Annotated in this window: 99 protein-coding genes and 4 pseudogenes (2 of these 103 running past the window's edge); 55 read left to right on the top strand and 48 right to left on the bottom strand. The window is 69.3% G+C overall.

Annotation, left to right across the window (positions count from 1 at the left end):
* The 4 genes and pseudogenes from eccCa to ACWD02_RS32150 form a co-directional block, all read left to right on the top strand.
* Window positions 1-2357: the 3' portion of a type VII secretion protein EccCa gene (gene eccCa / locus ACWD02_RS32165; RefSeq protein WP_451216745.1), read on the top strand. The gene continues 1621 nt to the left of window position 1, outside the view; only the last 2357 of its 3978 coding nucleotides appear in the window; the start codon falls outside the window, past its left edge; it ends in the stop codon at window positions 2355-2357.
* Between the two features lie 72 nt (window positions 2358-2429).
* Window positions 2430-2665: pseudogene (locus ACWD02_RS32160) on the top strand (hypothetical protein); the annotation flags it as partial.
* A gap of 253 nt (window positions 2666-2918) precedes the next feature.
* Window positions 2919-3197, top strand: coding sequence for a hypothetical protein (locus tag ACWD02_RS32155; RefSeq protein ID WP_451216742.1), 279 nt, complete (start codon window positions 2919-2921; stop codon window positions 3195-3197).
* 12 nt (window positions 3198-3209) lie between these two features.
* A pseudogene (locus ACWD02_RS32150) lies at window positions 3210-3332 on the top strand (DUF397 domain-containing protein); the annotation flags it as partial.
* Between the two features lie 92 nt (window positions 3333-3424).
* On the opposite strand, the gene ACWD02_RS32145 reads toward ACWD02_RS32150, so the two are convergent.
* The 4 genes from ACWD02_RS32145 to ACWD02_RS32130 all read right to left on the bottom strand — a co-directional run bounded on the left by ACWD02_RS32145 (window position 3425) and on the right by ACWD02_RS32130 (window position 7545).
* Window positions 3425-3727 carry a WXG100 family type VII secretion target gene (locus ACWD02_RS32145; RefSeq protein WP_451216739.1) on the bottom strand — a complete coding sequence of 101 codons (303 nt, stop codon included), beginning with the start codon at window positions 3725-3727 and terminating at the stop codon, window positions 3425-3427.
* Between the two features lie 55 nt (window positions 3728-3782).
* A complete protein-coding gene (locus tag ACWD02_RS32140; RefSeq protein WP_451216736.1) occupies window positions 3783-4088 on the bottom strand; it encodes a WXG100 family type VII secretion target in 306 nt (101 codons plus the stop codon).
* A 90-nt stretch (window positions 4089-4178) separates the two neighbouring features.
* Window positions 4179-5375, bottom strand: coding sequence for a S8 family serine peptidase (locus tag ACWD02_RS32135; protein WP_451216733.1), 1197 nt, complete (start codon window positions 5373-5375; stop codon window positions 4179-4181).
* 1693 nt (window positions 5376-7068) lie between these two features.
* Window positions 7069-7545 carry a hypothetical protein gene (locus ACWD02_RS32130; RefSeq protein WP_451216730.1) on the bottom strand — a complete coding sequence of 159 codons (477 nt, stop codon included), beginning with the start codon at window positions 7543-7545 and terminating at the stop codon, window positions 7069-7071.
* 334 nt (window positions 7546-7879) lie between these two features.
* Here ACWD02_RS32130 and ACWD02_RS32125 point away from each other — a divergent pair, with 334 nt between their 5' ends.
* Both ACWD02_RS32125 and ACWD02_RS32120 read left to right on the top strand, forming a co-directional pair.
* Window positions 7880-8341 (top strand): hypothetical protein, encoded by a 462-nt coding sequence (locus ACWD02_RS32125; RefSeq protein WP_451216727.1) that lies wholly within the window; start codon window positions 7880-7882, stop codon window positions 8339-8341.
* Window positions 8338-10497, top strand: a complete 2160-nt coding sequence (locus tag ACWD02_RS32120) for a hypothetical protein (protein WP_451216724.1) — start codon at window positions 8338-8340, stop codon at window positions 10495-10497. The genes ACWD02_RS32125 and ACWD02_RS32120 overlap by 4 nt, the downstream gene beginning before the upstream one ends.
* A gap of 828 nt (window positions 10498-11325) precedes the next feature.
* Here ACWD02_RS32120 and mycP read toward each other — a convergent pair.
* Window positions 11326-12579, bottom strand: coding sequence for a type VII secretion-associated serine protease mycosin (gene mycP / locus ACWD02_RS32115; protein WP_451216721.1), 1254 nt, complete (start codon window positions 12577-12579; stop codon window positions 11326-11328).
* Window positions 12580-12594: 15 nt separating this feature from the next.
* A complete protein-coding gene (eccB, locus tag ACWD02_RS32110) occupies window positions 12595-14130 on the bottom strand; it encodes a type VII secretion protein EccB (RefSeq protein WP_451216718.1) in 1536 nt (511 codons plus the stop codon).
* Window positions 14131-14318: 188 nt separating this feature from the next.
* Here eccB and eccE point away from each other — a divergent pair, with 188 nt between their 5' ends.
* The 10 genes and pseudogenes from eccE (at window position 14319) to ACWD02_RS32060 (ending at window position 27428) form a co-directional block, all read left to right on the top strand.
* Complete coding sequence (gene eccE / locus ACWD02_RS32105; RefSeq protein WP_451216715.1) at window positions 14319-15641, top strand: type VII secretion protein EccE; 1323 nt, start codon at window positions 14319-14321, stop codon at window positions 15639-15641.
* Window positions 15641-16405: a hypothetical protein gene (locus ACWD02_RS32100; RefSeq protein WP_451216713.1), complete on the top strand. Its 765-nt coding sequence runs from the start codon at window positions 15641-15643 to the stop codon at window positions 16403-16405. The genes eccE and ACWD02_RS32100 overlap by 1 nt, the downstream gene beginning before the upstream one ends.
* 206 nt (window positions 16406-16611) lie before the next feature.
* A pseudogene (locus ACWD02_RS32095) lies at window positions 16612-16842 on the top strand (SCO5717 family growth-regulating ATPase); the annotation flags it as partial.
* Between the two features lie 246 nt (window positions 16843-17088).
* Window positions 17089-20487 carry a nucleotide-binding protein gene (locus ACWD02_RS32090; RefSeq protein ID WP_451216832.1) on the top strand — a complete coding sequence of 1133 codons (3399 nt, stop codon included), beginning with the start codon at window positions 17089-17091 and terminating at the stop codon, window positions 20485-20487.
* Window positions 20488-20982: 495 nt separating this feature from the next.
* Window positions 20983-22884, top strand: coding sequence for an ABC transporter substrate-binding protein (locus ACWD02_RS32085; protein WP_451216710.1), 1902 nt, complete (start codon window positions 20983-20985; stop codon window positions 22882-22884).
* A gap of 3 nt (window positions 22885-22887) precedes the next feature.
* Window positions 22888-23970 (top strand): ABC transporter permease, encoded by a 1083-nt coding sequence (locus tag ACWD02_RS32080; protein WP_451216707.1) that lies wholly within the window; start codon window positions 22888-22890, stop codon window positions 23968-23970.
* On the top strand, window positions 23967-24911 hold the full coding sequence (locus ACWD02_RS32075) for an ABC transporter permease (protein WP_451216705.1): 945 nt from the start codon (window positions 23967-23969) through the stop codon (window positions 24909-24911). The genes ACWD02_RS32080 and ACWD02_RS32075 overlap by 4 nt, the downstream gene beginning before the upstream one ends.
* On the top strand, window positions 24908-25963 hold the full coding sequence (locus ACWD02_RS32070; RefSeq protein ID WP_451216702.1) for an ABC transporter ATP-binding protein: 1056 nt from the start codon (window positions 24908-24910) through the stop codon (window positions 25961-25963). The genes ACWD02_RS32075 and ACWD02_RS32070 overlap by 4 nt, the downstream gene beginning before the upstream one ends.
* Before the next feature lie 35 nt (window positions 25964-25998).
* Window positions 25999-27015 carry an ABC transporter ATP-binding protein gene (locus ACWD02_RS32065; protein ID WP_451216830.1) on the top strand — a complete coding sequence of 339 codons (1017 nt, stop codon included), beginning with the start codon at window positions 25999-26001 and terminating at the stop codon, window positions 27013-27015.
* 215 nt (window positions 27016-27230) lie between these two features.
* Window positions 27231-27428 carry a hypothetical protein gene (locus tag ACWD02_RS32060; protein WP_451216699.1) on the top strand — a complete coding sequence of 66 codons (198 nt, stop codon included), beginning with the start codon at window positions 27231-27233 and terminating at the stop codon, window positions 27426-27428.
* Between the two features lie 111 nt (window positions 27429-27539).
* Here ACWD02_RS32060 and ACWD02_RS32055 read toward each other — a convergent pair whose 3' ends face one another.
* Window positions 27540-27764, bottom strand: coding sequence for a hypothetical protein (locus ACWD02_RS32055; protein ID WP_451216835.1), 225 nt, complete (start codon window positions 27762-27764; stop codon window positions 27540-27542).
* Window positions 27765-27967: 203 nt separating this feature from the next.
* On the opposite strand from ACWD02_RS32055, the gene ACWD02_RS32050 reads away from it, so the two are divergent.
* On the top strand, window positions 27968-28168 hold the full coding sequence (locus tag ACWD02_RS32050) for a hypothetical protein (protein WP_451216697.1): 201 nt from the start codon (window positions 27968-27970) through the stop codon (window positions 28166-28168).
* Window positions 28169-28200: 32 nt separating this feature from the next.
* On the opposite strand, the gene ACWD02_RS32045 is transcribed toward ACWD02_RS32050, so the two are convergent.
* The 9 genes from ACWD02_RS32045 to rimP form a co-directional block, all read right to left on the bottom strand.
* A complete protein-coding gene (locus ACWD02_RS32045; protein ID WP_363212634.1) occupies window positions 28201-29148 on the bottom strand; it encodes a bifunctional riboflavin kinase/FAD synthetase in 948 nt (315 codons plus the stop codon).
* A 115-nt stretch (window positions 29149-29263) separates the two neighbouring features.
* Complete coding sequence (locus ACWD02_RS32040; protein ID WP_451216694.1) at window positions 29264-33097, bottom strand: serine protease; 3834 nt, start codon at window positions 33095-33097, stop codon at window positions 29264-29266.
* A gap of 294 nt (window positions 33098-33391) precedes the next feature.
* The gene (gene truB, locus ACWD02_RS32035) at window positions 33392-34300 is read right to left on the bottom strand and encodes a tRNA pseudouridine(55) synthase TruB (protein WP_451216691.1); all 909 of its coding nucleotides are present in this window, start codon (window positions 34298-34300) and stop codon (window positions 33392-33394) included.
* Entirely contained in the window at window positions 34297-34767 is a 471-nt protein-coding gene (gene rbfA / locus ACWD02_RS32030) for a 30S ribosome-binding factor RbfA (RefSeq protein ID WP_363212631.1), read from the bottom strand. The genes truB and rbfA overlap by 4 nt, the downstream gene beginning before the upstream one ends.
* Window positions 34768-34799: 32 nt before the next feature.
* The gene (locus ACWD02_RS32025; protein WP_451216688.1) at window positions 34800-35093 is read right to left on the bottom strand and encodes a DUF503 domain-containing protein; all 294 of its coding nucleotides are present in this window, start codon (window positions 35091-35093) and stop codon (window positions 34800-34802) included.
* Window positions 35094-35232: 139 nt separating this feature from the next.
* Window positions 35233-38403: a translation initiation factor IF-2 gene (gene infB, locus ACWD02_RS32020; protein WP_451216685.1), complete on the bottom strand. Its 3171-nt coding sequence runs from the start codon at window positions 38401-38403 to the stop codon at window positions 35233-35235.
* 145 nt (window positions 38404-38548) lie between these two features.
* On the bottom strand, window positions 38549-38839 hold the full coding sequence (locus ACWD02_RS32015; protein WP_351165619.1) for a YlxR family protein: 291 nt from the start codon (window positions 38837-38839) through the stop codon (window positions 38549-38551).
* Window positions 38840-38906: 67 nt separating this feature from the next.
* Window positions 38907-39905: a transcription termination factor NusA gene (gene nusA / locus ACWD02_RS32010; protein WP_451216682.1), complete on the bottom strand. Its 999-nt coding sequence runs from the start codon at window positions 39903-39905 to the stop codon at window positions 38907-38909.
* A gap of 2 nt (window positions 39906-39907) precedes the next feature.
* The gene (gene rimP / locus ACWD02_RS32005) at window positions 39908-40408 is read right to left on the bottom strand and encodes a ribosome maturation factor RimP (RefSeq protein ID WP_451216679.1); all 501 of its coding nucleotides are present in this window, start codon (window positions 40406-40408) and stop codon (window positions 39908-39910) included.
* A gap of 240 nt (window positions 40409-40648) precedes the next feature.
* Between rimP and ACWD02_RS32000 the strand changes: the two genes are divergently transcribed.
* The 3 genes from ACWD02_RS32000 to ACWD02_RS31990 are packed head-to-tail and all read left to right on the top strand — an operon-like array spanning window position 40649 to window position 42567.
* Window positions 40649-41191: a hypothetical protein gene (locus ACWD02_RS32000; protein WP_451216677.1), complete on the top strand. Its 543-nt coding sequence runs from the start codon at window positions 40649-40651 to the stop codon at window positions 41189-41191.
* Window positions 41188-41646: a ferritin-like domain-containing protein gene (locus tag ACWD02_RS31995; RefSeq protein WP_451216674.1), complete on the top strand. Its 459-nt coding sequence runs from the start codon at window positions 41188-41190 to the stop codon at window positions 41644-41646. Before ACWD02_RS32000 ends, ACWD02_RS31995 begins: the two co-directional genes overlap by 4 nt.
* A gap of 27 nt (window positions 41647-41673) precedes the next feature.
* Window positions 41674-42567, top strand: a complete 894-nt coding sequence (locus tag ACWD02_RS31990; protein WP_451216671.1) for an aminoglycoside phosphotransferase family protein — start codon at window positions 41674-41676, stop codon at window positions 42565-42567.
* Between the two features lie 259 nt (window positions 42568-42826).
* Here the strand turns inward: ACWD02_RS31990 and ACWD02_RS31985 are convergent, their stop codons facing one another.
* The 10 genes from ACWD02_RS31985 to ACWD02_RS31940 form a co-directional block, all read right to left on the bottom strand.
* On the bottom strand, window positions 42827-44521 hold the full coding sequence (locus tag ACWD02_RS31985) for a proline--tRNA ligase (RefSeq protein ID WP_451216669.1): 1695 nt from the start codon (window positions 44519-44521) through the stop codon (window positions 42827-42829).
* Window positions 44522-44590: 69 nt separating this feature from the next.
* A complete protein-coding gene (locus tag ACWD02_RS31980) occupies window positions 44591-45136 on the bottom strand; it encodes a GNAT family N-acetyltransferase (protein ID WP_451216666.1) in 546 nt (181 codons plus the stop codon).
* A 71-nt stretch (window positions 45137-45207) separates the two neighbouring features.
* Window positions 45208-46056: a GNAT family N-acetyltransferase gene (locus ACWD02_RS31975; protein ID WP_451216663.1), complete on the bottom strand. Its 849-nt coding sequence runs from the start codon at window positions 46054-46056 to the stop codon at window positions 45208-45210.
* A gap of 608 nt (window positions 46057-46664) precedes the next feature.
* Complete coding sequence (gene ispG / locus ACWD02_RS31970; protein ID WP_190084813.1) at window positions 46665-47822, bottom strand: flavodoxin-dependent (E)-4-hydroxy-3-methylbut-2-enyl-diphosphate synthase; 1158 nt, start codon at window positions 47820-47822, stop codon at window positions 46665-46667.
* Window positions 47823-47985: 163 nt separating this feature from the next.
* Window positions 47986-49287: a M50 family metallopeptidase gene (locus ACWD02_RS31965; protein ID WP_451216659.1), complete on the bottom strand. Its 1302-nt coding sequence runs from the start codon at window positions 49285-49287 to the stop codon at window positions 47986-47988.
* Window positions 49284-50540 (bottom strand): 1-deoxy-D-xylulose-5-phosphate reductoisomerase, encoded by a 1257-nt coding sequence (gene dxr, locus ACWD02_RS31960; protein ID WP_451216656.1) that lies wholly within the window; start codon window positions 50538-50540, stop codon window positions 49284-49286. The genes ACWD02_RS31965 and dxr overlap by 4 nt, the downstream gene beginning before the upstream one ends.
* A gap of 110 nt (window positions 50541-50650) precedes the next feature.
* Window positions 50651-52597 carry an acyl-CoA dehydrogenase family protein gene (locus ACWD02_RS31955; RefSeq protein ID WP_451216653.1) on the bottom strand — a complete coding sequence of 649 codons (1947 nt, stop codon included), beginning with the start codon at window positions 52595-52597 and terminating at the stop codon, window positions 50651-50653.
* Between the two features lie 237 nt (window positions 52598-52834).
* Complete coding sequence (locus ACWD02_RS31950; RefSeq protein WP_451216650.1) at window positions 52835-54280, bottom strand: aldehyde dehydrogenase family protein; 1446 nt, start codon at window positions 54278-54280, stop codon at window positions 52835-52837.
* A gap of 165 nt (window positions 54281-54445) precedes the next feature.
* Entirely contained in the window at window positions 54446-56032 is a 1587-nt protein-coding gene (locus ACWD02_RS31945) for a PucR family transcriptional regulator (protein ID WP_451216647.1), read from the bottom strand.
* Window positions 56033-56236: 204 nt separating this feature from the next.
* On the bottom strand, window positions 56237-58621 hold the full coding sequence (locus ACWD02_RS31940; protein WP_451216644.1) for an ATP/GTP-binding protein: 2385 nt from the start codon (window positions 58619-58621) through the stop codon (window positions 56237-56239).
* Between the two features lie 309 nt (window positions 58622-58930).
* Between ACWD02_RS31940 and gabT the strand changes: the two genes are divergently transcribed.
* Window positions 58931-60265: a 4-aminobutyrate--2-oxoglutarate transaminase gene (gene gabT / locus ACWD02_RS31935; RefSeq protein WP_451216641.1), complete on the top strand. Its 1335-nt coding sequence runs from the start codon at window positions 58931-58933 to the stop codon at window positions 60263-60265.
* 379 nt (window positions 60266-60644) lie between these two features.
* Entirely contained in the window at window positions 60645-61319 is a 675-nt protein-coding gene (locus tag ACWD02_RS31930) for a phosphatase PAP2 family protein (protein WP_451216638.1), read from the top strand.
* A 4-nt stretch (window positions 61320-61323) separates the two neighbouring features.
* Here the strand turns inward: ACWD02_RS31930 and ACWD02_RS31925 are convergent, their stop codons facing one another.
* The 7 genes from ACWD02_RS31925 to ACWD02_RS31895 all read right to left on the bottom strand — a co-directional run bounded on the left by ACWD02_RS31925 (window position 61324) and on the right by ACWD02_RS31895 (window position 69135).
* On the bottom strand, window positions 61324-61806 hold the full coding sequence (locus ACWD02_RS31925) for a hypothetical protein (RefSeq protein ID WP_451216635.1): 483 nt from the start codon (window positions 61804-61806) through the stop codon (window positions 61324-61326).
* A gap of 130 nt (window positions 61807-61936) precedes the next feature.
* Window positions 61937-63355, bottom strand: a complete 1419-nt coding sequence (locus ACWD02_RS31920) for an NAD(P)/FAD-dependent oxidoreductase (RefSeq protein ID WP_451216632.1) — start codon at window positions 63353-63355, stop codon at window positions 61937-61939.
* A 36-nt stretch (window positions 63356-63391) separates the two neighbouring features.
* On the bottom strand, window positions 63392-64195 hold the full coding sequence (locus tag ACWD02_RS31915; RefSeq protein ID WP_451216629.1) for an ABC transporter permease: 804 nt from the start codon (window positions 64193-64195) through the stop codon (window positions 63392-63394).
* Window positions 64195-65124, bottom strand: coding sequence for an ABC transporter permease (locus ACWD02_RS31910; RefSeq protein WP_451216626.1), 930 nt, complete (start codon window positions 65122-65124; stop codon window positions 64195-64197). Before ACWD02_RS31910 ends, ACWD02_RS31915 begins: the two co-directional genes overlap by 1 nt.
* The gene (locus ACWD02_RS31905; protein ID WP_451216623.1) at window positions 65121-66281 is read right to left on the bottom strand and encodes an ABC transporter ATP-binding protein; all 1161 of its coding nucleotides are present in this window, start codon (window positions 66279-66281) and stop codon (window positions 65121-65123) included. Before ACWD02_RS31905 ends, ACWD02_RS31910 begins: the two co-directional genes overlap by 4 nt.
* 53 nt (window positions 66282-66334) lie before the next feature.
* Window positions 66335-67579, bottom strand: coding sequence for an ABC transporter substrate-binding protein (locus ACWD02_RS31900; RefSeq protein WP_451216620.1), 1245 nt, complete (start codon window positions 67577-67579; stop codon window positions 66335-66337).
* A 53-nt stretch (window positions 67580-67632) separates the two neighbouring features.
* Window positions 67633-69135 (bottom strand): gamma-aminobutyraldehyde dehydrogenase, encoded by a 1503-nt coding sequence (locus tag ACWD02_RS31895; RefSeq protein ID WP_451216618.1) that lies wholly within the window; start codon window positions 69133-69135, stop codon window positions 67633-67635.
* A 176-nt stretch (window positions 69136-69311) separates the two neighbouring features.
* Between ACWD02_RS31895 and ACWD02_RS31890 the strand changes: the two are divergent.
* Window positions 69312-69892, top strand: a pseudogene (locus ACWD02_RS31890) (NADAR family protein).
* Window positions 69893-70027: 135 nt separating this feature from the next.
* Here ACWD02_RS31890 and ACWD02_RS31885 read toward each other — a convergent pair.
* Window positions 70028-70534, bottom strand: a complete 507-nt coding sequence (locus ACWD02_RS31885; RefSeq protein WP_451216615.1) for a DUF4190 domain-containing protein — start codon at window positions 70532-70534, stop codon at window positions 70028-70030.
* 330 nt (window positions 70535-70864) lie between these two features.
* Here ACWD02_RS31885 and ACWD02_RS31880 point away from each other — a divergent pair, with 330 nt between their 5' ends.
* Genes ACWD02_RS31880 through ACWD02_RS31870 form a run of 3 tightly spaced genes read left to right on the top strand, consistent with a single transcriptional unit; the run spans window position 70865 to window position 72853 of the window.
* Window positions 70865-71926: an adenosine deaminase gene (locus tag ACWD02_RS31880; protein ID WP_451216612.1), complete on the top strand. Its 1062-nt coding sequence runs from the start codon at window positions 70865-70867 to the stop codon at window positions 71924-71926.
* Window positions 71927-71946: 20 nt separating this feature from the next.
* A complete protein-coding gene (locus ACWD02_RS31875; RefSeq protein WP_451216609.1) occupies window positions 71947-72654 on the top strand; it encodes a glycerophosphodiester phosphodiesterase in 708 nt (235 codons plus the stop codon).
* 31 nt (window positions 72655-72685) lie between these two features.
* The gene (locus ACWD02_RS31870) at window positions 72686-72853 is read left to right on the top strand and encodes a hypothetical protein (RefSeq protein WP_451216606.1); all 168 of its coding nucleotides are present in this window, start codon (window positions 72686-72688) and stop codon (window positions 72851-72853) included.
* Here ACWD02_RS31870 and ACWD02_RS31865 read toward each other — a convergent pair.
* Window positions 72840-73526 carry an NADPH-dependent F420 reductase gene (locus ACWD02_RS31865; protein WP_451216603.1) on the bottom strand — a complete coding sequence of 229 codons (687 nt, stop codon included), beginning with the start codon at window positions 73524-73526 and terminating at the stop codon, window positions 72840-72842. The genes ACWD02_RS31870 and ACWD02_RS31865 overlap by 14 nt on opposite strands.
* A gap of 89 nt (window positions 73527-73615) precedes the next feature.
* Here ACWD02_RS31865 and ACWD02_RS31860 point away from each other — a divergent pair, with 89 nt between their 5' ends.
* Together ACWD02_RS31860 and ACWD02_RS31855 are read left to right on the top strand one after the other, a co-directional pair.
* Window positions 73616-73984, top strand: a complete 369-nt coding sequence (locus tag ACWD02_RS31860) for a winged helix-turn-helix transcriptional regulator (protein ID WP_451216600.1) — start codon at window positions 73616-73618, stop codon at window positions 73982-73984.
* 152 nt (window positions 73985-74136) lie between these two features.
* On the top strand, window positions 74137-75363 hold the full coding sequence (locus tag ACWD02_RS31855) for a serine hydrolase domain-containing protein (protein WP_451216597.1): 1227 nt from the start codon (window positions 74137-74139) through the stop codon (window positions 75361-75363).
* Here the strand turns inward: ACWD02_RS31855 and ACWD02_RS31850 are convergent.
* The gene (locus ACWD02_RS31850; protein ID WP_451216594.1) at window positions 75315-76001 is read right to left on the bottom strand and encodes a class F sortase; all 687 of its coding nucleotides are present in this window, start codon (window positions 75999-76001) and stop codon (window positions 75315-75317) included. The two genes, ACWD02_RS31855 and ACWD02_RS31850, sit on opposite strands and share 49 nt — an antisense overlap.
* Complete coding sequence (locus tag ACWD02_RS31845; protein ID WP_451216592.1) at window positions 75998-76822, bottom strand: hypothetical protein; 825 nt, start codon at window positions 76820-76822, stop codon at window positions 75998-76000. Before ACWD02_RS31845 ends, ACWD02_RS31850 begins: the two co-directional genes overlap by 4 nt.
* A 162-nt stretch (window positions 76823-76984) precedes the next feature.
* Here ACWD02_RS31845 and ACWD02_RS31840 point away from each other — a divergent pair, with 162 nt between their 5' ends.
* A complete protein-coding gene (locus ACWD02_RS31840; protein ID WP_451216590.1) occupies window positions 76985-77449 on the top strand; it encodes a hypothetical protein in 465 nt (154 codons plus the stop codon).
* Window positions 77450-77466: 17 nt separating this feature from the next.
* A complete protein-coding gene (locus ACWD02_RS31835; RefSeq protein WP_451216587.1) occupies window positions 77467-77937 on the top strand; it encodes a hypothetical protein in 471 nt (156 codons plus the stop codon).
* Window positions 77938-77968: 31 nt separating this feature from the next.
* Here the strand turns inward: ACWD02_RS31835 and ACWD02_RS31830 are convergent, their stop codons facing one another.
* The 3 genes from ACWD02_RS31830 to ACWD02_RS31820 form a co-directional block, all read right to left on the bottom strand.
* Window positions 77969-79159, bottom strand: a complete 1191-nt coding sequence (locus ACWD02_RS31830) for an ABC transporter substrate-binding protein (protein WP_451216584.1) — start codon at window positions 79157-79159, stop codon at window positions 77969-77971.
* A 99-nt stretch (window positions 79160-79258) separates the two neighbouring features.
* Complete coding sequence (locus tag ACWD02_RS31825) at window positions 79259-81859, bottom strand: MXAN_6230/SCO0854 family RING domain-containing protein (protein ID WP_451216581.1); 2601 nt, start codon at window positions 81857-81859, stop codon at window positions 79259-79261.
* Window positions 81860-82028: 169 nt separating this feature from the next.
* Window positions 82029-83468 (bottom strand): gamma-aminobutyraldehyde dehydrogenase, encoded by a 1440-nt coding sequence (locus ACWD02_RS31820; protein ID WP_451216579.1) that lies wholly within the window; start codon window positions 83466-83468, stop codon window positions 82029-82031.
* 161 nt (window positions 83469-83629) lie between these two features.
* Between ACWD02_RS31820 and ACWD02_RS31815 the strand changes: the two genes are divergently transcribed.
* The 6 genes from ACWD02_RS31815 to ACWD02_RS31790 all read left to right on the top strand — a co-directional run bounded on the left by ACWD02_RS31815 (window position 83630) and on the right by ACWD02_RS31790 (window position 89685).
* Window positions 83630-84142 carry an Lrp/AsnC family transcriptional regulator gene (locus ACWD02_RS31815; protein ID WP_363212587.1) on the top strand — a complete coding sequence of 171 codons (513 nt, stop codon included), beginning with the start codon at window positions 83630-83632 and terminating at the stop codon, window positions 84140-84142.
* Window positions 84127-85506, top strand: coding sequence for an aspartate aminotransferase family protein (locus tag ACWD02_RS31810; protein WP_363212586.1), 1380 nt, complete (start codon window positions 84127-84129; stop codon window positions 85504-85506). Before ACWD02_RS31815 ends, ACWD02_RS31810 begins: the two co-directional genes overlap by 16 nt.
* A 208-nt stretch (window positions 85507-85714) precedes the next feature.
* Window positions 85715-86632 carry an ABC transporter ATP-binding protein gene (locus ACWD02_RS31805; RefSeq protein WP_451216575.1) on the top strand — a complete coding sequence of 306 codons (918 nt, stop codon included), beginning with the start codon at window positions 85715-85717 and terminating at the stop codon, window positions 86630-86632.
* The gene (locus tag ACWD02_RS31800; protein WP_451216572.1) at window positions 86614-87792 is read left to right on the top strand and encodes a hypothetical protein; all 1179 of its coding nucleotides are present in this window, start codon (window positions 86614-86616) and stop codon (window positions 87790-87792) included. Before ACWD02_RS31805 ends, ACWD02_RS31800 begins: the two co-directional genes overlap by 19 nt.
* A gap of 165 nt (window positions 87793-87957) precedes the next feature.
* On the top strand, window positions 87958-88362 hold the full coding sequence (locus ACWD02_RS31795) for a VOC family protein (protein WP_451216569.1): 405 nt from the start codon (window positions 87958-87960) through the stop codon (window positions 88360-88362).
* A 159-nt stretch (window positions 88363-88521) separates the two neighbouring features.
* The gene (locus ACWD02_RS31790) at window positions 88522-89685 is read left to right on the top strand and encodes an LOG family protein (protein ID WP_451216566.1); all 1164 of its coding nucleotides are present in this window, start codon (window positions 88522-88524) and stop codon (window positions 89683-89685) included.
* Window positions 89686-90095: 410 nt separating this feature from the next.
* Here ACWD02_RS31790 and ACWD02_RS31785 read toward each other — a convergent pair whose 3' ends face one another.
* The 5 genes from ACWD02_RS31785 to rlmN form a co-directional block, all read right to left on the bottom strand.
* Window positions 90096-90899 (bottom strand): maleylpyruvate isomerase N-terminal domain-containing protein, encoded by an 804-nt coding sequence (locus tag ACWD02_RS31785; RefSeq protein WP_451216563.1) that lies wholly within the window; start codon window positions 90897-90899, stop codon window positions 90096-90098.
* A gap of 163 nt (window positions 90900-91062) precedes the next feature.
* Window positions 91063-92163: an ABC transporter ATP-binding protein gene (locus tag ACWD02_RS31780; protein ID WP_451216560.1), complete on the bottom strand. Its 1101-nt coding sequence runs from the start codon at window positions 92161-92163 to the stop codon at window positions 91063-91065.
* Entirely contained in the window at window positions 92163-93851 is a 1689-nt protein-coding gene (locus ACWD02_RS31775) for an ABC transporter permease (protein WP_451216557.1), read from the bottom strand. The genes ACWD02_RS31780 and ACWD02_RS31775 overlap by 1 nt, the downstream gene beginning before the upstream one ends.
* Window positions 93827-94924, bottom strand: coding sequence for a thiamine ABC transporter substrate-binding protein (locus ACWD02_RS31770; protein WP_451216554.1), 1098 nt, complete (start codon window positions 94922-94924; stop codon window positions 93827-93829). The genes ACWD02_RS31775 and ACWD02_RS31770 overlap by 25 nt, the downstream gene beginning before the upstream one ends.
* 228 nt (window positions 94925-95152) lie before the next feature.
* Window positions 95153-96259 carry a 23S rRNA (adenine(2503)-C(2))-methyltransferase RlmN gene (gene rlmN / locus ACWD02_RS31765; protein ID WP_451216551.1) on the bottom strand — a complete coding sequence of 369 codons (1107 nt, stop codon included), beginning with the start codon at window positions 96257-96259 and terminating at the stop codon, window positions 95153-95155.
* A 795-nt stretch (window positions 96260-97054) separates the two neighbouring features.
* Here rlmN and ACWD02_RS31760 point away from each other — a divergent pair.
* Window positions 97055-97849 carry a TIGR04255 family protein gene (locus tag ACWD02_RS31760; protein WP_451216548.1) on the top strand — a complete coding sequence of 265 codons (795 nt, stop codon included), beginning with the start codon at window positions 97055-97057 and terminating at the stop codon, window positions 97847-97849.
* Complete coding sequence (locus ACWD02_RS31755; protein ID WP_451216545.1) at window positions 97846-98430, top strand: hypothetical protein; 585 nt, start codon at window positions 97846-97848, stop codon at window positions 98428-98430. The genes ACWD02_RS31760 and ACWD02_RS31755 overlap by 4 nt, the downstream gene beginning before the upstream one ends.
* A gap of 958 nt (window positions 98431-99388) precedes the next feature.
* Here ACWD02_RS31755 and ACWD02_RS31750 read toward each other — a convergent pair.
* The 3 genes from ACWD02_RS31750 to ACWD02_RS31740 all read right to left on the bottom strand — a co-directional run bounded on the left by ACWD02_RS31750 (window position 99389) and on the right by ACWD02_RS31740 (window position 101720).
* Complete coding sequence (locus tag ACWD02_RS31750) at window positions 99389-99838, bottom strand: NUDIX domain-containing protein (RefSeq protein ID WP_451216827.1); 450 nt, start codon at window positions 99836-99838, stop codon at window positions 99389-99391.
* A gap of 52 nt (window positions 99839-99890) precedes the next feature.
* The gene (locus ACWD02_RS31745) at window positions 99891-101105 is read right to left on the bottom strand and encodes a helix-turn-helix domain-containing protein (RefSeq protein WP_451216542.1); all 1215 of its coding nucleotides are present in this window, start codon (window positions 101103-101105) and stop codon (window positions 99891-99893) included.
* A gap of 240 nt (window positions 101106-101345) precedes the next feature.
* Window positions 101346-101720 carry a GntR family transcriptional regulator gene (locus ACWD02_RS31740; RefSeq protein WP_451216539.1) on the bottom strand — a complete coding sequence of 125 codons (375 nt, stop codon included), beginning with the start codon at window positions 101718-101720 and terminating at the stop codon, window positions 101346-101348.
* Window positions 101721-102336: 616 nt separating this feature from the next.
* Here ACWD02_RS31740 and ACWD02_RS31735 point away from each other — a divergent pair.
* The 17 genes from ACWD02_RS31735 to ACWD02_RS31655 form a co-directional block, all read left to right on the top strand.
* Complete coding sequence (locus ACWD02_RS31735; RefSeq protein WP_451216536.1) at window positions 102337-102669, top strand: hypothetical protein; 333 nt, start codon at window positions 102337-102339, stop codon at window positions 102667-102669.
* Window positions 102666-103316 (top strand): GGDEF domain-containing protein, encoded by a 651-nt coding sequence (locus tag ACWD02_RS31730; protein WP_451216533.1) that lies wholly within the window; start codon window positions 102666-102668, stop codon window positions 103314-103316. The genes ACWD02_RS31735 and ACWD02_RS31730 overlap by 4 nt, the downstream gene beginning before the upstream one ends.
* Window positions 103313-103654: a hypothetical protein gene (locus ACWD02_RS31725; protein WP_361465271.1), complete on the top strand. Its 342-nt coding sequence runs from the start codon at window positions 103313-103315 to the stop codon at window positions 103652-103654. The genes ACWD02_RS31730 and ACWD02_RS31725 overlap by 4 nt, the downstream gene beginning before the upstream one ends.
* Window positions 103654-103839, top strand: coding sequence for a hypothetical protein (locus ACWD02_RS31720; protein WP_451216530.1), 186 nt, complete (start codon window positions 103654-103656; stop codon window positions 103837-103839). Before ACWD02_RS31725 ends, ACWD02_RS31720 begins: the two co-directional genes overlap by 1 nt.
* Entirely contained in the window at window positions 103778-104974 is a 1197-nt protein-coding gene (locus ACWD02_RS31715) for a hypothetical protein (protein WP_451216527.1), read from the top strand. The genes ACWD02_RS31720 and ACWD02_RS31715 overlap by 62 nt, the downstream gene beginning before the upstream one ends.
* A 220-nt stretch (window positions 104975-105194) precedes the next feature.
* Complete coding sequence (locus ACWD02_RS31710) at window positions 105195-106949, top strand: type IV secretory system conjugative DNA transfer family protein (RefSeq protein ID WP_451216525.1); 1755 nt, start codon at window positions 105195-105197, stop codon at window positions 106947-106949.
* A 135-nt stretch (window positions 106950-107084) separates the two neighbouring features.
* Window positions 107085-108080: a bifunctional lytic transglycosylase/C40 family peptidase gene (locus tag ACWD02_RS31705; protein ID WP_451216522.1), complete on the top strand. Its 996-nt coding sequence runs from the start codon at window positions 107085-107087 to the stop codon at window positions 108078-108080.
* Window positions 108080-108304, top strand: a complete 225-nt coding sequence (locus tag ACWD02_RS31700; protein ID WP_451216519.1) for a hypothetical protein — start codon at window positions 108080-108082, stop codon at window positions 108302-108304. The genes ACWD02_RS31705 and ACWD02_RS31700 overlap by 1 nt, the downstream gene beginning before the upstream one ends.
* A gap of 2 nt (window positions 108305-108306) precedes the next feature.
* Complete coding sequence (locus ACWD02_RS31695) at window positions 108307-108681, top strand: hypothetical protein (protein ID WP_451216516.1); 375 nt, start codon at window positions 108307-108309, stop codon at window positions 108679-108681.
* A gap of 3 nt (window positions 108682-108684) precedes the next feature.
* Window positions 108685-109947: a hypothetical protein gene (locus tag ACWD02_RS31690; RefSeq protein WP_451216513.1), complete on the top strand. Its 1263-nt coding sequence runs from the start codon at window positions 108685-108687 to the stop codon at window positions 109945-109947.
* Window positions 109871-111214 (top strand): hypothetical protein, encoded by a 1344-nt coding sequence (locus ACWD02_RS31685; protein ID WP_451216510.1) that lies wholly within the window; start codon window positions 109871-109873, stop codon window positions 111212-111214. The genes ACWD02_RS31690 and ACWD02_RS31685 overlap by 77 nt, the downstream gene beginning before the upstream one ends.
* Window positions 111208-112470 (top strand): hypothetical protein, encoded by a 1263-nt coding sequence (locus ACWD02_RS31680; protein WP_451216507.1) that lies wholly within the window; start codon window positions 111208-111210, stop codon window positions 112468-112470. Before ACWD02_RS31685 ends, ACWD02_RS31680 begins: the two co-directional genes overlap by 7 nt.
* A 74-nt stretch (window positions 112471-112544) precedes the next feature.
* Window positions 112545-112682: a hypothetical protein gene (locus ACWD02_RS31675; protein ID WP_451216505.1), complete on the top strand. Its 138-nt coding sequence runs from the start codon at window positions 112545-112547 to the stop codon at window positions 112680-112682.
* Between the two features lie 173 nt (window positions 112683-112855).
* Complete coding sequence (locus ACWD02_RS31670; RefSeq protein ID WP_361465299.1) at window positions 112856-113080, top strand: hypothetical protein; 225 nt, start codon at window positions 112856-112858, stop codon at window positions 113078-113080.
* A 20-nt stretch (window positions 113081-113100) separates the two neighbouring features.
* Window positions 113101-113277 (top strand): hypothetical protein, encoded by a 177-nt coding sequence (locus ACWD02_RS31665; RefSeq protein ID WP_451216502.1) that lies wholly within the window; start codon window positions 113101-113103, stop codon window positions 113275-113277.
* Window positions 113278-113362: 85 nt separating this feature from the next.
* Window positions 113363-114244, top strand: a complete 882-nt coding sequence (locus ACWD02_RS31660; RefSeq protein ID WP_451216499.1) for a DNA primase — start codon at window positions 113363-113365, stop codon at window positions 114242-114244.
* A gap of 2 nt (window positions 114245-114246) precedes the next feature.
* Window positions 114247-115343, top strand: partial view of an ATP-binding protein gene (locus ACWD02_RS31655; protein WP_451216824.1) — the 5' portion only. It continues 379 nt past the right edge of the window; only the first 1097 of its 1476 coding nucleotides appear in the window; it begins with the start codon at window positions 114247-114249; the stop codon falls past the right edge of the window.

The following is a 115343-nucleotide window of genomic DNA, read 5'->3' as shown; positions in this document are numbered from 1 at the left end:
ACTCCATCCGCGGCGAACTCAACCGGCGCCAGGAGCTGCTGCGCGACTCGGGCAACTACGCCAACATCCACGACTACGAGCGGGCGCGCGCGGCAGGGGCCCCGCTCCAGCCGATCCCGTCCCTGGTCCTGGTCATCGACGAGTTCAGCGAACTCCTCACCTCCAAGCCGGACTTCATCGAGATGTTCGTGCAGATCGGCCGTATCGGCCGTTCGCTGGGTGTGCATCTGCTCCTTGCCTCGCAGCGCTTGGAGGAGGGCCGGCTGCGCGGCCTGGAGACGTACCTCTCGTACCGAGTCGGTCTGCGCACCTTCTCGGCGGCCGAGTCGCGCGCGGCACTCGGCGTCCCGGACGCCTATCAGCTGCCGAACGTGCCCGGCTCCGGCTACCTGAAATACGGCACGGACGAGATGGTGCGCTTCAAGGCGGCGTACGTCTCCGGGGTGTACCGCTCGGGTTCGCAGCAGGCCGCGGCGCTGGGCGGGCCACGGCCGGTGGACCGCCGTCCGGTGCTGTTCACGGCGGCCGAGGTTCCCGTGCGTTATGCCGCGCCGGCGGTAGTGCCTGAGCCGCGCACACAGTCGGCGACGGACCCGGACGACGCGCTCGCCGACACCGTCCTCGACGTCATCGTGCGCCGTCTGGAGGCGCAGGGCCCGGCGGCCCACCAGGTGTGGCTGCCGCCGCTGGACAGCCCACCGTCCCTGGACCAGCTGCTTCCGGGTCTCGCGGCCGTGCCGGGGCGTGGGCTCACGCAGCCGGGTTACGAGGGAGCGGGGCGGCTCGTCGTCCCCCTCGGCCTGGTCGACAAGCCATATGAGCAGCGCCGTGACGCACTGTGGTGCGACTTCTCGGGCGCGGCGGGCCACATGCAGATCGTCGGTGGCCCGCAGTCGGGCAAGTCGACCTTGCTGCGTTCACTGATGGCGTCGTTCGCGCTCACGCACACCCCGCACGAGGTGCAGCTCTACGGCCTTGACTTCGGCGGCGGCGGAATGTCGTCCGTGGCCGGACTCCCCCACGTCGGCGGGGTCGCCTCCCGTCTCGACCCCGAGCGGGTGCGGCGCACGGTCGCCGAGGTGTACGGCGTGATGACGCGACGCGAGGAGTACTTCCGCACGTCCGGCATCCCGTCGATCGCCGACTTCCGGACACGCAGGGCACGCGGTGAGATCACGGTGGCCGACCAGCCGTGGGGCGACGTCTTCCTGATCATCGACGGTTGGGGCAACTTCCGCTCGGAGTACGAAGGCCTGGAACCGGCAGTGCTCGACATCGCGGCGCGCGGCCTCGGCTATGGCGTCCACCTGGTCCTGAGCGCGTCAAGGTCGATGGAGGTCCGGTCGAACCTCAAGGACCACCTCATGAACCGCCTGGAGCTCCGCCTGGGCGACACCATGGACTCGGAGTTCGACCGCAAGATCGCCGCCAACGTCCCGGCCGGGGTGCCCGGCCGAGGCCAGACTCCGCAGAAGCAGCACTTCATGGCGGCGGTCCCGCGCGTCGACTGCGCGTCGTCCGACACCGACCTCGCTGATGCCACGGCCGCGCTGACGGCCGAGGTGACCCGCCACTGGTCGGGGGCGGGTGCACCGGAGGTCCGCCTGCTGCCGAGGGAACTGCCCTCCGAGCAGCTGCCGCCGGGAAACGTCTTCCCGAACCGAGGCGTGTCCTTCGCACTCGACGAGACCAACCTCGAACCGGTCTTCGTGGACTTCGAGCAGGACCCCTTCTTCTTCGTCTTCGGCGAGAGCGAGTCGGGCAAGTCGAACCTGCTGCGCTTGCTGATCACCCGCCTCACCGAGCGCTACAGCGGCGACGAGTGCAAGCTCTTCGTGGTCGACAACCGCCGCTCGCTCCTCGGCGTGACACCGGCCTCGCACCTGGCCGAGTACATCCCCATGTCGAACGCCATGGACCACCACATGACGGCCCTGGCCGACCTGATGAACCGCCGCACACCCACGGCGGACGTCACCGCCCAGCAGCTCCGCGACCGCAGCTGGTGGCGGGGCCCGACGGTGTACGTGATCGTCGACGACTACGACCTGGTCTCCACCTCCAGCGGCAACCCGCTGGGCCAGCTCACCGAACTGCTCCCCTTCGCCCGCGACGTCGGCGTCCGCTTCATCATCGCGCGCTCGACGGCGGGAGCGGGACGTGCGGCGTACGAGCCCTTCATGCAGCGGATGAAGGAGCTGGGCGCGCAGGGCGTGGTGCTCGCCGGAGACCCCGGCGAGGGCGACATCCTGGGCGGCGTGCGCCCGCGGCCGATGCCGGCGGGACGGGGGACCTTCGTGTCACGGAAGCGGGGGAAGCCGTTGGTGCAGACGGGGTTGGTGGCTGGGGAGTTCTGAGTGGCGCTGCTTGATCCAGACGTATGGGGATTCAAACCGTCATCGACAACGGGGAAGGGACTCGACCGGGACACGGTCGGCGATCCCGCCTCGCGGACCGCGGACGACGGTGAGGGCAACCGCACACCAATGTCGATGCGATGGGTGGTGCCTCCCGATACGAGTACACCCACTTCGACGCGCTGTCCGCCCGCACGGGGCCGGACGGGGTGCGCTACGACTTCACCCATGACCACGAACTGCGCCTCACCGAGATGGCCAACCCACAGGGACTGACGTGGACGTCAGGTCACTACGCCTACGACCCCACACCTAGCAGCAAGCCAGTCCTCTGGGTGACTACGCGAGGGCGCTCCGGCATGTAAATGACGGCGAGAAGGTTGTCAGGCACAACGGGGATTACCAGATTCTCCCACCTAGGGGACGTCGTTGAGACGCGGAGGCAAGCCATTGACTGAGGGCACGCAGCGCGAAAGAATCAAACGGGTCCTGAACAACTTCGGATCGGTAGTCTGGCTCAGGTCTCCTGTCGAACAGCACCCCATATATGGATATCTGCAAGTGTCCTTCGTCGCCTGGCGATTCGCGGAGCCTCATGAAGACTTCAGAGGGGTCTTCGATGCGGTGATTCGAGAAACACCAACCGCCATTGAATGGACACTCAAGGTAACCCGGCATTGGATGATCGCACCCACTCGCCTCATTCAGCAACCTGGCCCCGATGGAACTACTTTCAATGAGGCCATGCTCCGCATCACTGAAGAGGACCAAGCTTTCTGCGCAGCATCGAGAGATGATCTCGCGGTAATTCTCGAAGCTCTTGAATCAGCATCAATTTGATCGACCATGCGACCCGAGGGTGCGGTGGCCATGCGGTCATTTATCGAACCGAAGGCCGTCCTGCGGGTACGCCCGGGGCGGAGTGGCGCGCGTTCGTACTGGGGTCGCGACGGGGAGTTCGACCTGGAGCCTTAGCCGCTGAATGGTGGAGCCGCCCCGGAGTAGGCAACAAGACGGGGTGGACACCTCCCGCGCGTGTCCACCCCGGTGTTGCGTTCTACTCCGGCTCACTGGAAGTAGCTGGCGCCCTTCAGGTCACCGCCGCGGTAGTCACCGCCGGCCTGGCCGACCTTCTGGCCGATCTCGACCAGAGCCCGGTGGATGGCCTCGGCGTTGGCGTCCCACTCCTTCTGCTTCAGGACGTACGCCTCGTGGGCCTTGCCCTCCCAGCCCTCGGCCACCTTCGCCACCGCCCGCTTGATATCAGCGAGATCCGCTTCCAACTGCTTGGCTTGGTTACCGAGTTCGGTCGTGATGGCATCAAGGCCACCATATTTGACCGCCATCTCACCGTAGTGAACGTTTGCCATGTCTACCCCGTCTCTCGGTGGTTATAGAGGGTCATTCCACTGGGAACGACGTGTCTCAGTAGCTGTTGATGGCCGACTGCTTGCCGCCGTACTGCACGTCGATGCTGTCCATCGTCGACCGGACCTGGTCCTCAAGTCCGTCCGTGAGCTTCTCGTTGCCGCTGATGCCTTCCAGGAAGTCCACCAGGATCCTCCCGATCGCCTGCATGCGCTCGTTGAGCTCAGTCTGCTTCTTGTCGAATGCGTGAGCTCCGACGCCTCGCCAGTTGACCTCCATCGTGTCGAGGGTGCCCTGGAGACGCTTGAGCTGCTGCTGGACCGATTCGTACTTGCCCACGATCTCTTTCTTCAGCAGCGCCACTTGCTCATTGTTCAACTTCTGGCCTTCAGCCACGGCTGGGCTCCCTTCTTGAACCTTTGTTGGTATGGGTCGGGTGATGCTGCGTCGCGGTCAGGCTCTGCGCCGAGCACGCATAACTGCGAAGGCACTCCCGCCGATCACTGCGGCTGCGGCGATGGACCCGACGATCAACCACAACTGCCCGTCACTCTCCCCGGGCTTGGCGCTTGAAGCTGCCGCCGCGGCCCCGTCATCCGTCGCCCCCTTTGGAGGCTGCGACGAAGCCGGCGAGGAAGCAGAGGGCGACGCCTCCTTGCCGGTGCCGGTGCCCGCACCGGGCGTCTTCTCATTGGTGAGGGGGTCGACATCTGCGGGGCCGGGGTCCCCCCTCCCCTCCAGCAAGTTGGGGGCCGGCCGGACGAGGCCATAACCGAGGTACATGCTCGGATCGTCCTTCGGCCAGTCGCGGCCTGCCGTGTCGAGGAGGACGCGGAGGACCTGGTTGGCCGTCCAGTTGGGGTGCTTGGACCAGATCAGGGCGGCGGAGGCGGAGGCGATGGCCGTGGCCGCACTGGTTCCGTCGCCGTCCTCGCAGTACGAGCGGAAGGTCTCATCACACCATGTGGGAAGACCTAGGCCCGGGGCCGCCAAGTCAACGTAGTCACCGCGTTCAGAGAACTTTGCGACCTTGCCGGACTTGTCCGCAGCGGAGACTCCCGTGACAGATGGGTATGCGGCGGGATACCCGATGAAGTTCTTCTTCTCCCTGTCATTGCCAACGCTGGCAAACATCAATTTGCCCTTCGAAGCGGCGTACTTCACCGATTCTTTCTCATCTGGATACATGTAATCAGAACCGAAGGACATGCTGATGATCTGGGCGTCACTGTCGGCCGCGGCCCGAATTGCTTCGGCACTCCGGCTTCCCTCCTTCCCGAACTTGTCGCCCAGATTGGTGCGGAAGGACACGACTTTCGCTCCGGGCGCCAAGCCCTGTATTCCCCCGCCTCGGCCGGATCCCACGATCAGCTCAGCCATCGTGGTTCCATGCCTGTCGTAGTCGTCCCGTGACCCACCAGGCAGGTCCGTCACGTCCTTGCCCGGCTGCACGCGGCCTTCGAGGGAAGGAGTCTCCGAGACCCCCGTGTCTACAACCGCGACTTTGATTCCCTTTCCAGTGCTGACTTTCCACAGGTCATCGGCACCCATGGCATCCAGGTGCCACTGCTGAGACCGAACATCGTCGGCAACAGCGCTCGGGGCCAGCGCGACTGACACGAGGGCCAACACACCGACTGTCGAGCCCACGAGAGCGGCGAATCTCCGTCCTGGCCCCGAAAACGGCTCGACCCATTGGCAACGTCGGTCGAACTTTGGCTCCATGCCCTGCACGTCCTCGCTCGCGATCAGTCGATTACCGGCGGCACTTGCCGCCGGCTGCTAGGCAGATGTGTTTCCTCATCCTCGACCAGGCACCCAGGCCGCTGCGCACCCTCGTCCTCGTCCCGATCAGGGCGCTGTCTGTTGCTCCCAGAACCACGCACCAAGCCTGCTCCACCAGCTGTGAACCCGCTACTGCCGCCCCCGCGGGCGGGTACACGCCCCCTGGGGGCCCCGACAACACCATCTGCGTTAGCGGTGGACCGGCGAGGCACCTGCCCCCCACCAGCCGGGCGACCCTGGGGCTTCGCTCCCACTACCCCGCGCTGGTTTCCGCCTCCGCCTGTGGTTCTCGAACCACCAGTGCCCTCAGCGCCAATGACCGGGCCGCGGGACACCCGAGACTGGCCAGGATTCGGCACCGGGCCAGAGGCAGGCCGCCCTCCGACAACGCCATTGGCGCGTCCCGCACCAGTCCCGGGCACGCCAGAACGCGGGCCCACCGCTTCGCTGGGTCGAGGCGTTCCTCCGGTTACGGCACGTCCCAACGGCGGCTGCCCAGCCGTCGTCGGACCACTGATGTTTCTTCCCGTAGCCGTCTGCCCTGCGCGCCCAATCGGGCTCGAAGGAGCACGTCCCGGACCCCCAGTCGGCCCGGCCGGGCCCATGGTTCGCCCCTGAGCCGGGAGTGAAGTCTTCGGCCCCCCTGCGGGCGCTGAGGGCCGAGTCACCGGACCATTGATCGCCGGGTTCCGAGGACCGCCCACGAGGGGAGGGACAGGTTCGCCACCAATACCCGTGGGGCCAGGGCCTGGAGGCGGCGAACCGGGTGCCGGACTGACGGTTTGCGGCGGCAAGGTACCGACGCTGTCGATCTCCGTGCCAACAGACTGGTCCGGGGTAACGATCGAGCCGCCCGGGGTGGTGATCGGACCACGTTCGGCGCCCCGTGGCGGCGAGGTGTCGTCCGAAGGTGCGGGAACTGACATCGCGGTGTCGACGGGACCCGGAGCCATTCCCAGAGGTCCGGCTGGAACCACAGTGGAGTTCGCCGCCTCCTGCCCCCCACCACCAGAACCATCGCCCCTGCCCACAGGCCTCGGTACTCCCACATTCGGCATAGCCGAAAACGTAGGCGGCTCCTGCCCGGCCATCGAGTGCTGCGACACCTGGTAGAACGACGACAACCGGTTCATCTGGTTGATCGCCTCTTGCCGATGCTTCTCCGCCTTGGTCGCGGCGTCGTACTCCGCGTTGCCGTCCACCCGCTTGGGGGTGGGAATGTCCTCGACCATCTTCGGATCGGCGCGCTGGTCCCGGGGCGGCATGGAACTGCGTACGGACGCCAGCCCTGCCCCCGCGGATGCGATATGAACGCTGGCCGTGTCAGCGAAATCGGAGAGGTTATGCGTGTCCTTGACGAGGTTCTTGCCCCACTTACGGAACGCCTCCCCCGCCTCGCCTTCCCAGTCGACACGATCGATGTGCTCGCCAAGCTCCTTGGCAGCCGCGGCAATCGCGTTGCGAGCCTTCTTGAGCGCTTCCCCCGCGCTCTCCAGGTCGCCGGGATTGGCCTGTTCTACCAGGTCGATCATGTCGTTGAGGCGGTGACCTTCGAAGCTCACAGACGCCACCCGGAGTCGGAGCCGTCGTCGGTATTGCTGCGGGACGAGTCGCGCATGCCGTCCTTTTCACGCTGAGCGGCAGCAGCATCACGGTCGACCCTGGTCTGAATCGCCCAGAAGCGCTGCCTCAGGTCCTCGTCAAGGTTGTCGAACCCGACGTCCGCACCATGCACGGCAATGCTCATGGCGTCGATCTGGTCACCGAGCATCTTGGAGAGCGAGGTCAGCCGCTCGTGTACTTGGTTGTACTGCGAGTACAGGCCATCGGCTGCCGGAAACGTACTGCCCTCGCCGCTGAAGGAACCCCGGGAGAGCTTGTACCCCCCGACCGCGCTCGAACCGCCCGCTGATCCCTCGAACTCCGTGAGCAGCGTGTTGACGCGCCGCCGAAAGGTCTTCAGCGCCTCCAGCCCGCGTTTGAGGTCAGCGCCCGATGACGGCGCCGTCCCCCCGCGCCCTTCTGTAGCAAGCACGATGCCTACCCTCCCCGTTACCGGCCTACCCCGATCGTTTGAGGATCGCGGTGGCTCGGTGGTCACTTATCGCGCCCGCGTCACTCTAGTCACACTCAGCGTGACAGCCAACTCGACTTTGCGTAGCAGCAGTTGCAAATCAGCCAAAGGTATCGGCCTCATCAGTCATCAAACTTGGGCACAAGCCATGACTTGACGCACCTGTACGGAACGACCGGCCAGCAGGCACGACGTTTCAGTCGTGCAACACGGTGCGGGGTCACACGCGTTGTTAGATTTAGCCGAACAGTGTCATCCGACGAGGTGGCCTGAGTCACGGGGGAAGGGTGCGCCCATGGCATGGGACGAGTGGGAAAAGCTCAAGGCGGAGGCGACTGAACGCAGTTCCGCACACATGCGGCTGAACGGGGCTGATCCCGGCGATGGCGGTCGAGGGCTAGGTATGCCCACGGAGGCGGGAGTACTCAAGGTCTCGAACAAGGATCTGGCCGCAGTCGGTAGCAAAGCTCACGATCTATACGACCGGCTATGGCGGGAAGCACGTGTTGCCGTGCCCACCAGCGACACAGCCGCCGGCGAGCTGAGGTCACAAGGTTTCGCTCTAGGAGGTGCTCTTCAGCACGTCTCGACTCGGTGGGAGGAGCAGCTGAAGTCACTCTTGGACGCGTGCGCGCATATCTCGAACCACATGCGTTTCACAAGGAAGACTCACCAGAGCGACGAGGACACCATTTATCGCGCCATGAGCAGCATTGAGACGCTTGACAAGGCCTTTGACGAGGGGAAGCGCCCGTGAATCTCGAAGAGCTGCGCCAGGCAAACTTCTCAGCACTGGGGGAGGCCATCACAGATTGGTCCTCCACCATCAGGAACCTGACCGAAATGGAAAAGGTCGCTAGGGTTGGCCTTAAGCAAGGGGCCAACCGCGCCAATTGGGCCGGTGTGAACGCCACTGTCTCCCGAGAATTTATCAGCAAAACAGCGGGCGAGTTCAGCGATGCCGTCACTCAGGCCACCACAATTCATAATATTCTACGTGACACTCGCGGCGAACTCATCAAGTGTAGGGACGAGCTGAATCGCGCTATCGAAAGAGGTTTCAAGAAGGGCCTTTCGGTGTACGGCGTGGACGGTGGCGGTTTCAAGGTCTTGGTAAGCGTGCACCCCGAGCCTCCCGAGAGCAAAAAAGCGGTCGAGCCGCTCCGGGATGAGCTTCTGCGCATTCTGAACCAAGCGACTGAAAGTGACACCACAGCTGCCGAGGTTCTCCGCGCAATCGCAGATCAAGCTGAGTATGGCTTCTCGGACGCCAAGTACAAGGATCGTGACTCCGCTGCCGACGCGCTTGAAGATGCCGAGAAATGGGCGAAGCTCGCAAGGCGTCCGGAGGGCATGTCCGACAAGCAAATCGCCGCCTTCAATCGCGATCTAAAGAAATATCGCAGCGACGACCTCTTTGCCGAGCGATTCGCAACGAGCCTCGGTGGGAAACAGACGCTGCAGTTCTGGACCGACATCGCCGCGACACACCAGGGAAATCGTGCCGACATTGACGCTTACAAGGATTTGCAGAAGAATTTCAGCATGACGTTGGCTACAGCGACGCAGTCCGATTCTGCAGATATGCAGAGGTGGGAGCGCGAGGTACTGAGGGAGGGAAACAGCAACTTCAATAATAAAGCTTCTGGAGCACCAGTGGGTGTGCAGGGATTCCAGGTAATGAGTAGCTTGATGCACCACGGAAATTACGACAAAAGTTTCCTCGCGGGATACGGCGATGACCTCCTTAAAAGGGATAAAGCTCATGCTTCAGGAGCGATGGGGACCAAGGATATTTGGGGAGACAGCCCTAACATCGATCTCATTTTCGGCAAGTCGAATGGTAGCGACCCCATGGTTGGCTTCATGGATGCCCTCTCGCACAATCCCGATGCCGCGGAGGATGTTTTTCATGACAAGTCGAACCTGAACCACTTGCTTGAGAGCACCAGGAATACAGACCGAGGGGCATCTGTTGGTCACGCACTAGAGGCCGCAGTTACGGGGGTATCGCACGGAGATTTGACGCCCGCCGGCCCGATTCCACATAACAGGAATCAGGTAGAAATCGTGAACAACCTCATGCATGCCATCGCAGCTCCGGAAGATGGAGAAGAGCTCGTAACCAAGAGTACGGGCGAGAGCTTCGGGCATATCGCAGCAGGTTACATGCCGGAGATTAACAGGACAATTGCAGGCCCGGGCGCAGATAATATCTTTACGACGAACAGCGAACTGCCCAGAGGACTTGATCGCACGGACACATATCGCTTCCTGGACGCGCTCGGCAAGGACGACGACGCGGCCGCCTCAGTAATCTACGGTCGCACCATTTATACCAGTAGTGCCATCGAAGCACATATGGCGAATCCAGATATTTATGGAGGAGCAACATCAGAAGCGATCGAGGCCATTGCGCATAACTCTGGGGTGATCGAGGGGATTCTCGGCCACTCACGTGCTGACGTCAGTATTGATGAACAGGTGACGGCTGACAAAAGCGCGAACGACGCGCTCAAGCGGCAGGGAGATTTCTTCAAGACCGTTGTGTCAACTGGAGTCGCAGTAGGTACTGTCGCCCTGGCTCCGCAAGGAATGGCCGCAGAGGCAGCCGCCGCAGCGGGAGGTGCATTCTTCGGAGGTGCTGCAGCACTCGGCGTTGACAATATCTTTGAGGGGCGCGATGTGGATGAAAAGGATAAAGCAATCTACCACAGCGGAAAGAAGCTGAATATGACCGAAGATGCAACCATTCAAACCATGCTTGACGCAGCGGCTGAGGCTCGCAAGGAACACGGCTATTCCGAGGTAAGCAAAGACAGTCTAGATAACATCATTCGTACGGCGACCCAGAGCGGGTGGGTAGAGAGTGATGCCCGCATGGAAGATGCTAAGAATCGACCGAGTGCATAGAATGAAACAGACGAGCCTTAAGATCAAAAACAGGAAAATTCAAGTAGCTCTTGGCGTCACAGCGTGTGCAGTTCTTATCGTCGGCTCAGTACTTGGGTACCGAAGGTTTTTCCTGAGCGGTATCGAATCGCTACCAGAGAAACCATGCAACGGAGCAGTCACGCGCGCCACTGCAGATGACATACTCCCGGCTGCCCGCAAGGTAGATGACACTTCGCGAAAGACTGTGCCCGGAGATCAGTTTTCCTTCAATTGCGCGATAAGCACGAGCGACGATTCAATCCTGTCGGCATGGGTGAAAACTCACGATTCAAGCGTGAAGTCGTGGGAGAACTTCTACCGCGATAGCCTAAGAGGAGAGTCACTGGGTGTCTCCGGCGAGGTTCATGCTCTTTCGTGGCCCCGCGAAACAGTCGTCTACATGCGATGTACTCCCCCTGGGAGTAAGCCCAGCGAAGCCGTTGAAGCGTACTCTCTTATTGTCGAGTCAAAGATTGTAGGCGAGAGTCGCGTTTCCGGATTCGAGCTCCGTCAAGCCTTGACTGACTTTGCTTTCCAGGCTGCAGAATATTCCTTTACTGCTGGCGAATGCAGGGAAGAGTTGAGGTTTCCTGCAAGTCCACCTCGTGTAATAGATCCCAGTCAGGGGTGATCAATAATTGAGAACAACCAGCGCTTCCCATCTTGAGTAGCAGGAAATCTCGATGATCTGAGCGGCAGCGATGGTTCTTGCGATCCGGCTGGCTATAGCATGCCTCCCGAAAATCCGTCATAGCCTGCGTGGGCGTCCCACCCCGAATTCGCATGGCAGGCATCGAAGTTCCGGGGTTACCTGTTTCTTTCACTACGTCGCTCCCGCCGCCGCCAATCCCGCACAGCCACCCCCGCCCCACCGAGCCCCGCCACCACGACCCCCGCGCCAACCGCCACGTACGTGGCGATTCGAGCCGTGCGTTCCTCGGTTGTTTCGCCGAGGTTGAGTTTCGCGGGAGTCGGGGCCTTCGCTCGAGTGATGCCTTCCTCGGCTTTCGGGGTCTCGATCGGGTGGTCGTCCTCCGTCAGGGCTCGGACCGGGTCCACCACTCCCCAGCCGACCAGGCGGTCGTGGCCCGCCACCGAGCGTTCCGCTGTTTGTTTGATCTGGGCCGTGATCTGGCGCGGCGTCCAGTCCATGTGCTTGGCCTTGATCAGGGCCGCCACTCCCGCCACGTACGGGGCCGAGAAGCTGGTGCCGTTGTCCGAGCAGTGGCCGCCGCCCGGGACCGTCGAGATCATGTCCACGCCGGGGGCTGCCACGCCCACGGCCTCGCTCGACTGGGAGAACGCGGCCCGTTCGTTGTTGCGGTCCGATGCCGCTACCGCCAACACGCCCTCGTAGGAGGCCGGGTAGGTCGGTTTGACGTTGCCGCCCAGGCCGTCGTTGCCGGCCGACGCCACGATCACTTTCCCGCGCGCGAGTGCCCTGTCCACCGCCTGCTTCAGCATCGGGGCCGGTTCCACCGCGTTGGCCGTGTCCTGGGAGATGTTGATGACGTCCGCCCCCGCCGTGACCGCGTAGTCGATCGCCTCGGCGAGAGACTTTGTGTCGCCGTGACCCTCCGCGTCGTTCTGCTGAATGGGGATCAGCGTCGCTTCGGGGGCCAGGCCCACGAAGCCGGTGCCCTTGACCGGGCGGGCCGCGATGATGCCCGCCACGCGCGTGCCGTGGCCGACGGTGTCCGTCGTGCCGTTCTCCTTGCCGCGCTCGATCTTGTCTCCGTTGTCGTCCTTAAGGTTCTTGGGGAGCAAATTGCGGCCCTTTGATGCTTCTACCGCACTCTTGAGCTGTGGATTCTTGACGTCCACTCCCGTATCGATCACCGCTACCCGTACGCCCTTTCCGGTGGACTGGCGCCACAACTCGTCCAGGAGGACCCGCTGCAGCGCCCAGGGACGGCCCGCGTACTTCTTCCCCCCGAACGTGCACTGGTCGCCGGCCGCCGTCGCGGTAGGGGCAGTCAGCACCGTTGTCGTCGCGATCAGCGTCAGAGTCGCCGCCGTAGCTGCTGCAAGGGACGGCCGGCGGGGTGTGTGCGTCACCATTAGGTCCCCCGCCGCCTAAGAACCCTGCGGCTGGCGTGCAGCCGAGGTCGAGAGACGCGGGCCTGTGGGGAGGAACGTGGACCAGGAAGCCGGCACCGGGGTCGCGTCCACGTTCGCGTAGCCGAGCCGGGTCTGGGCCTGCCGCGCCTCCTGCTGCTGTTGCTTGCGCTGCTTGGCCGAGGTGCCGATGCCGGCGTCATCCGTCGCGCTGTCGCTGTTGGACTGCATCGCGTAGCGCAAACCCGTGTCCGTGGCGAGGAAGACGGGGCCCGCCTTGGTCTCGGAGCCCGTGAACTGGCGGTAGAGCAGACCCGATCCTGCCGTCACGTACGCGCTGGACGAGCCCGTGGGCAGCGTGGCCGGGAAGTCTGTTCCTGCCCACGTGCTGAGCGTGGTGTCTCCACCGTCGCCATCAACCTTGCGAAGGACGTTGCAGACGGTGTTGCGGCTCCCCGCGCTCTCGGAGGCTTCATTGGCGGTCACCGGAGCCTGGCTCGGCCATGCGTACTCCGAACCGAACACCCTGGTGTCCGGGGCGAAGGCGCCTGTGCTCAGGTTGCGGGCGTGCCCGCCCTGGCCCACGTCGACCAAGTCCGGGCTGCCGAGGAGCAGGTGCGCGGTGAAGTCGGAGACCGGCGCGATGCGTCCGGGCTCCACTACGTAGTGCTGCGTCCCCGCGCCCTCGGTTGCCTTGAGGACCATGCCGACCCGGTTCGCCTGCCGGTCCTGGAGGCCCTTCACGTTGGCGGCGGCTCCGGGAACGCCCTCCACCTTCGGGAAGGTGATCGGGTCACCGAAGTGCAGCGTCTTGAGCCACTCACTGGAGACCCGTTGCGGTTCACCACGGTCGGAGCCCACGATGGTGCGCAGCAGGCCATCGAGTTCATCCTTCTGCGCGATCCGGTATGCCCTGCCCCGGGCGTCCACCACATAGCGGACCTTGTCGGGCCCTACGACGTACAACAGCTCGCCGCCGCGCAGCCGTTCGCTGCCCTCGGTCTTGTTCTGTTCGCGCTCCGCGAGGATGAACGCGGCCTTCTGGATGGCTCTGCCGCCCTCGCCGGGGCGCTCGCACACCGCCCAGCGCTTGGCGGAGCCGGCCTCGGACTCGCTGGGCAGGCGGTCGGGGGCGTACGGGATGCCGATGGTGGCGCCGTGCGGGATCTTGCCCTTGTCGAGGACCGACTCGTCGACGTTGATGACGTCACCCTTGTCGGCGTCGAGGAGGAGCTTCGCCGAGGCCATGTTGAGGACCGGGTGGAGCTGGCGCTTGCCGTCCGTTTTCAGGACCACGTATCGCGTCGTTGACTTGCTCGCGATGATCACGTGTTCCTTGGACTTGTCCCAGCCTGGCTTGGCCGCCGGTTTGAACATGCCCCATGCGCCGAAGACGGCCAGGACGATCACACCGACGATGATGCCGGGAACCACGCCTCGCAGCGGGCGCGGTGCGCCTTCCTCCGAGCCCGACGGCGAAGGCTGGATGAAGGACGCCAGCGTGCGGCGCTTCGCGAAGGTGTAGGCGTTGAGTTCGTCCCGCCGTGATGCCATGAGTGTCTGCTTCTCCCCCGTGCAGCGCCGGGGGCATGCCACCCCCACCCTCCGTTGTCAGACCCGGCCCCTACTATGCCTGTTGAGTAATCACGCGTGTGAGGTGGGTAAGGTTCGCGGGCACTCCCGAGGGTTCGTGTCCCGCCATCACCTGGGTGATTCGGGAGAATTTACGGGGGGTTGGACTGATGGCTGCTGCAGCGCGGACCGGGGCTCAGGGACCGTCGAGGTCCGGAAATCAACGGCGGGCAGCGCCCGATGGGGTCGGTGCCACGCAGTCCCGAGGGCCCGTCACCTTCCATCTCCGCGCGCGCTCGGCACAGTTCGGCTCGTTTCGCTTGCAACGGCTTGTACTCATCGAGGTGGCTGCCGCCCTCCTGCTGGCCGCCTGGGTGATCGACCCGCTGGCCGTCGTGCCGATCGCTGTCGTCGCCGCCGTACTGGTGCTGCTCGCGGTCGTCCGTCGTCGTGGCCGTGCGTGGCACGAATGGTTCGGCACCGCGCGGGCATTGCGGGCACGTAAGCGCCGGGCGGCGAATGCTCCGATACCGCCGGGCACGGAACCGGCGTTCGCCCCGGCCGTCGAGTGCGATCCGGCCCTGCGTACGTATGTATACGCAGACCGGGATCGGCGGCAGGTCGGAATGGTCGGGGACGGGACGTTCGTGACCGCCGTGCTGCAAGTCGAGTCGGACGCGACCGCGTTGCGGGCCGAGCGTGGGCGACAGCCGTTGCCGGTCGGGCTCGTACGGGATGCCCTGGATGTGGACGGGATCCGTCTCGAGTCGGCACAGATCGTGCAGCACACCCAGCCCGCGCCCGCACTGCATCTCCCGCAGCAATCCGTGGCCGTCAGCAACTACGCCCCTCTGCAGGCTCAGACCGGAGCACCCGCCGTACGGATCACGTGGGTTGCTCTGAAGCTCGATCCCGAGCTATGCCCCGAGGCCGTGGCAGCGCGCGGGGGCGGGCTCGTCGGGGCTCAGAAGTGCGTGGTGCGCGCCATGGATCAGCTGGCGAGTCGGCTGACGGGGGCCGGTTTCCGGGCCACGGCACTGTCCGAGGAGCAGTTGGCTGCCGCCATCGCCACCTCAGCGGGCGCGAATCCGCTGGTCACCGCTGAGGCCGGGCGGACAGAGCTGCCCGAGCGCAGGACCGAGGAGTCCGCGCGCGCCTGGCGCTGTGACAACCGCCGCCACACGACCTATTGGGTGCGCCGCTGGCCGCAGTTGGGGAGCGCGGGCGGTCCGTCCCTGCCTCAGCTCGTCGCGCTGCTCACCGCCGTCCCGACGCTTGCCACGACGTTCAGTCTCACTTTGCGCCGCGGCGAACGGCAGGAGGTGTCGTTGTGCGGGCACGTGCGGGTGACCGGTCGCAGTGACGCCGAGCTGGACACCGCTCGGCGCGCGTTGGAGCGGGGAGCCCAACAGGCCGGCGCAGGGCTGGTCCGGCTCGATCGTGAGCAGCTGCCCGGGATGCTCGCCACTCTGCCGCTCGGGGGGACCCGCTGATGACCGTCACCGATCCGACCACTCCCACCGCGCCGCCGACCAGGGGCGAGGGGCTCCGCACGGCGTTGCGCAGCGGGTTCGGGTTGCTCGGGCCGCGGCATCGTCGCCACGCCCTCTCCGCCGAGCAAGTGGACGCGTTGGCCCTGCCCATCGGCGACGATGGCGTCGTGATCGGCGTGGACGCACAGGGCCAGCCCTCTGTTCTCGGCGTCAACCGCCCGACTCCGTACGACGTGCTGCTGATCGGAGGGTTGTGGACAGCGCAGGTCATCGCGTTGCGAGCGGCCGCGACGGGGGCGCGGGTGGCCGTGGAGACCGGCCGGGCAGCAGCTTGGGCGCAGCTCGTGGAGGCCCTCGGCGTCGGGCCGAGCGGTATGTCGGTGCATGAGGTGGGGCGCGTTCCCCCGCAGGGCGCTTCGGCGGGAAGTCCGGTCCTCGTGGTGCGCGACTGCGGGATGCGGCCGCCGCGGGGGCGGGTGGTCTCCGGGCCGTGGCAATCGGTGCTGACGCTGCTGCCCTATCTGAGTCCGGTCGCGCCTCGGCTGATCCGGCAGGCCCGGCTCGTGGGTGTGCAGCGGGTCTCACCGGATGAGGCGGTTCAGATAGGGCGGTCCGTGGGACTGCCGCGCGGTGAGGTGGAGGCGTTGCCGACGCTTGCTGACGGGGTGACGTTGTGGTGTGCCGATCGTGACCGGCAGTACGTGATGACGCAGCCTACGGACGCCGAGACCGGATTGTTGGGTACGGCACGGAGGATGGATTGACCGGGGGGTCGGTGTCGGCTGACCGAGCGAATTAGTCAATATTTGGAGCTTGTTGGTTGATTTGTCCGTCGGCGTTTCGGATACGGGGATCGCTCCTGTGGGGAGCGTGATGGAAAGGACAGGATTCGGGGGGTGGGCTGCCCTGCCGTGCTGGTGCTTTTGGTGATTAGGCTGGTACTGGACGCGTCGCCAGAACCCGGGAGTGGGTGGTGTGCGTCCACCACGGGGAGAGCCATGGCGGATCGGACGACAGAAACGGTCGCCCTCCCACCACGGCACGATGGTGCTCGACCACATCAGGAGGCATTGTGAACAGCGATCGGGACGAGATCCGCGGGGGCTGGGATTCACCCGTCGATGATCAGTCCGACGCGGAGTCCGCTGCCGAGACGACGGGCGAGTTCACCATCGACTACGCCCCTCCTGCCTGGTATACGCAGAATGCGTCCGGCAGCGCGGGGGAGACTCCTTCGGCGTCAGCTTCCGCTGCGCCTGCCTCGGATGACTCGCCTGCGTCGCCGTCGGGGTCCGCGGCTGCGTCTGCCTCTGCGGCTACACCTGCATCTGCGGCTGCGTCAGCGTCTGCGGTTTCTGAGGAGCCTGTTCTTCCTCCCGTTGCTCCTGAGCCTCCGGCTCCGCTGTCTCCTCCTGTTGCGCCGCCCTCCGTTGTGCCGAAGCTGCCTGTGGGTGGGGGGTTCCAGCCGCGGGCTGATTGGTCTGCGCCGGTCGCTCCGGCTCCGGCTCCGGCTCCCGCTGAGTCTTCGGACTCTGGTGCGCCTGAGAGTGGTTCGCCCTCTGGGGGTGCTGCTGACTGGAGTGGTGCCGTTGCTGGTGTTGCCTCCTCCGTGCATGTGACTGGTGTTGTGCCCAAGCCTGAGGTTGCGCCCGAGGAGGCGGAGCCTGAGGCGGAGATCGGTCGCGATGGCGATGGCGATGGCGATGGATACGGCGATGATGCTGTTGCGGAGCTTCAGGTGGAGCCTGCTTCTGCGCCCTCTCCTGTGGTCGAGCCTCTTGCCGACAGCAGTGGTGATCTTGAGAGTGGCGCCACCATGCGGTTCTCCTCCGCCGCCCTGAAGCGGGAGATCGAGGAGCGGGCCGCCGCGGAGGCTCCGGGGAATGACTCCGCCGGTGAGCCTGTGGCCGGGGCCGGGGCCGGGGCCGGGGCCGGGGCCGGGGCCGGGGAAGCTGATGACGACGAGGTTGGCGCTGGCTCGTCTCTCGGCCTTGGCATCGATGACTATGACGCTGACGATGCTGAGGCTGATGCTGAGGCCGAGGCCGAGGTCGAGGTCGAGGTCGATGAAGTGGGAGGTGACGAGCGTCGTAGTGGGGGTTTCTCGGGTGACAGCGATTCCGCCGCCGCGGACTTGAGTGGCAGCCGTGCCTTCGGGGAGGTCGGGGCGGACAGCGAGGTCGGCGCCTCCGACGACGCGGGAGATGCCGAGGACGAGGTCCGTGACGCCGTTCCTCACGACGTCGCTCCGAACGACGCCGTTCCTCAGGACGCCGCGCCTGTCGCGCCCGTCGATGAGGTGCAGGACTCCGTGCCGCCCTCCTGGACTCCGCCGCCCGCACCGAACGGTGGGCTTCCGCCGCTGCCGCCCGCCTTCCAGCCCGCCGCGCCTACCTCTGCGCCGCAGTGGCCCGAGCCCTCCCAGGCCGTGACGCCTCCCGCGGAGCCGGCGCCGGCCGCCGAGCCCGTACAGGCTCAGCCTCAGCCGCAGGCGCCGCAGCAGGTCGCTCCCGCCCCCGCGCAGCCGCAGGCCCCGCAGCCTGCGCCCCCGGCCTGGCCCTCGCCCACCGGGCCCGTGGCTCCCTCGCCGGTCGCCGATGCGCCGGTTCCGCCGCCGAGTGGGTACGGGTTCCCGCAGTCCGCTGCGCCTGCTCCTACGCCTGCTCCCGTGACGCCGACTCCGGCTCCGGCTCCGCCTGTTGGGTACGGGTTCCCGCAGGCCGGGACTCCGGCGCCTGCCCCCGCTCCGGCTCCCGTGGCTCCGGCACCGGCACCGGCACCGGCACCGGCTCCCGAAGCGGCCGCTCCGCCAGCCCCGTACGGGTTCCCGCAGGCCGGTGCGCCTGCTTCTGACCCCGCTCCGGCCCCCGCTCCCGTGACGCCGACCCCGCCTCCGGCCCCCGCTCCCGAAGCAGCCGCCCCGCCCGCCGGGTACGGGTTCCCCCAAGCCGGGGCTCCGGCGTCCGGCCCCGTTGCGCCTTCTCAGCAGGGTAGTTACGGGTTCCCGCAGCAGGGGGGAGCTCCCGTACCGCCGAGTGGATATGGGTTCCCCCAGCAGGGGGCGCCCGCCCCTGGTGATCCCAACTCCCCCGCCCCGCAGGGCAGTTACGGGTTCCCTCAGCCGCCCGCGCCCGCGCCTCAGGCCCAGCAGCCGCTTCCGCCCGCCGTTGCGCAGCAGCAGCCGGCGCCGCAGGCCATGCCGCAGCAGTCGGCCCCCGTACAGCCGCAGCCTCAGCAGCAGCCGCTTCCGGCCCAGCAGCAGCCCCAGGCTCAGCCGCAGCCCCAAGCCCAGCCCCCGGCCCAGGCTCAGCCGCAACCGCCCGTCGATCCCCGTACCGGCGCCGCCTGGCCGCAGGCCGTGCAGCATGATCAGCGTGAGCGGACCAACCCCGGCGCGCCCCTCGGTTACACCGCTGCCGTCGAGTTGTCCTCCGACCGGCTGCTGCGCAACACCAAGCCGAAGGCCAAGAGCAGTCGGCCCGCCGCCGGTGGGTCGCGGTTCAAGCTCGGCGGCAAGAAGGAAGAGGCCGAGCGGCAGCGGAAGTTGGAGCTGATCCGGACTCCGGTGCTGTCCTGCTACCGCATCGCCGTCATCAGTCTGAAGGGCGGTGTCGGCAAGACCACGACCACCACCGCGCTCGGCTCGACGCTTGCCACCGAGCGGCAGGACAAGATCCTTGCCATCGACGCCAACCCCGACGCCGGTACGCTCGGGCGTCGCGTGCGCCGCGAGACCGGGGCCACCATCCGTGACCTCGTGCAGGCGATCCCGTACCTCAACTCGTACATGGACATCCGGCGCTTCACCTCGCAGGCCGCGTCCGGGCTCGAGATCATCGCCAATGACGTCGACCCGGCCGTGTCGACGACCTTCAACGACGAGGATTACCGGCGCGCGATCGATGTGCTCGGAAAGCAGTACCCGATCATCCTGACCGACTCGGGTACGGGGCTGCTGTACAGCGCCATGCGAGGGGTCCTCGACCTTGCCGATCAGCTGATCATCATCTCTACGCCGTCCGTGGACGGTGCGAGCAGTGCGTCGACGACCTTGGACTGGTTGTCGGCCCATGGGTACGCCGATCTCGTCTCGCGGTCGATCACCGTCATCTCCGGAGTGCGTGAGACCGGGAAGATGATCAAGGTCGACGACATCGTGTCGCACTTCGAGACGCGGTGCCGGGGAGTTGTCGTCATCCCCTTCGACGAGCATCTCGCCGCCGGTGCCGAAGTTGACCTCGACATGATGCGGCCGAAGGTGCGGGAGGCGTACTTCAATCTCTCCGCGATGGTCGCGGAGGATTTCGTGCGGGCTCAGCAGCAGCAGGGGCTCTGGACTTCCGACGGGAATCCGCCGCCGGTGGTGGCTCCGCCCCTGCCTGGGCAGGGGGGTTACCCCGGGCAGGCTCCGGGGCCTGGCCAGCCGCAGCCGCAGCCGCAGCCGCAGCCGTACGGTGGGCAGGCGCCGCAGCCCGGGCAGGCCCCGTACCCCGGGCAGGCGCCTCAGCCCGGGCAGGTACCCCAGCAGCCGTACGCTCCCCAGCCTCACCCGCAGCAGCCTCAGCCCGGTGGGCAGCCCTATCCGCAGCAGCCGGGGGCGGGTGCTCCGCAGGGGTGGCAGAACGCTGCGCCTCCGCAGTCGCCTGCGGCGCCGGGGCCGGGGCAGCCGTTCCAGGCGCCTGCACCTGCGCCTGCACCTGCACCTGCACCTGCGCCTGCGCCTGCGCCTCAGGGGCAGCCTCAGCCGGGGCAGGCGCCTCCGCCCGCTCAGCCTGGGCAGCCGTTCCAGCCCGGGGCTCCGTATCAGCCGCCGCAGCCTCCCGCGCCGGAGGCGCCGCAGCAGTAGCCTTCGCCTCCGCCGATCTCAACTGGGCCCGCACCGAACCCTGGTGCGGGCCCAGCCCGTTATCCCGGCGCCCCCCAGTTCCACTGACGAACAGACTTTCCCGCCCACCCACCCGATCACCCCGCAGCCTGACCCAAGCACCGAAGGGACCAGGGCGGGGAGGCGGGGAGGCGGGCCACCGGGACGGCATGGGGGCAGCGCCGAAGATGCACCAAGGGGGCGAAGGCAGTCGCCCGCGCGCCCCAAACCGCACCAGTACCCGGCGACTCCCCCACCTGCCCCTCCCCCCACCGTCACCCCCCGACCAGCCACGCTTCACAGGTCTTGACCAATGCGGATGAAAAACGGGTCAACTCGTTATTTCCGCAGGCCACATGGGGTTCACCTGCCGTTGACTGACGCAGACTGGCGCTGGTAGACACACACATCAACCAGCTGGCGTTCCTTGATCAACTAGCCATCTCTGCGCGAGCGATGACGCGAGGTCACCGACCCATGGACACACAAGATCAGCACGACAGAGCACGGTCTCACCCCACCACCAAGGCGCCCCCGGAGTCTCCCCCGAAGGCACCCGCACGCCTGCGCCTCCTCCTGGCGGCCGGCGCGGGAGCCCTCGCCCTGACCGCGGGTCTTGCCTCTCCGCTCAACCCGGCGCCCCAGCAGGCCGAGGCCAAGGCGGACGGCAAGGAGACCCTTACCGTCGCGGTGGCCCAGAGCGTCGACTCGCTGAGCCCCTTCCTCGCCCAGCGGCTGCTGAGCACCAGCATTCACCGCCTGACGTACGAGTACCTGACGAACTACGACGCCAAGGACAACCACGCGATCCCGGGCTTCGCCACCAAGTGGGAACCCTCCGCGGACAAGCTGACCTGGACGTACACCATCCGGGACGACTCCAAGTGGTCGGACGGCAAGAAGGCCACCGCCGAGGACGCGGCCTGGACGTTCAACAAGGTGATGTCCAAGGAGGGCACCGCCACGTCGAACTCCAACTTCGTCACCAACTTCAAGAAGGTGACGGCCCCCAGCCCCACCAAGCTGGTCATCGAGCTGAAGAAGCCGCAGGCGACCATGGCCGCCCTCGATGTGCCGATCGTCCCCAAGCACGTCTGGGAGAAGGTCGACGACATCTCGAAGTTCAACAACGACAAGGACTTCCCTGTCGTCGGCAACGGCCCCTTCATCCTCACGGACTACAAGACCGACCAGTACGTGAAGCTGAAGGCCAACAAGGACTTCTGGCGCGGTGCGCCCAAGTTCGACGAGCTGGTCTTCAAGACGTACAAGGACCAGGACGCGGCCGTCGCGGCGCTCAAGAAGGGCGAGGTCTCCTTCGTGGCCGGCCAGCCCGCGCTCACGCCCGCCCAGGCCGCCGAGCTCAAGGGCACCGAGAACGTCAAGGTCAACGAAGGGCCGGGCCGGCGCTTCTTCGCGATCGCCACCAACCCCGGCGCCAAGACCCGCGACGGCAAGAAGTTCGGTGACGGCCATCCGGCGCTCCTGGACAAAAAGGTGCGCCAGGCGCTCTTCCTCTCCGTGGACCGTGAGGCGCTGGTCGACAAGGTCTTCCAGGGGCAGGCCGTCGAGGGCGAGGGTTACATTCCGCCCCGCTTCTCCGAGTACGCCTGGAAGCCCTCCGCCGACCAGAAGCTGTCGTACGACCCCAAGAAGGCGGCCCAGCTCCTCGACGACGCGGGCTACAAGAAGAACGGCGACGGCCAGCGCGTCGGCAAGGACGGGAAGCCGCTCGACTTCCGCATCCTGTGCCACGCCACCGACCCGAACGACAAGGCCGTGGGGAAGTATCTGAAGGAGTGGTGGGGGGACCTTGGCATCGGGCTCAAGGTCAACTGCCTCGATGACGTGTCCGTGCCCTGGTACGCGGGTGAGTACGATCTCGCGTTCGACGGCTGGTCGGTCAACCCCGACCCGGACTTCGTCCTCGGCATCCACTCCTGCGCCGCGCTGCCGGAGAAGGCCAAGGAGAGCGCCGCGACCGACAACTTCATCTGCGACAAGAAGTTCGACGACCTCTACAACAAGCAGCTGGCGGAGTACGACCCGGCCAAGCGCGCGGAGACCGTCAAGGAGATGCAGTCCTGGCTCTACGACTCCGGGTACATGAACATCCTGGCGTACCCGAACGCCGTCGAGGCCTACCGCACCGACCAGATCAAGTCCATTACCACCATGCCGACGGCCGCGGGCAACATCTACGGTCAGGACGGTTACTGGTCCTGGTGGTCAGCGGAGCCCGCGGATGGGAAGAGTTCCTCCAAGGATGGAAGCTCGACCGGTGTCATCATCGGTATCGCCGCCGCCGCGGTGGTGCTCGTCGGCGGTGGAGTCCTGTTCGCCCTGCGCCGCCGTTCGACCGCAGAGGACCGCGAGTAACGCATGACCGCTGACAGCAATCCCGCACTGCTCGACACCGAGGGCGCCGCGCTGACCGACGATCCGGCTTTCGCCGGGCCGTCGGCCCGCGGCCCCCGGGCCCGCAACACCCGCGCCTATCTCCAGTACGTGGCGGGCAAGCTGGGCGGCGCCGCCGTCTCGCTGTTCGCCGTCCTCGTCACCAGTTTCTTCTTGTTCCGGCTCATCCCGGGCGACCCGGTGAAGCAGATGACGGGCGGCAAGCGCGTATCGGCCGAACAGCTGGACGCGATGCGCAAGGAGTTCGGCCTCGACCAGCCGGTCATGACGCAGTTCCTCGACTACTGCGGCAACGCGCTGACCGGCGACTTCGGCACCTCCTACCAGTTCCACGCCCCGGTGATGGACAAGATCACCGAAGCGCTGCCCGCGACGCTCCTGCTCACCGGGACCGCGTTCGTGCTCTACACCCTCATCGGCATCTGGCTCGGCACCCGAACGGCCTGGCGCAACGGCGGGCTCGGAGACCGGGTCCACACCGGTCTGGCGCTCACCCTCTACTCCGTGCCGTCCTTCTGGCTCGGGCTGCTGCTCATCATCACGTTCTCGGTCGGCGCCGGTCCGATCCCCGGGCTCTTTCCGACCGGCGGGCTCGAATCGGGCGGCGAGACGGGCATCGCGTACGTCCTGGACGTCGCGCACCACTTGGTGCTCCCCGTCATCACACTGGTGGCCGTGGGGTACGCGCAGACGCTCCTCGTCATGCGCTCCTCGCTCCTCGACGAGATGGGCAGCGACTATCTGACCACCGCACGCGCCAAAGGGCTGCGGGACGACCTCGTACGCCGTCGTCATGCCGTGCCGAACGCGATGCTGCCCACCGTCACGCTGATGTTCGTGAACCTCGGCACGGTGGTGGCGGGCGCGATCCTCGTCGAGACCGTCTTCTCCTGGCCGGGGCTCGGCGGCCTCTTCTACGCCGCGCTCAGCGTGCCCGACCTGCCCCTCGTCCAGGGTCTGTTCTTCGTGTTCGCCGCCGCGGTGATCCTGATGAACACCCTGGCCGACGTGATCTATCCGCTGCTCGACCCGAGGGTGGGCCGATGACGACCGAAGCCACAAAGACAGAGGGTCCGGAGGTCGAGGTCCCGGTCGCGAAGAGCCCCCGGGCGCTCGCCTGGACCCGCAGGCGGCACTCCGCCGCCCGCTTCTGGCGCGAGTACCGCACCCACCGGGCAGGGCTCTTCGGCCTCGCCGCGCTCGTCGTCATCGCACTCATCGCCGTCTTCGCGCCGCTTCTGGTGGGCTCGGACGCGCAGAGCGTGACCGACGCGCCGGGCAAGCCGATGGAGTCGCCGAGCGGCGAATTCCCTCTCGGCACCGACCAGTTCGGGCGTGATCTGCTCGGTCTCCTCGTGTGGGGCGCGCGGATCTCGCTCACCGTCGGGCTGCTGGCCGCCGTGCTTTCGGTGGCGATCGGCACGGTCGTGGGGATCACCGCGGGGCACTTCAAGGGCTGGTACTCCACCGTCATCATGCGGATCACCGACTGGTTCCTGGTGATGCCGACGCTGGTGCTCGCCATCGCGCTGGCCTCGGTGATGTCCAAGTCCATCTGGACGATCATCCTGGCGATCGGCGTGACCACCTGGCCGACGACCGCGCGGCTCGTCCGTGCGCAGACCCTGGCCGTGGAGTCACGCCCGTACATCGAACGCGCGCAGGCGCTCGGCGGCGGTCACGGCCACGTCATGGGCCGGCACGTCCTGCCCAACGTGATGCCGCTGGTGCTCGCGCAGACCACCCTCGTCATCTCGAACGCCATCCTGACCGAGGCCACGCTCGCCTTCCTCGGCCTCGGCGACCCGACCGTCGTCTCCTGGGGCGGGCTGCTCCAGGACGCGCGCGAGGCGGGCGCGGTCAGCGCGGGCGACTGGTGGTATCTCGCACCGCCCGGACTCGCCATCGCCGTCGTGGCCCTCGCGTTCACGCTGTGCGGACGCGCCGTGGAGTCCGTGCTCAACCCCAGGCTGGGGGTCTCCCGTTGAGTGATTCCAGCAAGGTGACGGAGACCGAAGTGACGGAACAGCGCACTGAACAGCGCCTGCTCGACGTAAGAAATCTCGAGGTGACGTACGCGTCCGGGGCGGCCGCCGTGCGCGGCGTGAACCTCTCGGTCGACGCGGGCCAGAAGCTCGGTGTCGCCGGCGAGTCCGGCTGCGGCAAGTCCACGCTGGCGCTCGCGCTGCTGCGGCTGCTGCCCGCCGGGACCAAGGTGACCGGTGAGGTCCTGCTCGACGGCGAGGATGTTCTCACCATGAAGTGGGGCCAGGTCCGCGCGGTCCGCTGGGCGGGCGCGTCGATCGTCTTCCAGGGCGCGATGCATTCGCTCAACGCGGTGCACCGCATCGGCGACCAGATCGCCGAGCCGATCCTGCTGCACAAAAAGGCGACGCAGGCCGGGGCCAGGAAGAAGGCCGGGGAGCTGCTCGAACAGGTGGGTCTGCCGGCCGCCCGCGCGGAGGCGTATCCGCACGAGCTTTCGGGCGGGCAGCGGCAGCGCGTGATGATCGCGATGGCGCTGGCCTGCGATCCGCGCCTGATCATCGCCGATGAGCCGACGACGGCCCTGGACGTGATGATCCAGGCTCAGATCCTGCGTCTGATCGAACAGCTGGTGGCCGAGCAGGACCTGGGCCTGATCATGATCAGCCATGACCTCGCGGTGCTGTCCGACACCTGCGACCGGCTCGCGGTGATGTACGCGGGCCGCGTCGTCGAGGAGGGCCCGGCCTCCGAGGTCTACGAGAACGCGCAGCATCCGTACGGCAGGGCCCTCTCGGCGGCCTTCCCGCGCATCGGCGACACGGCGTCCCGCTTCGCGCCGCGCGGCCTGCCGGGCGACCCGCCGGACCCGTCCCTGCTCCCCACGGGCTGTACGTTCCACCCGCGCTGCGCCGTCGCCCTGGACACCTGCACCACGGAGGACCAGGCACTGCGGGACGCGGGCCCCCGGCACCGCGCGGCGTGCGTGCACGCGGGCGCGCAGCTTCCGGCGCAGCCGACATCCCCGCCGGCGGCGGCGGAGCGCACGCCGTGAGCCCCGACAGATCACGCACCGAGGAGCAGCGCCGCATGACCACCGACGACACCCTGCTGTCCGCTGATCCGCTACTGTCGGCGGGCGACCTGCACATCACGTTCCCCGGCCGCCGCGGCGCACCGCCCGCACGTGCCGTGGACGGCGTCGATCTCGACATCAAGCCGGGCGAGATCGTGGCTCTGGTCGGCGAGTCGGGCTGCGGCAAGACGACGCTCGCCCGTTCGCTGCTGGGCCTGGTGGCACCCACGTCCGGCAAGGTCACCTTCGGCGGCAAGCCGCTCGACTACTCGGGCCGCGCGCTGAAGGCGTACCGCAAACGCGTCCAGCTCGTGCTCCAGGACCCGAGCGGTTCCCTGAATCCCCGGCACACGGTGTACGAGGCCGTGGTGGAGGGCCTGCGCATCCACGGGTACGGCGGCGACGAGCAGGCGGCGGTCGCCGACGCCCTCTCCCGGGCCGGACTCCGGCCGCCCGAGAGGTTCTTCCTGCGCTATCCGCACGAGCTGTCGGGCGGCCAGCGTCAGCGTGTCGTCATCGCGGGCGCGCTGGTCCTGGAGCCCGAGCTGATCGTCGCGGACGAGCCGGTCGCCTCGCTCGACGCGTCCGTACGGGGCGAGATCCTCGCTCTGCTGTTGCGTCTGCGCGAGGAGCTGGGGCTCTCCGCCCTGGTGGTGACGCACGACCTGGGTCTGGCGTGGAACATCGCCGACCGTGTCGCGGTGATGTATCTGGGGCGGATCGTCGAGACGGGGACGGTGGAGGAGGTCCTGACCTCGCCTCAGCATCCGTACACCCAAGCCCTGTTGTCGGTCCTGCCGGAGGGTCCGGGTGACCCGGTGGTCCTCACCGGTGAGCCGCCGGACCCGTCGCGCGTGCCGGGTGGCTGCCGCTTCCACGCGCGCTGCCAGGTGCTCGCCTCGGGTGAGGCGGAGCGGGCGGGCGTGGCGGACCGCTGCCGCACGGAGGATCTCCCGGTGCTCGCGGGCGGCGGCGAGACGCAGGTGGCGTGTCATTGGGCGGCGGTCAACGTCGGCGCGTCCGGCGTCTGAGCGGGGCGCGCGGCGGACGGCGCGCGGCCGAACGGCGTGCCGCGAGATGCGCGCGGCGGAACCCGCGGTGAGAGCGAGGGTCCGTGGTGACGGATCGTTACCTCTTCCACGTACGGGTGACGCGGGGCCTATCGGGTGCGGGCACTGGGGAGTCACAGAGAGGTCCGGTTCAGACACGGACCGTAGTCAACTCCACTTCAGTGAAGGAGCTTTCCATGCGCCGTACAGCCGCCGTCATCCTCGGGGCCGTCGCTCTGCTGGGGGCCGTCGCCACGCCCGCCGGCGCCGTCCCGGACCCCGTGGGGACCGTCGACTGCGTGACGCAGGCGGCCGGTGACGTCACCTCGCTGGTCGATCCGGCCAGCCCCGCCCTCCCCTCCGAGGTGCCGGGCGTGGCGTGCCTCGCACCGTAGTCCCGGCGCCCTTGGCGTGCTGACCTGAACTCGCCTGCGTCGTCACGTACTTGCGCGGCCACCCGGGACCCGCGCAAGTACGGTGCGATCACCCACGGTCAGCACACCGGGTCAGTCCCACCTGTAGCCGTCACCGAAGTTGAGGACGTGTTCGAGCACGTCCTCCAGCGGGTCGTCGATCTGCCCGGTGCTGATCAGCGCGACCCGGGGGGCGTTGTGCGAGTCCTTGTGCGTCTCGTCCGCGTGGGCCGCGCCGGAGCACAGGGCGGACGGCACTGCCGCCATCGCCGCGACCAGCAACCACCGGGACGTCTTCTGCACCCAACTGCTGTTCACAGCAGCCTCCTTGGCCCGTGCGTGTGCGGGCCGCCGGTCGCGTCCCACTCACCGTGGCTAACCCCGTAAGGACCAGGAAGTCACCGACGATCATACGAACGGGTCGTCGGACGCCGGGTGCCTGCTGCCCGACCACCAGAAAGAACCACCGGAAAAACACCGGAAAGAACCCTCGGCAAGAACCTGAAGAAAGCAGAGAGCGCATGCGTCGTCTCCGCGTTTGGACCGTCACCCTGCTCGCCGCCCTGGCCGTGTCCGTCACCGTGATCGCCACCCCGGTCTCGGCGGCGGAGCATGCGCCGGTCAACCCCCCACCGCTGCCGCACGTCGAGTCCCTGGTCACCGAAGGGGTCACCGTGGAAGGTCCGCTGGTCAACAGCGTGGCCCTCCCCCACCTCCTGTAGGCGCGAGGGGCAGGACAGGAAACCTACGGCGCCTACTCGGCGGCCTCGATCAGCTCGCGCGACTTCTTCACGTCATCCGCGATGGCGACGAGCAGCGAGTCGATCGAGTCGAACTTCGCCTGCCCGCGCACGAAGGCGAGGAAGTCCACGGCCACGTGCAGCCCGTACAGATCGAGGCCGACGCGGTCGATCGCGTACGCCTCGACGGTCCGCTCCGTCCCGTCGAACTGCGGGTTCGTCCCGACGGAGATCGCCGCGGGCATCGCCTCGCCCTGGGCGTGCAGCCACCCCGCGTAGACGCCGTCGGCGGGGATGGCGGTGTGCGGCAGCGTCTCCACGTTGGCGGTGGGGAAGCCCAGTTCACGCCCACGCTGCGCGCCCCGGACGACGACGCCCTCGACGCGGTGCGGGCGGCCGAGGATCTCCGCCGCGCCGCGCACGTCGCCCTCGGCGACCAGGCGCCGGGTGAGGGTGGAGGAGAAGGGCTCGCCGCCTCCGGCCTCACCGCTCACGAACAGGTCGATGACATCGACCTCGTAGTCGTACGTGGCGCCGAGCTCGGTCAGGAAGGCGACATTGCCCGCGGCCTTGTGGCCGAAGCGGAAGTTGGGGCCCTCGACGACCAGGCGCGCGTGCAGCTTGTCGACCAGCACCTTCACGACGAAGTCGGCCGGCGACAGCTTCGAGAACTCCGAGGTGAACGGCAGGATCAGGAGCGCGTCCACGCCGAGCTCCGCCATGAGTTCGGCGCGCCGGTGGTGCGGGGCGAGCAGCGGCGGGTGGCTGCCGGGGCGCACGACCTCGGAGGGGTGCGGGTCGAAGGTGACGACCACGGCGGGCACGCCGAGATCACGGGCGCGCTCCACCGCGCGGCCGATGATCAGCTGGTGCCCGCGGTGTACGCCGTCGTAGGAACCGATGGTGACGACGCTGCGCCCCCAGTCCTGGGGGATGTCCTCCAAGCCACGCCAGCGCTGCACTGTCTTTGCTCCTCGCCGAACCTGTGTATGTGTGTGTACGTCCCATTGCCGATTGCGCAGGTCTAAGACTGCCATGCCCGCGCCATCCGGATCGCATCGGAGGGGGTGGCGGGGGTCACGCCGGGACACGCACTCCGGCGAGGTTCTCGATCATGCGGCGGGAGCTGGGACCGACGAGGGCGGACCAGTCCTGCGGGGCCTCGCAGATCCACCGGGCGACCAGTGTGGAGAAGCCCGGCACGGAGCGGGCAAGCTCGACCAGGCGCCGGTCGAAGCAGGTCGCGCCTTCCGGCGTGCGGACGAGGAGTCCGCCGGTGCGGTGCACCAGCTCGCGGACCCTTTCCTTGTCGTCGCCGACCGCCACCGCGCAGAGCACCGCGTCCAGGACCTCGGGCTCGCGCTCCTGGATGAGCAGCACCTCGAGGAGTTCGGTGCGCAGGGCGTGCGACGCGTCGGTTCCGGGGGCGGCGACGACTGTGGCGAGCGCGGCGCGGACCGCGGGCGGGCGGTTGCGCAGGAGCTCCGTCACCAGCGGGAGAAGGACGGCACGGACGCCGGTCCCCTGCTCGAACCGCAGGTCGAGGTAGGCGGCCACGTGGCCCGCGAGGTCGGGGCGCAGCTCCAGCACGTCGCGTACGAGATCGGCCACCCGCCGGGCGAGCGCGGGCGCGGTCACGTCGGCCAGGGCGCGCAGTACGTCGCCCGGGGCGGGGCCCGGGCCGTACAGCCGGGTGCGGAAGGCGGCGAGCACCTGCTCCGGGTGGGTGTCGAGGGCGGCGACGAGCGCGCTCGCGGGCAGCTGCGGGTCACCGCCGGTGAAGCGCTTCAGGGCGGGCCGCAGGTGGCGGGCGCGGGTCTGCGGGTCGCGTACGAGGAGGGCGAGGGCGGCGCCGTGCAGGGAGTCGTCGGCGGTGCGGGCGAGCAGGGCGAAGGCCGCGTACCGCAGGAGCCTGCGGTCGGCGTCCGTGCTCGCGTGCGGGGCGGCGCGCAGGCCGTAGGCGACGGCAGCGACCTGGCGGGCGGGGCGCGTGTCGTGGACCCAGCGGTCGACGGCCCGGCAGATGGCCGACGGCTCCTCCTCCGCGAGCGCGGCGAGGAGTTCGTCGGCGCGGGGGTGGGCGCAGTCGACCAGGATTTCCGTGAGGTCGTCGATGGCGCGGTGACGGTGGGTGTGGAGCAGGGCCTGCGCGGCGGATGCGACGGTGGCGTGCGGGGTGGCCGCGAGGGGACGCTCGTCGGTGAACCAGCGGGTCAGCTGTGGCTGCACCTCCGCGGGTGCGGTGGCCAGGAGCTCGGCCACCGCGTCGAGGCTGCGGGCCTGCGGGGTGCCGGGCGGGGGGTCGTGGATCACCGCGTCCCGCAGCAGGTCGAAGCGGTCGTCCTCGGTGAGGGGCAGGCCGAGCCAGAACTCCGCGGGGTACGTGCCCTGCCGGGCGAGGTCCCTGAGGAGCGTCAGGTAGGGCTTCGCGTCGGCCACCCGGGAGAGGGTCTCCTCCAGCAGGCGCCTGGCCCACCACAGTGCGTCCTCCTGGCCCCTGGCCTCGGCCCCTTCCCCCTCACCCGGCGGTCGGCCCTTGGCCTCGGCTCCTTCACCACCCCCACCCGGCGGACAGCCCTTGGCCTCCGGCCCGGCCCCACCCTCACCCGGCACACATCCCCTGGCCCCCGGCCCTGCTCCAACCTCACCCGGCACACAGCCCTTGACCTCCGGCCCGCCTCCACCCTCACCCGGCGCACAGCCCCTGGCCCCCGGCCCGGCCCCACCCTCACCCGGCGCACGGACCCTGGCCCCCGGCCCGGCTCCAACCTCACCCGGCGCACCGCTCCAGGCCCCCGACCCGCCTCCACCCTCACCCGGCGGACGGCCCTTGGCCTCCGGCCCGCCTCCACCCTCACCCGGCGCACGGACCCTGGCCCCCGGCCCGCCCCCAACCTCACCCGGCACACAGCCCTTAGCCCCCGGCCCGCCCCCAACCTCACCCGGCACACAGCCTTCCGCCGCTGCGCGGTGTGCTTCCCGCCCACCCGACCGATTGCGCCGAACCTCCGCCAACTCCCCCAACCGCGCCCCCAGTTCCCCCGGGCCCCGCTGCCGTCCCAAGAGCAGCAGCGCCTGTACCACGGGGCCGATCCGGTGTCTGGGGACCGGCAGGGACGGGGGTGTCGGGCCGTGTTTGTGGACCAGGGACCACAGTGCTCCGTCCACGTCCAAGTGCATCCCCTGGATCCAGTCCGCGAGCTCCTCGTGCGCGAAGCGGTAACCGTCACCGGCAGGGACGAGCAGCCCCTCCGTGAGAACCGCGGAGGCCCACCCCGTGCCCCACGGGAACACCTCCTCGAACGACGCCCGGTCCAGCTCCCCCTGCCCCGGCCCCAGGCACCGCCGCGCGGCCTCGTGCACCTGGCCGGACACCTTCGCCGCGAGGCGCCGTACAGCAGCGCCGCGCAGTCCGTTCGCCGCCGCGAGCCGCACCGCCACGCGCAGGCACAGCACGTCCAGATAGGCCTCGAAGATCGCGTCCCGGTCGGGGCGGCCCGGCGGCGGCTCATCCGGCAGAGCCGCCCGCACCTCGGCGAGCAACCGCAGGGCGAGGGGATGGCGCGCGTCGGCCGCGGCGAGCGCTCCGTCCGGGATGCCGTACCGCGCACGGGCGATCCGCGCCTGCCGCTCCGGCAGGTCCCCCAGGTGCACGCGTCCCGGCGACAGCTCCCCGGGAAAGTACTCCCCTGCCTGCTCCCAGTACTCCGCCCGGCAGCCCACCACGAGCCGCGCGCCCGTCTCCCGCAGCCAATCGGCCGTCCCGCTGCTCCACTGTGCGAGGCGGTGCGCGAGGGCCGGCGGCATCTCCTCGGGGCCGTCGAGCAACAGCAGCAGCGCCCGGCCCTCGTCCCGGACGAGCCGCGCGACCCGCCCCGCGGAGATGTCCCCGAGCCCGCCGTCCGCGTCGGCGGGCGCGTCCTCCGCCGCGTTCGAGGCTTCCAGGATCCGGCCGGCCCGTTCCAGCGCCCGCTCCACCGCGTCGCCCACGCCGGTGTCCGTGCCCTGCAGATCGGCGCCGCGCAGCCACAGCGTGGGGGCCGGTTCGGCGCCTCGCGCACGGCTCGCGGCGAGGGCGGCGAGTTCCGTCGTGCGGCCCGTGCCGGGGTCGCCGACCAGGCCGAGCACCTGCGCGGGCCCCGAGGCGAATCGGGCCAACTCCTTTGTCGTGTCCGGGCGTTCCACCGGTTCGAGGAGGGCGGGGCGCGGGCCGTCGGAGCCCACCGATGTCGCCGCCAGGTGCAGCGCGCCCGCCAGGTTCAGATCGCAGCCGTACGCGGGGACGGTCGCCGCGTTGCGTGCCAGGAGCTCGGCGAGCGGACCGTCCGGGTCGGCGGCGGCCGCCTCCCGCAGCGGCACGGCGAATCCCGCCGCGCGGTGCTCGCCGTGCAGCGCGGTGCCGAGGACGGCGAGCACGGCACCGGAGGAGGCGTCGACGACCGGTCCACCGGCCGCCCCGCCGCCGAGCCGCAGCGCGTCCGCGCCGTCCGTGCCGATCGCCAGCCCCATCGCGGCGTCGAGGAGATGGAAGCAGTCCGTCGCCGTGTAGGTGACGGAGGCCGGTCCCAGGACCCGCGCCTCGCGCGGGCCACGCGCGACGATACGTACATAGGAGCCGACGGGGACGCTCTCGCGGACCGTGACGGGCAGGGGTCGCAGACCGAGCCCCTCGGTGCGGACGAGGGCCAGATCGGCTTCGGGCAGGGCCACCACGGCATCGGCGGCCACCACGCAGACACGTTCCCCCGCCGCGTGCAGCACGAGCCGTGCGAGGCCGTCGACGGCTTCATGGCTGGTGATCACGGTGCCGTGGTCGTCGGCGGCGAAGCCCATCCCCCGCGGGCGCCCGGCCAGATCACAGATCCGCACGAGGGCACCGTCGAGCACCGTCGGGTCGCTCTGTCCCGCCATGCCCGAACCTCCCGCGACGCCCCGTCCCTCTCGACGGTAGGTCGGCGGTGATCAGCGGGACAGAACGCCTCGCGAACGCGCCCCCTTCCGCTCCCTCGTTTCACTCCGAGCGCCTGCCCAAAGGGGTGAATCGGCGGGGCGCGGTGGATACACCTTGGGTGGGGGGATTCGCCGTGGAGCGGCGCGCGGCCACGCGCACAGCTGCCGCCGCTCCACGGCGGAAGAATCCCGTACGTGAGATGTCCCGTACGGGAGATGCCTCGTGCGGAAGATGCCTCGTACGGGAGACGTGCTTCAGGCGAAGACGGCTAGGCTCTTGGCCTTGCCCTTCAGCTCCTCGGCCAGGACCAGGAAGCGGCCCTCCGGATCGAAGACCGCGACGGCGCCGACCCCGGCGTACTCCCCCGGCATCTCGATCCGTACGCCGTTGAGCAGCAGCTTCGCCCGTCGCTCGTCCACGTCCCAGCGCGGGAACGCGGCAGCGGCGGCGTCGGCCACCGGCATCACCGTCAGCTCCTCCTGGAGCTGGTCGATGGTCTTGGCCGCGTCCAGCTTGTACGGCCCGACGCGGGTGCGCCGCAGTGCCGTCAGATGACCGCCGACCCCGAGGTCCGCGCCCAGGTCACGGGCGAGGGCCCGGATGTACGTCCCCGACGAGCAGACGACGGAGACGACCAGGTCGAGGACGGGGGTGCCGTCATCGGCGACGGCGTCCCTGACGTCGTACACCGTGAACGCGGAGATCTTCACCGGCCTGGCCGGGATCTCGAAGTCCTCGCCCTCGCGTGCCCGCGCGTACGACCGCTTGCCGTCGATCTTGATGGCGCTGACCTTCGACGGCACCTGCATGATGTCGCCGGAGAGCTTGGCGATGCCCGCGTCGATGGCGTCGCGCTTGATCCCCGAGGCGTCGGCCGACGAGGTGAGCTCACCTTCGGCGTCGTCCGTGAGCGTGTTCTGGCCCAGCCGGATCGTGCCGAGGTACTCCTTCTCCGTCAGCGCGAGGTGGCCGAGGAGCTTGGTCGCCCGCTCCACCCCGAGGACGAGAACGCCCGTCGCCATGGGGTCGAGGGTGCCCGCGTGGCCGACGCGGCGGGTCTTGGCGATCCCGCGCATCTTGGCGACCACGTCATGCGAAGTGAAGCCGGACGGCTTGTCGACGATGACAAGGCCGTCCGGCGTCTTGTTGCTGGTGCTGCTCATGCGCGGGCGTCGCCGTCCGTTTCTTCTGCGTCGTCGGCGGACTCGTCCTCCGGCTTGCGGTACGGGTCGGCCCCGCCGGCGAACTCGGCGCCCGCGGAAACCTCGCGCACCTTCTCGTCCGACATCCGGGCCCGGTCGAGGAGGTCCTCGATGGCCCTTGCGTTGTCCGGCAGCGCGTCCGCCACGAAGGCGAGGCTGGGGGTGAACTTCACGCCCGCCGCCTGGCCCACCGCGGAACGGAGGACGCCCTTGGCGCTCTCCAGACCGGCGGCCGCCGCCGCGCGGTCCTCGTCGTCCCCGTAGACCGTGTAGAAGACGGTCGCCTCCCGCAGGTCACCCGTGACCCGGGTGTCCGTGATGGTCACATGCGTACCGAGCCGCGGGTCCTTGATCCCGCGCTGCAGCTTCTGGGCAACCACCTCTCGGATGAGGTCCGCCAGCCTTTTCGCCCGCGCGTTGTCGGCCACTGCTCCGTCTCCTTCTTCGCCTTGCTGTGCAATCAGTCTTCGTCGCCGTGGAGCCTGCGTCGAACGGAGAGCAGCTCCACCTCCGGACGGGCGGCGACCAGGCGCTCGCACCGGTCCAGTACGTCGGTGAGGTGCCCCGTCTCCCCAGAGACCAGCGCCAGGCCGATCTCGGCCCTGCGATGGAGTTCCTGGTTCCCCGTCTCCGCCGCACTCACCGCGTACTTACGGATGAGTTCGGCGACGATCGGGCGGACGACGGAGCGTTTCTCCTTCAGCGAGCGAACGTCGCCGAGGAGCAGATCGAAGGACAGTGTCCCCACATACATGTGTGTCCGGATGTCCCGCCGGTTCGGGGTCGTGCCCCGCCAACCACTTGGCAGGGACACAAGAACCGTACACGGAACGGCCGGGGCCGATCGACGGGATTTACCTCCCCTCGACCGGCCCCGGTTCGAGCTGTCGTGATCAGCCTCGCGGCTTCTCGCGCATCTCGTACGTCGCGATGACGTCGTCGATCTTGATGTCGTTGAAGTTGCCGAGGTTGATACCGCCCTCGAACCCTTCGCGGATCTCGGTGACGTCGTCCTTGAAGCGGCGCAGACCGGAGATGTTGAGGCTCTCCGCGATGACCTTGCCGTCGCGGATGAGGCGCGCCTTGGTGTTGCGCTTGACCTCGCCCGACCGGACAAGAACACCGGCGATGTTGCCCAGCTTGGACGAGCGGAAGATCTCGCGGATCTCCGCCGTGCCGAGCTCGACCTCTTCGTACTCCGGCTTGAGCATGCCCTTGAGGGCCGCTTCGATCTCTTCGATCGCCTGGTAGATGACCGAGTAGTACCGGACGTCCACGCCTTCGCGATCGGCCATCTGGGCGGCACGACCGGCCGCACGGACGTTGAAGCCGATCACGATCGCGTCGGAGCCGGTCGCCAGGTCGATGTCCGACTCGGTGACCGCACCCACGCCGCGGTGCAGGACACGGATGTCGACCTCTTCGCCGACGTCGAGCTGGAGCAGCGAGGACTCGAGAGCCTCCACCGAACCGGACGCGTCGCCCTTGATGATGAGGTTGAGTTCCTGCACCAGACCGGCCTTGAGGGCCTCGTCCAGGTTCTCCAGGGAGAACCGAACACCCTTGCGGGCGAAGCGGACGTTGCGCTCACGGGCGGCACGCTTCTCGGCGATCTGACGGGCCGTACGGTCCTCGTCGACGACCAGGAAGTTGTCGCCGGCACCCGGGACGTTGGTGAGACCGAGGACGAGGACCGGAGTCGAGGGACCCGCCTCCGTCACGTTCTCGCCCTTGTCGTCGAGCATCGCGCGGACTCGGCCGTACGCGTCGCCGACGACCATCGTGTCGCCGACGCGGAGGGTACCGCGCTGGACGAGGACGGTCGCGACGGCGCCGCGGCCCTTGTCCAGGTGGGACTCGATCGCAATGCCCTGCGCGTCCTGCTCCGGGTTGGCCCGCAGGTCGAGCGAGGCGTCCGCGGTCAGGACCACGGCCTCCAGGAGGGACTCGATGTTCAGTCCCTGCTTGGCGGAGATGTCGACGAACATCGTGTCGCCGCCGTACTCCTCGGCCACCAGACCGAACTCGGTCAGCTGACCGCGCACCTTGGTCGGGTCGGCACCCTCGACGTCGATCTTGTTGACCGCGACCACGATCGGCACGTCGGCCGCCTTGGCGTGGTTCAGCGCCTCGATCGTCTGCGGCATCACACCGTCGTTCGCCGCGACCACGAGGATCGCGATGTCGGTGGACTTCGCACCACGGGCACGCATGGCGGTGAACGCCTCGTGACCGGGGGTGTCGATGAAGGTGATCTTGCGGTCTTCGCCGTTGACCTCGGAAGAGACCTGGTACGCACCGATGTGCTGCGTGATGCCGCCGGCCTCGCCCGCAATGACGTTCGTCTTGCGGATCGCGTCCAGCAGGCGGGTCTTACCGTGGTCGACGTGACCCATGACGGTGACGACGGGCGGACGCGCCATGAGCGCTTCCTCGCCACCCTCGTCCTCGCCGAACTCGATGTCGAAGGACTCGAGCAGCTCGCGGTCCTCCTCCTCGGGGCTGACGATCTCGAGGACGAAGTTCATCTCGTCCGCGAGGAGCTTCAGCGTCTCGTCCGGCACGGACTGCGTGGCCGTGACCATCTCGCCGAGGTTCATCATCACGCCGACGAGCGACGCCGGGTTGGCGTTGATCTTCTCGGCGAAGTCGGTCAGCGAGGCACCACGGGACAGGCGAACCGCCTGGCCGTTGCCCCTCGGCAGCATGACGCCGCCGACCGACGGAGCCTGCATCGACTCGTACTCCTGGCGCCTCTGCCGCTTCGACTTGCGACCACGACGGGCGGGCCCGCCGGGACGGCCGAAGGCACCCTGCGTGCCACCACGGGCACCGGGACCACCGGGACGGCCACCGAAGCCGGGACGGCCACCGCCGCCACCGGGACGACCGGCGAAACCGCCGCCACCGCCACCGGGACCACCGGGACGACCGGCGAAGCCGCCGCCACCGCCACCGGGACCACCGGGACGGCCCGCGAAGCCGCCGCCACCGGGACGACCGCCACCGCCGCCGCCCGGACGACCGCCGCCGCCGGGACCACGGCCACCGCCGGGGCCACCGCCGGGACGCGGGCCCGCGGCGGGACGCTGCGGCATCATGCCCGGGTTCGGACGGTTACCGCCGCCACCGGGGGCGCCGCCGGGACGCGGGGCACCGCCCTGCGGGCGAGGCATGCCGCCGGGGCTGGGGCGAGCGCCGCCCTGACCCTGCGGACGAGGAGCACCCTGGCCGCCGCCCTGGCCCTGCGGGCGCGGGGCGCCGCCGGGACCGCCGGGGCCACCCTGGCCACCGGGACGCGGGGCGCCGCCCGGACGGGGCGCCTGCGGGCGCGCCATGCCGGTGGAGCCACCAGAGGTGAAGGGGTTGTTGCCCGGACGCGGTCCGGCCGGACGGCCACCGGGACGCGGAGCGCCACCCTGGCCGCCAGGTCCACCGGAGGGGCGTGCGCCACCCTGGCGGTCGTTGCGGTCGCCACGACCGCCCTGGCCCTGGCCCTGACCACCCTGGCCGGGGGCCGGACGGCCCGCGGGCTTGGGGGCACCCGGGCGAGCGCCCGGACGGGGGCCTGCCGGCGCCGAGGAGGCAGCCGGAGCAGCCGGCGGAGCGGTGAACTCCGGGGCGGCCGGAGCCGGGGTGACCGGCGCGGCGGGCGCGGCCGGGGCAGCCGGAGCTGCCGGCGCCGGCTTGGGCGTCGGCGGCTTCGGACCCGGGCGCGGGCCGGGAGCGGCCGGGGAGGCCGCGGGCTTGTCGGCCGCGGCGGCGGGCTTGGCCGCCGGCGGCTTGGGCGCGGCCGGACCCGGACGGGCGGCCTGCGCGGGAGAGGGTGCCGACGGCGTCGCCGGCTTGGGGGCGGCCTGCTTGCGCGGCGCCCCGGGCTTGGCGGCGGACTTGCCGTTGCCGCCACCCGTGTTCAATGCGTCAGTCAGTTTACGTACTACGGGCGCCTCGATCGTCGAGGACGCCGAACGTACGAATTCACCGAGTTCTTGGAGCTTGGCCATGACGACCTTGCTCTCTACGCCGAACTCCTTGGCGAGCTCGTATACCCGGACCTTAGCCACTTCGCTCCTTTTAGGTCCGGGTTACGCCGGACCGTCGCTACTTCATGGGCGTACTCATCGCGTGCTCATCGAGTGCTCATCGCAATCTCGACCTACTTCCAACTCGCGGAATACCAGGGTCGCGCGGGGTTCCGCGCGACCTTCCTTACGGTGTTGCCTGCTGGGCAACTGTCTCGACGACTCGGCGCAAGTCCGCCGTGTCGAGCGGGCCCGGGGCCCGGAAGGCCCTCGGGAACGCCCTGCGTCGGACCGCCAGGTCGAGACAGACCGGGACGGGGTGGATATACGCACCCCGGCCGGGCAGCGTACCGCTTGGATCGGGGGCGCAAGCGCCCTCTTTCGCCACGATGCGCAGCAGATCGCTCTTGGCCGCTCGCTCCCGGCACCCCACACAGGTGCGTTCAGGGCATGCGCGGGCTTGCGTCCGGCCAGACACGATTAAGTCTACCTCCCCGCACCGACCTCACCCCTTTGGGGCAAAAATCGAACGGTTGTTGTCTTGATCAAGACTCCTGGGAGTCCTGCGGCTGCTCGGTGTCCGGGCGGATGTCGATGCGCCAGCCCGTGAGCCGCGCGGCGAGGCGGGCGTTCTGGCCCTCCTTGCCGATCGCGAGGGACAGCTGGTAGTCGGGCACCGTGACCCGCGCGGAACGGGCCGCGAGGTCGACGATCTCCACCTTGCTGACCCGCGCCGGGGAGAGCGCGTGGGCGACCATCTCGCCGGGGTCGTCCGACCAGTCGACGATGTCGATCTTCTCGCCGTTGAGCTCGGCCATGACGTTGCGCACGCGCTGGCCCATGGGACCGATGCAGGCGCCCTTGGCGTTGAGGCCCTGACGGGTCGAGCGCACCGCGATCTTGGTCCGGTGTCCCGCCTCACGGGCGATGGCCGAGATCTCGACCGACCCGTCGGCGATCTCCGGCACCTCGAGCGCGAAGAGCTTCTTCACGAGGTTCGGGTGCGTACGGGACAGCGTGACCGAAGGACCACGGACGCCCTTGGCCACCCGGACGACGTACGAACGAAGGCGCAGGCCGTGGGAGTACTCCTCGCCCGGCACCTGCTCCTGCACCGGCAGGATGGCCTCGAGCTTGCCGATGTCGACGAGCACGTTCTTCGGGTCGCGGCCCTGCTGGACTACGCCCGTGACGATGTCGCCCTCACGGCCCGCGTACTCGCCGAGGGTCGCGTCGTCCTGGGCGTCGCGCAGACGCTGCAGGATGACCTGCTTGGCGGTCGTCGCCGCGATACGGCCGAAGTCGGACGGGGTGTCGTCGAACTCCTTGGCCTCCTGACCCTCTTCGAGGTCAGCAGGGTCCTCCGTCGCCCACACCGTCACGTGGCCGCTCTCGCGGTCCAGCTTCACGCGTGCGCGACGGAAGCTGCCGTCGGTGCGGTGGTAAGCGATGAGGAGGGCCGACTCGATCGCCTCGACCAGCAGGTCGAAGGAGATCTCCTTCTCCCGGACCAGACCCCGCAGGGCACTCATGTCGATGTCCACGGCTACGCCTCCTCTTCCTTCTTGTCCTTGCGGTTGAACTCGACCTCGACGCGCGCCTTGGCGATCTCGTCGAAGGTGAGCCTGCGGGCGGTGGGCTTGCGCCCCTTCACGCCCGGTACTTCAAGATCCATGCCTTCGTCGTCCACCTCGAGGATGCGGGCGATCAGCTCGTCGCCGCCCTCAGTGAGCTGGAACTTCGCCAGGCGGCCGACGGCGCGCAGATAGTGGCGGTGCTCCGTCAGCGGGCGCTCGGCGCCCGGGGAGCCGACTTCGAGGGTGTACTCCCCGTCGCCCATCGCGTCGCTCTCGTCGAGCTTCTCCGAGAGTTCGCGGCTGATCTCCGCGATCTGGTCCAGGTCCACGCCGTCGTCCGAGTCGACGACCACCCGCAGCACTCGCTTGCGTCCGACCGAGGCCACTTCGATCTCTTCGAGATCCAGTTCCTTCGAGCTGACGAGCGGTTCCAGCAGTTCTCGCAGCCTCTCGCTCTGGGTGGTGCTCATCCGGGTGACTCCTCGGCCGCGTGTGCTGTTGTGGGTTCGTCGCGTGTCAGGTCAAAGGGTATCCGGTCCCGAGGGGTGTTGCCGCCGCTGTCGGCCCGCTGTACGGCCGCCGTAGGACCGGCATCGAGCCGCTCACGCGTACGAGGGCAGGCCGCAGGTACGGTGATCACCGGGCTCACGCCCGGCTCGCCCACCTTCTGACTGCCTGCCTTTCTGGCCTTCCTGCCGAGGACGTCTGCCGTGCCGTCGTATCCCACCCCCTCGCACGCCCGCTCGGGGCCGCGCCGGAGGAGCCTGCTGACCGGGGCCGCAGGAGCGGCCGGGGCCGTGCTGCTCTCGGGCTGCTCGGACTCCGGATCCACGGACGCCGACGAGCGTCCTTCCGCCGCCGCGCGGCTGCGCGCGCGTGCCGCCCGGGACAGCGGTGAGCTGCTGGGACGGTACGACGCCGTCCTTGCCGCGCATCCCTCACTGGCCGGTCGCCTCGATCCGCTGCGGGCGGAGGTGAAGCGGCACGAGAAGGCGTTCGCCGAAGGGTCCGCGTCGCCGAGCCCCGCTGCCGCCTCCGGTTCGCCCTCGCCTTCCGCGGCGCCCTCCCGCAAGCCCTCCGTCCCCAAGGACGAGAAGGACGCCGTGCGCGAGCTGGCCAAGGCCGAGCGGGAGCTGGCGAAACGGCGCGGGAGCGACCTGCTCGACGCGCCGGCGGAACTGGCCAGGCTGCTCGCTTCGGTGGCGGCGTCCGGCGCCGCGCACGCGTATCTGCTGACGGAGGGCGACAAGTGAGCGATTCCAAGGACGAGTTGCGGGCGGTGCAAGCCGCGCTAGGTGCCGAGCACGCCGCCGTGTACGGGTTCGGGGTCGTCGGCGGCCGGATCGGCGAGGACCGCAGGGACGAGGCCCGCACGGCGTACGACGCGCATCGCGCCCGGCGTGACGAGCTGCAGCGCGCCGTGCGCGACCTGGGCGGCGAGCCGGAGCCCTCGGCGGCCGCCTACGCGCTGCCGTTCGCGGTGCCGGACTCCGCGGCCGCCGCGCGGCTCGCGACGGAGCTGGAGGAGCGGGTCGCGGGGGTCTACTCGGATCTCGTGCGGGCCACCACCGGCGCCCGGCGCGGGCACGCGGCCGAAGCGCTGCGGGAGGCGGCGGTCCGTGCGGCGCGGTGGCGCGGCGGGAGCGTAACCTTCCCTGGTCTCGCCGAGCGGGCCGCCACTCCTGGCTCCTCGGCACCCAAGGCCTGACCCGCTCCGGAAGGGAACACCTCGCGTATGGCTCTCGAACCGCCCCAGCGTCTGGTCACCGCACTCGGTGAGACGGCGCAGGACGGCGACGACTGGCTGGCGAAGCTGCCCGAGGCAGCCGAACAGGCCGTCGCTCTACGTGAGTTGACCGTCGAGCGGGTCCATGTGCCCGGTGGGCGCAGCAGTCTCGTCGTCATGGTGCGCCGCGCCGACGAGACGCCCGCGGTGCTGAAACTGGTGCCGCCGAGGTCGCGGCCCGAGAGCGAGCGGGCCGCACTGGCGCACTGGAACGGGCTCGGAGCCGTCCGGCTGCTCGACCCCTCCGCCGCGGACGGAGCCCTCCTGCTCGAACGGCTGCACCGCGATGTGTCGGTCCGTTCGCTGCCCGAGGCCAAGGCTCTCCTGGAGGCGGCGGGCACCCTGCGGCGGCTGTGGGTCGACCCGCCCACGGATCACCGTTTCGAGACGGTCGCCGAGCGGACGGGGCGGCAGGCCGACGCGATGCGGGCCGCTGCCGACGGGGAGGTGGCGCCGCTGGTGGACGCGGCGCTCTCCGCCAGGGAGGAGCTGCTCGCCGGGGGCGCGGAGGTGCGGCTGCTGCACGGGACGTTCCGGCAGAGCAAGGTGCTGCAGGGCGACCGGGTGCCGTGGCTGGCCGTGGGCCCCGACCCGGTGGTCGGGGAGCCCGCCTTCGACCTGGCGCGCCTCGTGCGCGACCGCGTCGAGGACCTGATCGCCTCTCCCTCGGGAGCGTCGATCACCCGCCGCCGTGTGAAGAAGCTGGCCGAGTCGCTGGATGTGGATCAGGAGCGGCTGCGGGGGTGGACCTTGTTCCGGGCCGTGGAGTCGGGCGTACGGGCCCGCCGTGTGGGGCGGGAGCAGGATGCGGAGTTGCTGTTGGAGTTCGCGGGGTGGCTGTAGGGGCAGGTTCTTTTTCCCCAACCCCGCCCCTTCCCGAAAACCCGCTCTGGCGCGGGGGCCTTGCGTGCCGTCATCGCCGGCTGCGCCGAGCTCGTCCTCAAACGCCGGACAGGCTGAAAATTCAGCCGCGGGGCAATCGGGTGGGCGGGCGGAAAAATAGCCCCTCCGGCGTTTGAGGAGCGGGGCCTGGGGCGGAGCCCCAGTTTCGGGAAGGGGTGGGATTGGGGAGAGCCCCGCAGGGCCCCCGCCCCAGCCCCACTCAAGCCGTCAGACGCGCAATCGCCTCAGCCACAGTCAGCTCCTCGCGCTCCCCGGTCCGCCGGTCCTTCAGCTCCACGACGCCCTCGGCGGAGCGGCGGCCCGCGACCAGGATGGTCGGGACGCCGATCAGCTCCGCGTCCGTGAACTTCACACCCGGCGAGACCCCGGCCCGGTCATCGACCAGCACCCGCACACCCGCCGCGTTCAGCTGCTCGGAGACGTCAAGAGCCAGCTCCGTCTGGAGCGCCTTGCCCGCCGCCACCACGTGGACATCGGCGGGGGCGATCTCCTTGGGCCAGCACAGCCCCTTCTCGTCCGCCGTCTGCTCGGCCAGCGCCGCCACCGCGCGCGAGACGCCGATGCCGTACGAGCCCATGGTCACGCGGACCGGCTTGCCCTGCTGGCCGAGCACGTCCAGCTGGAAGGCGTCGGCGAACTTGCGGCCCAGCTGGAAGATGTGGCCGATCTCGATGGCGCGGTCCAGCTTCAGGCCGGTGCCGCACTTGGGGCAGGGGTCGCCCTCCTGGACGACCACGACGTCCAGGTAGTCGTCGACCTCGAAGTCACGGCCCGCGACGACGTTCTTCGCGTGCGTGTTGATCTTGTTGGCGCCGGTGATCCAGGCGGTGCCCGCCGCCACCCGCGGGTCGGCGATGTAGCGGACCTTCTCCAGGCCCTGCGGACCGACGTAGCCGCGTACGAGGTCGTCGCGGCCCTCGAAGTCCTCCGCCGTCACCAGTTCCACGACGGCGGGCGACAGGTGCTCGCCGAGCTTGCCGAGGTCGACCTCGCGGTCACCGGGGACGCCCACGGCGACGATCTCGCCGTCGACCTTGACCAGGAGGTTCTTCAGGGTCGCGGAGGCAGGCACACCGAGGTGGGCCGCGAGCGTCTCGATGGTCGGGGTGTCGGGGGTGTCGAGGTCCTCGACGGGACCGTGCGCGGAACCGTCGACCGGCGTGGCGACGAAGGACACGGCCTCGGTGTTGGCCGCGTAGTCGCACGCGGGGCAGTCCACGAACGTGTCCTCACCGGCCGGCGCGGGCGCCAGGAACTCCTCGGACGCCGAGCCGCCCATCGCGCCGGAGACGGCGGAGACGATGCGGTGGTCGAGGCCGAGACGCTCGAAGATCTTGATGTACGCGGCGCGGTGCAGGGCGTACGCCTCGGCGAGGCCCTCGTCCGTCGTGTCGAAGGAGTACGAGTCCTTCATCTGGAACTCGCGGCCGCGGAGCACACCTGCGCGGGGGCGGGCCTCGTCGCGGTACTTCGTCTGGATCTGGTAGAGCACCACCGGCAGGTCCTTGTAGGACGAGCACTGGTCCTTGACGATCTGGGTGAAGATCTCCTCGTGCGTGGGACCGAGGAGGTAGTCGGCGCCCTTGCGGTCCTTGAGGCGGAAGAGCAGGTCGCCGTACTCGTCGTAGCGGCCCGTCGCGTCGTACGACTCCTTGGGCAGGAGCGCCGGCAGGAGGACTTCCTGGGCGCCGATGGCGTCCATCTCCTCGCGCACGACGTTGGTGATGTTGTCCAGGACCTTCTTGCCCAGCGGCAGCCAGGACCAGATGCCGGCGGCGGTGCGGCGGACGTATCCGGCCCGGACGAGCAGCTTGTGGTTGAGCGTCTCTGCGTCCGCCGGGTCGTCGCGCAGTGTCTTGATCATCAAGCGGGACATGCGCTGGACCTGGGCCATGGTGAACTCCTGCGTGGAAAGGTTGATGTGCAGGAGGTTAGCCGGGGGCCCGGCGCGGGCGGAAATCGGTTAGGTGCCCGAGCGCCTCAGCGGCAGGGGCGCGCCCATCACCGCGTACGGCTTCTGGGCGCTGGGGAACTGGACGTTGCGGGCCAGGTCGGCGTACCCGAGGGAGCGGTAGAGGCCCCGCGCGGGGCTCTCGACGTCGATCGCGGAGAGGATCGAACGGGGCTGGTCGACGGTGTCCGTGATGGTGGTGATGAGCGTGCGGCCGATCCCGCGGTTCTGGTGGCCGGGCTGCACATGGAGCTCGGTGATCACGAAGGAGTCGTCGAGCCAGTCCTCCATGCCGCGCACCCGCAGATACGGCTCGACGACCGTGGACCACCAGTGGCCGCGGTCGTTGGGCATGCCGTAGACGAAGGCGACGAGCCGCCCCTCGGGGGTGGTGGCGCCGAGCGCGCGGGCGCCGGGGTAGGTGATGTGCCGCAGCACGATCTGCCGCCGCACGGTCACCTCGTCGTCGCTGAGCCCGAAGGCGTGGGCCTGCACCCGCAGCGCTTGGTCCACGTGCGTGGCGAGGTCCAGCGGCCCGAACACGACGTCGTCAGTCATGCGCCGAACTTTAACTCGCGGAGGGGGGCACGTGAGGAGGGCGGTGTGAGACGCGTAGGAGCTGGGAGGGGCTAGAACAGGACGCTCATGAACGCCCCGACCTCCCGGAAGCCCACCCGCCGGTACGCCGCCCTGGCCGCGGTGTTGAAGTCGTTGACGTAGAGGCTGACCACGGGGGCGACGTCCGCGAGGGCGTAGCGCAGGACGGCCGCCATGCCCGGTGCCGCGTAGCCCTGGCCCCGGTACTCGGGGGCCACCCAGACGCCCTGCACCTGGCAGGCCAGCGCCGTGGCCGCGCCGATCTCCGCCTTGAAGATGACCTTGCCGTCGCGGTCCAGGCGCGCGAACGAGCGCCCGCCGCCCACGAGTTCGGCGATCCGCGCCTGGTAGAGGAGTCCGCCGTCGCCGGCGAGCGGCGAGATGCCGACCTCCTCGGTGAACATGGCCACGCACGCGGGCATGATCGTCTCCATCTCGTCCTTGCGGACGCGACGGACGTAGGGGTCGGGGGTGATGTCCTGCGGGAGCCGGTCGGTGACCATCAGCGGCTGCTGGGCGCGGACCTCGCGGGCGGGGCCCCAGGAGGGTTCGAGCAGCCGCCACAGCTGGGCGGTGGGCTCGGCGGGGCCGACGATGGAGGAGCAGCGGCGGCCTGCCCTGCGGGCGCGGTCGGCGAAGGCGCGGACCGCTCGCGGGGTCGCGCAGATCGGGACGAGGTTGGCGCCCGCGTAGCAGAGGGACTCCAGCATTCCGTCCTGGTACCAGCCCCACATCTCGCCGCCGAGCCGCCACGGGTCGAGGCCCGCGACGCGGACCCGCGAGGTCACGAAGGCGTTGGCCACCGGCTCGCGGTCGAGCACGGCGAGCGCGGCGTCCAGGTCACTCGGTTCGAGGACCCTGGTGGTGGTCTGAGTCAACACGTGCGGGGGCCTCACCATACGGTCTGCTGATCTCCGCACTGTACCTGGCGGGGGCGCCTTGTGCCGTGGGGTCGCTTGGAGGGGGCTTTGTCTCCTCCCCTGCGGGCCGGGGGCTCGTCTTCTTTGCCGCTGGGGAGGGGGCTTTGTCTCCTCCCCAGCGGGCCGGGGGATCGTCTTCTTCGCCGCTGCGGGGCGGGGTCGCGCCCGTGCGCGGGTGGGGGTGGCTTCTTTTCTTCGCCGCTCCGCGGGGGGTCTCGCGCCCACCCGCGGGCCGGTGGGGGTGGCACCTTGCCTTCGCCGCACCGCGGCGGGTTTCCCGCCCACCCGCCCGATTGCCCCGCATCCGCCCGTCCGCAGGGCAGGGTCTGCCGCGGGGTGCTCGGGTGGGTGGGTGGGAGGCATCCGCCGCGAAGCGGTGGTTCAGTTCGGAGACGACCCGCAGGCAAACGACTCCGGAGACGGCCCGCAGGCAAAGGTCACAGCCGCCGCCAAGCCGCCGGGCGCAAGGACGTCGCCGAGCCCTGCCCGCGGCGAGCCGCAGGGGCCGGACGCACCGGACGCGCCTGGGCCCCGCCACCAACCCGGTGGCGGGGCCCAGATCGTATGGATCAGCCCGCGACGGCGACCGTCGGCTCGCCGGAGGGGATGCCGTCCTTCTCCATCTGCTCCGCGATCTTCATCGCCTCTTCGATGAGGGTCTCCACGATCTTCGACTCGGGGACGGTCTTGATGACCTCGCCCTTGACGAAGATCTGCCCCTTGCCGTTTCCGGACGCGACACCGAGGTCGGCCTCGCGGGCCTCGCCGGGGCCGTTCACGACGCAGCCCATGACGGCTACGCGCAGGGGGACCTCCATGCCGTCCAGGCCCGCGGTGACCTCCTCGGCCAGCTTGTAGACGTCGACCTGGGCACGGCCGCAGGACGGGCAGGAGACGATTTCCAGGCGGCGCGGCTTGAGGTTGAGGGACTCCAGGATCTGGATGCCGACCTTGATCTCCTCCACCGGCGGGGCCGAGAGCGAGACGCGGATCGTGTCGCCGATGCCCTCGGAGAGCAGCGCGCCGAAGGCGACGGCCGACTTGATCGTGCCCTGGAAGGCAGGGCCCGCCTCCGTCACACCGAGGTGCAGGGGGTAGTCGCAGGCCGCGGCCAGCTGGCGGTAGGCGTTGACCATGACCACCGGGTCGTTGTGCTTCACCGAGATCTTGATGTCCCGGAAGCCGTGCTCCTCGAAGAGCGACGCCTCCCACAGCGCGGATTCGACCAGCGCCTCCGGGGTGGCCTTGCCGTACTTCTTCAGCAGACGCGCGTCCAGGGAGCCCGCGTTCACACCGATCCGGATCGGCGTGCCCGCGTCATTCGCCGCCCGCGCAATCTCCTTGACCTTGTCGTCGAACTGCTTGATGTTGCCCGGGTTCACACGCACAGCGGCGCACCCGGCGTCGATGGCCGCGAAGACGTACTTCGGCTGGAAGTGAATGTCCGCGATCACCGGGATCTGCGACTTCCGCGCGATCGTCGCCAACGCATCCGCGTCATCCTGCGTCGGACACGCCACCCGCACGATCTGGCAGCCGGAAGCGGTGAGTTCGGCGATCTGCTGCAGCGTCGCACCGATGTCGGACGTACGCGTCGTCGTCATCGACTGCACCGACACCGGCGCGTCCCCGCCGACGGCGACCGTACCGACCTGGATCTTGCGGCTGACCCGGCGGTCGGCGAGCTTGGTCGGTACGGACGGGATTCCGAGAGAAACGGCAGTCATCTGGCGTGCATCCCCAAGGTGTGGATCAAGGTCCCGAGTTCGGCGGGCTCCAGACTTCGAGATTACGGCACCCCACAGGGCCCGAGCACATCCCGTCCCCAAGTCCACCCAATGGTGGGCGACCGGACACATAGAGTGTCCGGCCGCCACGAACTTCGCGTTATCAGGAGATTCTCACGGGGTTAACGACGTCCGCGATCAGGACGAGGATCGTGAAGCAGATGAAAATCCCGGCCACCACGTAGGCGACGGGCATCAGCTTCGCGACGTCGAAGGGGCCCGGGTCGGGCCGCTTCAGGAGCTTGGCCGCCTTGCGACGGACCGACTCCCACAAGGCCCCGGCGATGTGCCCGCCGTCCAGCGGCAGCAGCGGCAGCATGTTGAACAGGAACAGCGAGAGGTTGAAGCCGGCCACCAGGAACAGCATCATCGCGATCTGGTTCTCCGGCGGGATGTCCAGCGTGAAGACCTCGCCGCCCACGCGGGCGGCGCCGACGACGCCCATCGGGGAGTCCTGCTTGCGGTCGCCGTCGCCGAAGGCCGCGTCCCACAGGTCGGGGATCTTGGACGGCAGCGCGATGAGCGACTCGACGCCGTTCTCCATCATGTCGCCCATGCGGTTCACGGAGTCGCCGAAGCCCTGCTGGACGATGCCGGTGGCCGGGGTGAAGCCGAGGAAGCCCGCGGAGACGTACTTGCCCTCCACATAGCCGCCCTCGCCGTCGGTCTTGCTGACCTGGTTCTTGATGAGGTCGGCGTGCAGTTCCACCCGCTTGCCGTCGCGCTCGACCGTGATGGTGGCCGGGCCGATCGTCTCGCGGATCTTCCCCTGGAGCGCGGACCAGTCGTCGACGGGCTGCCCCTGGAAAGCCACGATCTTGTCGCCGAGCTTCAGTCCCGCGGCCTTGGCGGGCGCGACCGTGTCGCCCTTCTCGCACTTGGTGCGGTTCTCGCTCTGCTGGATGACGCAGTCGGAGACCTTGCCGACGGACGTCGTCTGGGTGCTGATGCCGAACGTCATCATCACGCCGAGGAAGATCGCCACGGCGAGGATGAGGTTCATGAACGGGCCCGCGAACATCACGATCACGCGCTTCCACGGCTTGCGCGTGTAGAAGAGCCGCGTCTCGTCGCCGGGCTTGAGCTCCTCGAAGGCGGCGGAGCGCGCGTCCTCGATCATGCCGCGCCAGGGGGACGTCGAGCGTGCCTCCAGGCGGCCGTCCGGGCCCGGCGGGAACATGCCGATCATGCGGATGTATCCGCCGAGGGGGATGGCCTTGATGCCGTACTCGGTGTCGCCCTTCTTGCGCGAGAAGATCGTCGGGCCGAAACCGACCATGTACTGCGGCACGCGGATGCCGAACAGCTTGGCGGTCGAGAGGTGGCCCAGCTCGTGCCAGGCGATCGAGAACAGCAGCCCGACCGCGAAGACGACTATGCCGAGGATCATCATCAAGGTCGTCATGCGCGAGCCTCCGCGGTCGCTTTCGCCGTCAGTTCACGGGCCCGGGCGCGCGCCCAGGTCTCCGCTTCGAGGACGTCCGCGACGGTCAGTGAAGTTCCCGCGGACGGTGTGCCGTGTTCGGCGACGACCTTCGTGACGGTCTCCATGATTCCGTTGAAGGGCAGGGCGCCGTTCAAGAACGCGTCCACGCACTCCTCGTTGGCGGCATTGAACACTGCCGGGGCCGTGCCCGCGAGCTTCCCCACGTGCCGGGCGAGCCCGACCGACGGAAACGCGTCGTTGTCGAGGGGGAAGAACTCCCAGCTGGATGCCTTGGTCCAGTCGAAGGCGGGCGCGGCGTCCGGGACGCGCTCGGGCCAGCCGATGCCGATGGCGATCGGGCCGCGCATGTCGGGCGGCGTGGCCTGGGCCAGCGTCGATCCGTCGGTGAACTCGACCATGGAGTGCACGTAGGACTGCGGGTGGACGACGACCTCGATGCGCTCGAAGGGGATGTCGTAGAGGAGGTGCGCCTCGATGACTTCCAGGCCCTTGTTGACGAGCGTCGCGGAGTTGACGGTGATGACCGGGCCCATGGCCCAGGTGGGGTGCGCGAGCGCGTCCTCCGGCCGCACGTCCGCCAGGTCGGCCTTCGTACGCCCCCGGAACGGGCCCCCGGAGGCCGTGACGACCAGCTTGCGCACGTCGGCGCGGGTTCCTGCGGCGAGCGCCTGGAAGAGGGCCGCGTGCTCGGAGTCGACGGGGATGATCTGTCCCGGCTTGGCGAGCGCCTTCACCAGGGGCCCGCCGACGATCAGCGACTCCTTGTTGGCGAGCGCGAGGGTGCGGCCCGCTTCGAGCGCGGCGAGCGTGGGGGCGAGACCGATGGAACCGGTGATGCCGTTCAGGACGGTGTGGCACTGCGACGCGGCGAGCTGCGTGGCCGCCTCGGGTCCGGCGAGGATCTCGGGCAGCGGCTCGCTGCCGTACTGCCCCTTGAGCGCCTCGCGCAGCGCCGGTACGACGTCCTCGCGGGCCACGGCCACGGTCCGCACCCGCAGCTGCCTGGCCTGTTCGGCGAGCAGTCCGACGCGGCCGCCGGCGGCGGAGAGCGCGGTGACGCGGAAGCGGCCGGGGTTGCGCAGGACGAGGTCGATGGCCTGGGTGCCGATCGACCCGGTCGAGCCGAGGATGACGATGTCCCGAGGACCGTCCGTCACGACGGGGTCGAAGACGAGATGCGGATCGGCGAGGGGGGCTGGGCTGTCGCTCATCCCCCCATTCTTGCCTGGGCGGCGGCGTGAGGAGACACTGCGCCCCGATCCGGTGGGCCGCAATCGTGTTCCGGGGCGTTCCCGCGAGGGGTAACGCCCCGGAAAGGGTGTCAGCGGATCGGCCGGTGGACGTTCTCCCGTTGGGTGGGGCCCGGTGTCGCGTCCGCGATCCAGGGGCCTTCGCCGCTGGGGTCGACGACGCCCGCCTCCAGCCAGGTGTACATGCCGTTCAGGACGCCCTTGACCACCTTCCGGTCGACGCCGTCCGTGTTGGTCCACAGCCGGTCGAACAGCTCGTCGACACGGATGCGGGACTGGCGGCAGAACGTGTCGGCCAGCTGGTAGGCCTCGCGGCCGTGGTCCTCCGTCGTGCGCAGGAGCTCGGCGCGTACACAGGCCGCGCTCATCGCGAAGAGTTCGGCGCCGATGTCGACCACGCGGCCCAGGAAGCCCTGCTTGGTCTCCATCTTTCCCTGCCAGCGCGACATCGCGTAGAAGGTCGAGCGGGCGAGCTTGCGGGCGTTGCGCTCCACGTAGCGCAGGTGCGGGGAGAGGTCCGCGTGGCCGCTGGGGTGGAACTCGGCGTACGAGCGCGGGAGTTGGCCAGGGCCGGCGACCAGCTTCGGCAGCCAGCGTGCGTAGAAGCCGCCTGCCTTCGCGCCGGCCCTCGCCTTGTCGGTCAGGGACTTGTCCGGGTCGATCAGGTCGCCGGCCACCTTCAGGTGCGCGTCCACCGCCTCGCGGGCGATGAGCAGGTGCATGATCTCCGTCGAGCCCTCGAAGATGCGGTTGATGCGCAGGTCGCGCAGGACCTGTTCCGCCGGGACCGCGCGTTCGCCGCGGGCGGCCAGGGACTCGGCGGTCTCGAAGCCGCGGCCACCGCGGATCTGCACCAGCTCGTCCGCCATCAGACACCCCATCTCGGAGCCGTACAGCTTGGCGAGCGCCGCCTCGATGCGGATGTCGTTGCGGTCCTCGTCGGCCATCTGCGAGGAGAGGTCCAGTACGGCCTCCAGGGCGAAGGTCGTCGCCGCGATGAAGGAGATCTTCGCGCCGACCGCCTCGTGCAGGGCGACCGGCTTGCCCCACTGCTCGCGCGCGCCCGACCACTCACGGGCGATCTTCAGGCACCACTTGCCCGCGCCGACGCACATCGCGGGCAGCGAGAGGCGCCCGGTGTTGAGGGTCGTCAGGGCGATCTTCAGGCCCGCGCCCTCCGGGCCGATGCGGTGCGCGGCGGGGACGCGGACCTGGTGGAAGCGGGTCACGCCGTTCTCCAGGCCGCGCAGGCCCATGAAGGCGTTGCGGTTCTCGACGGTGATGCCCTCGGCCGCGGCCTCGACCACGAAGGCCGTGATGCCGCCCTTGTGGCCCTCGGACTTCGGTACGCGTGCCATGACGACCAGGAGGTCGGCGACGACGCCGTTCGTGGTCCACAGCTTCACGCCGTCCAGGACGTACGAGTCCCCGTCCGGCACCGCCATGGTGGCCAGGCGCGCGGGGTCGGAGCCTACGTCCGGCTCGGTCAGGAGGAACGCGCTGATGTCCGTGCGGGCGCAGCGCGGCAGGAACTCGTCCTTCTGCTCCTGGGTGCCGAACTGCTTGAGCGGCTGCGGGACGCCGATCGACTGGTGGGCGGAGAGCAGCGCGCCGATGGACGGGTTCGCGGAGCCGACGAGGGCCAGGGCCTTGTTGTAGTAGACCTGCGTGAGGCCGAGCCCGCCGTACTTCGTGTCGATCTTCATGCCGAGCGCGCCGAGCTCCTTGAGCCCGTTGATCACCTCGTCGGGGATCTTCGCCTCGCGCTCGATGCGGGCCGAGTCGATCTTCGTCTCGCAGAAGTCGTGGAGTTTGGCGAGGAACTCCTCGCCGCGCCGGGCGTCCTCGTCGGCGGGCATGGGATGCGGGTGGATCAGGTCGAGCCGGAAGCGGCCGAGGAAGAGTTCCTTGGCGAAGCTGGGCTTGCGCCAGTCCTGTTCGCGGGCGGCCTCGGCGACCTGCCGGGCCTCGCGTTCGCTGACGGATGCCCCGGGAGGGGGTGTGGGTTGTGCGGGCATTGAGGAGCTCACCTCGCCGCGGAGTGGGGCCGATCGGCTCCGATTGACCCGATCTTGACCCGGTCGGTTACTGACTGGTGCTACTCGATCGTATGGATCGTATGTACCCGATTCGTCCGGAGCCCACCAGTCCTCGCGCAGCGTTCGGCGCATCGCGTCCCCGCGCGAAGTCCTCGCGCACGAGAACGGCCGGAGCCCCCGCACAGTGGGCTCCGGCCGTCGTCCTCGGCGTACGGATCAGAGGGCGAGGCCCGTCATCACCATGACCCGCTCGTAGGTGTAGTCGTCCATCGCGAAGCGGACGCCCTCGCGGCCCACGCCGGACTGCTTGACGCCGCCGTACGGCATCTGGTCGGCGCGGTAGGAGGGGGCGTCGCCGATGACCACGCCGCCGACCTCCAGGTCGCGGTGCGCGCGGAAGGCGGTCTGCAGGTCGTGCGTGAAGACGCCCGCCTGAAGGCCGTACTTGGAGTCGTTGACGGCGGCGAACGCCTCTGCCTCGCCGTTCACCTTCTTGATCGTGAGGACCGGCCCGAAGACCTCCTCGACGGCGATGGTGGCATCGGCGGGTACGTCGGCGAGCACGGTCGGCGCGTACGAGGCGCCGTCACGCTTGCCGCCGGCGAGCAGCTGCGCGCCCGCCTGGACGGCCTCGTCGACCCAGGACTCGACGCGCTTGGCGGCGTCCTCGTTCACGAGCGGACCGACGTCGGTCTTCGGGTCGGACGGGTCACCGGTGGCCTGGGCCTCGATGGCCGCGAGGACGCGCGGCACGAGCCGGTCGTACACGGAGGCGTCGGCGATCACGCGCTGCACCGAGATGCAGGACTGGCCGCCCTGGTAGTTGGAGAAGGTCGCGATGCGCGAGGCCGCCCAGTCGAGGTCCTCGTCGGAGGAGAAGTCGGCGAGGACGACGGCGGCGCCGTTTCCGCCCAGCTCCAGGGTGCAGTGCTTGCGCGGCACCGAGTCCAGGATCGCGTACCCGACCTTCTCGGAGCCGGTGAAGGAGATGACGGGCAGGCGCTCGTCCTGGACGAGGGCGGGCATCTTGTCGTTGGCGACCGGCAGGACCGACCAGGACCCGGCGGGCAGGTCGGTCTCGGCGAGCAGCTCACCGATGAGGAGACCGGAGAGCGGGGTCGCGGGCGCCGGCTTGAGGATGATCGGCGTGCCGGACGCGATGGCCGGGGCGATCTTGTGGGCGCAGAGGTTCAGCGGGAAGTTGAACGGCGCGATGCCCAGCACGACACCCTTGGGGAAGCGGCGCGTGAAGGCGAGACGCCCCTGGCCACCGGCGTCGGTGTCGAGGCGCTGGGCCTCGCCGCCGTTGAACCTGCGGGCTTCCTCGGAGGCGAACCGGAAGACGGAGACGGCACGGCCGACCTCGCCACGGGCCCACTTGATCGGCTTGCCGTTCTCGGCGGAGATGAGCTGGGCGATCTCTTCCGTCCGCTCGACGAGCCTGCGGCTCACGTGGTCGAGGGCGGCGGCCCGCACGTGCGCCGGGGTCGCGGCGAACTCGTCGCGCACGGCGTATGCGGCGGCGACGGCCTCCTCGACCTGGGCGTCGGTCGGGACGGCCGCCTTGCCGACGATCCGCCCGTCCCAGGGCGAGGTGACGTCGAGAGTGGTCTCACCGGTGGTCTGGCGACCGGCGAGCCAGAAGGCGTGGATGGAAGTCATGTCGATTCCCGGCCCTTCCGCGAAGGTGTGTCTTGGGGGGTACGTTCCCCACCGTAGGGGCGGCGGGGGCGACGGTCGTTTGTCCGACGCGGAGTACTGCCCTGCGGGGTCGCGCCTCTTTGGCAGGGGAGGAATTCCCCCGCGATTACTCACTTCCCCCCGCGACTACTCCGTTCCGCTCGATGTCGCCTTGAGCGACAGCCACAGCTCCATCCGGACGTCCGGGTCGTCCAGGGAGCGGCCGAGGATCTCCTCGACCCTGCGCATGCGGTAGCGCAGGGTGTGGCGGTGGACGCCCAGGTCGGCCGCCGCCGCGTCCCACTGGCCGTGGCGCGAGAGCCAGGCGCGCAGGGATGCGATCAGGTCGCCGCGGCCGGTGGCGTCGTGTTCGTACAGGGCGCGCAGCAGGCCGTCGGCGAAGGCCCGCACCGCGTCGTCGGCGAGCAGCGGCAGGACCGAGCCCGCGGCGAGGTCCTCGTGCTCGACCATCGCGCGGCCCCGGCGGCGGGCGATGGACAGCGCCTGGTCGGCCTGCTTGTACGCGGTGGCCGCGGCGATCGGGCCCGCGGGCGCGGAGAGGCCGAGGAGAAGCGCCGCCCCGTCGCCCGCACCGCCCTCCGGCGCCTCGGAGCGTCCCTCCTCCAGCGTCCGCGCGTAGGCGACGCAGGCCGCGGCGCCCGCGCCGCCGTCCACGACGAGCAGCACGAGCCGCTCGCCGTAGGGGACGACCAGGAGTGCTTCGCCGGCGCGCGCCGCGGCCGACTCGACGGCGTCGGTGAGCTGGGCGAAGGGGTCGCCGTCCGCCGGGGCCGACGCGGGTACTTCCGCGACCACCAGGCGGAACGGCGCGTCGAGCAGGCTGCCGTACAACTCCCCCGCCACCGTGCGGGCGTGGTCCGGCTCCCCGGCGAGCAGCATCCGGAGCACCGCGGAGCCGACCCGGGCCTCGGCGGCCTGCAGCGAGCGGTTGCGTTCCGTGGTGAGGGTGAGCAGCGCTATGGCGGAGTGCAGTGCGTACCGCTCGGCGGTGCCGAGGGTGGATGCCGTGCCGACGGCGAGCGCGGCGCGGGGTCGGCGTCCCGTGCCGATCGAGTGCAGTTCCACCCGGTCCTCGGCGCCCGCGACGACCGCGCTCGCGGGGGCCGCCCGGTCGCGCAGCCGCTCCACGTCGGTGGTGAGTCTGGCGGCCCGGCGGGAGGCCCACTCGGGGGCCGTGGCGACCACGGCGCCGGACGCGTCGTACAGCGCGGCCCAGCCGTCCACCTGTCCGGCGAGCGCGCCGAGCAGTCCTTCGGGGCCGTCGCTCAGCGCCTGCTTGGTCAGCTCGCGCTGGGCGGCGAAGCCCGCCGTCACGGCGCGGTACTGGTCGGCTGCGATGGCCGCCGAGACGGCCTTGCTGATGGCGAGGAAGGGGGTGCGCCTGGGCACCTCCAGGAGCGGAAGCCCTTCGTCCGCGGCTGCCGCGACCAAGGCCTCCGGGATGTCCTTGTAGTGCACCCCGACCGCGAACCCGAGGCCGACGACGCCTGCCGCCGCGAGCCGCTTCACATAGCGGCTCATGGCCTCCGGGTCCTCCGCGTCCAGCTTGAGCGCGGTGATCAGGAGGAGCTCGCCGCCCTCCATGTAGGGCACGGGGTCGGTGAGCTCACTGGCGTGTGCCCAGCGCACGGGCGCGTCCAGATGTTCCTCACCGGCGCGCACGGTGAGCTTGAGCGCGGAGTGGTGGACGAGGGAGGCGAGCGTGGGCGGCATGGGACCTTCAGGTCTGGTCAGCAGGTCAGGGCGGCAGGTCTGGCGACGGCGGTGAGGCACGCATTCCGGTCGGCCATCTGATCCCGGACGAGATGTGGATCTTTTGGCCGGTACGTATGAACGACCTGTGCCGATTCTGCCTCACCGTACGGTACGTACGGGACCGAATACCCCGTACGTAGACCCCTACCTACTCCGCGGCCCCTAACCCCGGAGGTCCACCAGCAACGGCGGCGCGTGCTCGCCCCGTACGTCGGTCAGGGAGAGCACCGCGTGGCCCGGCGGCAGCGAGTGGGCCAGTTCGGAGGCGGACCAGCGTTCACGCTCGACCCTGCGCACGGTTACGGCGTCGGTCGTGACCGCCTTGCCGGTGACGAGCTTGCGCAGGGAGTGCAGCGCCCGTGTCATCGGCTGATCGGCGAAGACGGTGTGCTGTGCCACTTCCTTGGTCTCGACCCACTCGGTGCCCCAGGCCTCGGTGAACCGGCGTCCGTCCCAGGTCGTCACGCCCGAGAAGGCCATCCGGCAGCCGACCGCCGCGTAGAGCGGCCCCTGGAGCGGCTCCGGCACCTCGCCGATCGTGCGCAGTCCGAGCACGACGCCCGCGTTCAGCGACCGCAGGCGCTGGATGGCACGCACGCTCTCGGGGGTGAGGGTGCGCGCCGCGTCGTCGAGGATCAGGCAGACGAAGTGCGTCCGCCGGGCACGGCCGCGCGCGACGTACGAGAACTGGGCGAGCAGCAGCCTGGCCAGGAGCCTCGACGCCTCCTCGTGCCCGTGCTCGGGCAGGTCCACCCTGACCCGCAGCGGGTGGTGGGCGACGGCGCGCATCGAGAAGGGGTGCCCCTCGCCGCCGGGGTCGAAGAAGTCGGCGAAGGCGGGGCGGTCGAGCAGGGCGAGCCGGTCGGCCAGGGCGGGCCCCGGGTCGTTGGGTGAGCCGGACTGGCGGATACGGGCGTCGAGTTCGCGGCGCATGGCGAGGTGCTCGTCCGCGGCGAGGCCGCTCTGCAGGGCGGCGAGCGCGGCGGGGTCCCCTTCGAGCAGTTCGCGCAGCACGGGGACGGAGGGGAAGCGACCGTGCAGGAGGCGGTAGGGGCCGAGGAGTTGGGCGAGGCTGGTGGCGGCGCGGCGCGTGTCGACGGCGTCGAGGTCACCGACCAGGCCTTCGGCGAGGAAGGCGGCGGCCTCGTCCGGGTCGGCGCAGTCGGCGTACAGGTCGATGTCGTGCACGGACGCGGGGTCGCCCGGCCTGATCACGACGTCGTACGCGTCGTCGGGCCCGAGCGCCGTGCCTGCGGCGCACACGGCGACGACCGCGCACTGCCCGGTGAGGGCGCCCAGGGCGAGCGATTCGGCCACCGGGCGCATGAGCCGTCCGGTCTTGCCGGCGCCGGACGGGCCCACCGCGAGCAGTGAGGTGCCGAGTACGGCGGGGTCGAGCGCGGCACCGGCGTCGCGCACGGCGTAGGGGTTGCGCTCGTCCTTCGCGAAGCGGCCGATCCTGACCTGGCCCACGAGCAGGTCGTGGACGGCGCTGCGGGCGGGCAGGTCGCGCTGGCCTGAGGGGTGGGTCCAGGAGGCGGAGCCCTGCCGGGCGACCGTGTCCACGAAGGTGGCGAGCGCGCCCGGGTCGGCGGCTGCCGTGCGCCAGGCGTGGGTCACGCGGGCGCAGTCGACGTCGTTCATGCGACCGCTGACCAGCTCGGCGGAGAGCAGGTCGGCGGCCTTGTCGTGTCCCGCCGCGCGCAGGTCGGGCCAGTGGCCGCGCGCGGGGGCGTCGGCGGGGGGCGGCGGGGTGGCGCGGGGGCGGGTCGTCGCGGGCCTCGCGGTCCTGGCGTCGCGGATCGCCTGCCACCATCCGCCGATCCGGGCGAAGGGCCACAGTACCGCGACGGTGATCAGGACGTACAGGACGTCGGTGAGCGCCTGTGAGGCGAAGACCTCGTAACCCGCGATGAGTGCGACCAGGGAGAAGACGGGGTCGACCACGGGCAGCGGGCGCGCGTCGAGCCCGAGGGCGGCCGGCCAGACGAGCATCAGGACACCGACCGCGGCGACGGAGGCGAGCACGGCACGGGCGGGCTGCGGGCGCCGCACCACGTAGTGCCGGATCGAGTCGGGCCAGGCACCGAGCCGTCCGACGGAGTACAGGACCACACCGAAGACGAGACCGTTGTAGACGGTCCGGGCGTCCTCGGCCTGCAGCTCCTTGGGCTGGGCGCTGCCGGCCCACCACCAGTCACCCGGCGTGAACAGCTTCAGCGGGGCCCACTGATAGGGGATGCTGCCCTGCCGCCACAGCGACCAGAACAGCAGACCGAGCGCGGCGGAGATCGCCATGCCGACGATCAGCCGCCGGTTGACGCCCTCGGTCTCGGCCTCGGGAGCGGGGGGCCGGTAGGCGTAGCGCCAGACACCGGGCATCGCCTGAGGGCGCGGCGCGGCGAGCCAGTCGGCGACCGACGAGGCGCCGCCGGAGCCGGGCGCGCGCCGGGGCATCGGCGGCGCTGGGGGCGCGGAAGGCCCTGCCGGACGCGGCACCGGTGTGGCGTGCGTACCGCGAGCGTCGTGCGTGCCTTCGGAGTCCATGACCCTTGCCCCCTGACCTGCCGGTCTGTCGGTTCAGCCGTCAATCTAGTGCCCCCACAGGGGCAGTTCACCGGATACGCGCCCGGGGCCTGCGGGAACAGCAGGTCCGGCGCGGTCCGCCGACCGGGACGAAAGCCGCACCCCGCCCACCCTCCGCTATGTCCACCACGGACAAGCGCCACGCCGAACAACTCCCCCGTGGAGCATGCCCGCCCCCGGGCTCCGCCCCTAACCTGCGAAAGAAAGCAGCAACGAAAGCAAGCAGACAAGCACCGAGCGTCCGCCTCGCCCCACCCCCAGGAGCACCCCATGACCGCACTTCCGCAGGAGCGCCGCGTCGTCACCGCCATTCCCGGGCCGAAGTCCCAGGAGCTGCAGGCCCGCCGGACCGCCACGGTCGCCGGTGGCGTGGGTTCCGTGCTGCCTGTCTTCGCTGCGCGCGCGGGTGGCGGCATCATCGAGGACGTCGACGGCAACCGCTTCATCGACTTCGGCTCCGGCATCGCCGTGACGTCCGTCGGTGCCAGCGCCGAGGCCGTCGTACGCCGCGCGACCGCGCAGCTCGCCGACTTCACCCACACCTGTTTCATGGTCACCCCGTACGAGGGGTACGTCGCCGTCGCCGAGCAGCTCGCGGAGCTGACGCCGGGTGACCACGCGAAGAAGTCGGCGCTGTTCAACTCCGGCGCCGAGGCCGTCGAGAACGCCGTCAAGATCGCCCGTGCGCACACCAAGCGCCAGGCCGTCGTCGTCTTCGACCACGGCTACCACGGCCGTACGAACCTCACGATGGCTCTGACCAGCAAGAACATGCCGTACAAGAACGGCTTCGGGCCGTTCGCGCCCGAGGTCTACCGCGTGCCGGTGGCCTACGGCTACCGCTGGCCGACGGGCGAGGAGAACGCCGGTCCCGAGGCCGCCAAGCAGGCCATCGACCAGATCGCCAAGCAGGTCGGCGCGGAGAACGTCGCCGCGATCATCATCGAGCCGGTGCTCGGCGAGGGCGGCTTCATCGAGCCCGCGAAGGGCTTCCTGCCCGCGATCGTGAAGTTCGCCAACGACAACGGCATCGTGTTCGTCGCGGACGAGATCCAGTCCGGCTTCTGCCGCACGGGCCAGTGGTTCGCGTGCGAGGACGAGGGCATCGTCCCGGACCTGATCACGACCGCCAAGGGCATCGCGGGCGGCCTGCCGCTCGCCGCCGTCACGGGCCGCGCCGAGATCATGGACGCCGCGCACTCCGGCGGCCTCGGCGGCACCTACGGCGGTAACCCGGTGGCCTGCGCCGGTGCGCTCGGCGCCATCGAGACGATGAAGGAGCTCGACCTCAACGGCAAGGCGAAGGCCATCGAGGCGACGATGAAGGCGCGCCTGAACGCCATCGCGGAGAAGTACGACATCGTCGGCGACGTCCGCGGCCGTGGCGCGATGATCGCCATCGAGCTGGTCAAGGACCGCGCCACCAAGGAGCCCAACCCCGAGGCGACGGCGGCGCTCGCCAAGGCCTGCCACGCGGAGGGCCTGCTCGTCCTCACCTGCGGCACGTACGGCAACGTCCTGCGCTTCCTGCCGCCGCTGGTCATCGGCGAGGACCTCCTGAACGAGGGCCTGGACATCATCGAGGCCGCCTTCTCGGGCGTCTGAGTCGTGTAGGCGCGTAGCGTCCGACGGAGCCGGGATCACCCCAAAGGGGGAAGATCCCGGCTCCGCATGTATCCGCACATGCCCTGACGTGTGTGTACGGCGCGCGGTGCGAGAGTCGTGACCTGGGGTGACCGGCAGGGCATGTGAAGAACGTGTGCGGGACCCATGCCGGGTTGCCGTTCCGCCTGTCGGGCCGCCATCAGCTGACGTACGGTTTCTGCAGATGAGAGAAACACCCCGCCCGCAGGTGACTGTGGGCGACACCGGGACGGAGCCTCCCCAGCCCCGTCCTGGTCGTGCCCTCGCGCACACACCCGGAGTCACTGGCTCCGGAACTCCTCACCGATCGGATGGCCGCCCGCCCCAAACCCCCCGGGGCGTGCGGCACACCGGTCAGGACGGCCGCCTCGGAACCACCCCCCCTGTTCCGGGGCGGCCGACCACTCTCCTCTGCTGCCTCTGCGCGCTCTTCTTCGCGCTCATCACCTGGCAAGTGATCGCCGACGGCCCCCTCCGCGACGCGGACGAGCGGCTCGGCCCCTGGATCACCGGAAGCCGCCTCCCTGACGGCGCCGCCGAATTCCTCGCCGATCTGGGCGGGGTCGCCGTCGCCGTGCCGTTCCTCGCCGCCGCCATCGCCTACGCGGCCTGGCGCGGCCGCCGGGCCGGTACGTTCCGCTGGTGGCTCGCCCCGGCCGCCGTCGCCGTGGCCATGGCGGTGGTCCCGGTGCTCGTGATCCCGCTCAAGGAACTCATCGGCCGCACCGGTCCCCCCGGCATGGACGGCAGCGGCTACTACCCCTCGGGGCACACCGCCACCGCCATGGTCGCCTACGGCGGGGCGGCGCTGCTCCTGCTCCCGTACCTGCGCGGCCCGTACGCGCGCCGTGAACTGGTCATCGCCTGCGCCCTGTTGAACTTCGGGGTCGGGCTCGGTCTCGTGCGCCGCGGGTATCACTGGCCGCTGGACGTGGTGGCCGGCTGGTGTCTGTTCGGGATGGCGCTGCTGGTGGTGGTGCTGGTGGTCGCTCGGTACGGCCGCCGTCCCGGTTGACCGACTACTCCTCCGTCTGCTCCTCCGTCTGCTCCCGAGGCGCCAGTTGCGCCGCCGCCTCGTGCATCGCGAGCTCAAGAACCGTTGGGTCCGTCAGCGTGCCCGACCCGTCCGGCTGGACGAGCCACCGGACCCCGCCCGTCGAGCGCCCCGGGTAGGGGACCACGATCCACGTGCCGCGGCCCGCGCCACGCACCCCCGTGCCGACCCAGCGCGCCACCGTGCCCGCCGGCACGAAGAACCCCATGCGGGAGTCGCCGAAGTCGGCGAGCACCGGGCCCGGGCGGTCGACGCAGCGGGTGAGGACGTCGAGCGTGGGGTAGCCGAGTTCACCGGGGAGGATGAGCACGTCCCAGAGCTTGCCCGCGGGCAGGAGCGCGACCCCCAGGGGGTTGCGCTCCCACTCCCAGCGGCATGCCTCCGGTTCCGGCGCCACCGACACCAGCCATTCGACCGCCGACTTCGCTCCCGAGCCCGAGCCAGTCATGGCGGGACCTCCTCTTCCTGTGTGGCAGCTGTGCCTGTCACAGGAGAGAGGGAGGTCCGGCCGGAGCATTACGCGGGTTCCGGGAACTTGTTGACGAACAGTCGACAGGCGGGCGCCGAGGTCCGCCGTGTCAGCTGTCGAAGCCCAGGCCCAGCTTGTCCATCGTCTTCAGCCACAGATTGCGCCGGCCGCCGTTCTCGTCGGCCCGGGCCAGCGACCACTTGGTCAGGGCCACGCCCGTCCACGCGAAGGGCTCGGGCGGGAAGGGCAGCGGCTTCGTGCGCACCATCTCCAGGGACGTACGTTCCGTGCGCTCGCCGGAGAGCAGGTCCAGCATGACGTCGGCGCCGAAGCGGGTGGCCCCGACACCGAGCCCGGTGTAGCCCGCCGCGTACGCGACGCGCCCCGCGTGGGCCGTGCCGAAGAACGCCGAGAAGCGCGAGCACGTGTCGATCGCCCCGCCCCACGCGTGCGTGAAGCGGACCCCCTCCAGTTGCGGGAAGCAGGTGAAGAAGTGGCCCGCCAGCTTCGCGTACGTCTCGGGGCGGTGGTCGTGCTCGGCGCGCAGCTTGCCGCCGAACGGATAGATCGCGTCGTAACCGCCCCACAGGATGCGGTTGTCGGCGGAGAGCCGGAAGTAGTGGAACTGGTTGGCGCTGTCGCCCAGACCCTGTCGGTTCTTCCAGCCGATGGCCGCGAGCTGCTCCGCGGTCAGCGGCTCCGTCATCAGCGCGTAGTCGTAGACCGGGACGGTGTAGGCACGCACGCGCTTGACCAGCGAAGGGAAGATGTTCGTGGCGAGCGCGACCTGCCGGGCGCGGATGCGGCCGTACGGGGTGCGTACGGCCATTCCGGCGCCGGACGAGGCCAGTTGCAGCGCGGGCGTGTGCTCGTAGACGCGTACGCCCTTCTCCAGGCAGGCGCGCTTGAGGCCCCAGGCGAGCTTCGCCGGGTGGAGCATGGCGACGCCCTCGCGGTCCCAGAGGCCGCCGAGGAAGGTCGGCGAGTCGACGTGGGCGCGCACGGCGTCCGCGTCGAGCAGCTCGGAGCCGCCCGCCAGGCCGTGCTCCGCCATCTCCGCGTACATCTCGCGCAGTTCGGTGAGCTGGTGCGGCTGGGTCGCCACGTCGATCTCGCCGGTGCGCTCGAAGTCGCAGTCGATGGAGTAGCGCTTGACGGCCGCCTCGATCTCGTCGAGGTTGCGGGCGCCGAGCTCCTCCAGCCTCGCGATCTCGCCGGGCCAGCGGGACAGGCCGTTCGAGATGCCGTGCGTGAGGGACGCGGCACAGAAGCCGCCGTTGCGGCCGGAGGCGGCCCAGCCCGCCTCCCGGCCCTCGACCAGGACCACGTCGCGGTCCGGGTCGCGCTCCTTGGCGATGAGCGCGGTCCACAGGCCGCTGTAGCCGCCGCCGACGACGAGCAGATCGCACTGCTCGTCGGCGGTGAGGGCCGGCTCGGCGCGTGGCCTGCCGGGGTCGTCCAGCCAGTACGAGACCGGCTGGGCGTCGGAAAGGGATGTGGTCCAGCGGGTCATGGCGCTTGGGGCCATGATTTCCAACTCCTTCGAGATGCGGACTGCGGATTCTTACTTGGCCTGCTTGTTGCGGCGCTTCGAGACGATCATGCCGCCGAGCACGAGCAGTACCGCGACGAGGAACATCGCCGTGCCGATGACGTTGATCTGGACGGGCGTGCCGCGCTGCGCCGATCCCCAGACGAACATCGGGAACGTCACCGTGGAGCCCGCGTTGAAATTCGTGATGATGAAGTCGTCGAAGGAGAGCGCGAAGGCGAGCAGCGCGCCCGCCGCGATGCCCGGCGCGGCGATCGGCAGCGTGACCCGGACGAAGGTCTGCACGGGGCCCGCGTAAAGGTCCTGCGCGGCTTGTTCCAGGCGCGGGTCCATGGACATCACGCGCGCCTTGACGGCGGTCACCACGAAGCTGAGGCAGAACATGATGTGGGCGATGAGGATCGTCCAGAAGCCCAGCTGGGCGCCCATGTTGAGGAAGAGCGTGAGCAGCGACGCGGCCATGACGACCTCGGGCATCGCCATCGGCAGGAAGATCAGCGAGCTGACCGCGCCGCGCGCCCGGAAGCGGTAGCGGACGAGCGCGAAGGCGATCATCGTGCCGAGCACGGTCGCGCCGATCGTCGCCCAGGCCGCGATCTGCAGGCTCAGGCTGAGCGAGCCGCACATGTCGGCGACACCGCAGGGGTCCTTCCACGCGTCGAGCGAGAACTCCTGCCAGGCGTAATTGAAGCGCCCCTTCGGCTTGTTGAAGGAGAACACCGTCACGACGACGTTCGGCAGCAGCAGATACGCGAGCGTCAGCAGGCCCGCGATGACGACGAATTTGCCGCGAATCCAGCGGAAGAAGGCAGCCATCAGACGAGATCCTCCGTCCCGGACTTACGGATGTAGAAGGTGACCATGACGAGGATCGCGGCCATCAGGATGAAGGAGAGGGCCGCGGCCGTCGGGTAGTCCAGGATGCGCAGGAACTGTGTCTGGATGACGTTTCCGACCATGCGGGTGTCGGTGGAGCCGAGCAGATCCGCGTTGACGTAGTCACCCGCCGCGGGGATGAACGTGAGCAGCGTCCCGGAGACGACACCCGGCATGGAGAGCGGGAAGGTCACCTTGCGGAAGGTCGTGGACGGCTTCGCGTAGAGGTCGCCCGCCGCCTCGTGCAGGCGTCCGTCGATGCGCTCCAGGGAGGTGTAGAGCGGCAGGATCATGAACGGCAGGAAGTTGTACGTGAGTCCGCAGATCACCGCGAGCGGTGTGGCGAGGACCCGGTCGCCCTCCGTGACGCCGAGCCAGCTGGTGACGTCCAGGACGTGCAGCGAGTTGAGGGCGCCCACGAGGGGCCCGCCGTCCGCGAGGATCGTCTTCCACGCCAGCGTACGGATGAGGAAGCTGGTGAAGAACGGCGCGATGACCAGCACCAGGATGAGGTTGCGCCAGCGGCCCGCCCGGAACGCGATGAGGTACGCGAGGGGATAGCCGAGCAGCAGACACAGGATCGTGGCGGCGCCCGCGTACATCACCGAGCGCAGGAACTGCGGCCAGTAGTCGCTCAGGGCTTCCCAGTAGGTGGCGAAGTGCCAGGTGACCTTGAAGCCGTCCTCGAGGGAGCCCGTCTGGACGGACGTCGACGCCTGGTAGACCAACGGCAGCGCGAAGAAGACGATCAGCCAGAGGATGCCGGGGAGCAGCAGCCAGTAGGGGACGAGCCGCCCGCGCCTGCGGATCTTGCGCGGCGCCTCCTCGGGCTCTTTCGCCGGGGGCGCCTTCGTGAGGGTCGTCGTCATGCGGAGGCGTCCTCCTCGACCTTCTCGACGCCCGCCTCGATGTCCTGGGCGGGGTCCAGGCCGAAGGTGTGCGCGGGGTTCCAGTGCAGGACGACGTCGACGCCGGGGACCAGGCGGGTGTCGCGCTCGATGTTCTGGGCGTAGACCTCGAACTCGTCGCAGATCGGGCTGCGGACGACGTATTGCGTCGAGACGCCGATGAAGCTGCTGTCGGCGATGCGGCCCGTGATGCGGTTGCGGCCCTCGGGGATCTGTCCGGCCTCGTCGGCGTGCGTGAGGGAGATCTTCTCCGGGCGTACGCCGAGGATGACCTTGCCGCCGGTGGTGGTGGGCGCGGTACATCGTGCGGCGGGCAGCGTGAGCTTGCCGTCGCCGGCCTTGAGGGTGAGGTCGTCTCCGCTGCGTCCGGCGATCTCGGCCTCTATGAAGTTGGAGGTGCCGAGGAAGTTGGCGACGAAGGTGGTGCGGGGGTTCTCGTAGAGGTCGGCGGGGGCGCCGAGCTGTTCGACCTGGCCCGCGTTCATCACCGCGACCTGGTCGGCCATCGTCATGGCCTCCTCCTGGTCGTGGGTGACGTGGATGAAGGTGATGCCCACCTCGGTCTGGATGCGCTTGAGTTCGAGCTGCATCTGGCGGCGCAGCTTGAGGTCGAGGGCTCCGAGCGGCTCGTCGAGCAGGAGCACCTTGGGGTGGTTGATCAGGGCGCGGGCGACGGCGACGCGCTGCTGCTGGCCGCCGGAGAGCTGGTGCGGCTTCTTGCGGGCCTGCTCGCCGAGCTGGACGAGGTCGAGCATGTCGCCGACCTTGCCCTTCACGGACTTGATGCCGCGGCGGCGCAGGCCGAAGGCGACGTTCTCGAAGATGTCGAGGTGCGGGAAGAGCGCGTACGACTGGAAGACCGTGTTGACGGGCCGCTTGTACGGCGGCAGCGCCGTGACGTCCTGCTCGCCCAGGTGCACGGTGCCCGTGCTGGGCTCCTCGAGGCCCGCGATCATGCGGAGCGTGGTGGTCTTGCCACAACCGGACGCGCCGAGCAGCGCGAAGAAGGAGCCCTGCGGCACGGTCAGGTCAAGGGGGCGTACGGCCTTGAAGGAGCCGTACGTCTTGCTGATCCCGGTGAGGCGGACGTCGCCGCCGTGTTCTGTAGCAGTCGTCATGGTGCGTCCAGGGGGTCGAGGTCCGAGGGAGTCGAGGGGAGGGTGTTAAGGGGTCAGGCACCGGTCAGCTTGGCGAACTTCTCCTCGTACGCCGTCTCTTCCTTCGGTGTCAGCGAGCGGAACCCGTGCGACTTCGCGGCCATCTCCTTGTCCGGGAGGATCAGCGGGTTGTTCGCGGCGTCCTTGTCGAGCTTGGCGAGCTCGGGACGCACACCGTCCACGGGGCAGACGTAGTTGATGTACGCGGCGAGACGCGCGGCGGGCTCGGGCTCGTAGTAGTAGTCGATGAGCCGCTCGGCGTTGCTCTTGTGGCGTGCCTTGTTCGGGACGAGCAGGTTGTCCGTCGACGTGATGTAGCCCTGGTCGGGGATGTGGAAGTCGATGTCCGGGTTGTCGGCCTTCAGCTGTACGACGTCTCCGGCCCAGGCCAGGCACGCGGCGAGGTCGCCCTTGTCGAGGTCCGAGGTGTAGTCGTTGCCCGTGAAGCGGCGGATCTGCTTCTTGTCGACGGCCTTCTGGAGGCGGGCGATGGCCGCGTCGAAGTCGTCGTCGGTGAACTTCGCCGGGTCCTTGCCCATGTCGATGAGCGTCATGCCGACGCTGTCGCGCATCTCGGAGAGGAAGCCGACGCGCCCCTTGAGCTTGGAGTTGTCCAGGAGCTGCGACACCGAGGTGATCTTCTCTCCGTCGGTCGCCTTCTTGTTGTACGCGATGACGGTGGAGATGCCGGTCCACGGGTACGAGTAGGCCCGCCCGGGGTCCCAGTCCGGGTTGCGGAACTGGGCGGCCAGGTTGGTGTACGCGTGCGGCAGGTTCGCCGGGTCCAGTTTCTGGACCCAGCCGAAGCGGATGAGCCGGGCGGCGAGCCAGTCGGTGACGCAGATGAGGTCGCGGCCGGTGTCCTGGCCCGCAGCGAGCTGCGGCTTGAGCTTGCCGAAGAACTCGACGTTGTCGTTGATGTCCTCGGTGTACTTGACCTTGATCCCGGTGCGCTTCGTGAACGCGTCCAGGGTGGGGCGGCGCTCGTCGTCGTCGACGTCCATGTACTCGGTCCAGTTGGAGAAGGTGACGCGCTTCTCCTTGTCCGAGTGGTCCTCGGACGAGACATCGCCCTGGCCCTTGCTCGCGGCCGGGATGCCGCAGGCACTGAGTGCCCCCAGGCCACCGATGGCGAGGGCGCCGCTCGTGGAGGCCCGCAGCAGCGAGCGGCGGGTGAGGGCGGCCCTGCCGTTCCTGAGGCTGCGGTGCATGGCGGCCAGTTGGGCCGGGGAGAGGGGGTCGGGCTCGTACTGCTCCATGCGCTTGGTTGCCCTTTCGGGAGGATGGGGCCGCTGGTCGGGCGGCCTATCGGCTATCGGTCCCCGAAAATCGTGCGGTGCCAGTCCTTGCGGACGACCGCGGTGTTGTCGAACATCACGTGCTTGATCTGCGTGTACTCCTCGAAGGAGTAGGCGGACATGTCCTTGCCGTAGCCGGATGCCTTGTATCCGCCGTGCGGCATCTCGCTCAGGATCGGGATGTGGTCGTTGACCCACACGCAGCCCGCCTTGATCTCGCGGGTCGCGCGGTTGGCGCGGAACACGTCGCGGCTCCAGGCGGAGGCGGCGAGACCGTAAGGGGTGTCGTTGGCGAGCCTGATCCCTTCGTCGTCGGAGTCGAACGGCAGCACCACGAGGACGGGTCCGAAGATCTCGGACTGCACGATCTCGCTGTCCTGGGCGGCGTCGGCGATGAGAGTGGGCCGGTAGAACGCCCCGGGGTGGTCGAGCGCCTCGCCGCCGGTGACCACGCGCGCGTAGGAGCGTGCCCGGTCGACGAAACCGGCGACGCGGTCGCGGTGGACGTGGGAGATGAGCGGCCCCAGGTCGGTGTCGTCGGCGAAGGGGTCGCCGAGCCGCACGGTCTCCATGAGCTCGGCCACGCCCTCCACGAAGGCGTCGTACAGCGGACGTTGCACGTACGCGCGCGTGGCGGCGGTGCAGTCCTGCCCGGTGTTGATGAGCGCACCCGCGACCGCGCCGTGCACGGCGGCATCGAGATCGGCGTCGTCGAAGACGACGAACGGCGCCTTGCCACCCAACTCCAGGTGCAGCCGCTTCACGGTGGAGGTGGCGATCTCGGCGACGCGCTTGCCGACGCCGGTGGACCCGGTGAAGGAGGTCATGGCGACGTCGGGGTGGCCCACGAGCCGCTCCCCCGCGTCACGCCCGGCCCCGCTGACGATGTTGACGACACCGTCCGGGATGCCCGCCTCGGTGGCCGCCTGCGCGAAGAGCAGCGAGGTGAAGGGGGTGAGCTCGGCGGGCTTGAGGACGATCGTGTTGCCCGCGGCGATGGCCGGGAGGACCTTCCAGGCGGCCATCTGGAGGGGGTAGTTCCAGGGGGCGATGGACCCGACGACACCGATGGGCTCACGCCGTACGTACGAGGTGTGGTCGCCGGAGTACTCGCCGGCCGACTGACCCTGGAGGTGCCGGGCGGCGCCCGCGAAGAAGGCCGCGTTGTCCACGGTCCCCGGGACGTCGAACTCCCGGCTGAGCTTGATGGGCTTGCCGCACTGGAGCGACTCGGCCTGCGCGAACTCCTCGGCGCGCTCGGCCAGTACGCCCGCGAAGCGGTGCATGGCGTCGGAACGCTCGCCCGGGGTCGCGCCGGCCCACTCGGGGAAGGCCCGCGCGGCCGCGGCGACGGCGGCGTCGACGTCCTTCTCGCCCGCGAGTTCGTACCGGTGGATCTCGTCGCCGGTGGCCGGGTCGACGACGGCGTGGGAGCGCCCGGAGGTGCCCTCGGTCAGCCGTCCCGCGATGTACTGCGCGCCTTCCGCGAAGTGGTCCTGCGCCTGGAAGTTGTGCATGACGCTCTCCTCCGCCGTCGTCCCCGTCCCAGGGGGTCGGCGTAGCTCCAGATCGATTTGAGTGCCGATCCTGACAGAGCAGTGGTACTCCAACAAGTGATTCCGTTGTTGCCTTTTGGTTACGCGACGGAATCTGTCGACCAGGTGTCGAGTCGTCCTGGAAAACCCAGGACGGAATGTCAGTGGTGCGTGCCAGACTCGCGTGTATGACGAAGATCGACTCGGTGAACACGCTGGTCGCGTCGGTGCGAGCGGGCGGGCGTGTGAAGTATCTGCACTTCTGGGGGCACCGGCCGCGGCGGGACGGGACGCTCGGTTCGAGCTGCCTGAGCCAGTGGTGGCTGTCGCCGTTCACCGTGGACGGCGTGGAGTACGGGACGGCCGAGCACTGGATGATGGCCGCGAAGGCCCGCCTCTTCTCCGACGCGGAGGCCGAGGCCGCGGTCCTGGCCGCGCGTACGCCCGCCGAGGCGAAGAAGGAGGGGCGCCTGGTGCGGGGCTTCGACGAGGCGACATGGGAGCGCGAGCGGTTCGGCATCGTGGTCGAGGGCAGCGTGCACAAGTTCTCGTCCACGCCCGCGCTCTCGTCCTACCTGCTGGGCACGGGGTCGCGGGTGCTCGTCGAGGCGAGCCCGATGGACCGCGTCTGGGGCATAGGCCTCGCGGCCGACGACGAGCGCGCCCAAGACCCGGAGAAGTGGCTCGGCCCGAACCTGCTGGGCTTCGCCCTGATGAGGCACGGGAACGGCTCCGGTAGCGCTGCGGGGACCTCAGACGGGGCCGGAAAGATCCGCCGCGCAACGGCGGTGCAGGGCCTCGAAGCGGCGGTGCAGCGCCTCGAAACAGCGGTACAGCGCCTCGAACAGCGGTTTCAGAGCCGCGAAAGGGCGGTTCAGGGCCTGACGCAGGCGGAGGCCGAGTAGCTGCCGCCCTCCGAACCTGCCCCGTCCTCCTCGAACGCGTCGTCCGGCACCACGATCAGCACGACCAGCAGGGCCACGCCCAGCACGATGCCCGCGGCCCCGCAGATGATCCCGGCCAGTGCCTGTCCGGGGTTCGTCGCCTCGCCGCGCCGCGCCCTGCCGCGCCCGATCGCCCCGAAGATGATCGCCAGGATGCCGAGGACGATCGCCAGGGGCCACAGGCAGAAGACTGCCGCCGAGACGATCCCGAGGACCAGCCCGGCCACGCCCATCCCATTGGCGGGAGCCATCGGCATCGCGGACCAGCCGTATCCGGGAGGGCCCTGCCCCTGGTGGCCCGGGTAGCCGGGATATCCGGGGTAGCCCTGCGGTCCCGGCCCGGGAGCCCCGCCACCCTGCGGCCCCGGCTCGGGAAACCCGGGGTAGCCGTAGGGCACCTGTCCCGGACCCTCGGGACCGATCGGAGGCGGCGGCACCGGCTCACCCTGGCCCGGCGCACCCCCCGGAGCAGGAGCCGGAGACGCTGCCGGAGACGGAGCCGATGCCGGAGACGGCTGCGCGGGCGCGGCCGGCGCAGCCCACGGGTCCCGCTTCTCCAGCGGCACCCGCCCCGCCTCGTCCTGTGGCGGAGCCCAGGGATTCCGCCCCTCGGACCCGCCCGGCCCTGCCGACCCCTCGGACATCCCGCGCCACCTCTTTCCTACGTTCCGTCATGCTACGGCCACCGCCTGGGCCGCGGGCCCGCCACTTACGATGATCCCCGACCCACCGATCAGCCGATCAATTCCGTTCCTGGGGAGGAAACCGTGACCGATCCGCGCAGCAGCACCCGTGAGCCACGCGACCCGCATGCCTTCATCGCAGGACTGCCCAAGGCAGAACTGCACGTACACCATGTCGGCTCGGCATCTCCCCGCATCGTCTCGGCCCTCTCCGCCCGCCACCCCGACTCCAAGGTGCCCACGGACGTCGAGGCGCTCGCCGACTTCTTCACGTTCACGGACTTCGCCCACTTCGTCCAGGTGTATCTGTCGGTCGTGGACCTGGTCCGCACCGCGGACGACGTACGCCTGCTCACGTACGAGATCGCCCGTGACATGGCGCGGCAGAACATCCGCTACGCCGAGCTGACCGTCACCCCCTACAGCTCCGTGCGGCGCGGCATCGACGACCGTGCCTTCATGGACGCCATAGAGGACGCCCGCAAGTCGGCCGAGGCAGACCTCGGTGTCGTACTGCGCTGGTGCTTCGACATCCCCGGCGAGGCGGGGCTGGAAGCCGCCGAGGAGACGGCAAGGCTCGCGACCACCGACAAGCTGCGCCCCGAGGGCCTGGTCTCCTTCGGGCTCGGCGGGCCCGAGATCGGCGTGCCTCGGCCGCAGTTCAAGCCGTACTTCGACCGTGCCATCGCCGCGGGCCTGCACTCCGTGCCGCACGCGGGCGAGACCACCGGGCCCGGCACCATCTGGGACGCCCTCACCGACCTGCGCGCCGAGCGCATCGGCCACGGCACCAGCGCCGCCCAGGATCCGAAGCTCCTCGCCCACCTCGCCGAGCACCGCATCCCGCTCGAGGTCTGCCCGACGTCGAACATCGCGACGCGCGCCGTCGCCACCCTCGACGAGCACCCGATCAAGCAGTTCGTCGCCGCCGGGGTCCCGGTCACCATCAACTCCGACGACCCGCCGATGTTCAGCACCGACCTCAACAACGAGTACGCGATCGCCGCCCGCCTCCTCGGCCTCGACGAGCGGGGCATCGCGGACCTGGCGAAGAACGCCGTCGACGCGTCGTTCCTCGACCCGGCCGGCAAGGCGAAGCTCGTCGAGGAGATCGACACGTACACGCGGACCTGGCTCGCCCCCTAGCGCGGCAGCACAATGGGCCCATGCGCACCGTGACAGCCGTGGCCCACCGAGGCGATCCCTACCGCGTCCGCGAGAACACCCTCCCCTCCCTGCGCTCCGCGCTCGACCGGGGCGCGGACGCGGTGGAGATCGACGTCCGTCTCAGCCGTGACGGCGTGCCCGTCCTGCTGCACGACGCGACCCTCAAACGCCTGTGGGAACTCGACCGCCCCTTGTCCGTGCTCTCCGCGGACGAGGTGCGCGGCCTCACGGAGGACGGCGTGCCCACCCTCGAGGAGGCCGTGGCGGCGACCGAAGGCCACCGGCTCATGCTGGATCTGCCGGGCGCCACACCGGAGTCCGTGCGCGCGGTCGTCGGGACCGTCGCCGACTGCGGGGCGTCGGAGCGCGTGTACTACTGCGCCGGCGCCCGGACGATGCTCGCGGTGCGCGCGGTGGATCCCGCCGCCGAGATCGCCCTGACCTGGACGAGCCTGGCTCCGCCGCGACACGCCGTGCTCGAAGCGATCAAGCCGCGGTGGCTCAACTACCGCTTCTCGCTGCTCGACCGTGAGCTGGTCACGCAGGTGCAGCGTCAGGGGCTGCTCGTCTCGGCCTGGACGCCGGACACGAGGCGTTCCATGCGCCGGCTCATCGACCTCGGGGTCGACGCGATCACGACCAACCGCGTCGACACGCTGCACGCCTTGCGCGCTCAGGGCATGCGACCGGACGGCGCGCTCTCGTAGGCGAACGGTTTCCTCAACTAGCTTGTGGTGCATGGGGAACAGCGACGACGACAAGCGGGAAGAGCCGCTCTTCGTGTACGAGCGCGACGAACGGGGCTATCGCGGCCATCGCCTCAATCCACGGCACCCCGTGGGCCGCATGCTGACCATCGCACTCCTGGTCGGCATCGTCCTCGTCATCCTGCTCATGGCGAAGTGACGGGGGCGGGGACGGGGACGGCCGCCTCCCGCGGGGCACCCGCGGCATACGCGAGCGGTGGCGCGATGGCCTGCGCGTCCGCCCCCTCCCCCACCCAGAGCCCGATGAGCAGCGCCGCCGTGGCCTCCACCAGACCGGCCCGCTCCAGGCCGCCCGCGGCGAACGGCGCGCACCCGGCGTCCTTCACGAGCTCCCGTACGACGTCCAGGGCGCCCGCGTCGTCCCCGCAGAGCGGGACCGCCAGCGTCCTGCCGTCGAAGACCGGCGGGTCCATCCGCCACACGTCCTCGTGGCAGAGGTTGAACGCCTTGACGACACGCGCTCCGGGCGCGGCGTCGGCGAGCCGTCGTGCGGCCGATGGGCCGCCCTCGGTGAGCAGCCCGAAGCCGGGGCCGACGGGATTGGAGCAGTCGATCAACACCCGTTCGCGAAGCGGTACCTGGAGCTCTCCCGCGACGGATGCCCCCGCCGCGTACGGCAGGGCGAGCAGGACCGCGTCCCCGAACTCGGCCGCCGCACGCGGTGTTCCGTGCCCTGCCGCGCCCATGCGCGCGGCGAGCGCCGCCGCGCGGCCCTCGTCCCGCCCGCCGATCAGCACGTCGTGCCCCGCCCGCACCCACTGCGTGCCGAGCGCGTCCGCCATGGCTCCCGTGCCGATGATGCCTATGCGCATGCCTGTCTTCCTCTCGTTCCGCGCCCCGGTTCACCGGTTCGCCGGGGTACGGCACGACAGTAGGAAAAGGCTCGGGCACCATTCGGTACGTGACGAACGACGATCTGCTCGCCGACTGCCGCGCCCGGCTCGCCTTCGACCTGCTCGCCAACACCTGGAACGCGGTGACCCTCTGGGCCCTGCGGCACGGCCCGCGCCGCCCGCGTGAACTGCGCGGCCTGATCGGCGGCATCAGCCCCAAGATCCTCACCGAGACCCTGCGCCGCCTGGAGTACAACGGCCTGGTGTCGCGCAGGTCGTACCCTCAATCGCCGCCCCGCGTCGAGTACGAACTCACCGCCCTGGGGCGTACGTTGCTCGGCCCCATCGAGGCATTCGGGGCATGGGCCTTCGACCACGGTGACGAGGTGATGGCCGCGCAGGAGCGCGCCGACCACCCCGCCACCGGCGCCCCCTAGGGGATGACCCGCCAACACCCCTGATGCGTATGGGTGTTGACCCCTCGGTATTCGCCGGGCCCTCGCCCTCCCCAGTGAGGATCCGCCCTGCCCGCAGGCGCACCAGGATGGACGGCACACCTTCCGCACCGCAGCCATCCTGGAGTCACACCGTGCAGTTCCGCGCTCGTACCGCTCTCGCCGCCGCCCTCGTCATCGGCCTCACCGGCGCGGCGGCCGCTCCCGCCCTGGCACAGGCGCACACCGCGCCCGCGGCGGTCGCCCCGCAGGGTTCCGCGCCGGACGCCAAGGCCCTGCGCGCCGCGCTCAGGGGCCTCCCGGATGCCGACGCGACCGCCGCCCTGGTCCGCGTCGGCGGCACGGACGGGGCCTGGCGCGGGACTTCCGGCGTACACGACCTGGTCACGGGGAGAAAGGCCGACCCGCACGGGCGCTTCCGCGCCGGATCGACGACCAAGATCGTGACGGCGGCCGTGGCGCTGCAACTGGCCGCCGACGGCGAACTGGACCTCGACAAGCCGGTGCAGCACTACATGCCGGAGCTGTTCCCGAAGCAGCAGGACCCGAAGAAGAGGTTCGAGCCCATCCCCGTGCGCGGCCTCCTCAACTACACCAGCGGCCTGCGGCCGGGCGACGGCTTCGACGACGAATACGCCCACCGCTTCGACACGTTGGACTACCGGAAGGTCGTCGCGTCGGCCATCTCCAAGGGGCCCCAGCACGACCCCGGCGACGAACAGCACTACCGCAACATCGGCTACACCGTGCTCGGCATGCTCATCGAGCGGGTCACCGGGGACTCGTACGCCCATCAGGCCGCGCAGCGGATCTTCAGGCCGCTCCACCTGCGTGACACCTACTTCCCCGGGACCGACCTCCGCATCCGCGGTCCGCACAACCGCGGCTACCAGAGCGTGCGGCAGCCGGACGGGACCACCCGGCTCGTCGACGTCACCGAGTGGAATCAGTACGACCGCTTCGCGGCGGGCGACATGATCTCCTCCACCGCCGACCTGGAGGTGTTCACCCAGGCCCTGTTCGACGGAAAGGTCGTGCCGCAGCCTCAGTTGAAGGAGATGTTCACCCTGCCGAAGCTGGCGCCGGGCGTCCCCGACGCCATGTTCGGCGCGGGGCTCCAGCGACACGAGGTGGACGGTCAGGTGGTCTGGCTCAAGACCGGTTCCCGCCACGGCTACCTGAGCATGATCGCCTCCACCGAGAACGGCTCCCGCACTCTCGCCTACTCGGTCAACGCGACCGGTGCCAAGGGGAAGGACATGAACCCGGTCGCCGAGCGGATCGCCCTGACCGCCATGAAGCGGGGTGAGGATCACGCGACGCCCGTCATGCTCGCGAACACCGTCACGTTGTTGGGGTAGTAGTTCCGGTCCGCGTCGAACTCTCCGCCGCAGGTGATCAGGCGCAGCCCCGCGTGGTCGATGTTCTTGTACACCTCCAGGGTGGGGAACTCCTTCTTCGGATACTCCTCGACACGGTCCACCGCGAAGGTGGCGGTCCTGCCGTCCTCGCGCGTGACCTCGATCGTGTCCCCGGCCTTCATGGTCTTCAGCTTCTTGAAGACGGCGTCCGCGCCGTCCCACGTCACATGGCCCGCGATCACCGCCGGGCCCTTGGAGCCGGGGGTGGGGCCCGGTTCGTACCAGCCCGCGAGATCGGGGTCCTTCGGCGTCGTCATCTCCCCGCCGTCGCCCTGCCCGAGCGTCTCCAGCGCGCTGGACACTCCCAGGGAGGGAATGGCGACGCGTCGCGGAACCGACCGGGCCAGGGCCTCGGGGGCATCCTTGCCCGATCCGGCCGACGGCGTGGAGCCGTCATCCGCCGTACCCTCACCCGCCGCGCCGTCCCCCGCCGCGCTCTGGCGGGGAGGGGCGGGCGCGGCGGCGGTGTCGTCAGGACCCGCGCACGCCGTGAGCACCAGGGCGGCCGCGACGGCGGCGACCGCGGCCGCCGAGGCGCGCCGGAGCCCGGTCCACGCCCGCCAGGCCGAGCGGCTCACGCGGCGTCCCCCGTCTTCGCGACGGCGACCGCGACCGCGGCCGGGGTCATCAGGCGCCGCCTGGCGAGCACCAGTGTCCCGGCGGCGGCGACCGCCGCGGCCCCGGCTGCGCCGGTCGCGACGCCGGTGTACGTACGGTCCTGCGTGCCTCCGCCGGTCTCGACCCCGCCGATGGGAACGGATCCGACGGCCGCGCCCTTGACCACACCGCAGTTGGTCGGAGCGGTGGCCTCCTGGGGGAGCTTCGGGTCGAGTTCGCTCTTGCCGGCGCCCTCGAAGTCGTACTTGCCGTTGTCGTTGGGGTCGATGCCGTGCTGCACGATGTGCAGGTCCTTGATGTGCTCGACCACGTCCTGCCCCACGGTGATGGTGCGCTTGTAGGAGACCTTGCCCTGCGCGTCGGCCACCGGCATCCGGTCCACGGCGAGGCCGCTGGCCGCGTCGGTGGCCCCGGATTCGGTCAGCGAGATGTTGATGTCGCCGTAGTGGACGGTGGCCTCGGTGTTGTCGAGGATGCCGTCGCCGTTGGTGTCGTCACCGTCGTCCGGGCACTGGAAGTCGTGCCCGTCGGTGGAACCGTGCAGGTGCTGCGCCGACGGCTGTCCCGGGACCAGGCCCTCGGACTTGATCCACACGGTCAGCGCGTTGCCGCGCAGGCTCAGGAGGGCTGTCCCCGTGGAGCCGGAGTCGTTCAGCGGGGCCAGGTCGATCTGGTAGGCCGGGGGGTCCGCCGCGAACACCGGGGACGAGACGACCACGGTGAGGAGAGCGGCGGGCAGAGCGGCGAGCCCCACGAGAAGGCCGGTTCGCTTGATCATCAAGTTCGTCCTTTTCCGCGGCACCCGGACGGGAGGGCCGCACGAGCCATGCAGTTACCTATGAAACGGAACGAGACTCGTGGGTGTTCAAATCGAACGCGGGGTTCCGCGCGGGCCGGGCTGAGCCCTGCCCGCATCCGGGGACCGGCAGAAGGGAGCACGGCCATGACGGCCGAGTGGAACTGGGAGAGCGGCGAGGGCCTGCTGGGCCTCGACGACCCCGCCGAGTGGGACGCGGCGCACGACCGCGGCGAGCGCGGCCTCGGCACGGCAGCCATCGGCCTCGCCTTCAACTGCACGCCGGCGGAGGCCTCACCCCGCATCATCCGGGCGATGCGGCTGCCGGACCACGGCCAGCGGGGGTTCGCGTACACCGCGGCGGGCACCGTGGCCCGCCTCAACCGCGGCCTCACCTCGGAGCTGTACGCCGCCCTGCGGGCGGAGGGTCATCGCGGCCTCGCGGAGAACGCGGTGGACGACACACTGACGTTCGTGCCGTTCCGGGAGCTGCCGCTGTGGTTCAAGTGGCGCAAGGTCGCGTCAAAGGTGCGGGACAAGCTGACGACCTGGCGGTTGGAGGCGTCGTACGCGATCGAGGATGCCGGAAAGGCTCTGCGCCGCCGGCGCTGACGGAAGGAGAGTGGCCCATGGCGCCCGGGTGGGACTGGGAAGGCGACGAGAGCCTGCTGCGGTTCGACGATCCCGCCGCATGGGACGCGGCCCATGAGCGGGGCAGGGTCCGCCCCCTGGGCTCCGCCGTGATCGGACTGGCCTTCAACTGTTCCCTGGCCGAAGCGTCACCCCGGATCGTCCGGGCCACACGGTTGCCGGACCCCCACGAGCGCGGCTTCGCCTTCACCGCGGCAGGCCATGCCGCCCGGCTGCACGGCGAGCTGACGCCGGAGCTGTACGCCGCGCTGCGCGCCGAGGGCCCCGGCGGCTTCGCCGAGCACGCCCTCAGGGACGCCCTGGCTTTCGTGCCGTTTCGGCGGCTTCCGCCGTGGTTCAAGTGGCAGGCGGTGCGGATGACCGTGAGGGACAAACTGGAGTACTGGGGAATGCTGTGCCAGGACGGACTCGACGCCGTCCGCAAGGCCCTGCGCCGACGCCGTTCCTGAACAAGCCGGGGGCCACACGGCTCCGCCCGCCCTACAGCCCCGCGATAGCGTTCCACCGCTTGGCGAAATCCGTCCGCTCCTCCGACGTGATGTCCCGCGCGATGGCGAGCCGCTTGCGCATGGAGTCGTCCGGGAAGATCAGCGGGTCCTCGGCGAGGGCCGCCAGTTCCTTGTCCTTGGACGAGGCGAGGACGTCACGGGCGGCCGGCACCGGGCAGACGTAGTTGACCCAGGCGGCGAGCTCCGCGGCCACCTCGGGGTCGTAGTAGTAGTCGATGAGCTGTTCCGCGTTCCGCTTGTGGCGGGCCAGGTTCGGGATCATCAGCGATTCCGCCCAGAGTTCCGCGCCCTCCTCGGGGACGACGAACTCGATGTCCGGGTCGTCGGCCTGGAGCTGGATGACGTCACCGCTGTAGGCCTGACAGGCCAGGACGTCGCCGCTGGAGAGATCCTTGATGTAGTCGTTGCCGGTGAAGCGGCGGATGTGCTTCGAGGCCACGAGTTTCTCCACCCGGTCGCACACCGCGTGGAAGTCGTCCGCCTTCCACTTGGTGATGTCGACCCCGTCCCCCTGCATGAGCAGCGCGAACGACTCGTCGAGCCCGGACAGCAGCGTGACCCGGCCCTTGAGGTCGTCGGCCCACAGGTCGGACACGTGCTTGATCTCCCGGCCCAGCCTGCGCTTGTTGTACGCGATGCCGGTGATGCCCGACTGCCAGGGCACGGTGTGCTTGCGACCCGGGTCGAAGTGCGGCGAACGCAGCAGCGGGTCCAGGTACTTGGTGACGTTCGGCTGCCGCGCGCGGTCCATCTCCTGGACCCAGCCGAGCCGCACGAAGCGCGCGCACATCCAGTCGCTGATGACGATGAGGTCGCGGCCGGTCTCCTGGTGGTTCATCAGGGACGGACTGATCTTGCCGAAGAACTCGTCGTTGTCGTTGATCTCCTCCGTGTAGCGGACGTCGATTCCGGTCCGCTTCTCGAAGGCGTCGAGCGAGGGCCGCTTCGTCGAGTCATCGTCGTCGGTGTCGATGTAGAGCGGCCAGTTGGCGAAGGTCAGCGTCTTGTCCCGCCGTGAGCGGTCCCCGGCGGCACGGTCGCCGGGGGCTATGTACGCCGCGGGCACGCCGCAGCCCGCGAGCGAGCTGACGGCCGCCGCGCCGCCGAGGGCGCGCAGCAGGGACCGGCGGGAGACTGAGGAGGCACTGGGGTTCGCTCGCACCCCGGCAGCATGCGCCTGTGTGTCACGTACAGGCAATGGACGCTGCGTCGAGCCGAGGGGTCCGGAACCGACACCCTGTCGATCGGGGACAACCCCTCCTCACGCCGGCGCCAGCCACCCCGCCAGGTCCCCCGCGGTGATCCGCTCAAGCGGCGAGGCATCGACCGGCCCCGGGTAGAGGCGGTACGCCGTGCCGGACGCGACGCCGTCCACGCCCTCCAACTCGCCGTGCAGCAGCGCCAGAAGCGCCCGGCGTCCCGCAAGTTCCGGCTCCGCCTCCGCGCGCAGCTCGTCCGGCTCCCACCCGTCGCGGACCCGCAGCGCGAAGTCGGCGCGCGGCTCGTCGTCGGCACGGCGGTAGCCCCACAGGACGTGGCCACGGCCGCGCACGTACACCGGTCCTTCGGTGCGGGCCGCCGCCGTCCAGCAGGCGAGGTCCCACAGGGTGGCCCGGCCGCGCGGCCGGAAGGTGTCGAGCAGGTCGTTGCCCATGCGGCCGAGCTGCTTGCGGTGGCGCCACACGTCGTGGTTGCCGTCCCCTGTGGCCAGGGTGACGTCGGCCCACCATGCGCGGCGCGTCCGCAGGTCGACGATCATCGGCACGCGCAGCGCGGCATCACCCGCGAGGTCGAAGCGCTGCCGGACGGTGCGCGGGTCGTAGACGGCACGCTCCTTGCCCCGCACCGCCATGAACCCCGCGAAGGCGTCGGGGAGTTCGTCGAAGGGCACGTTGTTGTACGAGAGGACCGCGGGCACCACGAAGCGCACCCCCACGTCGGCCAGCCGCGGCAGGTCGAGGTCCAGGTACTCGGTGGCGCCGTGCGGGGCGGGCGCCGCCGTGAGGTCCCCGGAGTGCCGGGCGGCGCCGCCCGCGTACGTCAGGTGTGTGTAGTCGCACAGGCCGACGAAACGCCATAGGTCGTCGTAGAGCGCGACGGACAGGTCGAGGTCGACGCGTACGCCCTTGGGCTGCAGCCAGTGCAGGAAGAGCCGCACGTTCTCGCTGTCCGTGGGCATGGGCAGCGAGGTGCCGCGCGGCACGGCGACCAGCGACGCCGCCGACGCTCGCTCGGCGAACGGAACCGGCAGGTCGTCGAGCGAGGCGTCGAGCACCGCGACGTCGTACCGCTCGCCCTCCCCCGCGGCGAGCCGCCGCACCGCCTCCGCCTCGATCAGCTCACCGGCACGTCCCGCCACCCGGGCCGGCAGCGGCGGCCGGTCGTCGTCGACCGCGTAGGCCCGGGTGACGCGTCCGCGCGGGAAGAAGACGCGGCGGTGCCCCGGCTCGGCGCGGACCTTCATGCGGCCGTACGCACCGAGCAGCGGCCCGGGCCCGGAGCGGGGCAGGGCGTCGGCGAGCGCGTCGCCCAGCGCCTCCGGCAGGGTCTCGGCGCCCGACCGGGCCAACAACAGGTCCAGACGGCGCAGGAGTTCACCGGGGCGCTCGCGCAGCAGTCCGGCCGCGCCCGTGGTGTCCCAGCGGCCGATGGCCTCCTCGACGCGCCCCTGCCAGGTGGAGATCCGCAGCCGGTCACCCTCGATGCGGACGTCCTCGTGGCGTGCGGCCTCGGCGAGCAACACCTCGGAGAGTGCGCTGTCGCCGATGCGGGTCCCGCGAAGGACGGCGAAGGCGAGCGCCACGCGCGCGTGCCGGTGGGCCTGCTCGAAGGGGTGCAGGATTTCACCGACCCGCTTCCACGCGCGCGGATCGCGGTCCATGTCCTCGGCGAGCCGCCGCAGGTCGAACCCGTCGAGCAGGGCGAGGAGAGCACGGCGTACGGGACGCGGGAGCCCGCGCAGGCGCGGCAGTTCGAGCAGGTCGGGGTCGCCCGCGGACCGTACGACGAGGATGCGCAGCACGTCGGTGGCGGTGTCCGCGTACCGCCCGACGAACGCGCGCACGTCCGGCACGTCGAGCAGCGGCGCGAGGGCGAGCGCCTTGCTCTCGCGCAGCGGTATGCCGGCCGGGAGCCAGTCGGCGGCGTCGGCGGCATCCGCGTACCCGAGAAGCAGCACCAGGTCGTCGTGGTCCTGGGCGTTCAGGGGCGTGCGGCGGGCGAGCAGCGCGGCGAGTTCGGCGGCCGCGTCGCCGGGCGCCCCCAGGCGCAGCGCGCGCAGGATCTCGCCGCCGTCACCGCCCCGGCCGGCCCCGGTGTCGAGCCAGGGGTTGGTGGGCCCGTCGGTCTCGTAGCGGTTCTCGCAGATGGGGCAGGCGTACCAGACGCAGCAGTCGTCGCAGCAGCCCGTGTCCAGTTCCTTGCGGTGGCAGTCGTCGCACAGGAGGTGCGCGCAGGGCTTGAGCGCACGGACGCGGGCCTTGGTGCCGGCGCAGTTCATGCAGGGCTGGTGGGGCTGGGCGGCGAGATGCGCGACGACGAGGGAGGTGTAGCGGGCGTACGCGTGCTGGTACGGGACCTCGTCGGGGAACCGCCGGAACAGCGGGGCGTGGTGTCGGTCGGAGCCCATCAGCGCGTCGACGTCGGCGAGCAGCTTCGTGCCGGTCGCGGCGAGGTCGGTGACGGAGAGCGCGGTCAGCGCGCGGCGCAGCGGGGCCGTCAACAGGTGCCCGCGGTCGGCGAGTTCGGCTTCGAGGACGACCACGGCGGCGTCGGCCTGGGCGGACCGTCCGGCGCCTTCGGGAACGTACACGCTCTGCCGCCGACGCAGCAGCAGTCCCGCGAGATCGTCGGCCGTCGTCATCAGGTCACACCCCCGTAGTGCAGAAAGGCGGGGGCGGGGAGTGGGTGCGCTACGGATCTTTTGCAGAGATGAGAAAGAAGGAAGCACACCACGGAGCCGCCCCCGCGTTCCTGACGGTACGCGGGGGCGGCGGGGCCGGGCATCCCAATTAGCCCAGGGCCAGGGAGGACTAACCCTCGATCGACGTCATCACGTGCTTGATGCGCGTGTAGTCGTCGAAGCCGTAGGCCGAAAGGTCCTTGCCGTAGCCGGACTTCTTGAAGCCACCGTGCGGCATCTCCGCGACCAGCGGGATGTGCGTGTTGATCCAGACGCAGCCGAAGTCCAGGACCTTCGACATCCGCATCGCACGCGCGTGGTTCTGCGTCCAGACCGAGGAGGCGAGGGCGTAGTCCACGCCGTTCGCGTACGAGACCGCCTGCTCCTCGTCCGTGAAGGACTGGACGGTGATGACCGGGCCGAAGACCTCGTTCTGGATGATCTCGTCGTCCTGCTTGAGGCCGGAGACGACGGTCGGGGCGTAGAAGAAGCCCTTGTCGCCGACCCGCTGCCCGCCCGCCTCGACCTTGGCGTGCGCCGGAAGGCGGTCGATGAAGCCGGAGACCTGCTTCAGCTGGTTGGCGTTGTTGAGCGGGCCGAAGAGCACGTCCTCGTCGTCCGGCTGCCCGGTCTTCGTGTCGGCCGCGGCCTTGGCGAGCGCGGTCACGAAGTCGTCGTGGATGGACTCGTGGACGAGCACGCGCGTGGCGGCCGTACAGTCCTGGCCCGCGTTGAAGAAGCCCGCCACCGAGATGTCCTCGACGGCCTTGGCCAGGTCGGCGTCCTCGAAGACGACGACCGGCGCCTTGCCGCCAAGCTCCAGGTGGACCCGCTTGAGGTCCTTGGACGCGGACTCGGCGACCTGCATGCCGGCGCGCACGGAGCCGGTGATGGAGGCCATCGCCGGGGTGTTGTGCTCGACCATCGCGCGGCCGGTGTCACGGTCGCCGCAGACGACGTTGAAGACGCCCTTGGGGACGATCGAGCCGATGATCTCGGCCATCAGGACGGTCGACGCGGGGGTCGTGTCCGAGGGCTTGAGGACGACGGTGTTGCCCGCGGCGAGCGCCGGGGCGAACTTCCATACGCCCATCATCATCGGGTAGTTCCACGGCGCGACCTGCGCGCAGACGCCGATCGGCTCGCGGCGGATGATGGAGGTCAGACCCTCCATGTACTCGCCGGCCGCGCGGCCCTCGAGCATCCGGGCCGCACCCGCGAAGAAGCGGATCTGGTCGACCATGGGCGGGATTTCCTCGGACCGCGTGAGCCCGGTCGGCTTGCCCGTGTTCTCGACCTCGGCCGCGATGAGCTCCTCGGCGCGCTCCTCGAAGGCGTCGGCGATCTTCAGCAGGGCCTTCTGGCGCTCGGCGGGCGTCAGGTCACGCCAGGCGGGGAACGCGGCGGCGGCGGCCTCCATGGCGGCGTCGACGTCGGCCTGCCCCGACAGGGGCGCGGTGGCGTAGGGCTCGCCGTTGGCGGGGTTGACCACCTCGGTGGTCCGGCCGTCGGCGGCGTCCCGGAATTCTCCGTCGATGTAGTTACGCAGACGGCGCAGCTCGGTGGTCACTTCCGGCCCTCCAGTCAGATGTCCAATGGATGAGACTCCCACCCTAGTCGGTACACCGACGCTTTCAACATACCCGGGGGCCCCAAGCTGCGAAATCCGTGACGATCGAAGCTCCAGACAACGAATTTCATCGATCTGACCTTGCGGAACTGTCGACTCCTGTGCACCATGGGGTCGTGGCCAGTCGCAGCGCAGATTCCAGTAGTTCCCGACACGGGAACGGCTCTTCTCCCATCGACGCCGTCTCCCTGGCGATCATCGAACAGCTTCAGGAGGACGGACGCCGTCCGTACGCCGCCATCGGCAAGGCCGTGGGCCTGTCCGAAGCGGCCGTGCGCCAACGCGTCCAGAAGCTGCTCGACCAGGGCGTCATGCAGATCGTCGCCGTCACGGACCCGCTCACCGTGGGATTCCGGCGCCAGGCAATGGTCGGCATCAACGTCGAGGGAGACCTGGACCCCGTCGCGGAGGCGCTGACGGCCATGGCCGAGTGTGAGTACGTGGTGATGACCGCGGGCTCCTTCGACCTGATGGTGGAGGTCGTCTGCGAGGACGACGACCACCTTCTCGAAGTGATCAACAAGCGCATCCGCGCCCTCCCCGGCGTGCGCTCCACCGAGAGCTTCGTCTATCTGAAGCTCAAGAAGCAGACCTATATGTGGGGAACCCGATAGCCGTGAGCAAGGACCTCAGCCAAACCGCGTACGACCACTTGTGGATGCACTTCACCCGCATGTCGGACTACGAGAACGCACCCGTGCCCACCATCGTGCGTGGCGAGGGCACCTACATCTACGACGACAAGGGCAAGAAGTACCTGGACGGTCTGTCCGGCCTCTTCGTCGTCAACGCGGGCCACGGCCGCCACGAGCTCGCCGAGACCGCCTACAAGCAGGCGCAGGAGCTGGCCTTCTTCCCGGTGTGGAGCTACGCCCACCCGAAGGCCGTCGAGCTGGCGGAACGTTTGGCCAACCACGCGCCCGGCGACCTCAACAAGGTCTTCTTCACCACCGGTGGCGGCGAGGCCGTCGAGACCGCGTGGAAGCTGGCGAAGCAGTACCACAAGCTCACCGGCAACCACACGAAGTACAAGGTCATCTCGCGCGCGGTCGCCTACCACGGCACCCCGCAGGGCGCCCTGTCCATCACCGGTCTGCCCGCGCTCAAGGCCCCCTTCGAGCCGCTCGTCCCGGGTGCGCACAAGGTGCCGAACACGAACATCTACCGCGCCCCGATCCACGGCGACGACCCCGAGGCCTTCGGCCGCTGGGCCGCCGACCAGATCGAGCAGGAGATCCTCTTCGAGGGCCCCGAGACGGTCGCCGCCGTGTTCCTGGAGCCGGTACAGAACGCGGGCGGCTGCTTCCCGCCCCCGCCCGGGTACTTCCAGCGCGTACGCGAGATCTGCGACAAGTACGACGTGCTGCTCGTCTCGGACGAGGTCATCTGCGCCTTCGGCCGCCTCGGCACGATGTTCGCCTGTGACAAGTTCGGCTACGTCCCGGACATGATCACCTGCGCCAAGGGCATGACCTCGGGCTACTCCCCGATCGGCGCCTGCATCATCTCGGACAAGCTCGCCGAGCCGTTCTACAAGGGCGACAACACCTTCCTGCACGGCTACACCTTCGGCGGCCACCCCGTGTCCGCGGCGGTCGGCATCGCCAACCTCGACATCTTCGAGAAGGAGGGTCTCAACCAGCACGTCCTCGACAACGAGGACGCGTTCTACCAGACCCTGCGCAAGCTGCACGACCTGCCGATCGTCGGCGACGTCCGCGGCAACGGCTTCTTCTACGGCATCGAGCTCGTGAAGGACAAGGCCACCAAGGAGACGTTCAACGACGAGGAGACCGAGCGCGTCCTGTACGGCTTCCTCTCCAAGGCGCTGTACGAGAACGGCCTGTACTGCCGCGCCGACGACCGTGGCGACCCGGTCGTCCAGCTCGCCCCGCCGCTGATCTCCACCCAGGAGACCTTCGACGAGATCGAGGGCATCCTGCGCCACGTCCTCACGGAGGCGTGGACGAAGCTCTGATCCCTGGGGTCCCTCGCCGGGATCCATAGTGTGATCGAGTGATCAACACCGGCCCCGGGGGCGCCCGTTCGAGTGAGAACGGACGCCCCCGGGCCGCGTCGTTTCCAGGCAGCACGGCCTGGATCCCTAGCGTGCCCAGTGACCGATCGGCCCCGCCTTCGTTCCCCCGTACGGGGGAGGCAAACTGATCTGAACCGAGGTGTACGTGATGGTGGCCCCGCCGGACAACGACGTGCTGTGGGCACGCGCCTTGCACGTCACGCACAACGGCTCGCCCGCGCTCACCGGCGTATCACTCGGTGTCCGCGAGGCCGAGATCCTCGCCGTCACCGGCCCGCGCGGCAGCGGCAAGACGACTCTTCTGCGCTGCCTCTCCGGCCAGCTCCTGCCCCAGCAGGGCGAGGTCTGGTTCAACAGCGCGCCCGTCCACACGATGGGCCCGGCCATGCGCGAACGCCTGCGCCGCGACCGCTTCGGCTGGATCGACCCGGAGCCGCACCTCGTCCCCGAGCTCACGGCCCGGGAGAACGTCGCGCTGCCGCTGATGCTGCGCGGCGCCTCGCACCGGGCCTCCAAGACCACGGCCCAGGAGTGGCTCGACCGCCTCGACATCGGTGACTGCGCCCGCAAGCGGCCGCACGCGCTGCTCCAGGCCCAGCGCCAGCGGATCGCCATCGCCCGCTCCCTGGTCACCATGCCGTCCGTGATCTTCGCCGACGAGCCGACGGCTCCGCTGCACCGGGCCGATCGCGCCCACGTCCTGCGCACGCTGACGACCGCGGCCCGCTCGCACGGCATCACGGTCGTCCTCGCCACGCATGACGCGGAGGTCGCCGCCCTCGCCGACCGCACGGTCACGCTGCTCGACGGGCGGCGCGTGAACACGGTGCATCTGCCGGGAACGGGGGACGCCGTGGCGTCCCCCGGGGATGCGGGAGCCCCCGAGGGAGGCGGGCAGGCCGGGGACGGGGCGGATGCCGCCACGTCCGCTGCCTCCCCCGCCGCCGCCTCCGCCTCCGCCTCCGCCGAGGACGAGCCCGCTCCCGCCTCCCCCGCCGCCTCCGCTTCTGCCGAGGGCGAGTCCGACGACGCGGAAGGCCGGGCCGCGTGCTCGCTCTCCGTCTAGCCCGCGGGGCCCACCCCCTGGTCCAGCTGCGCAGGCTGCTGGTGGCCGCGGCCTCGGCCGGCACCGGCTTCCTGCTGCTGTGCACGCTGGGTTACGCGATGGGCCACCCGGACGCGTCCGGCGGGGCCGCGCTGCGCCTCGCCTGGTGCGTCGCGCCGATCGCCGCCACCGTGTACTTCGCCGTCACCGTCGCGCGCACCGACCCGGCGACCAAGCCACGCTCCGGGCTCTCCGCGGTGGGGCTCGGTCCGGCCAGGCTCACCGTCCTCGCCGCGATCTCCACGGCCGTGGCCTGCACGCTCGGCTCGATGGTCGCGCTCCTGTTCTTCCTGCACCTGCGCGGCGATCTGTCGGGCCTGCCGTTCGACGGCGCCGCGTCCGAACTGCTCGCCGCCGGGCAGCCGTTGCCCCTCGCCGCGGCACTCACCCTGCTGGCCCTGGTACCGCTGGCCGCCTCCGCAGCGAGTGCGGCCGCCCTGCGGCCCCGGACGACCAAGCGCCGCGGCAAGCCGGGCACCGACCAGAAGGAGCCCGTGGACCCGGACGCACCCGCCGCCCCGCCGAGCGGGCTGCCGTGGGGCATCGCACTCCTCGCGGCGGGCCTCGCCGTCGAGGCGTACGCGAGCCGCGCCCCCGGCACCTCGAATTTGACGCTGCCGGGCGGTCTGACCGGCAGCCCCGCTGGTGTGCTCGCCGGGTGGGCGCTCACGGCGGTCGGCCTCGCCCTCGCGGGACCCGGCCTCACGTATCTGTGCGGGCGGATCCTGCAGGCGGCCAGGCCAGGGGCGATGCGGCTCCTTGCCGGGCGCGGGCTGCAGGAGGAGGCCCGGCGGATCGGACGGCCGCTCGGGGTGCTCTGCGTGGTGGGCTCGGCGGGATACGCGGCGCTCACGCTCTACTCCGGTGACCGGCCGGACGTCGGCCCGCTGACCGCGCTCGGCTCGCTGCTCGTGGCGGGCTGCGCGGTCCTCACCCTGGCCACGGCCGCCGTCGAGGCCAAGCACGCCCGCTCCGACACGACATCGGCGCTGCTCCAGCTCGGGGCGCCGACGTCGATGCTGCGCGGCACCGCCGCGCTGCGGGCGGGCGCGCTCGCGGCCGTGTTCGGGCCGCTGACCTGGGTGGTCGCGCAGCTGGCGGCGCTGCCGCTCACGGGCTGAGGAGCCCTCGTCGAACTCCCGGGAAAAAAGTCTCGCGAGGGGCGATGAGTTCTGCGTCGAACGTGCGTCTACCTCTCCGTAAGCCACGGAACGCACGCAGAACTCACGCACTACTCACGCAGTACTCACGCAGTACTACGCAGCCACAGCATCGGGAGACACCTCATGTACCAGCAGATGATCTTCGTGAACCTCGCCGTGAACGATGTCGACAGCTCGAAGAAGTTCTTCACGGAGCTCGGTTACGCGATCAACCCGCAGTTCACGACGGACGACTGCGCCTGCGTCGTGATCAGCGACACGATCATCGCCATGCTGCTGAGCAAGAAGCACTACCAGCAGTTCACGGAGAAGGAGATCGCGGACTCGCGCAAGACGAGCGAGACGCTGCTCTGTCTGAGCGCCGAGAGCCGCGAGAAGGTCGACGAGCTGGTCGACAAGGCCGTCGCGGCGGGCGGCACGGCGGGCAAGACGCAGGACTTCGGCATGATGTACGGCCGCGCCTTCGACGACCTGGACGGCCACACCTGGGAAATCATGTGGATGGACGAGTCCGAGGTCCAGGGCTGAGGTGCGGGGTTGGGGTACGGGGTTGGGGTACGGGGCTGAGGTACGGGGCTGAGGTACGGGGCTGAGGTACGGGGCTGAGGCAGGTGTTTGAGGTGCGGGGCTGAGGTTCGAGGCTGAGGCCCACCGCAGGATGCGCGTGCGCGTGCCTAGCATGGGCAGATGCAGCCGACTCCCGTAGCTCCGTCCACGTCCTCCACCGGCCAGGGGCAGTCACCCCGACTCCCGGGCAGCGACCGCGAGATCGAGTCGCTCGCGGAGTTCGACGAGATCGCCGCGGGGGGCTCGCTCGCCGGGTGCCGCGTCCAGGCGATAGACCTGCTGGCGCGTACGTCCGTGCTGCGGGCCTGCGACGCCACGGGCGCGGTGTTCCTCGGGTGCGCGATGGAACAGAGCGCGGTGGACGCGATGCGGACCGCCGGGGCGCTGGTGTTCCCACCTGTCCCCGGCCTGCCGTTCAACCCGTACCGCGGTCTCCTCTACACGCCGGACGAACTCTTCTCGGGACTGTCCGAGGGCGGGTACGAGGCGACTCCCGACGCAGGTGCGTACGCGTGGTTCCAGGAGACCAAGGCGGACGGCGACGTCTTCTCCTCGATGCTCCGGGCGATCCACGACGACTCGATCTCGGACGCCCTCGACGAACTACTCGTCAGCGCGCGGGTGGTGGGGGTGATGGGCGGTCACGCGATGGCCCGTGGCACGGAGGCGTACGAGGGCGCGGCCCGGCTCGGCCGCTCGCTCGCTCGCGCCGGGTTCACGGTCGCCACCGGGGGCGGTCCCGGCGCGATGGAGGCGGCGAACCTGGGCGCGTACGCGTCCGTCTTCCGCGACGAGATGCTGGACGAGGCGCTCGAACTCCTCGCCAAGGCCCCGTCCTTCACCCCCTCGGTCACCGAGTGGGCGCGGGCGGCCTTCGAGGTCCGCGAGAGGTGGCCGTCCGGCGGTGCTTCGGTGGGCATCCCCACGTGGTTCTACGGCCACGAGCCGCCGAACGCCTTCGCCACCCACCTGGCCAAGTACTTCGCCAACGCCACCCGCGAGGACGGCCTGCTGGCCCGCTCGAACGCGGGCGTGATCTTCCTGCCGGGCGCGGCCGGCACACTCCAGGAAATCTTCGACGCGGCAACGCCGAACTACTACGAATCACGCGGCGAACCGACCCCGATGATCCTGGTGAACCAAACCCACTGGACACGGGACCTCCCCGCCTGGCCCCTACTACAGGCACTGGCCCAAGGCCGCTCGATGGAACCAAGGATCGCCTTGGTGGACAGGGTGGAGGAGGCCCCGGCAGCACTGTCCTCACTGACGACAGGAAGCTAACTACCCCACCCACAAACTCCGCCCCCGGGTGGCTCCTCCAACCCCCCAGCCCACCCGGCGAACGCCCAACCGACCGGCGGACAACCCAGCCCGTCCAGCGCCTGAGGACGAACACGGCGAAGCCGGTGACCACAGCAACCAAGACTGGCGCACGCAAACCCCACCCACCCGGCGGCGAACCTTCCAACCAACCCGCGACGCCCAACCCACCAGCGACGCCCAACCCACCCCGCGAACTCCCAACCCACCCGCGGACAACCCAGCCCGTCCGGCGCCTGAGGACGAACACGGCGAAGCCGGTGACGACGGCAACCCAAGGCCCCCCGCGCGCAAAACCCAACCCCACCCACCCCCCCTCAAGGCCCCCGCGCCCAGAGGGTTTTCGGGAAGGGGAGGGGTTGGGGAAAAACTCACCCGAACGACGCCCGCTCCAACCAGAAATCCATCAGCTCCCGCTCCCCCAGAACCTCCACGCCCCCACCGTCCAAAGACCGCCGCCGATAAAACGCGAGCAGCACCTCAGTCAGCGACCCCCGCAGAGCAACCGTCGCCTTCGCATGCCCCCGCCGCCAAGCAAAACCCTCCGCCCCGAACTCGATGAGCCACTCAGCGTCCAACGACGGCACCGCATCCGTGGCATGCAGATGAATGCTGCGCCCCGCCCCAACCACCTCACCACGCAACTCGGCAGCCGAATCCCCCACCTCATTCCGCTGCACGAACTGCACGATCTCCAGCCACTCATCGATCGCATCGGCGGCGACATCCGCCGCAACCACATACGGCACGCCCGCGGCAACAGCCGCATCGGCCCGGTGAACAGCCACCTCATGCGTCATGCGCCGCGCCCAGAACCCGGCATGGTGCTGATCGGACCAGGACCACACCGCGGTGTCGGCATCCACCCCGTCCCACGCCGCGGCGACAAGCTCGGCGGTCTCCGCCAGCCACGCGTCGAGAGCCGCGGGACCGTCCCCCTCCGGCCCGTGGATCCCCGGGACGTCCTCCTCCGGAATGTCCTCCGTGGCCCGAGTGGCCACCAGCTGCGCGGCCCACCGCACGGCGCCACCCACATGCCGGGCGAGGTATCCCAGCGTCCACTCCGGACACGTCGGCACGGTGGCCGACAGATCCGCCCCGGCCAGCGTCTCCCTCAACAGCCCCAGCTGAACGGTGATTTCGGCGCGATGGCGGTCGTACTCCAAGGTTGTCATGGGCCAGACCCTAGGCAGACCCCCGCGCAACACACACCTCATTAACGCCCACCGCCGCGACCGCCCACCACAGCAGGCCCGGCACACCACAGCAGGCCCGGCGCACCACAGCAGGCCCCGCCCACTCACCTCAACCCACTCCAACCCGCCGCCCCCCCACCCCTCAGCCGAGCAACACAACATCCCCCACGTCAAACACAACCCCCACCGTCTCCCCCACCCCAGGCGCATCCCGCAACGCACAGGCCGCCTCAAGCCGAGGCCCGCTCCGAGGCTCCAGGTGGACGGCGACATGCGTACCCCGGAACGTACGCGCCGTCACCGCACACGGCAGCCCCTCGTCGACGGGCACCAACCGCACCCCGGCCGGCCGCACCAGCAACCGGCACCGCCCGTCCGCCGCCGCACCCCCGGAGTTCTCCGGCACCGGCACCTTGCCCCAGGCGGTGTCGGCCACCGCACCGGCCACCGTCGCGTCGACGACGTTGTCGAAGCCCAGGAACCGCGCCACGAACTCATCCGCCGGGCGCCGCCAGACCTCAAGTGGCGTACCGGACTGGGCGATTCGCCCGTCCCGCATCACCACGACCCGGTCCGCGAGCGCGAACGCCTCGCCCTGGTCATGCGTCACTGCAAGGACGGTCGTACCCAACTCGTCGAAGAGCTCACGGAGTTCGACGACAAGGCGCTCCCGCAGCGAACGGTCGAGCTGCCCGAGCGGCTCGTCGAGCATCAGCAGCCGCGGCCTCGGCGCGAGCGCCCGCGCGAGGGCGACCCGCTGCTGCTCGCCGCCCGAGAGTGAGGCGACGGCCCGCCGCTGCGCCCCCGGCAACCCCACGAGTTCCAGCAACTCGGCCACCCGGTCGGCCTGTTCACCCCGCGAGGCACCGTGCATCCGCAGCCCGAAGGCGACGTTGCCGGCCACGTCCCGCTGCGGAAACAGCTGATGGTCCTGGAACATCAGGCCGACCCCACGCTTGTGCGCGGGCACACCCCGCTGGTCACGGCCGCCCAGCAGCACCTGCCCGCCGTCGAGCTCCTGGAGCCCGGCGACCGCGCGCAGCAGCGTCGACTTGCCACTGCCACTCGGCCCGAGGACGCAGACGATCTCGTGCTCGTCGACCGCGAGACCGACCCCGTCGAGCACGGCCCGCCCCCCGAACCGCACGGTCGCGTCCGCCAACGTCAGCAACCCCGCACCCGCTCCCGCACCCACACCGTTGCCCGCACCCCCACCTTTGCCCACGCCCACGCCCTCACCCATCAGAACTCCCCAGTCGTCCGGTCGGTACGGAGCCGTTCGAGCAGCAGCAGCGACACCGCGCACACCACCATCAAGATCGTCGAAAGTGCCATCGCCTGCCCGTAGTTGAGCTCCCCGGCCCGCCCCAGGAGCCGCGCCACGGCGACCGGAAGCGTCGGGTTGTCCGGCCGCGCGATGAAGACGGTCGCGCCGAACTCCCCGAGCGACACCGCGAAGGCGAACCCGGCGGCGATCAGCAACGCCCGCCGCACCATCGGCAGGTCGACCTCCCGCCACGCCCGCAGCGGCGAGGCCCCGAGCACGGCGGCCGCCTCACGAAGCCGTCCGTCCACCGCGCGCAGGACAGGGAGCATGGTCCGTACGACGAAGGGCACGCCCACCAGGGCCTGCGCGAGCGGCACCAGGATCCACGTCGACCGCAGGTCGAGCGGCGGTTCGTCCAGCGTGATCAGGAACCCGAAGCCGACCGTCACCGCGGACACCCCGAGCGGCAGCATCAGCAGCGCGTCGAAGCCGCGCACCAGGCGCCCGGCCTTCCGGGTGAGCGCCGCCGCCGCGAGCCCGCCGATCACCAGGGCGATGGCGGTGGCGGCGAGCGCGTACCGGAGCGAATTCCAGACGGCCTCGATCGGCGGGACGAGGAACGCCCCGCCCTCCGCCGACGTCAGCTCCCTGAAGTACGTGAAGCCATAGCCGCCCGGCCCGCTCAGCGAGCGCTCGACCAGTACCCCGAGCGGCAGCAGTATCAGCACGGCGATCGTCAGCACGACCCCGCCGAGCAGGGCCCATTGCCCGGCACCACGCGGCGGCCGGGCCACGGCGGCGGCGTCGACCAACCGCAACGCGGTCTCGCGCCGGCGGACGGTCCACGCGTGCACGGCGAGGATCAGGCCGACCGCCGCGAACTGCACGATCGTCAGGACGGCGGCCGTCGACAGGTCGAGGAGCTGGGCGGTCTGCCGGTAGATCTCGACCTCGAGCGTCGAGTACGCGGGCCCGCCGAGGATCTGCACGACCCCGAAGGAGGTGAAGGTGAACAGGAAGACCATGAGGGACGCCGCGGCGACCGCGGGGCCGAGCGCGGGCAGCGTCACCGTCCGCCAGGCAGTCCACCGCGAGGCGCCGAGCATCCGCGCGGCCTCCTCCTGGCGGGGGTCCAGCTGCGACCAGAGCCCGCCCACGGTCCGTACGACGACGGCGTAGTTGAAGAAGACGTGCGCGAGCAGAATGGCCCACACGGTCGTGTCGAGCCGTACGCCCCACATCTCGTCGAGCAGCCCGCCCCGGCCGAGCAGCGCGAGGAACGCCGTCCCGACGACGACCGTCGGCAGCACGAACGGCACCGTGACGACAGCCCGCAGAACCTGCTTGCCCCTGAACTCGAAGCGCGCGAAGACATACGCGCCGGGGAGCGCGATCAGCAGCGTGAGCGCGGTCGAGGCGAGCGCCTGCCAGGTGGTGAACCACAGCACGTGCCGGACGTCGGACTGCCCGATGACGTCCGCGATCCGCCCGAACTGCCACTGTCCGCCCACCTTCAGGCCGCGCGCGACGATCGCGGCGACCGGATAGGCGAAGAAGACCGCGAAGAAGGCGACGGGCACGGCCATCAGGCCGAGCCGCGCCGCACTCCCCCGCGAGGACAGCCCCCCGCGGGACTTGCCTACTTCAGTACGAGCGAGGTCCACGACTTGACCCACTGCTCACGGTTGTCGGCGATCTTCTTCGGGTCCATGGCCTGCGGCTCATCGACCTTCACCCCGTGCTCGGCGAACAGCTCGGGCAGCTCGACGTTCTCCCGCACCGGGTTCACGAACATGTTCAGCGGCATGTCGCCCTGGAACTTCTCGCCGACCAGGAAGTCGAGGAGCGCCTTGCCGCCCTTCTCGTTCTTGGCATTGCCGAGCAGACCCGCGTACTCGACCTGGCGGAAGCAGGTGCCCTTCGCGACGCCGGTCGGCGCCTCCTTGGGCTGCGGCTTTGCGTAGAGCACCTCGACGGGCGGCGAGGAGGCGTAGGAGACGACGAGCGGCCGGTCGCCCTTGGCCTTCTTGCCGCCGGCGGACCCGGAGAACTCCTCGTTGTAGGCCTGCTCCCAGCCGTCGACGACCTTGACCCCGTTGGCCTTGAGCTTCTTCCAGTAGCCCTGCCACCCGTCGTCGCCGTACTGGGCGGCGGTGCCGAGCAGGAATCCGAGACCGGGCGACGAGGTCGAGGCGTTCTCGGTGACCAGCAGGTTCTTGTAGGCGGGCTTGGTCAGGTCCGCGAAGGACTTCGGCGGCGCCAGCTTCTTGTCGGCGAAGTACTTCTTGTCGTAGTTGACGCAGATGTCGCCGCTGTCGACGGGCGTGACGCGGTGCTTGCCCTGATCAACGCGGAACTGCGAGGCAATCTGATCCGAGCCCTTGGCCTCGTACGACTGAAAGAGATCATTGTCGAGCGCGCGCGAGAGAAGAGTGTTGTCGACGCCGAAGAAGACGTCGCCCTGCGGGTTGTCCTTCGACAGGATCGCTTTGTTCACGGCGGCGCCCGCGTCCCCGTCCTTGAGGACGTTGACCTTGTAGCCGGAGCTCTTCTCGAACGCCTTCAGTACGTCCTTGGAGACGTTGAAGGAGTCGTGGCTGACGAGCGTGACGCTCTTGGAGTCGGCGGCCGTGCCGTCGCCGTCGGACGAGCCGCCGCACGCGGAGAGCGCGACGAGCCCGATGGCCGCCGCGACCGCGGTGACCGTGACCTTCTTGGTGGTGCTCACTGAGTTCATTCCTCCTGGAGTGACCAGGAAGAGACGCGGCCCTGCCCGCGGACCGGGGGTCCGCGGGCAGGGCGCAACAGCTTGAGTGATGTCCGAACTTCCTACCCGGAATGACCCGGGCAAGGTTCAGAGGGTCTGCGGCCAACCTGTCCTTGGCTGCCGCACTCTCAGCGCTGTGGCGCTCCCCTGTCGGAATATGAAGATGTGTTCCGGCTATGAAGTTGTCTTCCGGCCAGACTAACGCTCGGCCGCGGCGAGCTGACCGCACGCCCCGTCGATCTCCTGGCCGCGGGTGTCACGAACCGTGACAGGCACCCCATGAGCGGCGATGGCGTCCACGAAGGCCTTCTCGTCCTCCGGCCGCGATGCCGTCCACTTCGAGCCCGGCGTGGGGTTCAGCGGGATCAGGTTCACGTGGACGGGCTTGTTCTTGAGCAGCCGCCCGAGCCGGTCACCGCGCCAGGCGTGGTCGTTGATGTCGCGGATCAGCGCGTACTCGATGGAGAGGCGGCGCCCCGACTTGGCGGCGTACTCCCAGCCCGCCTCGAGCACCTCGCGTACGTTCCACCGCGTGTTGACGGGTACGAGGGTGTCGCGGAGCTCGTCGTCGGGCGCGTGCAGCGAGATGGCGAGGCGGCACTTGAAGCCCTCGTCGGCGAACCGGTGGATGGCGGGCACGAGCCCCACGGTCGACACGGTGATGCCGCGCTGCGAGAGCCCGACACCGTCCGGCTCGGGGTCGGTGAGCCTGCGGATGGCCCCGGTGACGCGGTTGTAGTTGGCGAGCGGCTCGCCCATGCCCATGAAAACGATGTTGGAGAGCCGAGCGGGCCCGCCGGGAATCTCCCCGTCCCGCAGGGCACGCATCCCGTCCACGATCTGGTGCACGATCTCGGCGGTCGACAGATTCCGGTCGAGGCCGGCCTGCCCCGTCGCACAGAACGGGCAGTTCATCCCGCACCCGGCCTGCGACGAGATGCACATCGTCACGCGGTCCGGGTAGCGCATGAGCACGGACTCGACGAGCGTCCCGTCGAAGAGGCGCCACAGCGTCTTGCGGGTGGTGTCGTCGTCACAGCTGATGTGCCGCACCACGGACATCAGCTCGGGAAGCAGGGCTTCCTGCAGCTTTCCGCGCGCACCGGCGGGGATGTCGGTCCACTGCTCCGGGTCGTGCGCGTACCGCGCGAAGTAGTGCTGCGAGAGCTGCTTGGCGCGAAACGGTTTCTCGCCGACGGCGGCAACGGCTTCCTTGCGCTCGGCAGGCGTGAGGTCAGCGAGATGCCGCGGCGGCTTCTTGGCCCCACGGGGCGCGACAAAGGTGAGTTCTCCGGGTACAGGCATGGTCCATCCAGTGTCGCAGACGGTGGGGGCCCGGCCAGGTCACCGGCTGTCGGTGGTGGTCGTTGCTGGTCACCCCTGGTCGCTGTGGGCCCCCGTTGGACGGCCCACAGACGGCCCGGCGGTTCCCGGCTGAGCTGCGAAAAGGGGCCCGGAGCCCTACCCGGCCCGTCGCCACGACCGTCGGTACGTGCCGAAACCCATCGGTACGTGCCGAAAGCTGAGCCCGCAATGTGTGGACATCGCGACTCAGCGCACCCGCACCCCCTGTATCGGCATGTAAGGACAGCCCACGCCGGATGCAGTAGACCGCGACCTCTTCGCCCCGAAATAGGGTCCGGCAGGGTCCAGACGTGGACTTGGAGCTATCTATGCAGGTCAAGCCCTTGGTGTGAGTTGACCTCACAAGGCCGCCAGGAGGGACTGGAATAAGATCTGCTCCCAATTTTCTGCCAGAGCGGGGGCTCGATTACGAGTCGGAGGGCCATCAGCTTGGGAGCTGCGGTTCATAGATCGACCAGCGCATGGAGCGGCTCTAGCAGCGGCAAGCCCCGGTAGATCCCGGTTCTCGCGCGCCCCTTAGCGCTCGTGTTGCCTCTTGCGTTTTTGTGAGCTAACCGCTAGCTAGGCCACACACTGCGCGAGTACTGTCGCGGCCGGTGAGACTACGGACCAGCCCTGCAGGGTGGTGCAAATTATGACAAAATCGCCCCAGAGTGTGCTCCGTAGTAACGCATCGAGAGGAAACACTGTTAGTTGCGTAGTCAGTATGGGTAACCTGCAGAAGGGGGTGTTGCGATGATGAAGAAGCTGACCTTTGCCCGACCGCCTGTGCATTCGGTGGTCTTGAGTTGCCTCTTCAAGCCGGTATCGAAGCTTCGAACGCTCGATCTAGCTCCGCTGCGTGTGGAGTGGCGCCATCAGTACCCTGAACTGCGCGAGTCGACTCCGCTTGCATCCTGGGGACCCCAAGAACCGGAGTCTGTGCAGTTCGTTCAGGCAGGCCTCTCTTGGCCCATGCCCCTATGCGTCTTCGCTACAGAGAGTGGCGATAAGGCGATTCGCTTCCAATATGACCGGTTCATCTTGGCTTGGCACTTCCAACCTGACGGTTTGACCTACCCGGGTTTTGATGCGCTAAAGGTCGAGCTGCACGAAAAATTTGAGCGCTTCAGTAAACTCTGCCATGAGTCGGTGGGTGAATTTCCTGCGGTTAAAAGGGTCTCGGTCGAGTATGTCAATAGCTTGCTCGGCATGGCGGCTCACGAGGCCATGGCTGGTGTTTTGACGGGGTGGAATACCGAAAGCGCTTTCCCATTCGCAAAGCCTGACTACTCTGGGTTCCGCGTGCACTACTGCGAATACGAGGATTACCCAGATGTAGGCGTGTTGGTGGGAGTTGATTCTGCAGTTGGGGAGAGCGCTGACGACGAAATTCCGGACAGTTCGAATCTCACGCTCAGTGCTGAAGCAGACGTAAACGACGACTCCGATTTCGGGGTTGCGCTTCAGGGGGCGCATGACGTGGTAGCTAGCGTCTTTGAAAAGGTGACTAGTGAGCGCATGCGGCAAGGATGGGGGGAGACGACATGATGGCTTGGGATGCACACGCCGGTGACGCTTACGGTTGCACTTCTTCTTTAGAATCACCGAACAGCTTCGCGCGTGCGAGCAGGCGCGAGGCTCCTGGGATGTGGGTTATCCGCAAGGCCGCAGCGCAGTTGGTCGGTGAGATCGGTTCTACGTCGATGCAGTCCACCACTGCATCGACGAAGCTCGAGCTGCAGATGTACGTCAGCTCAAAGCTTTGCGAGTTCCGCACCCTCGAGGCCGGCTGGGACGGCGGTCATGCAGGCCCTGTCACCCAAAGCATCACGCATCAGGCTTATCGCATCTTGGACCAACTTACTGATAGTAGAAGCGTCTACCCTTTCCTGACGCCTACCATCGAGGGCGGAATCCTGTCGGAGTGGCGCGCCGGAAAAGAACGGCTAGAGATTGAGTTCTCCCCAGGGGAAACTCCCTACGTCTACGCTGTCAGCGTCGACGGTGCCGTGAGGATCGATGACTACCTCGGCGGCGGGCGGGTGGCCTCAGATGCGAAGCGTGCCTTGAGAGAGATCTCGCTCAGGGTTTGGGCGAGTAATCCTACGTGGAAGAGACTGTTTGTCTGACATGGCCTGTGGGGGAGGGGAGCTTGGCCTTGGAAGATGCATCCGCGTGGGACGATCCGTCTATTCGCGACGAAGAGATACTGTATCGGCGAGTCCCCGATGCCCCTAACTTTCTTCGCCCAGACCTCATCAGCGGTTTGAGAAAGCCTACTCGCACGGCATTTCAGTTTGACGCTGATGGCATATCCGTTTATCGCAAGTCTTTGCTTGATGCGAGAGGCTTGGGCCCTGAAGCGGTGACCAAAGCACCCAGTCAGTTGGTATTCGCTTTCACAGCGGCGGTTCCGCGAGGTTGTGGCGTCGGGGTTGTGTATGACCCAGTGGATGACCCACCTGCTGGGTTTGCTCACACGAGTGTGAGAGGGGAGAAACCCCGGCCGGATAGCAAAGCAAAGAGGGTGGAGGTCGGTGAGGCGCTTGCCGAGGCGTCAGAACGCGTGTACTGAGGACTATCCAGGCACGCCCTCTCTGGCTTCAAGTAGCCGCGCGTGGTGGGCGGTGCAAGTCGCCTTGCACCAAAGAAAGCTGTAGCTCAGCCTGCCTGCGGTGTGGGTGTGCACGAGCAGAGGCCCGACCGCGGGCCTCGAAAGCATCGGAGCGATCTCCAAACCAAAGTCTGCGTTCTACCTCTACAAACTGATCGTGGCGAGGTCGTCCGCGGCCGGCACAGGCAGCTCGGTGCCCGGATCGTCGACTACAAAGTTTCGGGTCGCTGTCTGTCTGCCCCCGGTCGGCGCCTACCCGACACCCTCGTATCCGTGCCGATCGCCGATCCCGTACGAGCGGTTGCGGTCCCGGTGAACGTCACCCAGTACGCAGCTCGGCGCTTCGAGAACGCCAAGCTGCTGGGAGAAGTGCGACAAGAGACATGGCTCGCATCGAGCAAGCAGTGCGCTCCGTTCTGGGACTGTGAGGGCCCAGCGGGAGCCGGTGGTCAGCAGCTCGTGGCTGCGAAAGCTCACTGCTCAGGTTGCAGGCCGTGCTCGAGATACGCCACGGCGCCTTCATCGCGCGCAACCGCAGCCGCTCGGATGCGACGTGCGAGGCGGGGAATGGTGAGGCCGTCTACCGCCGCGACAGGATGGAACTCGTACGCCTTGATCTCCGACTCCTGCAACCTGATCTGTGCTCGGACCTGGTCGGAGAGGGTGCCGCCGTCGAAGAGGTACAGCACCTTGTCACCCTCGGAAGGGCTCGGTGCCCAGTCGACGACGAGCAGGCGCCCGATCTCGGGTGCGACGCCGAGTTCCTCCCTGACCTCGCGGACGCACGCCTGTAGAGGTGATTCACCCGCGTCGATGTATCCACCTGGGATATCCCGGTAGTCCTTGTACGTCGGCTCAAGGAGCATGACGCGGCCCTGGGCATCAAAGAAGAGCGCGCCCGAGGCCATCCGCGGGCGCGCCATCTTCGCTTCGTGTTCGTTCTCGGTCTCGCTCACGTGACCGAGCCTAACCAGCTCACACCACTCGAAGCCTCTCGGCCAGGTCGGCCACCGGGCGAGTCGGCCGTCCGCGCGTTCCACGGACCCAGCCGAGCACGATCTCCCGGCTCATGTAGTGATGCCGGACCTGCTCCGGTGCCATTTCCTCTGCGTCGAGAACCATGCCGAGCGCATCATCCGTGCGATTCCAAGCGCTGAGCGCTCGCGCCACTTCGAGGTTGTGCCGCACCCTGCGCTCGACAGGAAGCCCGCTTGTATCGACCTGCGGCCCCAGTTCCGCCGCGACCTGAAAGTCGCCGAGCTCACCAGCGGTGGCCACCTTGTGAATCGCCACGTTGGTGGGCCCGAAGGCCGTCCACATGTGGTTTCCGTCAGTCCCAAGTCGTGACGCCATCGCATCCGCCTCACGCAGGAAGGCCTGCGTCGTCGCACGGTCCTCTGCACGAGCCGCGGCCATCGAGCCCGTCAGGAAGAGGGTTCCGTAGACGGACAGGTATGCGGGGGTCGCCTCCCCCAGTCCAGACTCAAGGAAGCCGGCCGCATCACTCACGAGCTGCACCGCAGTCTCGTAGCGTCCGGTGGACAGGAGGCAGTGCGTCACCGACCGGAAGAGCGATCCGACGATGACGTTGTTCCCGCTCTGCTGTGCGGCAGCAAGTCCGCGATCCGCCGCCATCCAAGCCAGCTCGTTCTCGCCCAGCTTGCCGAGCACCATCGCTGCCCCCTGGTACGTCAACGCCAGCAGCGCGTTCGCCTCCTCTCTCTCCTCCCCCGCGTACGCACGCACTGCGAGCAGGGCATCCGAGAGGATCAAGGGCAGCTGCCGGGTCGCGAACCCGTACTGAGACCCCTGGTAGGCATCCCACACCTCGCTCACGTCGGACCGTAAAGCCGTCAGGGCCGGAGGCTCGCCATCCGCCGGCGCCCCAAGGAGCGGGGTCAACTGCCGGTAGTCCATGAGCGCTTCGCGCAGCGCAGGGACCGTGCGCCGCCCGCTGTCTGCCGACCACTCCAACAGGGTTGGCTCGCCGATGAGGTCACCGATGGACACGTCCAGCGCGTGAGCCAGTGCACGGATTACAGAGAGTCGGTCCAGCTCGATGCGGTTGTTCTCCGCTTTGCCGAGCCAATCCGCAGTGCGGCCCACCAGCCCGGCCAACACTTCTTGGGACACTCCGCGACGGTGGCGGTACCACGCAACCCGCTCGCCGATCGTCAGGTGCTGCGTCATTCCTCGCATGACTTCAGCCTCACCTCGGTTCACAGACAGACCCCGGAAGGATTTTCCGGGGTCGGGTCATGAGCGGCCCATAGCGTCGTGGTTGTCCGGAGCCAGACACCCGAAACGACGACGAAGGGGTACGGCTATGCCTCTGGCGGCAGATGAGCAGCACCACTTGATGATGGCCCCGAGGAGCGTCCCGCGAAAGTGCCCGCTAACGCACAGAAGGCAGGCCCATCGCCCGTCCAACTACGAGGCATCGGTCCGGTCGTCTTCGAGCTTCGCTACACGCTCGGAAAGCGCGGCAAGTTGAGAGGTGACCTTGCTCAACTGCCCCTGCAATTCGCGGAGCCCTTGGGCTCGCTTCTGTGCGGTTGCGTCGTCAGTGGCGTCCGCGACGAAGGTGCCGCTGCCAGGACGGGAGTCCGTCAGGCCCTCGCTCTTGAGCACGTCATAAGCACTTTGCACGGTCGCAAGAGCCACCTTCAGGTGCTTGGCGAGCTTTCGGCCGGGCGGGAGAGGAGCCAGCGGCTCCAACTCGCCGGCCGCGATCCGGGATCGGTAGTACGCCGCGATGTCCTTCGCCGTCGGTGCGCTGCCGCTGCCCCACTCCATCCAGTCCATCTCTAGAGGTTATCCGATCTAGGTCAATCCGACTTTTTCCCCGGAACCTCTTGCGCACAAAACTGACCTAGGCCAATCTGAACGTGCACCAACTCGGCGCGCCCCCTTCGTGGCGGGCCGAGTCGACGCACAAGAAAAACCCGTTTGACCTGCATAAACGTCCGCCGGACTCGCTTGCACGCGGTTCGAGCGGCAGGGGAGACGTAGAAGTCCGTCGTCTTCACGGAACGATCGGTGTCATCGGCTAAGCCGTTGGTCTGACCTTCGGGCGTACGACCCAGGGACCGGATCGGCGGGGACCCCGGTGATTGGGCTGCACCCGGTCCATGACATCCAGGGAGATCGACTCAGCGAGTGACGACTGAGCGACGCGGTGACCGCGCGCCGTCCAAAGGAGGCGGAGCAAGGCGCATAAGGGAGCCGCGAGACGACAGTGACGGGCTTGCCCGTCACTCGTCATGCGGGCAGGGCGCCGGCCAAGTACCTGCGGCCTGCCCGTTTGATGAGGACTATCGAGCATCTTTCCTTCTACGGCGCGCGCCCCCGAAGCGGCTACTTCGGGGGCGTTGTTTGGTCCGTTCCCCACCCGTATCTGATCTCAGAGGAGTCACGACCCATGAAGTGCATCGTTGCTGGTCATGCCGCTGTTACGGCAAAGGAGTTCGCAGAGCTGGCGTTGGGTCTCACCGAGCGTGCGGCGGGATTCGACACGGAGCTGTTCACCGGTGTTGCCGGGGAGCGTGAGGAGGACCGCACGGCGCGGCTGGCGGTGGCCCACGACGTGCTCATCGAGTTGCGTCAGGTCGATTCGGTGGCCGCGGCCTACGCCCGCGAGTTGCTGAAGGCAAGCGATCTGCCCACCCGGGCGCCGCGGCGACGGCGGACCCGCAAGTCTGCGGCGCGGCGTCCGGCCGTGTGCGGCGGGCAGGGCCTGGCGGTTGCGGCATGAGCACCCTGTTAGGCGCCCTTGCAGCCGCCGCCCCGCTGGTTACCGGATGGGCCGTGCATGTCCGGTGGCTCGGCATGCGCTTGCACGTCGCACGCCGTGACCCGCTCACCGGGCTGCGCACCCGCGACGCCTTCACCCACCGCGCGACGGCCCTGCTCAAGGACCCCCGCGCGGTCGTCGTCCTGGCCGACGTAGATCGCTTCAAGCAGATCAACGACACCTACGGCCACGCCGCCGGTGACGCCTTGCTCAAGGCCACCGCCGACCGGCTGGCGCACCACGTGGGCCGCAAGGGGGTGGCCGGGCGGCTCGGGGGCGATGAGTTCGCCGCCGTCCTGATCGACGAGAACGGCGCCGCCGCTGATCTGCTCGCCCTGCTGCACGGCATCCTCGCCCGCCCCGTCGATGGCCAGAGTCCGGACGTGCACACCACCGTCTCACTCGGCTGGGTCCGTGCCGCCGACTTCCCCCGCGATGACCTCTCCGGTCTGCTGCGGCGGGCCGATGAGTCGATGTACGCGGCCAAGCAGGCCCGATCTGGGCTCAAGCGGGCCGGGCTCGGTCGCCTGTTCGCCACAGTCGCCGGGCGCCGCTCCGGCCGCCACGGGGCCCGCATGACAGCGCCGGTGATGGGGGTGGCGGCGTGAACACGGAACCCGTGATGGAGGACCTGACGGGTCGGCTGCGCACCCTGCGCCTGCTGGCCCTGGACTTCCCCGATCTGCCCGCCCCGACCGTGCACGTCTCTCCCCTGTACTCGGCGCGGCTGGAACTGTCCCTGCACGACGACTTGGGGTTCTTCGAGTCCTGGCGGGCCGCGCTGGGCATCGCCCGTGATGCCGTGGACTTCCGCACCCAGAGCGACGGCACGACGTGGGTGCTGGAGGCCTACACCCAGTTCGCGGGCTCCACGGTGCGGCTCATCGCTTACGGCGAGGCCCGCGTCCCCGAGCTTCCACGGGTCGCGGGCGGGGCGGGTCACTGATGGCCAAGCCGACGGACGACCTCTACGTGCGCTACATGCGCGCCTACGAGCAGGCCGTCCAGCACACCTCCAACTGTGCGGCCTGCCAGGCCGAGCAGGAATGTCCGGAGGGAGCGGCTCTCCATGAGCGCTTCGCCCGGCTCCAGGACGCCTACCGCGCACGCCAGTCCAAGAAGCGCCCTTGATCCAGGAGTGACTGTGACTTTCAAATCCACCGCCCTCGAACGGATCGGGGGCTTCAATCCGTTCGCCGTCGTCGAGAAGCTGCTGACGCTGGCAGCCCTGGCCGTTGTGGCGATCACCGTCGGCGGGCAACTCGCCCCGCTCCTCGGCCTGGACGGCAGGCTTGGCACGGCTGTCGCCTGGTTCATCGCGCTGGTCTTTGACGCGTTGTGGATCGGCGCGCTGAAGATGAGCGAGCAGGCCATCCGCCAGCGCAGCACCCTGGGCATGGCCGTGATGCTGTCGGTGGCCGGCCTTTCGATGGCCGGTTCGGTGGCGATCCTGCTACTGATGGGCCACGCCCGCGTCTTCGCTCTTGTCCCGGTGGCCGCCGCCGTGTTCATGGGACTGCGCATCTTCGCCGATCACATGCTCGCCGACGATGCGACCTCCCGCCTCATCGAGGAGCAGTCCGCAGCGGCCCGCAACACCCTGGCTCTGACCTATGCCGACGCCCGGCACCTGAAGGCGGGCGCTGAGAACGAGGTCGTCATCGAGACGGCCGAGACCCTCGCGGAAGCCCACCGCCAGGCAGTGAAGGCCAAGGCCCTGACCGGCATGCAAGAGAAGATCAACAAGGCGCGGGCGGAAGCTGAGAAGAAGCTGAAGAAGTCCGAGACCAAGCACGGCACCGCGGCCGAGGCTTTCGAGGCCCGCTCGCTGCACGTCCTGACCCCGCCCTCGGAAACCCCCCTCGGAATCGAGACCCGTGCGTCCAGCAATTCCGAGGGGGCCACTCCACAGCCCGTCACGGCGAGTGCGAGCACACTGGCACCTGCCCCGCGAGTGACGGAGTCCTCGGAATCCTCGGAACCCTCTGACCTGCGTGAACACCCTGGTTGGGCCGACGCCTCGCAGGTGCCTGTGGAGGATTCCGAGGGGGCCTCGGATCTTTCCGAGGGTCCGGGCCGAAAGCCAGGCCTGAGCGATGAGGAGCTCTACCTCACCGGGCGCCGGATCTTCACCGAGCTCGCGCCGCCGAAGTCGCTCAACGGGTTCATCAAGGCGATGAAGGCCCAGGGCGCCAAGGCCAGTTACGAGCGGATGGCCAAGACCTACGAGCAACTGCAGGCGGAGTTCGCCGAGCAAGTCGCGTAGTCCGGCACACACCAATGAAGCCCGGCCCCGATCACGGGGGCCGGGCTTCGTTGCGACTGCCGGAAGACAGTCGATGCACCACCCCTTCCCCGGGCCATCGGTTGGCCGGCGGCTGGCGGGCTGGCGGACATCCGTCCGCAGGTCCCGCAGGTCCGCCGCGCAGATCCGCATCACGCCCCGGGAGTTCGTCCTGCCCACCCCTATCGAGAGATGAGGACGCATGGCCGCCGAAGCGGTCGAGGAGAAGGAAGCCAAAGAGTCGACGACGAAACCGGTACGGGCCGCGGCGAAGAAGCCGATGTCTGAAGAGGGCAGATGGCTGATTGGCGGGCTCGCTGTCACCGGGCCCGCCTCCGGGCTGGTCTACCGGGACGCGATCGAGTCCTGGGTCTACGACAACCGCATCTGGTTGCTCGGCATCGCCGTGCTGCTGATCGGCTCGTGCGTGCTGGCCATGACCCGAGCCTACCGGCGCACCCGAGGGCCTCGGCAGCGCAAACGCCCCCAGGTGGTAGCCGCGTTCGCTACCGAAGGGCTGTCAGGCCCCGCGTCAGGCCCCACGCCGCAAGGCCCGTTGGGCGCCGTTGAGGTCCCGGATGAGGGGGGCGTGCTCCCCCCGGAGCAGAGTGCGTGGGGAGCACCACCGGTTGTGCCGGGTGAGGTGCCAGCGGCCTTTCGGAACGATGAAGCCCCCAAGTTGGTGGCCGCGCTGAAGCTCGACTACGCGGCGGGCAAGGCCCGCACGCTCGGCCGCAGGCGCGTCGACCTGGGGGAAGAGTGGGTTATCGAGCTGCCGCTCGGTGGCGTGTACGGGGATGTGGCCGGTAAGTCGGAACGGGTGATCTCCTGGCTCGACGTGGATCCGACCCGGGTCACCATGCGCCCGGGGTCAAGCTCCCGGCACGTGATCATCACGGTCCTGGATCAGCCGGTCTACAGCCGCATCCCTGCTCTTCCCGATCCGGTGGAAGCCGCTCGCCGGGGCGTGCTTTCGGTCGGGTACGACATGTACGGCCACCTGGTGGAAATCAAGTCCCCGGTGGGCGATACGCACATTCTGATCGCCGGATCGTCCGGGGGCGGAAAGACCGAAGAGATCAAGTGGCTCGTCTATTTTGCCTTGGTCAACGGCTGGGACATCGTCCTCGTTGATGCCAAGGGTGACGGCGATCTCGCGTACGCGGAAAAGGCGTGCCTGATCTACGAAGAGGTTCCCGACCACGAACGGATGATGGAAATCATCGCGTTCGTGGAAGCGCAGCACGAGAAGCGCGCAGCACAGAACAGTGCATCGGTGCGCGCCGGGCAAGGAAAGGCGAAACACCGGCCACTTCTCTTCATCATCGACGAGGTCAGCACCTACACCGATGAAGCCGATTCACGGAAGGAAGCGACCGCGTTCGAGGCGAAGTTGAAGACCGCCTCCCGCAAGTTCCGTTCGTCTAAGATCCTCGTCGTGCTGTCGACACAGAACCCGAAGGCTGAAGTCATCAACACGTCGATTCGAGCGAATCACCGTGTGCGCATCGCCTTTGGGTGCGCGGAGACCGGACAGTCGGATGTGATCCTCGGCGGCGGAACGGCACGAGGCGGGCATGACGCCTCGAAACTCCCCGCCATTGACGGGGCCGCGATTCTCCAGGTCAAGGACAAGAACCGCGAGATGCGCGGGTTCCTCGTCACCGACGACGACCTTAATGAGGCCATCGACGCACGGGTGGAGGAATTCGAGGAAGCCGAGCCTGAACACGTGCGTATCGTCCGTGAGGCGTACGACGGGGAGGCGTTCCTTTCCACCATCGAATTCGCTTCCCGGCTCCGCGAGATGGGAGTGGACATCGCCGGGGGAGATGACCGCACGGCCGTCGGCAAAGCCGTATCGGCCTGGCTGTCACAGGCCTTCGAGCGGCCGGTCCCTTCGGTGTCCGTCGACCGCGTCCAGGGCCGGCGCCTGAGCGACATCCTGTCCCGCTAGGCACCCTGCCAACCACCCTGCAACCACCTTGTCCCCACCCTGTGGCCACCTTGCGCCGCAGGGTCGGTGCAGGGTGCCCGCAGGGTGGCGTACGGGGTGCATGAGCTGCATGAACGCACCTGAGGAGAGTGGGAGATGAAAGGGTCCGCGATCGGCCTGGTGGTGGTCGGATCGGGCTTGTTGGCGGTGACCGCCACGAGCCTGACCGGCAACCCGGCCGTCAGCGGCAAGGCCACCTCGGTAGCCAACCGCACGGCGCCCGGATCGGTGCCCGCACAGTACGAGCGGCTCTTCAACGCCTGGGGCAACGAGTGCGACGCCATCACCCCCAGCATCCTGGCCGCCCAGCTCAAACAAGAATCCGGGTTCAACCCCAAGGCCAAATCACCGGTCGGGGCAATGGGTATCGCGCAGTTCATGCCCGGAACCTGGCAGAACTCCGGGTTCGACGGAAACGGCGACGGCAAGAAAGACGTTTGGGACCCGGAAGACGCCATCCCATCCGCTGCCAAGTACATGTGCTCCGTCTCCCGGGACGTCAAGAACATCCCCGGGGACAAGACACGGCTTGCACTGGCCGGATACAACGCGGGCCCCGGAGCAGTGCAAAAGTACCGGGGCATACCGCCCTACAAGGAGACGGAAAACTACGTCGCCACCATCATGGCCTCGGCCGCGAAGATGGGCCAAGCGGTCGGCGGACAGTCCAACGTAGCGACCGATGCGGTCAATTACGCCTCCGCTCAGATCGGCAAGGACTATGTGTGGGGTGGCAACGGCGATAGCGACGGCGGTTTCGACTGCTCCGGCCTCACCAAAGCCGCCTACTCCCAGGCCGGTGTAAACCTCCCCCGCGTCGCCAGCGCCCAGTACACGCACCTGGACAGCGACGGGTCACTCGTCGAAAAGAAGGATCTGCGCATCGGGGATCTCGTCTTCTTCAGCCAGAAGAAGAGGACGGGCAAGGCCACGCCCGCAGACATCGACCACGTCGGCATCTACATCGGCCGGGGACATTTCCTGAACGCGCCCCGCACCGGGGCGAAAGTCCGTATCGAAAAGATCTGGTGGGACACCTACATGGGTGCGGGCCGGGTCTACCCCAAATCCACGACATCCAAGGAGGTGTGATGGCGAACGGACAGTGCATCGCCACCACCCAGGCCATGTATTCCGTGGCCGCATCCGCCGACAGCCTGGAAACGACCGTCGCCGTTTTGACGGGGCTGTCCGTGTTCCTGGTCCTGATGTGCGTCGCGATGGCGCTCGTCGCCTACCGGCTGCACGCGGCGGCTAAGCGCCCGAGCACCCAGCACGACACCTTCCCCCTCACCACCTCTGAGAAGGAGTTCTGAGCATGGACAAGTACACCGGAACGATCGTCGTCGCGGGCCCTGGCGATGGCTGCATCACCAAGTCGGACGGCAAGAAGGACTGCTCGGAGGGTGCCAAGCAGGTCGTCAAGACGGTCAACGACACCGGCCCGGACCTGGCGCCCGTCTCCGGGTTCCTGCCGCTCTACGGCGTGATCATGGGAGTGCTGATCGGCGCGGTCATCCTGGCGATTGCGGCCGGGGCGGTCATCTCGGCCGGCCGCGGCGGCATCCAGGCCGGATTCAAGAAGGACGGCTCGGCGCTGAAGAAGACCGCCATCACCGTAGGCGGCCTGATCGTCCTGCTGCTCGGCGTGCTGGCCATCGGCCCGTCCATCGCCACCGCGCTGGGAGGCTGAGCCGTGGCCGATGATCCCTGCGAGCGCATCAAGGGACCCGCCCACAAGTACTGCGAGAAAGGCCAAGGCGGCGGCGAGGACGGCAGCGAGTCGGACCCCGACGCGCTGACACCGGAGATGCCCGGATCGATGGACCCGCTCGGCGCCGCCGCCGACTGGCTGTCCGACCAAGCAGCCGCCCTCTACCGGCTGATGGACAAGTCGATGATGGCGGCCGCCGACCCGCTCGGCGGCCTCAAAGATGGCGCGCTGGCCAAGGTCTACAACCCGGTGGCGGGCATTGCCGTGCTGATCGGGGCGATCGTTCTGGTGGGCGGGCTGATCTTCTGGATCGCCCGCCCCTCGGGGCCCGCCTTCAAGAAGGCGGGCTCGGCCGGGGCACGGTTCTTCGCCCTGCTGTTCCTGGTGACCGTGATTCCGATGGCGGTGGGACTGCTCGCGTTCGCGTTCGGTCAGTTCTCCGCGCTCATCTACGCCGACCTGGCCGACCATCCCTTCAAGGGCATGGAAAAGTCGCTGCTGGGCGCCAACGGCAACCCCTACGGGCGTCTCGCACAGGCCTTCGTGGTGCTGCTGGCGGTCGGGCCGCTGTGGCTGCTGTGCGTCATCTCGCCGCTCGCCGTGCTCGCCGCAGTGGTGTTCCTGCCGCTGTCAGCGGCGCTGGGGGTGGGCAAGGGCTGGCTGCAGTCGCGCAGCGGCAAGACGCTGCTGCATCTGGTCGCGGCGGTGTTCCTGGCACGGGTGCCGATCTCCATCGTGCTGATGTTCCGCAGGGTGCTGCCCAATAGCGCTTTGACCGATCTGCTGCTCACCGCGAGCACGACGATCGTGTGCCTTTACATCCTGCTGAGCCTGCCGGAGATGGCCAAGCACGTCGCCGCGGCCGTCACGCGGGCCCCCAAGCTCAAGACACAGAGCGAGGGCCGCACCGCGGTCACCAAGCTGCCCGCCGACGCAGAACGCCAGGCCCACGCCAAGCGCCTGGCCCGCGCCCAAACCCTGCGCGGCCAAAAGAGGAAGGCACCCGGGCAGGCGGCGGGCGTGCACGAGGCCGGCCGCCGCCGCTACCCCGGCCACGGCAAGGGAGTTCGGGCCGCATTGAAGACGCCCGCACACCCGGCGCAGACCCCACAGGCTGCCGCCTCCGGCACGGCCCGCAAGTCCCCCCAACGACAGGAGAGGATTGGTCATGTCCGCGTCCCGGACGTATCTGCTCGACCCGCTGTACGAGACCGAGACGCTCAAGCTCCCCCCTTCCCGTACTGATCTCGCGGTCATCGGGGCCGGGGTCGCGCTGAGCGTCACCCACGGCGTCGCCGTCCCCGGCATCCTGGGCACCTTGACGTGCATCGTCCCCGCCGCCCTGGCGGGGGCGCTGTCCCTGGTCAAGACGGGCGGCTCGACCGTCGTCGAACGCGTGGCCCGCCGTGGCGGGCACGCGCTGAGGAAACGCGCCCTGGACAAGGCCGTCAGGCAGTACGAGAGCGAGCAGGCCCCCTCCGCACCGGATGCGGAGGGGGCCCTGCCCCACCACGACGTGTTCACCAGGATCAACGATCTGATCTGGCACGAACGCGACGGTTACGCCTTCCCCCAGGGTTCGGGCAGGCTGCTGGCGGCGTTCGAGTGGGTCACCGACGGCGCCGCCCTGAAGGACGGCGCCCACCGCGACCGCGCCCACGACGCGCTCGCCGCGTTCCTGGAGTGGGTCGCGGCCACCGGCCACGGCTCCTGCGTGCGCATCGTGCACGCGGTGAGCCCCTACGCGGGAGAGCAGGACATACGGGCCGAGAAGCACGGCGACTTGGCGGACTCCTACCGGCAGTTGATGGAGCTGGTGAACGGGGCGTGTGACGTGCACACCACCGTCATCCTGCTGTCCGTGCCTGCCCGCGGCACGGATGTCGAGGAGGAGACGGCCTGGGCTCAGGCCGCCTTCGAGCAGGCGCAGGTGTGCGGCATCGAGGCGGGCCCCCTGTGGGACCGCACCGCGTGGGACACCGCGCTGTCCACCATCCGCGGCGATGACCTGTACGAGATCCACGAGGATCGTTTCCGCTCCGGTGACTACGTCACGGCAACCGCCGAGGTCGCCGACTTTCGGCGGGGTGAGCGGGCGGCGGAGTTCTGGCGGCCGATGATCACAACGCTGCCCCGCGTCACCCGCACGACCGTGGTCGAATACCTGCCGCTGGACCGTCGCAAGGCCGAGAAGCGGCTGGAGACCGGCGAGATGCTGCGCACCGCGACCGCCCGCGACGAGAAGGACGTGCGGCGGGAGAAGACCTCCACCCGCACCGGCAAGCGGGCCGCCGAATTGCACGAGGAGGACATCTCCGACGGCGCCGCCTATGTGAAGGTCGCCGCCCGCATCATGCTCCAGGCCCGCGACCAGACCGAACTCAAGGAGTTTCGCCGGGACCTGGAGCAGAACGCGGTATCGGCCGGCGCGCACCTGACGTGGATGGACAAGGAACACGAGCGGGGCTGGCACTCGGCGCTGCCGCTTCCGGGAGGAGAGATCACATGCTGACCACCACCACCCGCCAGGCCGCAGGCCTCTTCCCCGGCTACGCCTGCAAGCCCATCACCGACGGCGCCCTCATCGGCGCCTCGCTGCTGGACGGCTCGCCCTTCCGGCTGACCCCCGTCGACTGCGACCAGGAAGTCTTGCCCTCCACCGGCATGGCCCTGCTGGGCACACTCGGCAACGGCAAGTCCACCAACACCAAGGTCATGGCGCTGCGCGACATGGCCCGCCCGGGCCGCCGCTACGCGGTCCTGGACGCCAAGGGTGAGGACGGGGTGGGCGAGTGGGACGCGGTTGCCGCAGCCCTGCGTATCGCGCCCGTCCGCTTCGGCGAGGGGGTGTGCATGAACCCCCTCGATCCGCGGATTCCCCCGCTGCACCGCGTGCAGCTGGTGGCCGTGCTCGCCGAACTCGGCGGCCACCGGCCGCTGTCACCCGGGGCGCGGATGGCCCTGGACGCGGCCATGGAGTCTCCCACTGCCCGCACGCTGTCCGGGCTGATGGGCGCGGTCACCTCACTGCAGGCCGACGCGATCCCCGGCCGGTTCGACCAACGCCAGCTGCTCGCCTTCGGGCAGGAGGTCGTCCAGTCACTCTCGCCGTTCATCCGCTCGGCCACGCGGGGCATGCTCGATGGCCAGACGTCGGTGTCGCTGGACGAGAAGCTGACCGTGTTCGACTTCTCCGGCATCGACCGCACCTCCATCGCCCTGCCCGCGCTGATGTCGGTGGTGGGGGTGTTCCTGGAATCGGTGTGGCTCGCCCAGGGCGGGGCCGATCACGGCATTCACTCGACGCTCATCGTCGAAGAGGCCTGGCAGATCCTTAAGCACCCGGCTACGGCAGCGCTGTTGCAGCGGATGATGAAGTACTCGCGCCGCGAGGGCCTCTCGGTCACCTCGGTCGCGCACAGCGCCAAGGACGCCAAATCCGAAGAGGCCAAAGATCTCCTGCGGCTGGCCTCCACCCGCGTCCTACACCAGATGGACGAGGACGAAGCTGAGCAGTGCCGCGGCCTGTTCTCCCTGCCCAACTGGGCCGTACGACAGATCCCACTGCTAGGGCGGGGCCAGGCCATCTGGCAGACCGGACGGCACGTCAACCTCGTCCAAACCCTGGTCACCGACTACGAGCGGCGGCTCTGCTTCACCTCCCGACGTCGCGACGCAGCCCAGGGCAAAACGTCTCCACTCGCCCCCGCCGCAAGTCGTGAATGGGGCTGGGAGATGCCGCCGAACGTCATCGACCACGCCGCCTGACCCCTTCCACCACCTGCCCCACCACGCCCCGCCTCTTCCCGGCGGGGCGTCGCTGTTTCCGCGAAAGGAAGCCAATGCGCTGCGCGTACTGCAACGAAGACAAGCCGGACGTGACGATCCGCCGCGACCCCTTCGCCTGGGAGGTCAACGACAAGGACGTGCAAGAGCCGATGTGCGACGGCTGCGAGCAGATCGCGGCCGACGACGCATGAGCCCCCAGGCCGCAGCCCGCCATCACGGCACCAACCCGCGTTCGTGAATCTCTCCGGTCGCTCTGCCTAGTCCTCGCCTGCCCCGCTGGGGCGAGGACGGGACAGCCCGACCGGCAAAACCCCGCCCATCCCTTCCGTCACCTCTCGCGGACCGTCGACAAGGAGCAGACGTTTTGGCGAAGCCACCCACCGTCATCGGTGTCCTGACCACGACCGCCCCGCCCTCCTGGTGGAGGTCCCACCGGCACCAGGTCCTGCTGATCCTCGGCCTCATCGTCGGCTTCCACCTCGCCACCCACGACAACGACAGCGACGCAGCCCCCAAGAACACGCCCCGGCCGGCGCACACCGCGCCCGCCCCGCAGACGCTCCACCCCACCACGATCCACCTCCCCTAAACCGGCTAGGAGGCCCGCTGATGGTCCGCACCGAGCACGACGCCACCGCCGATACCGACGACGAACCGGATGAGGAGCCCTGCGGGGAGGGGATGTGCCAGTGCTACTGCGTTGGCCGGTGGCATCCCTGCGGCTGCGAGTGCCCCCACCCCGACGACTGCGACTGCGACTTCTGCGACCTGCGCGAGCAGTACTAGCGACGCCAAGAGCGGCCCCGGACTTTGGCGAGACGGGGGCCGCTCTTGTCCACCTGATCCCTACAGACCTGTGGAGGTATCCAGCATGACCCTTTCCGCCCTGCCCCGGCGAGTCCACCTCAGGCCAGAGCCGACCGGGCCGCTGGCCACCGCGCTCACGCTTGCGTCCCGGGGCGTACCCGTGCTGCCACTGCGCGTGGGCAAGGCCCCCTTCAACAACTGCCCGACCTGCGCCAAGAACGCGTGTGGCGGTCGCCCGAACATGAAGCAGGCCGGGCCCTGCACCTGCCCTCGCCCCTGCCACGCCTGGGCAGCGGCGACCAGCAACCCCGAGACTCTCCGGTCTGCGGCGTGGGCGAGCGCCTGGCGGCGGGCCACCGCGGTCGCCTACCACCCTGCCGGTGTCCGCCTCACCGTCGTCGACCTCGACCACGCCGACGCCGTCACCTGGGCTCACGCTCACCTGCCGCCCACACGCACCGTGCCCACCACGCGCGGCCAACACTGGATCTACCAGGGCACCATGCCCTCCACAAACGGCGTACGACCCGGCATCGACATCAAGTCCCGCATGGCCTACGCCCGCTGGCTCGGCCCCGGCACCGGCCGCCTCATCGCCCTGCCGGACGAGGTCCGCGCGCTCGCCGTGAAGCGCACCCCAGCCCGGCCCGCGCCCGAGGTCACCGCCGCGCCCGCCCGGGACGCAGATGGGACCTGCCCGCACCGCACCCCGGCCTACCTGAACCGCGGCCTCGCCATGGCAGAGGAACGCATCACCAAGGCCGCCAGCGGCGTGCACGCCACCGTGTACCGCACGTTCCTGGCCGTGCTCTCCACGCACGGCCGGTGCGGCTGCCTGACCGACGCCCACGTCGCGCGGCTGTTCGCCGCCTCGCAGGCCAAGGGCGAAACCCAGCGGCACTGCACGGACGCGTGGGCGAACGCCCGCACCACGTTGGGACTGTGAACGTGTCCGACGACGAGAAGGACCCGGCCCGCAAGGTCATCACCGACTACGCGCAGAGCCACTTCCGCTACTTCCGCACGGTCGAAGGCACCGTGTACGCCCAGCGCACCGGCCACCCCGTGGCCCGCCCCATCCGCTCCCAGGGCACAACCGGGAGCCACCGCCAAGAACTCATGGTCGGCCTCTTCCGTGACGGGGTCGGCGTCTTCAACGGAACCGCCCTCAAGGAGGCGTTGGACTTGATCGAAGCACTCGCACTGACCGAACAGGTACAGCCCACCCACATCCGCGTCGCCCCCGGCTTCGACGGCGCTACCTGGCTCGACCTGGGCCGCGACGACGGGCAGTCGGTCCGCATCCACCCCACCGGCTGGGACATCGCCGTGCCTGATCCGGCCGAGGTGTGCTGGCGGCGCACCCAGCTCACCGGCGAACTCCCCCTGCCCACCCGGGACACCAATGGCAAGGGCCTGGATCTGCTGCTTAGGCTGTGCAACTTCGCCGACGCCCAGACCGAATGCCTGGCCCTCTCCTGGCTCATCGGCTGCCTCGAACCGTCCGTCCCGGTGCCGGCTCCGTTCCTGACCGGCCCGCAGGGCGCGGGCAAGTCGACCGCCGGGCGGATGCTCATCCGCATCATCGAGGGAATGAGCAGCGACCTGCGGCGACCTCCCAAGGACGAAGAGAACATGATCACGGCCGTGGCCGCCGGATGGATCACCGCTCTCGACAACCTCTCCCACCTGGCTCCGGACCTGTCCGACCTGATGTGCTGCGTCATCACCGGAGCCGAGAGCATCAAGCGCGCCTTGTTCACCGACGGCGACGTCGTGCGCTCCCGCTACCGCCGCCCGGTACTGCTCACCGGTATCGACGTCGGCATCATCCGCCCCGACCTCGCCGAACGCCTCCTGACCCTGCGCCTGGAGCGCCCCCGGGTGCGGCGCACGGAGGCGGAACTGTGGGCGGAGTACGCCGAGATCCTGCCCGCCGTCCTCGGCTCGCTGCTCGACCTGACTGTCAAGGTCCGCGCGGCCGAAGCGGAAACCCCCACCGACCTGCGCATGGCCGACTTCGCCCACCTGTGCGCCCAGCTCGA

This window comes from Streptomyces sp. NPDC002853, assembly GCF_053591915.1.
This window is presented reverse-complemented; position numbering and strand designations above follow the sequence as displayed.

Coding starts and splice junctions, on each gene's coding strand:
- ACWD02_RS32145 (WP_451216739.1), bottom strand. CDS start 3,727: ATGGCAAACGTTCACTACGGTGAGATGGCGGTCAAATATGGTGGCCTT.
- ACWD02_RS32125 (WP_451216727.1), top strand. CDS start 7,880: ATGGCATGGGACGAGTGGGAAAAGCTCAAGGCGGAGGCGACTGAACGC.
- mycP (WP_451216721.1), bottom strand. CDS start 12,579: ATGGTGACGCACACACCCCGCCGGCCGTCCCTTGCAGCAGCTACGGCG.
- eccB (WP_451216718.1), bottom strand. CDS start 14,130: ATGGCATCACGGCGGGACGAACTCAACGCCTACACCTTCGCGAAGCGC.
- eccE (WP_451216715.1), top strand. CDS start 14,319: ATGGCTGCTGCAGCGCGGACCGGGGCTCAGGGACCGTCGAGGTCCGGA.
- ACWD02_RS32100 (WP_451216713.1), top strand. CDS start 15,641: ATGACCGTCACCGATCCGACCACTCCCACCGCGCCGCCGACCAGGGGC.
- ACWD02_RS32085 (WP_451216710.1), top strand. CDS start 20,983: ATGGACACACAAGATCAGCACGACAGAGCACGGTCTCACCCCACCACC.
- ACWD02_RS32080 (WP_451216707.1), top strand. CDS start 22,888: ATGACCGCTGACAGCAATCCCGCACTGCTCGACACCGAGGGCGCCGCG.
- ACWD02_RS32075 (WP_451216705.1), top strand. CDS start 23,967: ATGACGACCGAAGCCACAAAGACAGAGGGTCCGGAGGTCGAGGTCCCG.
- ACWD02_RS32065 (WP_451216830.1), top strand. CDS start 25,999: ATGACCACCGACGACACCCTGCTGTCCGCTGATCCGCTACTGTCGGCG.
- ACWD02_RS32060 (WP_451216699.1), top strand. CDS start 27,231: ATGCGCCGTACAGCCGCCGTCATCCTCGGGGCCGTCGCTCTGCTGGGG.
- ACWD02_RS32050 (WP_451216697.1), top strand. CDS start 27,968: ATGCGTCGTCTCCGCGTTTGGACCGTCACCCTGCTCGCCGCCCTGGCC.
- ACWD02_RS32040 (WP_451216694.1), bottom strand. CDS start 33,097: ATGGCGGGACAGAGCGACCCGACGGTGCTCGACGGTGCCCTCGTGCGG.
- truB (WP_451216691.1), bottom strand. CDS start 34,300: ATGAGCAGCACCAGCAACAAGACGCCGGACGGCCTTGTCATCGTCGAC.
- ACWD02_RS32025 (WP_451216688.1), bottom strand. CDS start 35,093: ATGTATGTGGGGACACTGTCCTTCGATCTGCTCCTCGGCGACGTTCGC.
- rimP (WP_451216679.1), bottom strand. CDS start 40,408: ATGAGCACCACCCAGAGCGAGAGGCTGCGAGAACTGCTGGAACCGCTC.
- ACWD02_RS31990 (WP_451216671.1), top strand. CDS start 41,674: ATGGCTCTCGAACCGCCCCAGCGTCTGGTCACCGCACTCGGTGAGACG.
- ACWD02_RS31985 (WP_451216669.1), bottom strand. CDS start 44,521: ATGGCCCAGGTCCAGCGCATGTCCCGCTTGATGATCAAGACACTGCGC.
- ACWD02_RS31980 (WP_451216666.1), bottom strand. CDS start 45,136: ATGACTGACGACGTCGTGTTCGGGCCGCTGGACCTCGCCACGCACGTG.
- ispG (WP_190084813.1), bottom strand. CDS start 47,822: ATGACTGCCGTTTCTCTCGGAATCCCGTCCGTACCGACCAAGCTCGCC.
- ACWD02_RS31965 (WP_451216659.1), bottom strand. CDS start 49,287: ATGACGACCTTGATGATGATCCTCGGCATAGTCGTCTTCGCGGTCGGG.
- dxr (WP_451216656.1), bottom strand. CDS start 50,540: ATGAGCGACAGCCCAGCCCCCCTCGCCGATCCGCATCTCGTCTTCGAC.
- ACWD02_RS31955 (WP_451216653.1), bottom strand. CDS start 52,597: ATGCCCGCACAACCCACACCCCCTCCCGGGGCATCCGTCAGCGAACGC.
- ACWD02_RS31950 (WP_451216650.1), bottom strand. CDS start 54,280: ATGACTTCCATCCACGCCTTCTGGCTCGCCGGTCGCCAGACCACCGGT.
- ACWD02_RS31945 (WP_451216647.1), bottom strand. CDS start 56,032: ATGCCGCCCACGCTCGCCTCCCTCGTCCACCACTCCGCGCTCAAGCTC.
- ACWD02_RS31940 (WP_451216644.1), bottom strand. CDS start 58,621: ATGGACTCCGAAGGCACGCACGACGCTCGCGGTACGCACGCCACACCG.
- gabT (WP_451216641.1), top strand. CDS start 58,931: ATGACCGCACTTCCGCAGGAGCGCCGCGTCGTCACCGCCATTCCCGGG.
- ACWD02_RS31925 (WP_451216635.1), bottom strand. CDS start 61,806: ATGACTGGCTCGGGCTCGGGAGCGAAGTCGGCGGTCGAATGGCTGGTG.
- ACWD02_RS31920 (WP_451216632.1), bottom strand. CDS start 63,355: ATGGCCCCAAGCGCCATGACCCGCTGGACCACATCCCTTTCCGACGCC.
- ACWD02_RS31915 (WP_451216629.1), bottom strand. CDS start 64,195: ATGGCTGCCTTCTTCCGCTGGATTCGCGGCAAATTCGTCGTCATCGCG.
- ACWD02_RS31910 (WP_451216626.1), bottom strand. CDS start 65,124: ATGACGACGACCCTCACGAAGGCGCCCCCGGCGAAAGAGCCCGAGGAG.
- ACWD02_RS31905 (WP_451216623.1), bottom strand. CDS start 66,281: ATGACGACTGCTACAGAACACGGCGGCGACGTCCGCCTCACCGGGATC.
- ACWD02_RS31900 (WP_451216620.1), bottom strand. CDS start 67,579: ATGGAGCAGTACGAGCCCGACCCCCTCTCCCCGGCCCAACTGGCCGCC.
- ACWD02_RS31895 (WP_451216618.1), bottom strand. CDS start 69,135: ATGCACAACTTCCAGGCGCAGGACCACTTCGCGGAAGGCGCGCAGTAC.
- ACWD02_RS31875 (WP_451216609.1), top strand. CDS start 71,947: ATGCGCACCGTGACAGCCGTGGCCCACCGAGGCGATCCCTACCGCGTC.
- ACWD02_RS31870 (WP_451216606.1), top strand. CDS start 72,686: ATGGGGAACAGCGACGACGACAAGCGGGAAGAGCCGCTCTTCGTGTAC.
- ACWD02_RS31865 (WP_451216603.1), bottom strand. CDS start 73,526: ATGCGCATAGGCATCATCGGCACGGGAGCCATGGCGGACGCGCTCGGC.
- ACWD02_RS31840 (WP_451216590.1), top strand. CDS start 76,985: ATGACGGCCGAGTGGAACTGGGAGAGCGGCGAGGGCCTGCTGGGCCTC.
- ACWD02_RS31835 (WP_451216587.1), top strand. CDS start 77,467: ATGGCGCCCGGGTGGGACTGGGAAGGCGACGAGAGCCTGCTGCGGTTC.
- ACWD02_RS31825 (WP_451216581.1), bottom strand. CDS start 81,859: ATGACGACGGCCGACGATCTCGCGGGACTGCTGCTGCGTCGGCGGCAG.
- ACWD02_RS31805 (WP_451216575.1), top strand. CDS start 85,715: ATGGTGGCCCCGCCGGACAACGACGTGCTGTGGGCACGCGCCTTGCAC.
- ACWD02_RS31795 (WP_451216569.1), top strand. CDS start 87,958: ATGTACCAGCAGATGATCTTCGTGAACCTCGCCGTGAACGATGTCGAC.
- ACWD02_RS31790 (WP_451216566.1), top strand. CDS start 88,522: ATGCAGCCGACTCCCGTAGCTCCGTCCACGTCCTCCACCGGCCAGGGG.
- ACWD02_RS31785 (WP_451216563.1), bottom strand. CDS start 90,899: ATGACAACCTTGGAGTACGACCGCCATCGCGCCGAAATCACCGTTCAG.
- ACWD02_RS31780 (WP_451216560.1), bottom strand. CDS start 92,163: ATGGGTGAGGGCGTGGGCGTGGGCAAAGGTGGGGGTGCGGGCAACGGT.
- ACWD02_RS31770 (WP_451216554.1), bottom strand. CDS start 94,924: ATGAACTCAGTGAGCACCACCAAGAAGGTCACGGTCACCGCGGTCGCG.
- rlmN (WP_451216551.1), bottom strand. CDS start 96,259: ATGCCTGTACCCGGAGAACTCACCTTTGTCGCGCCCCGTGGGGCCAAG.
- ACWD02_RS31760 (WP_451216548.1), top strand. CDS start 97,055: ATGATGAAGAAGCTGACCTTTGCCCGACCGCCTGTGCATTCGGTGGTC.
- ACWD02_RS31755 (WP_451216545.1), top strand. CDS start 97,846: ATGATGGCTTGGGATGCACACGCCGGTGACGCTTACGGTTGCACTTCT.
- ACWD02_RS31750 (WP_451216827.1), bottom strand. CDS start 99,838: ATGGCGCGCCCGCGGATGGCCTCGGGCGCGCTCTTCTTTGATGCCCAG.
- ACWD02_RS31745 (WP_451216542.1), bottom strand. CDS start 101,105: ATGACGCAGCACCTGACGATCGGCGAGCGGGTTGCGTGGTACCGCCAC.
- ACWD02_RS31740 (WP_451216539.1), bottom strand. CDS start 101,720: ATGGACTGGATGGAGTGGGGCAGCGGCAGCGCACCGACGGCGAAGGAC.
- ACWD02_RS31735 (WP_451216536.1), top strand. CDS start 102,337: ATGAAGTGCATCGTTGCTGGTCATGCCGCTGTTACGGCAAAGGAGTTC.
- ACWD02_RS31730 (WP_451216533.1), top strand. CDS start 102,666: ATGAGCACCCTGTTAGGCGCCCTTGCAGCCGCCGCCCCGCTGGTTACC.
- ACWD02_RS31720 (WP_451216530.1), top strand. CDS start 103,654: ATGGCCAAGCCGACGGACGACCTCTACGTGCGCTACATGCGCGCCTAC.
- ACWD02_RS31715 (WP_451216527.1), top strand. CDS start 103,778: ATGAGCGCTTCGCCCGGCTCCAGGACGCCTACCGCGCACGCCAGTCCA.
- ACWD02_RS31710 (WP_451216525.1), top strand. CDS start 105,195: ATGGCCGCCGAAGCGGTCGAGGAGAAGGAAGCCAAAGAGTCGACGACG.
- ACWD02_RS31705 (WP_451216522.1), top strand. CDS start 107,085: ATGAAAGGGTCCGCGATCGGCCTGGTGGTGGTCGGATCGGGCTTGTTG.
- ACWD02_RS31700 (WP_451216519.1), top strand. CDS start 108,080: ATGGCGAACGGACAGTGCATCGCCACCACCCAGGCCATGTATTCCGTG.
- ACWD02_RS31695 (WP_451216516.1), top strand. CDS start 108,307: ATGGACAAGTACACCGGAACGATCGTCGTCGCGGGCCCTGGCGATGGC.
- ACWD02_RS31685 (WP_451216510.1), top strand. CDS start 109,871: ATGTCCGCGTCCCGGACGTATCTGCTCGACCCGCTGTACGAGACCGAG.
- ACWD02_RS31680 (WP_451216507.1), top strand. CDS start 111,208: ATGCTGACCACCACCACCCGCCAGGCCGCAGGCCTCTTCCCCGGCTAC.
- ACWD02_RS31675 (WP_451216505.1), top strand. CDS start 112,545: ATGCGCTGCGCGTACTGCAACGAAGACAAGCCGGACGTGACGATCCGC.
- ACWD02_RS31665 (WP_451216502.1), top strand. CDS start 113,101: ATGGTCCGCACCGAGCACGACGCCACCGCCGATACCGACGACGAACCG.
- ACWD02_RS31660 (WP_451216499.1), top strand. CDS start 113,363: ATGACCCTTTCCGCCCTGCCCCGGCGAGTCCACCTCAGGCCAGAGCCG.